Below are 115343 nucleotides of genomic sequence, written 5' to 3'. Positions count from 1 at the left end.
AAGACATGAGCATTTTCAAACGCGCTGCGGGGCTAGTAGGCTTTGCGGCATTCCTTTTTACATTACAAAGTGCATCAGTTGCTCAGGATACAGTTCAGCATGAGATGAAACTGGACGAGACAATCAAGGCAGCGTGTCATAGCTATATGATAGATGCGCTACCTGATGCATTGAGTTGGTTAAAGGATCAGGTTTTTGAAAACAGCCCGTTCTGTAAGCGTATAGAAGCAGCTTATGATCAGGAGGATATCAGTGATACACTGCAGGAGCAGTACAAACGAAAATCAGCGTTGGAACCATCACTGGATAGATCCAAGAAGAACGATCGTACCCTGACCATTACGATTGAATGTCAAAGTGAATATATGTGTCTGGAAAGCCGTATTCGATTTAAAGATACAGCACATGCGGTGAGCCAAGCGGCCTATGATAAGGTCGCGGCTTATTGCGAGGGGCGGTATGGTTGCATTCAGGCATTTTTTGATGAGTGGCCTCGTGATATTCCAAAACAGCAGGCCCAAGTATCGAAAAAAGGCCTTTCATTTGAAAGTGTTTTAAAATCTAGCTTAACCCCAAAGGGTGCTCCAAAGGCAATCGGTACTCAGGCAGCGATACCAGATGCAAGTCCACAAGTGTCAACTTTGGCTGTCTCTTTACCAAGTGGTAATAAACCCACAACTGCAAACCTGAAACTAAATCATGCTATCAAAGACCAATGCTTCTGTTCCTTGGGGGCAGGTGAGTGCTTTGATAATCCTTATGGTCCCATTAAGAAACGACTGGCACAAATTGAAGAGCAGCGACGTGGTGTGTGTATGATGTGGCAAGCCCAGTATGCGGATGTGGTTCAGTCATCTACAGTCGATAATGACAAGATGGATGAGGACCTGGTATATATGCAGAAATATGTTTCCGATGCTGATGAACGCGGTTATGACCTTATTCGCCTGGCAAAAGAGGATTTTCAGCGAATCAAGTACAGAGTTCGTAACAACCTTCCCTTTAAAAATACTTTTGAGGAGAAAAGAGCGGACAAGCTCGCAAGTGGACCAACAGCAAATGTGGGGGAGGCTCCTGACGGTTTTGGGACGGAATCTTCCAATATGAAAACGGCTATAGTCGCGGATGCTCAAAACAAAAAAACTTCGGCCTTTCTGTTCCATCCGGAACGGATGACATTTAGTGCTGCCAAGGCGTTTTGCCAGAGTAAGGGGATGCACTTGCCCAGCGTTGCTGAAGCCAAACCCCATTTGAAGGAAATGATCCCGCTTGGGGATCCATTTTGGGGGATCTGGACAACAGACCAAACGGCACCTGACAAAATTGTGGGTAGATACCGAACTCTTCGTAATAATGGTTTCACCGAAGGAGAAAACCCAACCTTTGCCAGCCGTGTTTTCTGTTTTTCGTAACGTCGGACGTCAATCTCAAAACCGAGCTATGTTACATAACATTGGATACTTGCTTGAGAATTAGTTGTTTTCTATCGTTTGAAGCAATGTTCATTTTTCGGCTATAGAACCTTGTTATTTTTATATGGTATCTGGGAAAGTGGTTTATAATATTGATAAAGAAAGTGTCGTAAGACATGTAATGTCTAAACTTTTAAAAATCGGCTTGCCTTGAAATTGAATTGTCGGTTATTTTTGTGTGTAAACAATAATTAAAATCAACGCCTTAGTGGGATAAACTGCTAAGGCGTTTTTTGTTGTGCGGAACGTATGGGGGGGCGAGATGGCACTAGCGTTTAAAGGACAAAGCACAGACGGTTTAGACATATTCGCGTTCTGACATCGGGGTTGTATCTATTTGGGCCAGAAGCATATCAAGAAAGGCCTGTTCGGCCCGGTTCAGGCGCGCTTTCGGATTCCAAACGGCATAGACATCGACCGCAGGGGGGGCGTCATAGGGTGGCAGACGCCACAGGTGACCGTCGTCTATGTCGCGTTTGACGACGTGAATTGGTAATGGTCCTATACCAAGGCCGGCGATAATCAATCTTCTGACTTCTTCTAGATTGGCAGAGGTACCAACAACCCGGTCTTCCAAATCTGCATCTGCACGCATTAAGGTGACTTGCCTGAGAGCTTCGCTCATATGATCTGTGACAAAACTGACGGTGGAGTGTCCCGCCAGATCAGTTTTGCGAAGGTTCTCTAACCCAAAGAGAGGGTGAGAAGGGCCACAGAACAAGCCAAAATATTCTCTGAAAAGGCGTTTGTATTCAAGTGCGGGGTTTTTGTCTTTTACGAGGCAAATGGCTATGGAAGCCTGGCGGGACATGACTTTGTCAATTGCATAGCGACTGGCTGATATATCAATGGACAAGGTGCCAAGAGGATGGGTTTTGTGGAATTCAGTCAGGGTGTTGTCAAACAAGGGACAGATTACATGACTGGCCATGGCGATTTGGACATGACCCCTGACCTCATCTACCGTTTCACGCATCAGGGTACTGAGACGGAGTATTGCCCCATGTATCTCAATTGCTTCTTTTTCCAATAACTCACCAGCTTTTGTCAGGCGGAAGTTTCCTGGTGATCTGTCTATTAGGCGTTTGCCAAGCCTGTCTTCCAGCCTTTTGAGTGCGCTTGAAACTGTTGGTTGTTTCAAACGCATTGTGTCTGCGGCTTCGGTTATACTGCGCGATTTAGCGAGAACAACAAAAGTTCTTAGCAGGTTCCAATCCATATCACGGGCAAGTTTTTCAGCGCTATCCGTTGATGACATGTTTGCCATAAATTTCATCAATACTCACAATTCTAACTATCTATTTGCTCAATGCTACGCGATTTGAGAGGCTTTGGGGAGAAAAAACAAGGCAAGTCTGTTCGATTCAATTTAATTCCATTTCAGGCGACACAAAGAAATGCCGATACAAAAGTAATAAAGCTAAGGGCGAAGAAAGACGTTTTATTCAAGAGGCCGCCAGAGCCTTTGTCCCAAAAGGGCACGTCTAAATGAAACAGGGTAGATCTATGACACAAGAGAAACGAGAGGCGCGGCGTCCGTGGTTGCTGCTTTCTCCGGCTTTAACAACCATATTTTTTCTTTTGGTAGTGCCGGTAATCTTTGTTGTCGTTTATTCATTTTGGTTACGAACAGCAAGTGGGGCGGATCAGCCGGGATTTTATTTGACCAACTGGGCTGAAGTTCTCACTGATCCTTTTTATCGGGACATCCTGTTTAATACGTTGAAGATCGCAACGATCACGACGGTGCTTTGTGCGATATTGGGATATCCTGCAGCGTACTTCATTGCGCGTTCCCGCAGGAACAAGGCAATGTTATTGATGTGCCTGATGTTGCCGTTTTGGATCAGTTACATAATTCGAACCATGTCCTGGATCAATATTTTGGGTGTTTCCGGGGCATTGAATTCCCTGCTGCTTACAACGGGGCTTATTTCGGAGCCTCTCCAGCTTCTTTATAATGAAGTGACTGTTATTCTGGGGCTAATCCATTTCTTACTGCCCTTTATGATCCTTAACATTTACGTCAGCGTCGAAGGCATTGACGAAACGCTGGAAGATGCAGCCTGTTCGTTGGGTTCCACCAGATGGCAAAGCTTTCTGGAGGTTACGTTGCCTCTATCACTTCCCGGTTTGGCTGCGGGTGGGTTGCTCTGTTTTGTCCTTGGTGCGGGCACTTATATCACGCCCTTGATCTTGGGCGGTCCCACCGACGCTATGTTTGCCAATTTGGTGTTTGAAGCGATTATCACACAGCTGGATTGGCCGTTAGGGTCAGCACTTTCACTTGTTCTTGTCGCGGTATTGGGGACTTTGATCTTTATCTACAACCGTTTCTTTGGGATGTCACAGCTCATGAAGGGGTTAAGCTAATGGGATGGTCGGTTATTCGAGCTTGGACAGCTGTTGTTTATCTGTTCATGTTTCTGCCCGTTGCTGTCGTTGTTTTGCTGAGCTTTAACAGCAATCAGTTTGGCAGTTTTCCGGTGACGGGTTTTTCTTTTCGCTGGTTTATTGAGCTTTGGGAAAACGAAGCAATTCTAAGAGCGTTCAAAACGTCAATGATACTGGGGGCTTTGACGGCTTTAATTTCAACTTTTTTAGGGGTTCTCGCCAGTCTGGCGCTCGTGCGTTATAAAGTGCCCGGGCGGGATTTTATCTCAACACTTTTGATTGCACCGGTTTTGGTGCCAGAGGTTGTTCTTGCCGTTGCTCTTTTGCTTTTCCTTAATTTTCTGTCTTTGCACAAAAGCTTTTTCTTGCTGCTGTTGGGGCATGTGATCTTTACCCTGCCTTTTGTTGTTCTTGTTGTTCAGGCGCGTCTTGTCAGTATTCGCAAAGATTATGAAGAAGCCGCGATGAGCCTTGGGGCCAATCCGATCCAAGCTTTCCTGACCATAACGCTTCCCTTGCTTGCACCAGCTATTTTTGCGGGGATGCTCTTCGCTTTCACGATCAGTTTTGATGACATTACCGGAACCCTTTTCTGGAAACCGGGAGGGATCGAGACTGTGCCGACGCAAATTTTCTCAATGCTGCGGAATTCGATTTCTCCGGAAATCAACGCACTGGGGTCCGTCATGATTATCCTGACGGTGGGATTACCCCTGATCGGGCTTGGTATTGCCCGGCGTATTGCCGCGAAACAAACCTGATCCCTCAACAAGTTTAGTTCTTGAACGTCATAAAAATAATAACCCTTAAAACAGAGAGAAGAAATCATGGACAATTCAAAAAGATATGACCGTTTGCTTGATCGTTATAAAAATGGTGATTTGGATCGACGCTCTTTTCTGGGGCTGATCGGGGCCGCCGGGTTGGCATATGGTGTCAGTACTCCTTTTGCCAAAAATGCTCTATCCGCGGTTAAGGAAGTCCGTTTTGATGGTTGGGGTGGTGTGGTATCCGAAGCCCTCCGTAAACATGCGTTTGACCCCTTTACCAAAGAAACGGGTGTCAAGGTTGTGGACGGCACCTTTGGGAGCGGTGATGAATATATTTCCCGAGTAAAAGCCAGCCAGACAGGCGAATATAATATTGCCCATCTATCAGGGGTCTTTGATTACGCCCGCTATCATGAGCTGGGCCTGACAAGTACCTTGAATGAAAAAAATATTCCGAACCTTAAAAATGTCATTCCGAAGCTGGTTGATGTTTTCCGAGAGGTAACGGATGGCACACTTTCTTGTGTTCCTTTTGATTATGGAACAACAGGTATTGCCTATAATCGCAAACACATTTCCGATGACGAGATGAAGGAAAAGGGTGCAAAGATTCTGCTTGATGAACGCCTGAAAGGTAAAATTGGTGGATGGAGTGATTGGCGCACCCGGATTTGGTATGCGTCTCTTCAGACCGGACAGGACCCGAACAACGCGACCGACATGGATGCGATCTGGGAGGCAATCCGGACACATCGTGATCTGCTTCTGAAATACTGGGGATCAGGGGCTGAACTGATGTCTCTTCTTGCGGAAGAAGAAATCTATGTCACTGAAGCATGGTCAGGACGGGTCTTCGCCCTACAAGAACAGGGGCATGATATCGGTTACATGGATCCACCGAATGGTTTCGGGTGGCAGGAATGCCTTTTTGTGCTCAAAGGCTCACCTATGGAAGAGAGCGAACAGCTTTTGAACTTCATGTTGTCTAAAGAGGCGTCTGTCGCTGTTGCTGAGGGACAAAACTATCCACCTGCCCTAGACCCGGCAAAAGTCGATCTTGGCAAGAAAATTCCGACCTTACCAGCCTTTGATCCAACGGGAACCCTTTCGGGGCTGACCTTTGCCAAATCTGACTATTGGAATGGTAACCAACAGGCATGGTCCAAACAGTTTGGGCGTATTCAAAAGGGTTATTAAACACCTGATTTTGCCTTCCAACTCTTCTCTCTGCCGTAGCTTCTACGGCAGAGAGGCTCTTTAAATACGTTCAGTTTCTGGAGATCTGCTGTGAGTTCCGTCAGCTTGAGAAACGTTGCCAAACGCTTTGCCGGTTTTACGGCTGTCCACCCTCTGGTGTTGGATATTCCCGAGGGTAGCTTTGTTACTTTACTTGGCCCATCGGGTTGCGGGAAAACCACGACACTACGAATGATTGCTGGTCTGCTTGATCCATCCGAAGGTGAAATAAGTATCGGGGATCAGTTGGTTAATAATATTCCGATCCACAAAAGAAATCTTGGGATCGTTTTCCAGAACTATGCCTTGTTTCCGCACAAGACGATTTATGAAAACGTCGCCTTTGGGCTGAAATATCGTAAAGTTCCTGCGGCAGAAGTTGAACATCGGGTGAAGGATGCGCTCGATCTGGTTCAGCTTCCTGATCTGGGTGATCGCTATCCTAGTCAACTGTCAGGGGGGCAACAGCAACGTATTGCTCTGGCACGATCTATTGTGATCAACCCGGATGTATTGTTGCTTGATGAGCCGCTTTCTGCGCTAGATGCCAATCTTCGCGAAGATATGCGGATTGAGCTTAAACGTATTCAGGAAAAAATTGGAATTACCACGGTTTTTGTCACGCATGATCAATCGGAAGCTTTGGCAATGTCAGACAAACTGGTTGTGATGTCCGGGGGGCGTATCGAACAGGTGGGGGCGCCGAAGGATGTGTACGATAATCCCCGTAGTACTTTTGTGGCTGATTTCCTCGGAAGTTCGAACATTCTCCCGGTTGAATGTGAAAAAGCAGATAAAGAAAGAGTTTTGGTCAACGCGGGACAGTTAGGTGTGGTGAGCGTCCCTCGTGAGAAAGCAGCGGACATAGCCGCCCATAAACCAGCCAAACTTGTTATTCGTGCAGAAAAACTTTGTCTTGTACCTGTCGATGCATCGCCTGATCAACGCATGAGTGTAGAGGCCGTTGTTGAAACTGTTGATTATCAAGGGCAGGCCGTGCGGTATTTTGTACGTGTGGGTGATTTACAGTTACAGGCCCTTAACATGATAGAAGATCGTCCGTTTAATGAAGGTGAGACTGTCTCAATACGTTTCAGACCTCAGGACTGTGTTGTTTTGAGGGAAGACAGTTGATGAAAAAAGCAAGACAAAGCCATCTCTTTTATCAATCACATGGTCGCCGGCCGGTTCTGGACCAAGCCAGGGGGATTTACATGTGGGATGTTGATGGCAACCGTTTTCTAGATGGATCATCAGGGGCGATGGTTTGCAACATTGGTCATTCGAATGAAACGGTGTTGGAAGCAATGCGCAGACAAATGGATAAATCAACATTTGGCTATCGTCTGCATTTCGAAACGGAACCTGCTGAACTTCTGGCAAGCAAAGTCGCGGCTTTGTCGCCAGAGGGTTTGGATAAGGTTTTCTTTGTCTCCGGTGGTTCCGAAGCAGTGGAGAGTGCGATTAAGCTTGCACGGCAATACGCACTTTCCATTGGTCAAGGCAAACGCTGGAAGGTGATCTCGCGCTTTCCTAGTTATCATGGATGCACTTTGGGTGCACTGGCGTTGACAGGCTATACATCGTTGACCCAACCCTTTGATCCGATGATGCAGGAAATGCCAAAGATTCCGGCTCCAACGGCCTATCTTGACGGGCGTGATCCGGATGATCCTGCCACAGGACGTTATTATGCAGATATGCTGGAGACCTGTATTCAAGAAGAAGGGCCCGAGAGTGTTTTGGCTTTCATTGTTGAGCCGATCGGGGGGGCTTCTAGCGGGGCATTGGTGCCGCCTGCGGGCTATATGGAACGCATTCGTGAGATCTGCACAGAATATAATATCCTTTTGATCCATGATGAAGTTATGACCGGCGGTGGTCGAACCGGACGGTTCTTTGCCGGGGAACACTGGGGTGTCTCCCCTGACATACTTGTTTTTTCCAAAGGGTTTTCAGCGGGATATGCGCCGCTTGGCGCGATGGTTGCGCACAATGATATTGTTGATGCTGTATTGGCCGATGGAGGCTTTTTACATGGATTTACCTATGCAGGTAACCCGCTAGCCTGTTCCGCGGGACTTGCTGTGATTGAGCAAATTGAGGCTCAAGGCCTGTTAGCAAATGCTGAAAAGGTCGGGGACATTCTGAAGCATCATTTGAGCGGGTTGATGGAGCGCTATTCCTTTATTGGTGATGTTCGGGGGATGGGGCTGCTTCTTGCTTTTGAATTGGTGAGTGATCGGGAAACAATGCAACCGCTTCCTCGTGAAATATCTGCTTTTAATAGGCTGGTTGAAATTGCCTACAGCAATGGTTTGATTATTTATTCACGGCGAACCCGTGGTGGTTTGGAAGGGGATCACTTCCTGGTGTGCCCCCCTATGATAACCTCTGAATCTCAAGTGGAGGAGATTATGGCATTGTTGGTCAAATCTCTCGACACTTTTGAACGCGAAGTTGCCCCCTATATGAAAAAGCAGGGCGGTTTATGAGCAAGATTATCATCAGCTGTGCCATAACAGGTTCCATCCACACGCCGTCTATGTCGCCTTATCTTCCCATCACTGGCGAAAATATTGCTGCCCAGTCAATTACGGCAGCAGAAGCCGGGGCCGCGATTATTCATCTGCACGCCAGAGACCCGGAAACGGGGAAACCATCATCCTCCTATGAGAATTTCATGGGATTTTTGCCGGATATCAATCGGCAATCCGATGCCGTGTTGAACTTATCTACCGGGGGCAGTGCCCTGATGTCTTTGGAGAATCGCTTGGCTGCCCCTTTGCAGATTGAGCCTGAGATGTGTTCATTGAATATGGGGAGTATGAACTTTGCGCTATATCCTGCTGCTGAACGCATAAAAGACTGGAAGTACGATTGGGAAAGATCGTTTCTGGTGAACTCTGATGATCTGGTGTTTAAAAATACCCCACGGGATATTGCTTTTATTCTTTCTGAAATGGGGGAAAAGCGTGGCACTCGGTTTGAGTTTGAGTGCTATGATCTGGGGCATCTTTATATGCTTGAACATTTCGTCAGCCGTGGACTGGTGCGCGGACCACTTTTTATCCAGTTTGTTTTTGGAGTCTTGGGGGGAATGGGGGCAGACCCTGAGAACCTCACTCATATGAAACGAATAGCTGATAAACTTTTTGGTGATAATTATGCCTTCTCGGTATTGGCCGCAGGACGGTATCAGATGCGAATGGCTGCGATGTCGGCAGCTATGGGGGGGCATGTCCGGGTCGGTTTAGAAGATAATCTGACGATTGCAAGGGGGGAATTGGCTGCATCAAACGCGCAACAGGTCGTAAAGGTCAGAGAGATTGTCGAAAATCTGGGCCGTGAGGTCGCGACCGCAGATGACGCGCGTCGTCTCCTTCAGTTGAAGGGGAAGAAGGATGTCAACATTCTGGCATGAATATTATCAGTACCTGTCCACGACGAATTATGTGGTCAAACAAAACATATACCCAAAAAAAATACATGCAAAATGCTAGAGGTAAAATATGAAATATGTCTTTGATGAGCGTCAAAAAAGACATGACCCTAAACACTTTTTTGCGAATGGTACGCCGCTTCCTAATCCTGAACAGCCAGAGCGGGTGAAGCTTTTACTGAAAGGTGCAAAGGCTGCGGGGTGCGACCTCGTGCAAACTGTTGATCATGGTCTGGCACCTATTGCAGCGGTTCATTCCGCAGAATATATCACTTTTTTACAAAATATTCATGAGCGGTGGCAGCGAATAGAGGGGGCTTCGGATGAAGTCATTCCAAATATTCATCCTGCGACCAGAAATGCCAACTATCCGAAGTCTGCAGTTGGACAGGCCGGATATCATCAGGCTGATACAGCTTGCCCCATTTCTTCAGGGACATGGGAAGCTGCTTACTGGTCTGCGCAAACAGCTTTGACAGGGGCGGAGTTGATTGTGGGGGGTGAAAAAGCGGCCTATGCCCTTTGTCGCCCCCCCGGACACCATGCTTTTGCGGACATGGCCGGGGGGTTTTGCTTCTTTAATAATTCAGCTATCGCAGCCGAACAGCTTCTGAAATCAGGGCACAAGCCTGCAATTTTGGACGTAGATGTTCATCATGGGAATGGGACCCAAGGTATTTTCTACGAACGCAAAGATGTTCTGACCCTGTCTATACATGCGGACCCTGATCGTTTTTATCCATTCTTTTGGGGCAGTGCTCAGGAACGGGGCGAGGGGGAAGGACAAGGTTATAATCTCAATTTGCCGTTGCCACGAGGGACGGGGGATGATGCCTATCTTGTTGCCTTGGAGAAAGCTCTTGAGCGGGTAAATACATTTGGGGCTGATGTGCTGGTTGTGGCGCTGGGGCTTGATCCCTACGAAAAAGATCCTCTAAAGGGTTTTTCCATAACAACACCAGGGTTTACCCGAATAGCCAAGGCGATCAACACTCTTGGTATTCCTGTCTTGCTGGTACAGGAAGGTGGGTATCTGTGTGAAGAATTATCAGATAACCTAACATCGTTTTTACTCGGGTTTGACACGACAGGATTATAAACAGGATGAGACATACGTCGGATGTGCTGGTTATCGGTGGGGGAATAGCAGGTATAGGAGCTGCGGCCCAAATAAGTTCGGAAGCAAGTGTTACGGTCTTGGAAACGATGAGTGCTTTTGGATATCACTCTACCGGACGCAGTGCTGCGATCTTCATACGAAATTATGGCAATGCCACATTAAGGGCGTTAAATGCGGTCTCTGAAACAGTATTGTTAGAGCCCGGAGATATTTCAGATCACAGTCTTCTTTCGCCGCGTGGTGTTATGCTTGTCGCGACGGAATCTGAAACCCAGGCGCTGGACCATTATCTAGAAGGATCAGTTGGGATTGAAAGCCTGAGTACGGATCAGGCTGTTGAGCTTGTCCCTATCCTGCGAAAGGAAATGATTGCGGCTGTTGCTTACGAGCCGCGGGCGCAGGACATTGATGTCGACAGGTTGCTGCAGGGTTATGCCCGGATTGTCAAACATAACGGGGGGCAGATCGTAACGAATGCGCCTGCACAGAAAATTTCTCGAAGCAATGGTGTTTGGCAGGTGGAAACACCCGTTGGCATCTATGAAGCAAAAATTCTGATCAATGCTGCTGGTGGGTGGGCTGATGAAGTTGCTGCCATGGCGCAGGTGAATAAAGTTGGTCTGGTGCCGAAACGACGCTCAGCGGCACTTCTACCCGCGCCAGATGGACATGATATCATGAAGTGGCCCCTTTTTGCGAGTGCGTCTGAGCAATGGTACGCAAAGCCAGAGGGGGGGAAGCTGATGGTTTCCCCTGCCGATGAAGATCCTGTGGAACCACATGATGTTTTCGTTGATGATATGGTCCTTGCAGAGGGACTTTACAGATATGAACAGGCTGTGAATGCTCCGGTCACACGGGTTGATAAAAGCTGGGCCGGTCTGCGCAGTTTTGTAAAGGATCAAACACCTGTGGTCGGCTTTGCTCCTGATGCCGAAGACTTTATCTGGGTCGCGGGTCAGGGGGGATACGGCATTCAAACTGCGCCTGCTCTTTCTGGGTATGTCGCGGATATCTGCCTGGGGAGAGGTTCCCAGCTACCCGAGGAAACAATAAAAGCACTCGATCCCGGACGATTCCGGTAATCATATTTCTTTCACACATAAAGGTAATAAAAAAATGACTTCTATTACACGCATCGATCCCGGCAACAGAATGAGCCAGGCCGTTATTCATAATAACACGGTTTGGTTGGCGGGGCAGGTTGGGGTGCCCGGCGAAAGTGTTGCTGACCAGACCACGACAATTTTGAAAAATATAGAAAGCCTTCTCGAAAGAGCGGGATCGGACAAGACCAAAATATTACAGGCAACAATCTGGCTTGCGTCTATGGATGATTTTCAGGAAATGAATGAAGTATGGGATGCCTGGGTGGATAGAGGAAATCCACCAACACGTGCGTGCGGTGAATCAAAGCTTGCTACACCAGATTATACGGTTGAAATTATTGTGGTTGCAGCCGTTTAAGAGAATTTTCAATCTGAAAATGTGATAATTGTATTGTAATAAAGTAAAAGAAAAACCTTCGGCAGTGAATCTAGCTGAGAAGATCAAGGGATGGAGCATAGCTTCATCTCTTGCTGTAATGGGTTCGTTCATTGTTTAACCTTGAACGTCAATATAATTGTTGCCAAGATTCAACGGTAGGAATTGTAAAGCTCAATACAAACTCAAGCAGAATGCTACAGTTATCGGCTTCTTTTTATGGTGGCGAGTATCGTTGTACGAAGTCAACATAAGAGAAATAATTTAGTTAAACTGGTAATGAAGAGCTTTTGAAATGAAAATCAAATCAAATGTTTGGAGGCTTCATGAATTTTAAAAAATCTGCTTATTATTCTATCGAGTTATTGGCGCTTGTGTGCCCCTGAAACTAATAAAAATCCCGGTAAATCAATGAGTTTCTGGGGTTTTTCTTTAATAAGGCTACACTTGGCCTTTACTTCTTATGAATAAAACACTTTTTTTAGCGCTTGAGTGAATTGAACCTCTTTTGGTAGGCTTTGAGTTGGTATTTTTGTCTTTATCGGTTCTGGAATAATTTAGGTCTATGATATATTGTAGAAATAGATTTTTCTTGATATTCAGTTTTTGAATGTCTTGGTGAAGTTTTTAGGTTAATGCCATACGAATGAGCGTTACGTCAAATTTCAAAGGAAATCGACCGAGTTTTTTCTGTTTCTCAAAAAAGCATCAAAGCATGCCGGTATCTTTGTGGGGATGGTAAATTGGTATGTGAAAAGATGTGTTTCTTTGGGAGGGGATTAAGTTAAAACAAGCTCTTTAAAAAAAATATTTGTACTATCTAACGCCAGAGGGTTTAGAAGAAAAGGCTACGTTGACAGCTAATTTTTTAATAATTCCTTTGAGGTTTTTTAAGTTGGCGTGAGCAGTATAGACCGTATTCTAACTCTATTCGGTTAATGAATGGAAAAAATTCTTGTATGGTGATGCGGAACTGATAGTTGCTATGTTGTTGATTTTCAGTGATTTTTTTTCAGAATTAAGTGTTGTTGGTATATGAAATTATTGTTGTATAAGAATGTATTGTGAGGATATTAAAATTGTGGCTGATTTCGAAGGTGTTCTGGAGTTTGCCGCTAATAATAAAATGTATGTAATTATAATATGCCAATATAATTCGTACTTTTTTATTGATAAGAGGTTGATTATGTACTTTTTTGTCTGGTTTTTGACTGTAGAAGATTTATCGTATCGGTTTTTTTACATTAAATAATTTTTGTTACTTGGGGAGAAATTTTTATGCGTTATGCATTAATAGGCGCTGCAGGATATATTGCTCCTAGGCATATGCGAGCTATCAAAGAGACTGATGGGCAGTTGGTTTCGGCCTTTGATCCTAACGATAGCGTAGGGATTATTGATAGCCATTTTCCTGATGCTAGGTTTTTCACAGAGTTTGAGCGTTTTGATCGTCATATTGATAAGTTGAACCGTCGGGGAGATGCAATCAATTTTGTCAGTGTTTGTTCTCCTAATTATCTTCATGATGCGCATTGTCGATTTGGTTTGCGCAGTGGTGCTGATGTTATTTGTGAGAAACCTATGGTATTAAATCCGTGGAATGTTGATGGTCTCTGTGAGATGGAGGAGGTTACAGGGCGTCGTATATATTCAATTCTTCAGTTACGTTTACATCCTGCTATTATCTCATTAAAGAAGAAAATTGAGCAAGATGCTGATAAAATTCACGATGTTGATCTTAGCTACATAACTTCTCGAGGGAGGTGGTATCAAGTATCATGGAAGGGGGATGTACATAAGTCAGGAGGTGTTGCGACTAATATCGGTGTGCATTTTTATGATATGTTGGGATTCCTTTTTGGAAAGTGCTTGAGAAATGTTGTGCATTTAAGAAATGAACATCATGCGGGGGGGTATCTGGAGTTTAAAAGAGCACGCGTGAGGTGGTTTTTATCTGTTGATAGTCGAGATTTACCTGAATCTGTTCAGGGGAAATTGTCAACGTATCGCTCAATAACGGTTGATGGGCGAGAAATAGAGTTTTCAGGGGGATTCACAGATCTGCATACAGAAAGCTATAGGTCTATACTTTCTGGGGAGGGTTTTGGCTTGGATCAGGTGAGGCCATCAATTGAGATTGTCTCTCAAATACGTGATATTAGTCTTGCACCAAAATCTGAAGATGCTCATTTTCTTTCGAGAAGGTATCTTTAAGGATGAGGAGGTCACCTAAAATCCCTGGGGTTAGTATACATGAAAGCTCTTATGTAGATATGCCTGTTCAAATTGGCGAAGGAACAACAATTTGGCATTTCTCGCATATACTGGAGGGGGTGACGATTGGGAAAAATTGTTCGTTTGGCCAGAACGTTGTCGTTGGTCCCGATGTCAGTATTGGTAATGACTGTAAAATTCAAAACAATGTTAGCCTTTATAAGGGAGTTTTGATGGAGGACGGGGTTTTTTGTGGTCCTTCTTGTGTTTTTACAAATGTTATTAATCCTCGCTCTGAAGTAGCTAGGAAGAGCGAGTTTCGTTCTACCGTAATTAAGCGTGGCGCAACGATTGGTGCTAACTCGACGGTTGTTTGTGGCAATGTTTTGGGAGAATACTGCTTTATAGCTGCGGGAGCTGTCATTGTTTCTGATGTTCCTGATTTTGCTCTTATGGCAGGCGTTCCAGCGCGACGCATAGGCTGGATGAGTAAGGCTGGTGGAAAGTTGGGGGAGGACCTTGTGTGCCCTATTGATGGCTCAAGATATATAGAAATTGATAGCCAAACTCTTCAAAGTGTAAAGTGTATATAAATGTCAGAAAAAATTCCATTTATTGATCTAGAGTCCCAACAAGTGGCTATAAAGCCAGCAATTGAAGTTGCAATTTCTAAAGTGTTGACCCATGGCAAGTATATCTTGGGTCCCGAGGTATATGAATTGGAGAAACGTCTTGCAGACTTTTGTGGAGCGAAGAACGTTGTAACATGTGCAAATGGTACCGATGCATTGTCATTAGTACTTATGGCGGAAGGTATTGGTTCTGGTGATGCTGTTTTTGTTCCTGCATTTACCTTTGTCGCAACAGCTGAGGCTGTTGCACAGTTGGGTGCAATTCCTTTTCTGGTTGATATTAGGCCGGATACATACAATATCGACTCTGATAGTTTGGAGAAAGCAGTTTTTGAAGCGAAGAAAAGTGGTTTGAAACCGCAAGCTATTATTGCTGTCGATTTGTTTGGATTGCCTGCCGATTATGATGTCCTTAAAATGTTAGCTGACAGAGAGGAGCTTATTTTAATAAGTGATGCGGCTCAAAGTTTTGGTGCAACTTATAAAGGTCGGTCCGTTGGTACTTTAGCAAGCTATACAACAACTAGCTTTTTTCCGGCAAAACCCTTGGGAGGATATGGTGATGGTGGAGCCGTATTTACTGATGATGACGATAAGGCAGAATTGCTTCGCTCACTTCGTTTCCATGGTAGGGCAGAGGATAAGTACGACAATATTCGAGTTGGTTTGAATAGCAGGTTGGATACTTTGCAGGCTGCAGTGTTACTAGAGAAGTTAAATATTTTTTCCAATGAATTATTAGCTCGTCAGAAGGTTGCAGAACGCTATTCTAACGCTTTAGGAAAAAAAATCATAATCCCCAAAGTCCCAGAAGGACTTAGCTCATCATGGGCACAATACACCGTATGCATAGAAAACCGGGGGGAAGTTTTCGAGGCTGGCAGACAAGCTGGGATACCGACTGCTATATATTATCCTCTTCCGCTTAATAAGCAAACTGGATACGAAACTTGCCCCATCGTTTCAAATGGTGTTTATATGTCGGAATTTCTTTCTGAAAGAGTTTTAAGCTTACCGATGCATCCATATCTTGGGGAGACAGCGCAAGATATGGTAATCTCGATGGTGTTATCTGCAGCGACTTAATGATGTGGAATTCCATACTTAATATTTTTTGTAACTAACTATTTTTAACTGGACACAAACTATTTTTAACTGGACACAAAAATGGATATTCGCGGTAAAAAACTGATTATTGTCGGTGGTGCTGGTCTCATCGGTTCCCACACAGTAGACCTACTTACACAGGAAGATGTCGGTGAGATTGTTATTTATGATAACTTTGCTCGTGGGTCTAATGAAAATATACAAGATGCATTAAAGGATCCCCGTGTTAAAGTCTATGACGCTGGTGGCGACATCTGCCAGACAGATGTACTGGATGCAGCAATTAAAGGCGCTGATGGCGTCTTTCACTTCGCAGCTCTATGGCTTCTTCAGTGCCACGAGTTTCCCCGCTCTGCGTTTAACGTTAACATTAATGGCACCTTCAACGTTCTTGATGCCTGCGTGAAGAATGACGTCAAACGGCTTGTCTACTCCTCTTCAGCTTCAGTTTACGGTGATGCTGTTCGTGAACCAATGGATGAAGACCACCCGTTCAACAACAAGAACTTTTATGGTGCTACAAAGATCGCTGGCGAAGCCATGGCTACAGCCTACCATCACCGCTATGGCCTTCCCATGGTCGGTTTGCGCTACATGAACGTTTATGGCCCTCGTCAAGATTACCACGGTGCCTATATTGCAGTAATCATGAAGATGCTTGATGCCATCGACAAGGGTGACGGTCCGACCATTATGGGGGATGGCAGCGAAGCGTTTGACTTTGTTGCCGTCAAGGATTGCGGCAGAGCAAACGTATGTGCAATGAAAGCAGACAGTGTTGACCGTTTTTATAATGTCGGCACTGGCAAACGTACCTCTTTGAAAGAGCTTGCGGAACTCTTACTTGAGCTGACGGGATGCGACAAGCCTATCAAATATGTTGAGCGAAGTCAGGCAACACTCGTTCGTAACCGTATTGGGTGTCCCAAACGTGCTGCAGAAGAAATCAATTTCACTGCACAACGGGATCTGCGGGAAGGTCTCTTAGAGCTTATTGAGTGGCGCGCGAACCACAAAGCTGACGTTCTCGCTCGTCAAAAAGCCGTCGGTCTAGCATAAGAGGTAGAATACGAATGTCGGAGCCAAAACGAACCATCCATATTTCACTACCTTCTACTGGGGAGGCTGAATGGAATGCTGTACGTGCCCCAATTGAAAGTGGCTGGTTAACCCAGGGGCCTAAGGTTGCTGAATTCGAAAAATCTTTCGCTGAGCGCCATCAGGTTACACATGCTCTTGCCACAACCTCTTGCACGACAGCTCTGCATTTGGCATTGGCTGCAGCTGGCATTGGTCCCGGAGACGAGGTCATTGTTCCAGCCTTTACTTGGGTGGCTACAGCCAACGTCGTTCTCTATTGCGGAGCCATCCCGGTTCTCGTCGATGTATTGCGTGACACTTGCAATATTGACCCCGCGGATGTTGCCCGAAAACTAAGTGAAAAGACCAAAGCAATAATTCCTGTTCATCTTTTCGGCCTCTGTGCCGAAATGGACGAACTGAAAGCAATTCTGCCCGAACATGTTACGATCATCGAAGATGCAGCATGCGCTGCAGGCGCTTCATATCGTGGCGTTCCTGCAGGAGGGCTCGGAGATATGGCTGCCTTTTCATTCCACCCTAGGAAGTCTATTACCACTGGTGAAGGTGGGATGCTGACCAGCAACAATACAACGCTGAGCGAAACAGCAAATATGCTGCGCAACCACGGCGCTTCCTTGTCCGAAGAACAGCGTCATCAAGGTCCCCGCCCCTATCTATTGCCGGATTTCAATCTACTAGGCTTTAACTACCGCATGACAGACCTTCAGGGGGCTGTTGGCATCGTTCAGTTGAAAAAATTGGATCACTTCATTGAAGAGCGTGCTAAATGGGCCGGTTGGTATCGAGAACAGTTGAATGAGATTGACTGGCTGACTTGTCCGAAGGAGCCTGAAAGCGGCCGGCACGCCTGGCAAGCATTTGTTACTTACGTTGATCCTGAAAAAGCCCCTATGCCACGTAACGAAATAATGGACATACTGCAACAAAAGGGTATAGCCACACGGCCAGGAACTCATGCCGTACATATGCTAAGTTACTATGCTGAGCGTTTTGGCTATAAACCTGAGGACTTTCCAGGGGCAAGGGACTGTGATGTCCAAACCATGGCTATCCCTCTCCATAACCGAATGTCACACGAAGACTACACCTACGTCGTAGAAACCATCAAGAATGTCTAATAAATTATCAAAACCAACTTGCCCTCCCTGGTTTTCAGAGCTCTGTGGAATTAAAAATCTGGTTGAAGAACAGGAGTTTCTGATCAACGGCCAAGAGTTTCTTGTGAAGAACGGAATTCCTCGTAGTAAAGCGCTTTTTTCCGCGACTCAAAAGCAGACTGAAGAAGCCTTCGGCTTTAAATGGAAGAAACGCGATACTTTCGAGTCTGAAGCAAGTCTTAAACGTATGCGTGCTTGGCTGAACGAACGCTATGGAACCGCAACGACCATTCCTTGGTTGAATGGCAGTTCTGGATCGAGACCGATTGTTCTGGATGCAGGCTGTGGAGCTGCGATGTCCGGCCTGGAGTACTTCAGCCCAGTGCTGGATAAAATTAACTATCTGGGGGTCGATGTCTCAGAGGCTGCTGATGTTGCCGCAGCACGTTTCGCTGAGAGGGGAGTATCAGCGAGCTTCATGCAAGCAGACATCTCCAATCTTCCTTTCGCTCCAGCAAGTCTCGATATCGTTTTCTCTGAAGGTGTTCTCCACCACACGGATTCAACAGAAAACGCAATCAAGTCTATCGCGCCACTGATAAAATCCGGTGGACACTTCATGTTCTATGTATACAAGACAAAGGGGCCCGTACGAGAGTTCACCGACGATTACATTCGGACACAGCTGCAAGATATGAGCATGCAAGAAGCGTGGGATGCAATGATGCCTCTCACCGAGCTTGGCAACCTGCTGGGTGAACTGAACATAGAGATTGACATCCCTAGGGAAATCGATCTGTTGGACCTCCCTTCTGGCCGCATTAATCTGCAACGCCTTTTCTATTGGCATGTATTCAAGGCATTCCACCATCCTGATTTGTCCCTTGAAGAGATGAATCATATCAATTATGACTGGTACGCGCCTGCAAATGCCTATCGCCAAACACCGGAAGAGGTGCGTACTTGGTGCCAAGAAGCTGGACTTAAGGTCGAACATGAAGTCGTTGAAGATGCTGGAATTACCATCATTGCCGAAAAACAAGCTAACGAAAATTGGATAGATAATTAATGTGCGGACTCGCGGGCGTACTCAATTCCAACTCTGAACCTGCATCGGTAATTCGGCTACAAGCAATGACCAATGCAATCGCTCACCGTGGGCCGGATGGTGAAGGGCATTTCATCGATGGCCCTCTGGGGTTGGGACACCGCCGTCTCGCGATCATTGACCTTTCCCCCGCGGGCCATCAGCCAATGGAGACATCCGACGGCCGTTATGTTATTGCTTACAATGGGGAAGTTTATAATTTTCAAGAACTTCGACAAGAACTGGAAGCTCAAGGACGACAGTTCCACTCACGCACGGATAGTGAAGTTGTTCTTAATGCCTATGCTGAATGGGGGGCTAAAGCTCTTAATAAACTGAACGGGATGTTCGCATTTGCGATATGGGATCGTAAAGAGCGACAGCTGTTTCTTGCACGTGACCGCTACGGCATCAAGCCGCTTTACTATACCTTAACAAATGGCTTATTTGCGTTCGCTTCTGAGATTAAAGCACTTTTTGCTCATCCTGACATAAAGCCACGCATGGATAAAAAGGGTTTATTAGAATATCTCACATTCCAGAATTTTTTCACCGACCGTACATTATTTAGCGATATACAGCTTCTGCCGGCGGGAACCTACATGGCAGTGGATGAAAGCCATGCTTTTAAAACTACGCGCTATTGGGACTATAGCTTCACCGAACCGGAATCCCCTGCCAATGAGCAAGAATATATCGAAGAACTCAGTCGCCTCTTTAGCCAGGCCGTCAGTCGCCAGCTGGTCAGTGATGTAGAAGTCGGTGCCTATCTGTCCGGCGGCATGGACTCCGGCTCTGTAACGGCTCTAGCTGCGCAAGAGTTACCCTATATTCGAACCTTCACCACCGGTTTCGATCTTAATTCAGTCTCTGGCATCGAACTTGGCTTCGACGAGCGCGCCAAAGCTGAACACATGTCTTATCTACTGAAGACCGAGCACTACGAAATGGTGCTCAAGGCCGGGGACATGGAACGAATCATGCCCCAGCTAGCCTACCATATGGAAGAACCGCGCGTGGGACAAAGTTACCCAAACTACTATGCTGCTAAACTGGCAAGTAAATTCGGTAAAGTTGTGCTTTCAGGCACTGGCGGAGATGAACTCTTCGCTGGGTATCCTTGGCGTTATTACCGTGCTGTGGTTAACGATGATTTCGATCACTATATTGATAAGTATTACTCATTTTGGCAGCGCCTGATCCCCAATCAGGATATCAAAAGAGTCTTCAAACCAATTGCAAATGATGTTGAGGACGTTTGGACCCGCGATATCTTTAAATCGGTTTTTGTTGAGCACGCTGATCAGTTGACACGACCAGAAGATTACATCAACCATTCACTCTACTTTGAGGCCAAAACCTTTATGCATGGCCTTCTGGTTGTAGAGGATAAATTAAGTATGGCCCATGGTCTGGAAACGCGCGTGCCTTTCTTAGACAATGATTTGGTCGATTTTGCCATGAAGGTGCCTGTGTCACTAAAACTTGGCAATTTGGGGGAAGTTGTGCGTCTTAATGAAAACGACGCGGGACGCAAGACGCAGCAATATTTCCAAAAAACCAAGGATGGTAAGCTGCTTCTTCGCAAGGCTATGAAGCGATACATTCCTAGTGAAGTGACCGAACGCGAGAAGCAAGGTTTCTCAGCGCCAGACGCGAGTTGGTTTCGAGGGGAAAGTATTGACTATGTTCGTAATCGCATAATTCGAAATGATGCGTACATATATAATTACTTGGACCGAGAGGCTGTGCAAAATTTGGTGGAAGACCATCTACAGGGTAAGGCAAACAGGCGTTTACTTATCTGGTCACTTCTGAGTATTGAAGAAATGCTGAATACTTTCCCAATGAAGTAGGTGGAACTATGACACCAGAAGAACTAAAAAAAATATCATCTTTACTCTACCAGAGGTGTGAAGAAGAGTTGGGTGATATGTTTGACCGATCATTACCTTTTGCAGACTCTATTCTCCGAAATCGATGGGGGCGCGCGAAGCGTTTAGGCTTTGGAGAAGGCGCCAGCATCTACGACAGTGCAATGGTTTTCGGGGATGTCAAAGTTGGAGAAAAGACTTGGATTGGGCCGGGAACAATCCTTGATGGTACAGGAGGAGGGCTGAATATTGGGTCATATTGCTCAATTGCTGCTGGAGTACATCTTTATACCCATGATACCGTTTTGTGGGCAGTCTCTCTTGGTAAAGCCCCTCGTCGAAAGGCTGAAATCTCCATTGGGGATGGATGTCACCTAGGCGCCCAATCTATTGTCCTGCCCGGTGTAACAATTGGCTCTCAATGCGTTGTCGCAGCAAATTCTGTGGTGAACAAGGCTATACCTCCTCGTACGGTGGTCGGTGGATCCCCTGCCCGCGTCATAGGAATAATCGAAGGAGAGAATGAGGATATCCATATAAAAATTAAAACGGGTGTTTCTCTCCCTGAGTGGGAAGGAGATGAAGGATGAAAATTGGTCTGCTCTCTGATGCACATGGTCATTGCCCAGCCTTTGAACGTGGCTTGAGTCTTTTGAAAGCTGCAGGAGCAGAACAGATTTATTTCCTTGGTGACAGCATTGGTTATATTGCTGATAAACAGGTGGTTCAACTTATTCGCAACAGTGATATCCAGGCTGTCAGAGGAAATCACGAAGCCATGCTTAACGAACCACCAGAGGACAGTGAAGGCATCTACCAGATCAAACGCTGCCGAGATCAGTTGAGTGATGAAGAGGTTGATTTCCTGACTTCTCTACCGGAAAAACTTGAGATTCAGATTGGTGATCTCAATTTGCTAATGTGCCATGGTGCTCCCGATAATCTCTTGTTTGGCTATCTTTATCCTGATACAGACTTGGAGAAGTATAACGATTTGCCCTATGACGTATGCATCTCTGGGCACACACATCGCCCCATGCATCGAACAAACAGTGCAGGGAGGGTTTTTTTGAATCCTGGCTCATGTGGAATGCCACGTGATACTGGAAAATTTGGGTCGGTCGCTATTTTTGACGCCGACACTATGGGGGTTCAAATCATCCGATATGATATTTCTGACATTACGTCCGTTTGGCTTCAAAAGTGTGCTCCTGTTCACGAAGTTGTGGCTGGACTTTTTAAACGAAAGGTGAGTAGCGCGATACTCGGCAAGGTCTACGAATGAACGACAAGATTAATGTACTAATCACCGCGATTGGCGGGGGTGGCCATGGTGAACAAATTCTGAAAGCACTAAAGTGGGCTGATGGGGATCGTTACCGTATATTTGGCGGGGACATGAATCGAAACTGCCCACAGTTTAACTATGTTGATAAAGCTATTACTCTTCCATCTGCAACATCTCCCGAGTTTATCGATTCTGTATTAAAAATATGTAAGGCTCACGATATTTGTGCGGTATTTCACGGATGTGAACCCGAACTTCTTGCGTACAGTCGAGCGCGCGATAGATTCGGGTCAGAAGGTATACTGCTACCTATCAATAAGGCTGAAGTAATCGAGATGTGCTTAGATAAGGTTCGTTCTTCAGAGTTTTTGCAGTCGGTTGGTTTCGCCCCCCCTCGCTATATTCTTGCTGAAAATGCAGAAGACGCAAAATCACTCGAACTTTTTCCTCTTATAGTCAAGCCCCATGTCGGATCAGGAGGCTCCAAAGACTGCTATATTGTTCAAAACAATGCTGAATTAGACGCAGTATTCGTTCTATTACACGCGAGTGCAGAAAACCCAATCATGGTACAGGAGTATGTCGGAACACCTCAAACTGAGTATACAGTCGGTGTTCTTCACGACCTTGATGGAAACTTTATCAACTCAATTGCCGTTCGGCGGGAGTTAAAGAGCGCTCTTAATCTTCGCATATCCACTCCTAACAACACTGGCAAAGAAGAATTAGGGCAGCATCTGGTTATTAGTTCCGGTATTAGTATGGGGGAAGTTTGCGATGATCGTGAAGTCCTTCAAACCTGCGAGAAAATTGCTGCCGCTTTAGATGTACGCGGAGCAATCAATATTCAAGGGCGTATGACGCCAAACGGCTTCAAAACCTTTGAAATCAACCCGCGCTTCTCTGGCACAACATCAATTCGCGCAATGATGGACTATAACGAGCCAGACATCCTACTGCGTAAACACGTTTTTGGTGAAAAAATATCTCCTCGTTTTTCCTACAACAAAGGATTTGTTTTACGATCTTTAATTGAGAGTAAAGCTTCTGAACAAACAGTCCGCCTATGGAGCGAATATTAAATGACAAAATTAGAAACGTGCCCAGTATGTGACGCACCGAAGTTGGTGGCTTTGGCGGGGTTTTCTTTCTCTATTTCTAGTGATAGTGAAGCTTCTTCTGTCGCAATCCAAAACCTGCAGTGCCGCTCTTGTGGATCAGTTGTTAATCAAGGCGGTACAAGAGAAGATACATCACGTTTCTACACCGAAACTTATGCACTACTAAACGATTCTGTGAATGCACAATTCAACTATACATCCAGTAGCAAGGCCGTAGGCCGTGACCTCAATGATGAAATGTTGGATTTTATTGATGAAAAAGTTGGAATTCCGACAACAGGTTGTTTACTTGAAGTGGGCGCAGGTAAGGGGCTCTTTATGCGAAGCTTTCAAAATAAATACCCGGGCTGGGAGCTTGCCGCAGTCGAGCCTAGCGCAAACGCACGTAGTGTCTTTCGTCGAATTTTACCGAATGTTAACATACACGAAGGCACACTAGAAAACAGTCCATATCTGAATGACAAGTTTAATCTTGTTGTCAGTGTTGGAGTTGTTGAACACGTCCCCCAACCAACAGAATTCGTCAAGCAACTACTTGATCTTATTTCGGATGGTGATCATCTTTTCCTCTCGGTTCCAAATTTTGAAAACAATCCATCCGACCTGATTGTTTATGATCACTTGACTCGTTTTTCCCCGTCTACCTTCCGCTACATGATTGAGAGAGCGGGTGGTAAGATTGTCAATTCCTTTATCGATAACTCAAGAGTCCCAATGTGGGCAGTGATCAAAAAACGGACCGATACGTCCTCACCACGTAAACCCGACATCAAGACGGAAGAGGAAATTGCAAAGGCTTCGGTGGTTTGGTTAGAGTATGCCCTCAGTTGCTATAAATCCTTGGGCTTAGAAGTTCGTCGTAATCCAAGAAAAATAGGTATTTATGGCACAGGCGTACTAGGCTTGGCCGCCATCTCTTCAGGCTTATTACCCGCAGATTCAGTGACCTGTTTCGTTGATGACAATATCCATATCCAAGGAAGCCAAAGGCTAGGTAAACCTATTGTTTCTCTTGCACAAATGAAAGAGCTTGGAGTTACAGATGTCATTTTTTCTGCCAATCCTTGTTATTTAAAAACAATGGAAGCTAAAATTGCACAAACTGATGAAAAAATTCAATCTTGGAGCATACGCCCCTAAGGGTGCGGAACTAACCGAATGAAGAGAAACCTGCTTGTCGTCTTTGACCTGCTAACGGCTACACTAATGCTTCTCTTCACCGCTATAGGCATTTTTCTACTTAGCATTTTTCGCCACAAGGCCTCACCTCAAACCCCCAAAGATCCAAGGCTTTTATATATTGGTTATACAGGGTTAGCAGAAGCGCGTGCCAAGGGACTTCTGCTAACCCCTAATGCCGCGGATATGACCTACAATCCTGCGCAAATTCTCCCAAAGGTAACAGTCGTCATCCCACTCGGGAAAGAAAATGTTGTAGAGCAGCTCTCCCAAACCGTTCATTTCGTCGAATTGGTTCCCCCAAACTTTCCTGCGTGGCTTTCGTTGACACGTAAAGCAATACGACTGATTTTTGCATTTATAAAATGTCATTCTTTAGCACTAGAACACGATGTCATCATGCTTGGTGGACCTCATAATCAAGCAGTAGTTGGCCTGTTATTGAAACTCACCACTCGCCACCGAATTGTCAGTTTTATTGAAGCCTTTTGGGAGGACATTCTACAGCATCAAGAAGGTTATAGTACTCTTCTCCAGAAAACCTTAAAAATTTGGTATCGTATTGTCTATCGTGTTTTCGACGCATACGTTGGAGCTCCCTCCTTCCGTAAAGATTTCTACCTGTCTCTAGGCATGAAAGAAGACAAAATCTGGCCCTACTTACATCAACTAGATATTTCTGCCCTCAATACGGCCAAACAATATATCGATCTACCTGCGGAACTTAGACACTTTTCTAAACCTTGGATTTTATTTGTTGGTCGCTTTGAAGAAGAAAAACACCCAGTAGACTGCATACAACTAGCACAACGACTAGATGATCAAGGGTTAGATTTCACACTAATTATGGCTGGTGGAGGAACACTAAAGCCGCACCTTGTGGGCTTGGTGGCCGAACAAGGGCTGCAGGATAAAATCAAGATATTTGATGCATTACCTAACTCTGTAGTTTTTAGGATCGCTTGTAATGCAGACTATTGTTTTGCTCCCTATAGTGGTACAGCGTTAGCAGAAGCACTATATGCTGGTTGCTGCATAGTTGCATACGATAATCTCCCCCATAGAGCTATTGCAGGAGACGGTCCAATAATCTTTATTCCGGATAGAGATCTGGAAGCTGCAGCGACTGTTTTCAAAGACCTATTGGAAGAAGAAACAAGTGCAGCCAATTTCCAACAAAAATCCGCTGACTACGCTAAGGAAAAATGGAATATAGAAGCTATTGGCTTAGCATATCGAAATCCCTTGATTGGTAAAACAGGTACCCTCCTATGAATTTGCGGCAGCGAATAGTCCGAATTATTGAATTATATCAATCGTGGAATACACGAATTTCACCTGACACAGCTTTTTTTGACAGCAAGGCGGGGATTTTCCATTTTTCAGGATCTTGGCGGGATATTGGAAAACAATTAGCACAAACTTCCAGCGAAGCTCGTCATAGGAATTTGTTCAGTCAAATCATTGAAAACCTTAGAAGCACACAAGATAACACTCTTAGAAAAAGAGCAAATGTCCTACAAAAAAGCATAAAAAAAAGTTTCCCCCAGTATTCTGATTTACTTTGTGGCTGGTCTAAATATTTAGGCCTTGACGAGCAAGAAGGGGTAATGTTGGCTGTCTGGCCCTTATTGGCTAACCCAGAAATTAACAACCTTATCTCATGCGGAGCGTACGCTCTGCTAGATGGAAAAGGAAGGTGCACTTCCCTAGGCGGTAATTTGGACTTAGGGCCAACCGTGATCTCAGCACCAGCGCTATTTTCCCCAAATGGCGGCCCTCAGATCCTGGCTCACTTCGCACTGGGGCTTCCTTGGCCTACAATAGGTGTCAATCAATATGGTCTGGCTGTAATGGGAGCTTCTGTTAATACCCTTGCAGTGCCTCCCCTATTCCAGCAAGATGAAATTCTCCCTGTGTACCTTCTCCCGTTCTGGATACTTGTGCATGGATATAACACTCGTCAGACAATGTTCTTATTAGAACAGAATCGCTTGTTTGAACCATTGAATGGAGGAGCAAACCTTCTTATCACTGACAAAGATGGTGAACTTGCCCAAGCGGAAATATCAAGCGGATCACGACAAGTTTCATTTATAAAATCAGATGCAGGTATTGCGGTTAATCACTTTCTCGCTCAAGAAATGCAACCTTTAAACGACACGAACTCAAGTAATACGCGATTGCTCCTCAAATTGTCACATGAGCGTTATGATTTTGCTCGCAATCTAGCGCCTAAGACCCCTGAAGACTTAGAAGTATTGTTACGCTCCACCCAAGGCACAGGGGCTTGGTGCAGATATGGGAAAACACCAGATATTGGTTGGACATCAGCCTCATACTTAATCGATTTTAGGAAGGGAGTCTTTAAATCATGGAATGGTTCAGTCCCCTCTCGCCCCAAATGTCGGGAAATTCATTTAGAGGATATATTTGATCGTGCATAATTCTCGGCTCTCTCGTATACTCTTTTTAGACATAAATGCAGCCTTTATTAACCCAACGAGGACATTGCTCCCTCTTGTTCTCGATTCTCATTGTACCTCCACCTTTTTCGGTCCAGGCTATGTGTCCGAAAACGTCTTGGACCGCGGTCTAGATGATTACATAGAAAATCATGGCCCTTTCGATATGGTATTGACAACGTCTCATATCCTCTTATCAACAATTTGGGAGAAAATACCCGAAGGCTACCGCCGCTCCTATCAATGCTACTTCCCCCACCGCCTCCTATTTCAGTTGAACAACATTCGGGAGGCCTTCTATCGAGTACCTTTCCCCAAAGCAGCTGTTCTTTTAGAATCTGATTATTACAATTTTACAAACTTTCATATCGACCGCCTCGATTGTTGTGACTATATGTTCGGCTTTTCAGATCAGTTCTGGAAAGCCGTATCCAATACAAATGCAGATCAAGAGGTCTGGGGCGGCAAGGCTAACAATCAATGGTTTGATTTTTTAAAACGGCGCGGCAGTGATATCGTTCCCTTCCACCATATGGTTCATAGCGGTGAATTCTCCTTTAGGCCACTCCAGGCACGCGCCACAGAATGGAATGTACCGGGAGCCAGTTACGCCGCCCGACGGTCCGCCATGTTACACTTAAAAAATGCAAAATTGAAACCCATGCGAGGTACCTATTTGCGCTATTTTGACCTGTTACGGCGCATCGGGATTTTTCCCAACGAATCACAGTGGCGCATCAAACTGCTCAACAACCTATTTCAGCTTGGAATGGAAAACAGTCGCTATGTCTTTACATGTGGATCTGGATTAATGATGCCTATTCGCAAGTTTTTCGAGATTCCCGCATCAGGTGCGTTAATGGTCTGTACCCCCTGCAACGGCTTTGAAGCGTTAGGCTTTCATAATGGTATAAACGCGATTATCTCACAACCTGAAGAATTATCCGATTTGACAAACGATCTCCGAAAAAATCCTGATCGCGCCCAAAGAATTGCACAGGAGGGGCAATCAGTGGTGTTGCGGCACCACACTGTTGAAGCAAGAGGGCGACAGTTTGCGAGAGTTGTCTCCGCTATTGCTAATAAAACTTTTTACGGGGCATTTTTTGAAAATGGTGAAATCGTCCTAAAACAGGAGAAGAACGAAAGCGTACAACGATGAGCCAAGCAACATCGCTCCTTGTTGTTGGGAAGAAGCTTATTCGCGGCTTGCTAGACCACTTCCCCATTCGTACACCAATCTTATTAAGCGTAATGGTGCTTGCAGGCGTGACTGAAGGTTTAACAATGGCCTTGGTTTTGCCACTCCTTAACCTGTTAGGTCTTGGGGGAACAGGCACAGAAACTTCTCTATTGGAGAAAGCATTATCCAAAAGCTTTGACTATCTGGGACTCTCTCCTGATCTTCCAACAATCCTGACACTCTTTGTTACAATCGTCATTGCTCAGGCGGCAATATACATTTGTCAGGGGTGGATTTCTGCAAATGTACAAAACGCTTTGGTGAAAGAGTGGCGACTTAAATTATTGAGGGCTTGCTTGCACGCTCGTTGGGGGTTTATTGCCTCCAACAGATCTGGAGATTTTGTTAATGCCATCGTCATGGAAGTTTTCCGCGCTGGTGGGGCATTTTATTTAATTTTTCAATTCATCGCAGGCCTCATCGTAACTTGTGTGTACATTGGTCTTAGCTTGATGGCCTCGCCGCTGACCACTCTCTCACTCATAGCTGGAGGTTTGGTCGCCGTATTTTCTACCCGCTGGATCGTTGTGCGTGCTCGGGTGATTGGACAGGAATCTGTTGCCCAAAATGAGAAAATCACAACTTTTGTCGGTGAAATATTCTCTGGCATGAAGACGATAAAGGCCTACGCGTCGGAACGGGATGTTTACAATCGTGTTGAACAGGATTCTGAAGAGCTGCGACGCCTCTCAACGATAAACTCCTTCGATCCCTATCTGATTCGAGCGACTTTTGAAGGCTTCGGAATAATATTATTCGCAGGCCTCTTTGTCGCTGGAGCAGGAACACTGAATATCCCTCTTGAACTTATTCTCTTGGTGATTGCTGCTTTCATCAGACTGTATCCACGGATCATGCAAATGCAGCAGCACCTGCAGACAATGAACTCAATTTTCCCGGCTGTCGGCAAGGTCTTGGAGTTAACGCAAAGTGCGGAGGCTGCTTCCCAATATATTCGACCCGAACAGCACAAGGTTACAAATAACATTGCAGCTGACATATCTTTCGAGGCACTTCATATTAACTATGGTGACCATAAAGTCATCCAAGGTTTAGATTTGCGAATTCCAAGCCGGCAAATGACTGCGATCATTGGCCCTTCGGGCTCAGGTAAGACCACATTAATAGATTGTATTTTGGGTTTGACGGATCCCCATTCCGGAAAAGTTCTTATTGGGGAACACCCTCTCGAAAATTTGGATCTCCCTTCCTGGCGCCAACAGGTCGGATATGTTGGACAAGAAACCTTCCTCTTCAACGCTACTATTCGTGATAATTTGCGTTTCGGAAATCCAGAAGCAAGTGACGAAGAAATCCAAAAAGCCGCACGGGCTGCCAATGCCGAAGACTTCATCCTGAAGCTCCCTGGGGGTTACGACGCTGCAGTAGGCGATAGAGGTGTTCGCTTGTCTGGGGGGCAACGCCAAAGGCTTGGCTTGGCCCGAGCCCTTGTCGGGGACAAAATGCTTCTCATCCTGGATGAGGCGACTTCAGCACTAGATTCGGAATCAGAGAAGCGTGTGCTGGAAGCTATATCGAGACTTCACGGACATATTACAGTGATCTCGATCGCTCACAGGATCTCAACAGTACGGAACGCAGACAAAATATGTGTGGTAGAGGAAGGACGTTTAATCGAAAGCGGTACATGGGATGAATTAAAAGAGCACAAAGGTCGATTTTATGAGTTTTTACGTCACCAGCACCACGACACAGAGCAACAAGACGCTGATGTAGTATCTGCTCGAATAGAGGGCGCAAACCATCTCCAGGAACGTAAAGATGTTGAGAACTCTGAAGAATTAAAACAGAAATAGTAGAACAAATGTGATCTTTGATCATATTCAATAAAAATGCCGCTTCCGTGAATCCGTTAAACTACGCTGACAATGAGGTTAAAGACTTGGGAAATGAGGTAAAGAAACTGTGCTTCGTTATTGGTTCTTTGGAGCGCGGCGGAACGGAAACACACCTGAAACGCGTTCTACCTCTTCTAGATCGTCGACGTTTTAAACCAAGTATCTTTTGTTTTGTCAGAAAGGGCGAACTAGCCTCTGCATTAGAAGAAAAGGGAGTCAAGGTTTTTGAGCCAGTCCTCTTCAGTTCACTCACGAAACATTCAGCACTTTTTAAGCCTTTGCTCTTAGTTGCTTCTATCTTCTCTTTTATTTCTTACCTCTTACGAAACAAACCCGATGTTGTGCATTTTTTTCTACCGGCAAGCTATTTACTCTTGGGACCAATAAGCCTGCTACACAAAAAGAGCAAAAAACTGATGAGTCGGCGAAGCCTAAATGTTTATCAACAAAAATATCCGGCCTTTATTCGAGGGATCGAACTTTGGCTCCATCAAAGAATGCACGGCGTAATTGGCAACTCCCAACAAGTGGTCAATGAGCTCAAAGCAGACGAAGGTGTACCAACGAATAAACTTCACCTGATCTATAATGGTATTACGGTTAGAGAAAGTTCACTATCTCAAAGGGAACAAATCAGGGTTTCATTAAATATCCCCCCTGATCGATTGGTCATGACGATTGTCGCCAATCTTATCCCATACAAAGGGCATCTTGATCTTCTCAACGCTTGCGGACAGCTACCAACCCGTGATTGGATTCTATTGATCGTCGGTCATGATTCGTCGTCAATTCAAGGTGAGCTGGAACATTTGGTAGAACAAAACAACCTACAGGATTGCGTCCATTTCCTCGGGGTACGCAATGACGTAACAGACATCTGGGCTTCATCTGATATAGGGCTGCTTGTTTCACACGAAGAGGGATTTTCAAATGCCGTGCTCGAAGGCATGGCTGCCAATCTTCCCATGATAGTAACTTCTGTCGGAGGAAATGCCGAAGCTGTGCTAGATGGTGAAACGGGGCTTGTTGTTCCTCCTCATTCTCCTGAAGATTTGGCAAATGCGATGAAGAAGCTTTTAAAAGATAATGTTCTTCGGCATAGTATGGGGAAGAGGGCTGGACAAAGAGTTCGTCAGTGCTTTTCTATGGAGAGCTGTATAGAAGGCTACGAGGCTCTTTATAATCAGCTGTTTTTAGAAAACTAATCGGTTTTACAGACTGAGTCTCTCTTGATTATTAAGGCGTCATATAGGTCGAGCGATTTGTTGGGAAGAGATAAGTAAAGTTTCGCAGGGCAAACTGTTCTTAGATTCTTATCAGTAAAATCTTATGATTGTTCATTGGTTGTTATCTATAGAATAAAGTTCATATTATGACTTTAACTGAAGTGGATAAGGTTTGATTATATATAAGCAAACGAGAGTTTATATGTTGTTCTCTTGTTTGTATAATGCCTTGAAGATAATGCAGTACATACAATATAAGTACTTCACTCCTTTCAGTGGAATGTCATTGTGACGCAAAAAGTGATTAGCAAAAAAATAAAGATATTGCCTGACGTGTAGAAAGGCAGTTGGAAATACTGCTCATGGTTTTTTTACTAGATGCTGTAGGCAAAGTTGGTTTTAATAAAGAGGTTAGGTATGCTTAAACGTGCAGCAAGAATTGCTAAATTTGGAACTGAGCTTGCAATCCGAAGACCTAAAGGTTGGAAGTCAGTGTTGTATAACACAGCTCTGGCAAAGGCTAAGATCGCAGGACCTCTTATGTTGCCTGCCCATATATCTATTGAACCGACTAATGCTTGTAATGCTCGGTGTCCTGTATGCGAAACAGGAAATCGTTCCATGGAACGAAAATATGGTATGCTTGATGAAAAGGCATTTCAAAATTTTATTGATCTTAATGCCGATACAACCGCAGTTTTAATGTACTACTTCATGGGGGAGCCTTTTTTAAACTCTAAATCTTACGACATGATAAGATATGCCCGTGAAAAAGATATCTATGTCGAAACTTGTACTAATGGAGATATTCTTGATGCAGAAGGCTTGATTTACTCTGATATAAATCAAATTAGTTTTCAGATAGGCGGTTTGAGTCCAGAAAGCCATGGTGTTTATAGAATTCGAAGTAATTTCGATAAAATTACTAAGAATATTGAAGCTTTGGTTGAGCTGCGAAATAAAACACCAAATTCAAATGTTCAAATTGAAATTGGCTTTATTGTTATGAAGCATAATGAGCACGAGGTTAAGGATTTTATTTCTTGGGCTAATGGAATAGGTGCGGATAAGGCAAATATAGTAGATCCCTGTGTTAGAGATGTAGAAGAGGGATATAAATATCTACCAGAGAATAAGCAATATTGGTTCTATGATGAAGAGGCATTTGAAAAAGGTTATTTAAAACCGAAAAAACTATCCGATAATGAATGTACCTGGGTATGGAATTCGGCAATGATTAATTGGGATGGATCTGTTGTGCCGTGTTGCCGTGATCCTCACGGACGTCATCAATTTGGGAATGCTTTTGAGCAACCTTTTCACGAAATTTGGAATGGCCAAGGGTTGACTGAGTTCAGAAATCAAATTGTCACATCAATTAAAGACGTTGATATATGTAAACTGTGTTCCGGTTTTGGTATCCCTCAGTTAGAGCGTTCTAGGCCACTTAACTTTGAAGTTCAGCGTATGTCTTTTGATACAACTCCTGTTGAGTTGCCTGATGAGATAGAAGAAGATTTGCGTAGAGGGCAGCTTCAGTAAGAAAATAATAATGTAGATTGCTTAGTAATATGTTTCATTTTCCTACAGGGATGCTCTTATTTCATCTGGTGTTAATAAGCGCTGTTTTTTCTTTTTTTCGAGGTTTTATGTTTAGATCAAACTCCGATAGGGGGTGTGATGCATATTTCTTTCTAATGTGTGCTGAGACTTTTCGTGATCAGAAAAAGTTACCTATAAGGCTCTCTCCTAAACTGTATCTTGCAGAACCACAGGATCAATCGTATCCGCCAGGATTCGCAATATTTTTAAGTTTGTTCCCTAATGAATTTCTAAAGAAATGGCATTGGCTTTTTAGTAATTCTTTGGATTTAGTAATACATTTGGTTCTATTTAGTTTCCTTTTTAGTACATTTGGCCCTATTTATGCTTGGATTGGTGGGGTGATCTATGCAACTAGTCCCTTTCTTGCCGCTGAATATGCTAACATGACGTCTAGGCCATTAGGGATGATATGGTTAGCATCATTCTTTTTGTTTACAATAGCTTTTGTCGATAAGCATTCTGCATGGCCATTGATTGGTGCAATTTTGTCTGGTTGTCTCCTATTTTATACACATAAACTTGCTATTCAATTGACTTGGTTTTGTGTGATTTTTTTAGGAATTTTTGTTGATTGTTATTGGTTTGTGCCTATCATTTTATCCTATTTATTTGCTTTTTCTCTCAACCCAAAACTATTTACTAAAATTCTTATCGCTCACTTAGATATTATTAGTTTTTGGAATAGGAATCGTACTAGATTAGGGGCGCATTTAGTTAGAAATTCAAAGGTTTATGGTGGGATGGATGAAGGAAGCTCATACTATTCTTTGTCCGGCTTTAAGGGGTTTTTTCTTCATTTACGGCGTATATTTCAATTTAATCCCTATATTCTTGTGGTGGCGTTTTCTATTGTGAACTGGGGAATGTTAAGTGATTTTAGTCAGACATTTCTATGGTTAATGTGTGCTATTTACCTATGGGCATTTCTAACATTATTCATACCATTCTTAAGGTGCTTAGGGGAGGGAACAAAATATATTAAATATTCAATACCATTGTGTATTTTTGTTGTTGTTGAAGGGATTTATTTAAATGACGATTTGTTTTTTGTAATAACGTTTTTAGCAATCAGCGCTGTACAATTATTCCTATATTTCTTCATGTGGCGCTCGTTTTTAAAAGACACTTCCTCAACAGGTGTTTTGAGCGAAGATCTACAAAGTGTTATTCAAGTATTAAGTCAACATTCTAAGCCAAGGTTGTTATGTTTACCGCCCCATTTATGTGACATCATGGCATATCATGGTAGGATACCTGTTTGGTGGGGGACACATGGATATGGTTTTAGGTGGGTTGAAGATTATTTTCCCGTGTTAAAAAAGCCTGTAGAAGACTTGATGAAAGACAAAGGCCTTACGCACCTCTTGGTTGATACAAAATATGTTTCAATAGATGAGTTGGACCTACCTGATGGGGTCGCTGTGGAATTTGGTAGCTATGTTATCTTTAAGCCTAAAGATATGTTTATTGGGGCAAAGGATAGCTTTGAGGTTGGGAGCTGTTCACAAATTTAATTTGTAATCCTGATTTGAGAAAATTGTGATTTCATTGTGCTATGTTCTAATGCGTCATTAATTAGCCCAGTTACATAGACAGCTGGTAAGAGTATCTTTGTAGAGCTTGTTACTAGCCCCTTATTCCAAGAAACATTGTTCGCTAGATAGAATACTTTTTTGTGACTTTTGATTTGTTCGTTCAGTTGTAGACGCTGATGCTTTGATGTAAAGATCAAATCCTGAAGTAATAATTTCCTTTGGATTGATAGTGCTTATGCCGAATAAAACGTTTGTAGTCACTGGTACCGCTGGATTTATAGGGTACCACCTTGCTGAACTGTTGCTCGGGCAAGGGTATAAGGTTGTCGGTATTGATATTGTTAGCGACTATTATGATGTTTCATTGAAAGAAGCTCGTCTTAAAAAACTTCTTCAGCATGAAAGTTTTATCGAAAAAAGAATAGATCTGGCTGACTGGTCTGCTATTGAAGCCGTCTTCAAAGAACATCGTCCAAATTACTGTGTAAACCTGGCTGCTCAGGCAGGGGTTCGCTACAGTTTGGAAAACCCGAGAGCCTATCTTAAGTCAAACGTTGATGGCTTTCTCAATATTCTTGAGGCCTGTCGTCATTACCCTGTCGAGCATTTGGTCTATGCCTCAACCAGTTCGGCTTATGGCGCCAACACCTCTATGCCTTTTAAGGTGAGCGAAAGCGCAGAGCATCCCATGACGCTTTATGCTGCGACCAAAAAATCTAACGAGATGATGGCGCATTCCTATTCGCATCTTTTCAATATTCCAAGTACGGGGATGCGTTTTTTCACGGTCTATGGTCCCTGGGGGCGCCCTGATATGGCACTCTTCATGTTTACCCGTGATATCTTAGCTGGAAAGCCAATCAATGTTTTCAATAATGGGAACATGCAACGTGACTTTACCTATGTGAAGGATATTGTCGAGGGCATCAGCAGGTTGACTGAAGTTCCGCCCTCTATCGATAAGAATTGGGACAGCGATAATCCAAATCCTAATACCAGTGGGATTGCTCCCTACAGAGTTGTGAATATCGGTAATACACGCTGCGAAAAATTGATGCGTTATATTGAGATTTTGGAAGAGAAATTGGGCGTAAAGGCCGAATACAACATGTTACCAATGCAAGATGGCGACGTTCCAGCAACCTGGGCGGATGTAACTGAGTTAACGGAAATCACAGGCTACACTCCTTCTGTGACGATTGAAGAGGGTATTGGACACTTTGTTGACTGGTATAAATCCTACTATAAAATCAACTCATAAAAGTCATATCAGCTTTCATTTAATGAATAATCATGCTCACGGTATGCCCTTTGTGAAGCATGTCAGGGGGCATAGTCATGTGTGGTGTCGCAGGGTTTCTTGAAAACAACCTAGAACGTAGTGAAGACAATTTGGCTCAGATAGCAACTGCTATGGGGGCTGCGATGCTTCATCGTGGGCCGGATAGTGGTGATGTTTGGGTCGAAGGTGAATCCGGTCTGGCCTTTTCTCACCGGAGACTGGCTATTGTTGACCTCAGTCCTGCAGGGGCACAGCCGATGGTTTCTGCCTGTGGAAGGTATGTGATTATTTATAACGGGGAAGTTTATAATCACAACGAGATTAGGCCGGAATTAGAAGCAACAGGTATTAAGTTTCGCGGACATTCTGATACAGAAGTCATCCTTGAAGGTTGCGCACGTTGGGGGGTGAAGAACACTATTCAACGATTAATAGGTATGTTTGTCTTTGCCTTGTGGGATCGTGATGAAAAGCGATTGACCATCACGCGTGACAGGCTTGGTATTAAACCGTTGTTTTGGGCGAAAACACCAAAGAGTTTTCTCTTCGGGTCGGAATTGAAAACCTTGCGGGTTCATCCTGATTGCCCCAGTGAGATCAATAGAAATGCTGTTGCTGGTTTTTTACGGCATAACTATATTGGTGGTGCTTCTTCCATCTACCAAGGGGTTAACAAGCTTGAACCCGGTTGGATGATCTCTGTCCGTGCTAATGAAAAACCAAAATTAGAACAATATTGGTCACTTGATGATGTTGTGGAGGATGCCAGCAAGAAATCTTTTCAGGGCTCTGACGAAGAAGCTATCGAGGCTTTGCATCAACTTCTCCTGGATGCAACAGGGCGTCGCATGATGGCTGATGTTCCGCTTGGTGCTTTTCTTTCCGGTGGTATTGATTCCTCAACCGTTGTTGCTTTGATGCAGGCGCAAAGTGGACGCCCTGTTCGGACTTTTTCAATTGGATTCCATGAAGAAGGATATAATGAGGCAAAGCATGCCGCAGAAGTGGCGAAGCATTTACGCACTGATCATACCGAATTGTATGTTTCTCCCCAAGAAGCACGGGATGTCATTCCAAAACTTCCTTTTTATTTTGATGAGCCTTTTTCCGACTCATCACAAATACCGACTTATCTTGTCTCGAAGATGACAAGAGAGCACGTCACTGTCGCACTCTCGGGAGATGGTGGGGATGAGCTTTTCTCTGGCTATACCAGGTATTTTACAGCTGAAAAATATGGAAGAGCTATCTTTGGGCAACCACAAATACTACGTCGCCTAGAAGCCGGACTTATCCAAGGGATATCTCCACGAAGTTGGGATTTTTTGGCAAAGTTGATCCCGTCAAGCCGACGTCCAACTTTATTCGGAGACAAGCTGCACAAGCTTGCTAAAATATTAGATGGTGGTAAAGACGCTTTTTATCGTGGTCTCGTAAGCCATTGGTCCGATCCCGACAGCGTCGTTATTGGCGGGGCCGAGCCAAAAGGCATTATGTGGAACGATGAAGTAAAACAGAGAATACCCAATTTCATTGACCGGATGCAGTATCTGGATACTTTGACCTATCTGCCGGATGATATCTTGACCAAAGTGGATCGAGCTTCTATGTCAGTTTCCCTGGAGGCGCGAGTGCCTTTGCTTGATCATCGTGTTGTGGATTTTGCTTGGAAGTTGCCTCAACATATGAAAATCAGGAATGGTCAAGGTAAATGGATACTTCGTCAAGTTCTCTACAAATATGTTCCTCGGGAGCTTATCGAGCGACCTAAAATGGGTTTTGGAGTGCCAATTGATTCATGGCTTCGCGGTCCACTGCGTGAATGGACCGAAGATCTTTTGTCTGTAAAATCCTTAAATGAAGGCGGTATTTTCAGGCACGAGCCAATACGTGAGAAGTGGCAAGAACACCTGTCCGGACGCCGAAATTGGCAATATCTGATTTGGGATATTTTGATGTTTCAGGCATGGCAACAAGAAAATACAGTGTCTCCGACTGTAAAGTTGAACCAATACGGATAGCTATTTTTCTTTTCCGATTAAATTACCCAACACAATATCCAGCCAACCTTTGGGGATCACGTGTTCGAAGCTTGGCAGGCAAATAGATACTTTCAAGCGTGGATAGTATTTTGCCTGTTCGCCGCCAGCCATGGAAATGCATAAGAACTGGGAGAGATGATTTTTTATCTAACCCGGGGAAAGTTATTCATCGCCAATTCAAGGAAGTAGGGTCACAGAAACACTGAGACAGATTGTCCGGACCAAGTCATTTGCTAGGAGATCAATTTATTCCCCAAGCTTTTTATGCACATGGTCCAAAGCCTGGTCCCAGGCGGTGAATCCCTGTTGTTTTTTCAGGAGGTTTAATCCTTCAAGGGTGAAGGTTCCTTCTGTGGCAATTTCACGGGTGATGTCAGCGAGTTTTTGATCGTCTTTTTGCAGCGCGTAGGCGGTTGCCCCCCTGATATTATGCAAAATGACCTTTCGGGCTTTGTCTTGGCTAAGTCCCTTTTTCTCCAGCCAGTCTGTCATGGTGCCAAAAAATTCATAAAGCCAACCGTTCATGCAGGATGTGGTCAAAGCCAGATCAAAATCATGTTCGGAATCAAAGCTGATTGGCGTGCCAGTATAGTTGGCTAATTTCTCCACCTCTGCGTTTGAGGGGAAAATGGGGACAACACCTTCGCCTGCTTCAATACTACATACTGGGATCATGCGAATAAGTGTTGGTGGCAAATTATCCGCTATTGTGAAGTGTTCGTCGATTGTTTTACCGGCCACTGCTGAGATCACGATTTGATCATTTCGAAATGACAACTGGCCCAGCAAGTCAGATAACTGTTCAGGCCTGACAGAGATTAAGATGATATCGGATTTGTCTATGACGTCCTGGTTATTCTGTGCAATCAAGCATCGATGTTCTTCTGAAAGCCTCTTTGCTGTTTGGGCATTCCTTGGTGATAGATAGATTGTTCCTTCGTACCCGCCATTTCTGAGTGACGTAATGAAATAGGAGGCGAAGTACCCAACGCCTAATATGCCGAGTATCGGGTTTGCAGTGTTTTTGATCATTTGTTTGTATCGCCTTATATGGAAGCAACTGAAGGACACAATTAATGTAAGCATTTTCCCTTGATTTGCCTAATTCTGATTTTGGATAGGGACTTGTGGGAAACACAACTTGCCTAGTTGAGTTAGGTTCTGTTAGCTTTGTTGAAATAATCTTCCGCTATGCCGTGAACACAGAAAATCTCTAGCAGAATGATTTGCTGAACACGCAAGTGAGAGCCAAAGCGCCTTATTGAGGCTAATAAAAACGATAAAACACTAGGAGCATAGGAATGAGCGCTCTGGATAAAGTGTTATCCCATGTGGATAACCATCTGGATGAGTCTATCGACAGATTGTTTGAACTTGTCAGAATTGAGAGTATTTCAACTGATCCTGCCTACAAAGCAGAATGTCAGAAAGCGGCAGAATGGCTAGAACGCGAGCTTAAAGGGCTTCAGTTTGATGCGTCTGTTCGACCAACGCCCGGTCACCCAATGGTTGTTGCTCATACGCCGGACCATGATGCCGGGCCACATGTTCTCTTTTATGGTCACTATGATGTTCAGCCTGTAGATCCGTTGGAACTTTGGGACAATCCACCTTTTGAACCGACCGTAAAAGAGCTGCCAGACGGCAGTAAGGAACTGACAGGACGTGGAACGTCGGATGACAAGGGGCAGTTGTTAACTTTCGTGGAAGCTTGTCGTGCCTGGCGTGCTGTAACGGGTAAATTACCATTGAACGCATCAATGATTCTTGAAGGCGAAGAAGAAACAGGCAGCCCAAGCCTGGATGATTTTCTTGCGACCCATAAAGAAGAGCTTAAGGCCGACCTGGCGCTGGTTTGTGATACTGGCATGTGGGACAAGGATACCCCGGCGATTACAGTTCGCCTTCGTGGCATGATGAAAGAAAACCTGGTGATCAAGGCTGCTGATCGCGATCTCCATTCCGGTGGTTATGGTTCAGCAGCGCGTAATCCCTTGCATGTTCTGTCCAAAATTATCGCTGATTTACGTGATGACAAGGGGCGCGTTCAAATCCCGGGCTTTTATGATGGTGTTGGCGAACTGCCTGCAGATATTAAAAAACAATGGGATGAATTGGGATTTGATAGCGAGGAGTTTCTTGGAGAAGTTGGACTTTCCGTGCCCGCCGGGGAAGAGGGCTATTCTGTCCTTGAACAGCTGACATCTCGCCCAACCTGTGAAGTGAATGGTATTTGGGGAGGGTATAACGGAGAAGGATCTAAAACCGTTATTCCAGCCGAAGCCAATGCCAAGTTTACCTTCCGTTTGGTAGATCAGCAGGAGCCCGCGAAAATTCGTGAAGCCTTCCGTGCCTTTATTGAAGAACGTCTTCCGGCAGATTGTTCGGTTGAATATGAATCTGTCGGGGGGGAGTTCGGTCCCTTGGTTGTGGATACGGATATGCCGGAAACACAGAAGGTGATCAAAGCGCTTTCCGACGAATGGAACAAAGAAGCCGCCCTGATCGGGTCGGGTGGTTCTATACCAATTACAACAGAGTTCCGTCGTGTATTGGGGATGGAAACGCTGCTGGTTGGTTTTGCATTGGAAGATGACCGCATTCATAGCCCCAATGAAAAATACGATCTCAAAAGCTTCCACAAGGGAATTCGTTCCTGGGTTCGAATTATAGCTGCACTGGGAAGTGAATAAAAAGCAAGGGCGACTGAAAAGTCGCCCTTTTTGCTTCTTAGTGAATCAAATAGATACTGCCAATGATCAATCCGGCAATAATCAAGGTTTCGATGACGACAAGGATCAAGGCTTGATGCCCTATCTGGAGAACATCACGCAAAGATGTCTTTAGTCCGACGGCCGCGATCGCCGTAATGAGACACCAGCGGGATAGTTCAGAGAATTGCGTAATCCAAAAATCTGATAACAGTCCTGTGGAACGTAAGCCCGTGAAAGCAATAAAGCCGATTAAAAAAAGCGGGGGCAGGTAGGCCTTAACTTTGTTTTGACTGGTCTGTTTGAAGATGACCATGACAAAAAGTGTGATTGGAACAAGAAGCGCTACTCGAAATAGCTTAGCCACTGTGGCTGCATCACCCGCTTCTGGTGAAATGGAATAACCAGCCCCTACCACCTGTGCCACATCATGGATTGTACCGCCAATAAAGAAACCCGATTCTTCTGGTGTCATTTCCATCCATAAAGCGAGTGGGGGATATAGAATCATCGCCAATGTCGAGAGTGTTGTCACGGCGACAACAGCAAAAAGCGTCGAACGTTCTTTGGTCGGAGAGGCCGGCAGCGCAGCCGAAATGGCCAGAGCCGCCGAAGCGCCGCAGATAGCAGTGGCACCCCCGGTTAACAGTCCAAAACGTTTATCAAACCCAAAGAAACGGGCAATAAGTACACCAGAAACAATTGTAATAATGACAGCGATTACCAAGATGATGGTCGATGTGATCCCAAGTTGTGTAATTTGGTCCAGCCCTATCCGTACACCCAAAAGAGCAACACCAATGCGCAGGACGGACTTGCTGGTGAATTCAATGCCTGGTTTGGCGGATGATCCTTCGATAAGGGAGTTGAGGCTCATGCCAAAAAGCAAGGCATAAAGCAGTGTTGGTCCACCATGATGATCGGATATAAAGGTTGCTGCAAAAGCCAGAATGACGGCCAGCATAATACCGGGCAGAAGTGATTTAAGTTGGGCGTACTTTTCGGCCCCCAAAACGAGAACAGGCATTGTTTTGCTCAATATATCTTTGGTGATTGCATCGCGTGGAAAGTACGACAGATATTGACGAATATCCTAGAGGAATATCACCTTTAAATCTCAAGAAAACTATCTTTTAAGCAAAACCAATGATGGGGCATGCTTTTTGTTAAAGCGGCGCCATAATTATGAATATTGCCGGAGGATAAAGAAGCGTCAGGCGCGTTCTGTTTTCGTGTTTTCAATTAGCGCGTCTTGTTGGGCTTGGTGGCGCATCCGGTTTTGTACCATTCTGTCGTATAGTTTTGTAACCAATTGACTGCCCGTTTTTTTAAAGGCACCGGGAATGAACGCATGGCACAGACAAACAAAAAAGCCAATGCACATATTAAATGAAAAATATAGAGCCTGCCCCATGTGCTCAAAATATGTTTCGTTCACAGATTGTGGATGGTTGATAAAAAGATTGTCGATAATTTTTTTCATTTTATTCACCAAGACATAGCAGTTAGTTTTGTTGCTTTTTCTCAGTATAGATCAACATTCAAGATGATTTTTTCTCATTTTTCGTGGTAATATATCTAATAATTGAGAAAATATCCCAAAAATAAGGTGTGGTATGAAGTTGGATGATGTTGACCTTCGGATTTTAAAGGAACTACAGCGGGATGCCAGTCGCCCCGCATCTGAGATTGCCGAGCTGGTCAATCTGTCGACCAACGCGTGCTGGCGGCGCATAAAGCTATTGCAGGAATCAGGCGTTATCAAAAAACAGGTCGCTTTGGTTGATCCGGCAATGGTGGGGAAAGAGTTGACGGTTTTTGTTGAGTTGAGAACGGCGCATCACGGGGATGGCTGGCTTGAGAGCTTTTCTGAAGGTATCAGCAAGATTGATGAGGTGGTTGAGTTTCATCGGCTCAACGGAAATGTTGATTACCTGTTGAAAATTCTGGTGTCCAGCATCGAAGACTATGATCGCGTTTATAAAAAGATTATTCGCACAGCGCCCTTGCATGATGTGACATCTTATTTCTCGATGGAAAAGATCAAGGAAACAACAGAGGTGCCGCTGGATAAACGCTAGGGCAGAGGGGAGCTGTTGCGCTCTTTTGCCAGTGTATTAGATCAGTCGGGTCCCGTTTTCTGCTTCCCAAGGCTTCATGGTCATGGCAGCATATTCTTCGACCACAATTTTTCTTCTGTACCGACCTTTCCCCATAGCGCAGAGCTCTATTATGACCGGATCTGAAACCTTTATCCATCAACCTTTTTGGTGGTCTGATTCTCGCTTTCAACCGGGCAGTTTTGTCCAGCCTGACCTTCCGCCCAAAAAATCTGATGTTGTAATCATTGGTGCTGGCTACACGGGACTTTCCGCAGCACTTACCTTGGCGCGTGCAGGGCGATCTGTTGTTGTTCTGGATGCCGAACGTCCGGGATGGGGCTGTTCGGCTCGTAACGGAGGATTATTGGGGCCAAGTTTTCATAAGCTTGGTCTGAAGGGGCTGGAGCGTGCCTATGGAAAAGAAAAAGCACGTGCCATTATGCGCGAAAGTCTGGATAGCATGCGATCGCTTGTTTCTTTTGTTGAAAAGGAAAAAATTGACTGCGAGTTGGTAATGCGCGGGCGGTTTCGCGGGGCCGTTCACCCCAAGCATTATGACAGTCTTGCCCGTCAGGTCGAGATCATGCAAAGAGAGCTTGGTCTCAACGTCCACATGGTGCCTAAATCTGAACAGCACTATGAAATCGGTTCTGACCTTTATCATGGCGGGGCTGTTTATGAAGATGATGGTACGCTTCAGCCTGCATTGCTGTTGCAAGGACTGTTACAAAAAGCCACTGAAGCTGGTGCAAAGATATATGGCGAGCAAGCGGTTCAGGATATTTCTGGTTCAGAAGGAAAACTAGAGGTTCGTACAAAGAGCCACTCTTTGATGGCACGTAATGTTATCGTCGCAACCAATGGCTACACGCCTAAAAACCTGAAATGGTTTCGTCGACGTCTTATACCGATCCGCTCTGCGGTAACAGCAACGGAAGAGCTGCCACCGGAAAAAATTCGCGAACTTTCCCCCAAACTAAGAGGTCATGGCGATACCCATCGTCTGGTTTTTTATTACCGCCCATCTGCGGATGGAAAGCGCATGATTTTTGGCGGTAGAGCAAAGGACCTCAAGGATAATCCGCAAGAATACGTTCCTTATCTCAGAAATGCGATGAGGCGGATTTATCCACAGTTACAATCTGTAAGGGTTGAATATGGCTGGTCCGGTGTTGTTGCCTATACCTTTGATCATGCCCCGCATGTGGGGGAAGTTGACGGCGTGCACTATGCAATGGGGTATTGTGGTTCGGGTGTTGGTCGCGCCGTTTATTTTGGACGGAAAACAGCCTTGAAGGTTTTAGGAGATCCGGAAGGGCGAACCGAGTTGGATGATCTGCCTTTTAAGAGCCGACAGCTTTATAACGGTTCCCCTTGGTTTATGCCTTTCATGATCCGCTGGCATGCTTTTGCGGACAGGATGGGGTGGTAGTTTATCTTTGGGCTGAAGCGAGCAGAGCGCCAAAGCTGACAAAAGTGACACCCAGAACGCGTCGAACAAGGCGAATGCGTTTCACACTATTCATAAAATTCTTTAACCGGCCACCCATCAAGGCAATTGTCAGGTGGTTCAAAAAGCAAAGGGCAGCGTAGGTTGCGGATAAGACTGTGGCCTGAAAGAGGGCTGAACCCTCTGCGCTCATAAAGGGAGGAAACAGCGCCAATATAACAACAATCGCCTTGGGATTGGTGAGGGATACAATCAGCGCAGTTGAAAAAAGTTTATGCTTTTGAGGCGGGAGTGTGTTTTGGTTTTCTTCTACCAAGCCGCTTTTATCCCTCCAGGTTTTAATGCCGAGCCAGATCAGATAGGCCGCGCCAATAAACTTTAGAATTGTAAAGGCCAGAGCTGACGTTTCCATAATGGTACCCAAACCTAGGGCAGCCCCAAACCCGAGGATAAACAAACCAAGCGCATTCCCTGTCGCGGACCAGATCGTTGCGCGCCCCCCAAACTTGAGCGTGTTGGAAAGGGCCAGGAATACTGCGGGGCCGGGGCTGATTGCAGGCGCAAGACTGACGGCAATGAAAAGAAGCCACACTTCTAATGTCATGGGAAAACTCGATTTTTAGGAACGTGATTGGTTAGATGGCTGATCCTGCGCTTCTTTTTCCTTTCGTGCAAGGTTGTGGTCATGCAAGGCTGTGGGGTTGAAAAGGAGATTTTTGCGTTTTCGTCACAATTCCTGATCCGTATTGATCCTTTTTGTCCTTTTGCTATTTGCGTAGTCTTTGAAAAATTTATGTTGAGATATACTGCTTAAGGATTAAATGATGGCTGGTCGTAATTCACTTTTCATCCCCGGACCAACAAATATGCCGGAACGTATTCGGCTGGCAATGGATGTAAATACCGAAGATCACCGCGCTATTTCTGCACCGGATTTTATGGTGCCTCTGTTTGAAGACCTGAAGAAAATCTTTCGGACAGACAAGGGGGAAGTGATTGTTTTTCCATCATCTGGAACAGGGGGATGGGAAGCGGCCATTACCAATACACTTTCACCGGGTGACAAGGTGCTTACAGCGCGCTTCGGACAGTTTTCAAGCCTGTGGATTGATTCGTGTCGCGCGCTCGGCATTGAGGTCGAAGATATAGATGTGCCGTGGGGCGAGGGCGCGCCAGTGGGACAAATTGCCGAGCGTCTGGCTGCTGATACACAGCATGAAATCAAAGGGGTTATTGTTTGCCACAATGAAACGGCGACCGGTGTCACATCCGATATCAAAGGTGTTCGGGCTGCTCTGGATGCCTGTAATCATCCGGCCCTACTTTATGTAGATGGTATCAGCTCCATTGGGGCCATTGAATTTGAGATGGATGCCTGGGGCGTTGATCTTGCTGTCGCTGGGTCGCAAAAGGGTTTTATGTTGCCAACGGGCCTTGGCATCATTGGGGTTAGCCAAAAGGCGCTGCAGGCTGGTGAAACAGCATCCTGTCCGCGCTTCTATTTTGATTTCAAGATGATGATTAATCAAACCCGTACCGGATTTGGTCCCTATACGCCAGCCATGGGACTGTTAAGAGGCTTGCGAGCTTCTGTAGATGTCTTGCTGGAAGAGGGTATGGAAAACGTGTGGCAAAGACATCATCGTCTGGCAGAAGGGGTGCGGCAGGCTGTTGCTGCATGGGGGTTGTCAACCTGTGCCAAAACACCTGAATGGCAATCTGATACTGTTACCGGTGTTATGGTTCCCGAGCATATTGATGGACAGGAAATCGTGAAACGGGCCTATCAGGATTACAACCTTTCTCTCGGTGGTGGACTTACCCAGGTTGCTGGAAAGTTATTCAGGATCGGGCACCTTGGTGATTTGAACGAATGTATGCTGTTTAGCGCACTTGGCGGCGCCGAAATGGTGATGCGTGATCTGGGGATGGACATTGAGCCGGGTAAAGGTGTTGGTGCTGCTATTGAATACTGGCATAAAAATAAATAGTCGTATGACACGGCGATTTACCAAAGGCTGTCTGTTTCAGGCAGCCTTTCTTGTTTCTGCTATTGAAACCTTGGGACAGGCCGCTTAGAAGGTGTATGTGTCGTTTTATGTGAAAAGCGACAGAATCCGGTTATTGTACCCATTACTCGTGCTAGATATTTGTAAAAGAGAACAAAATGTTTCCAGAACCCAAAGAAGGCAAAACCCGACGCGTTGGCTTTTTGCTCTTGCCCGGGTTTTCGATGAATTCTTTTACCTTCGCAATGGAGCCCTTGCGGGTTGCAAGCAAGGTCGCGCGCGAACCTCTCTACGATTGCCCTGTTTTTTCTCTGGATGGCAAGAATGTCGAGGCATCGAATGGATTGCGTCTGGAGGTACAGGGGGATCTGGCATCGGCGAGCGCGCCTGAAAATATTATTCTTTGTGGCGGTCATAATATATCCGGCTTTGACACCTCTGACTTTATGCCGTGGTTGAGATCCATTGGACGTCAGGGAAAGGTGATCGGGGCGCTTTATACGGCATCCTATTATCTGGCCAAAGCCGGGTTGGCGGATAAAACAAAATGTGCGGTTCATTGGGAATATTTATCGGCCTTCAAGGAAACATTTCCCGAAATTGACACCTCTAACGAACTGTTTGAAGTCAGTGCAAAGGGCTTTACCTGTGTTGGTGGCACAGCCGGTCTGGATATGATGTTGAACTTTATCTCTGACCTGCACGGCTTTGAGTTAGCGAGGATGGTGGCGGATCAGTTCGTACACGAACGGATCAGAGATCGGCGAGAGTTCCAGTACTTTGGTCTTTCAGCACGCTATTCCATTCAGGATCAGCGCCTGTTGCGGGTAATTCAGATTATGGAAGACCATTTGGAAGAGCCTTTGAGCCTTGAAGAACTCTCCAAGATCGCCGGGTCATCGCGTCGTCAACTGGAGCGCATGTTCAGTAAACAGTTCAATAAGTCTCCGGCCCGATACTATAGCGAACTGAGGCTCTATCGCTCACGGCAGTTGATCATGCAAACCAAGATGCGCATTATCGAAGTTGCTCTGGCCTGTGGTTATAACTCGTCTGCGCATTTCTCGCGTTGTTATCGTAACTTCTTTGGCTGCACACCGCTTTCAGAACGTAAACTTCCCAGTCAAACCCAGAAGTTATAAAACCCAGAAGTTATAACTGGTATTTTCGTAAACTACGTATATTTACGCTGATCCAATTTTTGCCTCTTTTCGCTTATAGTGTTCCTTAACGAGCAAGAAATGAGGTTGCGTTATGAAACGTCTAATCAAAAAAAGTTTTGCTGTAGCTATCGTGCCAGCGGTTCTGGGTGTGAGTGCAATTGGGCTTGTGTCCCTGTCGCCAGTCTATGCATCACAAACGTCGCAAGAGCAGGTCATTGAAGATGTGATCAGCGAAATTGAGCGGACGGTGATTAATCGTTATTTCGGTAAGGATGACCAGACGTCCCAAGATCACAAAAAGGATAAGGGCAAGGGGAAGAAAAAAGGTCTGCCACCCGGGTTGGCGAAAAAAGGATCTTTGCCGCCGGGGTTGCAAAAGCAACTGGATGAGAAAGGCTCACTGCCTCCGGGTCTGGCCAAGCGTGATCTTCCTGCCGACCTGCAAAGCAGATTGCCGCGCCGGGCAAACAGCCGGTTTGTTATCGTGGATGACGATGTTGTCTTGATTGACATATTGACCAACAAGGCGCTGGATGTTCTGGAAAACGTTTTAAAGAAATAATTATTAGATACCTCTAAATCATATCTTTTTTTTAGATTTCGGCGGGTTCCTGAAGTGCTTTGCGTTGCTTCAGGAAGCGTCCGAGTGTTCCGTGATTCGGGGCGAATACCATGGAAAATGCCTGGAGCAGGCAAGCGATAACGGCAATCATGCCCGCTGCATTGAGGGCATAGTCCGCACCGATCAGGAAGGGGCCAAAGGCCGCGATCAAATATCCCAGACACCCGGATAAAAGTGCAAAGGCAGAGGACAGGATAATCTGGGAACTCAGTTTATCGGTCCACATACGTGCCGTTGCTGCGGGGCAAATGAACATGGCAATGACCAGAATAGATCCAACGGCATCAAAAGCGGCAACGGCTGAGGTTGCGGTCATGACGATCAGTCCAATGCTGATGTAACGGGCATTGAAGCCCAGAGACGTTGCCATGGCAGGATCAAAGGTTGATATCTTCAGTTCCTTGAAAAAGAGGACAATCACAAACAGAACGAAAAGGGTAACGCCGCCAAGTCTGCTGATGCTTCCCGGCATTTGTGCCAGCCCATCTGCGGATAGTATATCAGACCAGTCGTTCAAGCCGAACCACAGTGTTGATTCCAGATTTCCGTAGAGGGCGTGTTCCACATCAAGATGAACGCCAGAGGCCCCGGTCTGTTCCAGTATGAGCACACCAAGGGCAAACATAGAGGTAAAAACCACACCCATGGCTGCGCCGGGTTCAACATTGCCAAGGCGTCGAATAACTTCGATTAACAGGGCCGATATAAGGGCTGCGCCCAAAGCACCGAGAAGCATGGGTAAGGTATCCAGCGTTCCGGACAGGAGATAACCAACAACAATACCAGGCAGAACAACGTGGCTCATGGCGTCACCGATCAGGCTCTGGCGTCTGAGGACGAGAAAATTACCCGGTAAACCACAGCAAAGACCAGCAAGGGATGCAACCAGTAAGGCAGGGAAGTCGATTTGTAGAAAATCTGCGAGAGGTAAATCCATTAGCCGATTTCCTTATTGGGGCTGTCAATTGACATTTCCAGTTCTTTGATCAGATCGCGTGGAAGGATGTCGGTAATCATGGCAAGAGACCAGCGGTTTTGCGCGAAGGCTTCTTCCGGATAGTCATTGAGATATTGATTCCAAAGTGCTTGATCTCTGGACATTATTTCCACTGTCCTCTGGCCTTTTTCAGTCAGGCTGTGATCGCTGTTCAGAACGCCTTCGCGTTTTAGCAGAAACGAAGCCAGTAAAGAGAGAGATACTTGATCTTTGCCGAGGGATAACAGTGCCCGGCGCCGTGTGATTTTCAGTCTAAAGGAAAACTGTCTCAAGGCGGTGGCAATGACGCCTCTTTTCGGGGCAAAGAGAAGAGAAAGTGTAAAGAGGGCCGTGGCTGTCAGTACAATTGTTGCCCCGGATGGCAAGTCGGGAGTAAGGGCAGATAGCGCTGCGCCAAGATAACAGCTCAGCCCGCCTGTAAAGGCAGAGATCGCGACCATAATACCCAAACGATCTGTCCAGAAGCGGGCCGCAACTGGTGGAATAATAACAAGGGCGATGATCAGAATAAGGCCGACGGTTTTAAGGCCGATAACCACCACGGCAAGCAACAGCGCCATCATTAACAGGTCGATTTTACTTACAGCCCACCCCCGTGAGGCGGCGTAATCAGGATCAAAGCAAACGAGGCCAAATTCTTTCATAAAGAGAACTGCGAGCAAGGTAATAACAAGAGCAGAAACAGCGATCATTTCTGCTTCGCTTTGCAGCATGCTGGCTGTGGAACCCAGCAGGTAGCTTTCCAGTCCGGCCTGACTACCACTTTTCAGGGTTTGGATATAGCTCATCAGGACAACGCCAAGTCCAAAAAAGGAGCTGAGCACTGTTCCAATCGCTGAATCTTCGGGAAGACGCGTGTTGTCCTTGATCCATTGTACCAGCAAGACCCCAAGAATGCCGCTCAATGTTGAGCCGACCATGAGGAAGGGAAGACTTTTGCCTGTTCCGGTCAGGGCCAGAGCAACGAGAAAGCCCAGTGTAATTCCGGGAAGGGTTGCGTGACTGATGGCATCACTGATCAAGGCCCGTTTGCGTAAAAGAGAAAAAACGCCGACAACGCCCCCTGCTGTGCCGAGTAAGCCGGCACCAAGCAGGACAACATTGGTGTTGTATCCGCTCTGGAAAGTTAGGATGTCAAAAAGTTCCTGAAGCACGGTTTTGCCTTATGGTGTTTTGTTTTTAAGTGAGATCCGTCGGGTCAGACTAGAAGACTGGGGGATCACTGACCTGCGAGTGACATTAACCCTGACAATTCCGAAGGGGCAAGACGGCCACCGTAGGCACGTTGCAGGTTTTCAGAGGTAAAGGCTTCGTGCATCGGGCCGCTTGCTACCGGCCTTACATTGAGAATAAGCGCATGATCGAAATAATCTGGCGCAGATTGAAGATCATGGTGAACACAGATTACTGTTTTTCCCTGATCTTTCAGTTTTTTCAAAACGTTGATAATGGCGCGTTCGGTAGCAGCATCGACACCGACAAAAGGTTCATCCATGAAGTAGAGTGATGCATCCTGTGCCAGTGCACGCGCAAGGAAAACACGCTGTTGTTGTCCACCGGACAGCTGTCCAATCTGTCGATCTGCAAAATCGGCCATGCCGACTTTCTCCAGATAGGCAAGGGCCTGTTCCTTGTGGCTTTTCCGAACGGGTTTTAACCAACCAATTTCGCCATACAGGCCCATGGTGACAACATCCAGCGCAGAGGCTGGGAAGTCCCAGTCAACACTGCCCCGTTGGGGAACATATCCGATGAGCTTGCGTTGTTTATCCACGGGCTTGCCATAAACCGTGATCTCTCCGGACAGTTTCGGGATCAAGCCGAGTGCCGCTTTGATAAAGGTTGACTTCCCGGCACCATTGGGGCCGACAACTGCAACGAGACCCTTTTCAGGCGCAATGAACGAGAGATCCCAGACCACTGGCTTGTGGTGATAGGAAACAGAAAGGCCCTCGACCGCCAAGGGAGCTTTCCTGGCAGCATCTGTGCTGAGAGATGTACTCGGTTGCAGTTTCAATAGTTTCGCCATCATCGGAAAGTTTCCCTTACAGCCTTAGTTAGCTGTGTGTTGCGTCAAGGTCAATTGTTTGCTCATGCCAGCCAGTGGGGCTTCGCCGCCAAGGGCACGGCTGATGACAGTTGCATTGTGGTCAAGCATGCCGATGTAGGTGCCTTCGTAAGTTCCCGCAGGCCCCATGGCATCGGAAAACAAGGTGCCGCCGATTGTTATATTATGTCCGCGTGCTTTGGCGCCTTCGATCAAGGCTTTTACATTGCGATCAGCGACCGAACTTTCTACAAAGACGGCTCTGATTTTCCTGGTAACAATCAAATCGACCAGATTTTCTATCTTTTTCAGGCCTGCTTCACTTGCTGTACTCAGGCCCTGAATACCGACAACTTCAAAGCCATATGCCTTGCCAAAATAATTGAAAGCATCGTGAGCCGAGATAACAACGCGCTCGTTAGAGGGAACCGTTGCGAGCACAGTTTCAACATATCCATTGAGCTGTTCCAGTTTGATGAGATATTCGGCAGCATTCTTGTCATAAAAGTCAGCATTTTCAGGGTCGTACGCTTTGATGACATCAAGCGCTTTACTGGTCACTGCCATCCACTTCCGTACATCCATCCATACATGTGGGTCGTTCTTGTTCTCGTAATCCTGACTGGTTAATAGCAGTGATTTGTTAATGGTTTCTGCCAAGGGGACAACGGGTTTATTTGTTGCCATACGCTCCAGAGCATCTTCCATCTGGGCTTCCAGATAGAGGCCGTTGTAGAGAACGATATCGGCTTTTGTCAGTGCGGCGACATCATATCTGTTCATCCGATAGGTATGGGGGTCAACGCCTTCACCCATCAGGCTAGTTACTTCCATCTTGTCCCCGACGATGTGACTGACAACATCTGCGATCTGGGCAATCGTTGTAATCACAACGGGTTTATCTGCTCTGGCTGACTGGCTGGAAGCGATGAGAATAAAGGCGACCAATATGGTCTTGGCTATGGAGGTAAAGGATTTAATTAACATCATTGGTTTCTTTTATCTGCTCTGCTTCTGAATCTTAAAGTGATCGATGGAATCGAGTCGTGAATAATTCCGGCAGCACTGATGCCGACAGGTGAATTTGTAGCCTAGGCTACATTTAGTGTCAATGGCATAAAATTTCAAGTGAGCCTTATTTATTTAGGAAGGCGATAACTTTGAGTTGATTATAGAGGGTACATAAGTGTGCTTGCTCTTTTACATTCGGGATTCTTTCAGGTAAGTAAGGCGAAGCAGAGTTCATATTAGATGAGTGGCGGAAGGCTATATTTAAGTCCATGACATCAGTAACTGACCCAAAAAACGACACAGAGGCTGAACTGGAGACTGACCCTAAGACTGGTCTGGAAGTTTCTGGGTTGAATGCATTGGAAGATGCTGAGCAGCAGGCTGCAAAGTTTGAACGTGTCCGCGAAGCTCACAAAACCGAAGTCGCCGAAGACTATGTCGAGTTGATTGATGATTTAATCAATGTGAACGGGGAAGCGCGAGTCGTGGAACTGGCAGAGCGCATGGGTGTCAGCCACGCCACTGTTAATAAAATTATACAGCGCCTTCAACGCGAAGGTTTGGTTATCTCAAAGCCCTATCGGTCTATATTCCTCACAGATGAAGGGCGCGCGTTGGCACTGGAGGCGCGCCGTCGGCATGAAATTGTGGTTCGCTTTTTGAAGGCCGCGGGTGTCAGTGATGAAACGGCAGAGATTGACGCCGAGGGTGTTGAACACCATGTGAGTGAAGAGACACTGAAATGTCTTTCTGCTTTAACACTTAAGATCGAGAAGTAAGCCGTTTGTTCTTTTAAATTTCCTGTTTGTCCTCTCGCTTATCTATAGGCAGATTTTCTTTTCTTTTTAGCTATTCTGAACAGAAAATCATATCAATGCGATTTTCGCTTTTGGTACGGGGGGTAAACGGGCTAAAGTGCGGCAGAAATTCGAATACTGAAAACGAAACTAACGAATTGGGGAAATCTCATGGCTCTTGAATTACCAGCTCTTCCATATGCTTACGACGCTCTGGGACCATATATGTCTGCAGAAACTCTTGAGTTCCACCACGATAAACACCACAACGCTTATGTTGTGAATGGTAACAAACTTCTTGAAGGTTCCGATCTGGAAGGCAAGTCTCTGGAAGATATCGTCAAAGGCTCTTTTGGCGATGCATCCAAAGCAGGCATTTTCAACAATGCTGCACAGCACTGGAACCACATTGAGTTCTGGAACATGATGAAGCCAAATGGTGGTGGCGCAATTCCTGGCGAACTTGAAAAGAAGATTATCGAAGACTTCGGTAGTGTTGATCAGTTCAAAGCTGACTTCGTGAACGCAGGTGTTACACAGTTCGGTTCCGGTTGGTGCTGGCTTGTACTGGACGACAGTGGCAAGCTTGCAGTGACAAAAACTGCAAATGGTGAAAACCCATTGGTTACTGGTGGCCACGCACTTCTCGGCTGTGACGTGTGGGAACACTCTTACTACATTGATTATCGCAATGCGCGTCCAGACTATGTAAAGGCCTTTGTTGATAGCCTGGTTAACTGGGAATATGTTGCAGAGCGCTTTTCAAAAGCCGGTTAATCGCAGCTGTGTCTCTGGTTAATGTTAATGAAAAACGGTCCGGTTATCGGGCCGTTTTTTGTATGTAATCTGGTATGCTATCGTCATGCTCTGGGATTGGGCTGATTGACGAATTTACTGGAATTTTGGCTTGAATTTCAGTGGGAAGATCAAGGTGGTTTTCTTTCCCGGTTCTTCCTGTTATTTTGCCAATACTTTTTACGTGTGTTGAAATAATTTAGTGATAATTCAGTGGCCAGACAGACGAAATATTCTGTTTGAGATAAGGAAAGTAAAACGGATGAGAGCATTAGGGCGTATTGCCGGAACAATGGTGGCTATTGTGGCTGGTTTTAGTTCTCTGGCAGGAAAAGTTCATGCTCAGGATTTGGTGGGTGAGCCTGCTCCTAATCAGCTTATTGCGTTTGATGGGCAAGACTATGCAGGTGCAGCGAAAGTTTTCGAACTCTCTGCTGATCAGCTCTATTCCTTTGTTCCTTCTCTTGGTGATCTTTCTGGCCGGGTTTCTTCTGTGAAACTTGGATCTCAAGTTGGTGCGATGTTCTTTGAAGGTCCATTGTTTCAGACCACTGATAAATCGTGTTCCCCTCTTTTGGGGAGCAAAGAAGAACCACACCTGCTTTGGCAGGGCGCGTCTGCTGATCTTGTTCCGCTGAAGCGGGTAAATGATGCACCTGTTTCAATGGCCGCGCCGCAAGATGACACCTATTCATCCATGATTCTTTATCGCCGGGATATGGGACCTCCTCCTGGGGTTCTTATGTTACAGCGTTTGAATACCTATAGCCGTGGTTGTGCAAACGTTCTTGAGCAACTGAACTACAGACGTGCTTTTATTCCTGCGTGGGACAAAGGGCGTACGGGATATTGCCAAAACCTGGTTGGTCCTACGACCTATGCCGGAGAACGTGGTACTTTCCGATTTAACGATAGTGACCAGCTGATTTTTATGCATCCGGATGGAATGGATGGGGCCTATCAGTCTGTGCGCCATCGCGTACGAGCCACATTGTATGACTTCCCCGACTGTCAGGGGAACCACGTGACATTCCCCTTCAAGGCAGAAAGCATCCGTAAATTTAACCTGGCAGATTATGGCTATAAAGGACGGGCGCGTTCGGTAAAAGTCGAATATGTATCAGGTCCGGCTGCCTCAATATCTGGTCTGGCGGTTGCAAGCTCTACGCCAAAGACTGTTGTGGCTAAAGCCTCTGCTGGACAAAATGTTGTATCACCATCTGTGTCTGCGCAATCACCTGTAGCAACAACAGAAGCCACTGCTGTCCAGAAGAGTGTAAGCGTCCAACCATCATCTGTTGCTGTGCAGAATCCTGCACCTGAAGCGGCGACCTCTGTTGCAGAACCGCAGACCTTTGTTGCTCCTGAGCCTCAAACATTTACTGCTCCTGCTCCTCAGACCTTTACGGCGCCCGAGCCGGGGACTACATTCCAGGCACCTGCATATAGTCCGGCAGATTCTGACCTTGTGGCAGCAGGGATTACCCCCGCAGGGGACGACGCCTTGATTCCTCAGCCAACACAGGCAACAGAGGGTGAACTTCAACGCCAGACGATTACATCGCAGCCCGAGAACTCGCTATTTACACCGTCTTATCAGCTGTTTGAAGCGCAGCCAGCGGAAAATGTCGAAAGCCAGCCTCTCGGTTCAACGACATCAGCTGAACAGGGAAGTTTACCCACTGAAACAGCACAACGTTTTGTCAGCCCTACGCCAGTTGGGGGAACAAGGTATGAATTTCCGGTATTTGATGCCTATCGTCTAAATTACTGTTTGACCCCTGGGACCAACTGTGGCGAACCCGCTGCGATAGAGTGGTGTAAGAAAAAAGGTCATGGGACAGCGGTTGCGTGGGTCAGGGATGACAACATCGGATCTCTTTTCCCGACGATCAACATGGGGTCAAAAGAAATTTGCTCTAGTTATCGCTGTGATGGTTTCAAAGAGCTGACTTGTGGAAACTAAGTATCCGTCTATACATTCACAAGGTTGAATACCCGAGACCTGCTTTTAGTTTGTAGCGGGATACTTGGGGATGGACTTGTTTGGGCAGTGTAAGATTTTGATCTTAATTTTGCGGGCGTGATTTGTATATTTCTGTCAGTAATGCAGCGTGTTTATTGATTGCGTCTGGCCCCTGATCCTGCCCGTCATATAGGCCAAGTTCACGTAATAAAATAAAAAATCCGCTACGTGGAATAGGTGGTGTGCCTCGACTAACAGCGAGGGGGACAAGTGAAAGAACACCATTTTTGTAATCTGTTCGGAATATGTCTTCCAGTGCAGTTGTTAGCTTGTGAATGATTTGTGGTCCGGGAATCTCAGCTTCTATAGCAAGCATGCGATAGCTGATTGTCTGGTGCTTTCTCGCGGTATCTTCGAGAACAGATCTGATTTTTCCTTCTAGATTATCTTTCACTAAATTGTTCCCTGAATATTTTGGGTATCTGGGGTATGAGTTCCGTGTTTGACAACGATTGTTTGGGGGGGCGCCTAATAATCTGCGGGCTTTGATGTCTCTGACTCGTTTCTGTTGCTTATATCCCGATTTTTGGAGCAGGGCTATAGCCACTACTTCTTGCTTGAATTTGTTGGGGTGACTCTGTACCACTTTCTGTAAATAAGAAACAATTTGGGCGCCAGAAATCTCATCAGAAGATTCATAAGGATAACAGGAAGTAATCATGACCCAATTTCAAACCATTGACGATCTTCAGTTAAGCGGAAAACGTACGCTTGTCAGGGTGGATTTCAATGTTCCAATCCGGGATGGAAAAATCACTGACAACAGTCGTATTGTGCGGGTCTTGCCAACAATACGGGATTTGAAGGCCCAAGGCGCGAAAATAATTTTGATGGCCCATTTTGGGCGTCCAAAAGGAAAGGCCGTTCCTGAAATGAGTTTGGCTCCCGTTGCGCAGGGCTTATCTGATGCACTGGGCGGAGAAGAAATAGCCTTTGCAAAGGATTGCATTGGTGCCGATGTTCTTGCGCAGGTTGATGCGATGAAAAACGGTGACATTCTTATGCTGGAGAACCTGCGTTTTCACGCAGGTGAAGAGGCGAATGATGCTACTTTTGCACAAGAGCTTGCCAAAATCGGGGATGTTTATATTAACGATGCTTTTTCGGCAGCTCATCGCGCTCATGCTTCTACCGAGGGATTGGCTAAACTACTTCCTGCTGCGGCGGGTCGCCTGATGCAAACCGAACTTGAACACCTGACGCAGGCATTGGGACAACCGAAACGGCCCGTAGCGGCGTTGGTCGGTGGAGCAAAGGTGTCAACAAAACTAGAGTTGCTCAGTAATCTGGTGAGCAAGGTTGATGTCTTGGTCATTGGCGGTGGTATGGCCAATACCTTTTTGAATGCGCAGGGGATCGAAATAGGGCGGTCCCTTTGCGAGCATGAGATGGCGGAAACTGCACGGGAAATTCTAAAAGAAGCAGAGGCTCAGAATTGCAAGGTAATGTTGCCGTCCGATGTGGTTGTTGCCGAAACCCTGGCCGCAAATGTTCCAACATCTACTGTTGAGGCTTCTGAGGTTCCAGAGAATCAAATGATTTTGGATGCGGGCGAAAAAACGGCTGGGGAAATCATTGTTGAATTGAAGAAATGTAAAACACTGGTTTGGAATGGTCCGCTTGGCTGTTTTGAAACAGAACCTTTCGATGCTGCAACAAATTCGGTAGCTCAAGCCGCGGCAGGTTTAACTGTGTCGGGTGAATTGCTTACTGTCGCGGGCGGAGGGGATACTGTTGCTGCCTTGATTCATGCAGGGGTTAATGACGATTTTTCATATATCTCTACCGCAGGGGGGGCCTTTCTAGAATGGCTAGAAGGCAAGGCGCTTCCGGGGGTTAAGGCATTGGAAAAAGCTGCACAATAAAGCGAACGTTGATTGTGTATAATTTTTTAGCTGGGGCCCTTATAAAGGCCCCAGTTTTGCCATTAAGACCAGTGCTACCGCGCCCGCGGTGACCCCAGCAAGCAGATTTTTGCGGGTTAGAAAAAAGACAGCGAGGGAAATAATTGTGGCCCCGGCCCGTTGTTCCAACCCCAATTCAGCCAATGGGCCAATGGGTAAAAGAATCATGCGGGCGATCAGACCCGCTAACAGGGCGTAGGCGACACAGGTAACCCAGCGAAATATGGCGCTGTCTTTGTCCATTTTACCAGATACAGCGACCCCAACCCCTCGCCAAAAATAAGTTACGGCCGCTGCTACACCCAATGCAGCCATTGGGGCCATAAAGTCAGAATTCAGGAAATTTTCTAGCCCGTTCATTGTGATTGAGCCTTCTTGAGTCTGTGTTCACTGATCAGAAATGCAACGGTTCCGGCAAATAGTCCAGTTATCAATAGGCTCCAATTTGGGGAAACTAGAAAGGTTAGTGGCCCTAAGATTGCGCCTAGAATCAAAGCGGTAGGGCGTCCGGGTTGAGTGAAATCAGCCAAGAAAACCAGCATGAAATATACGGGATTAAGAAAAACCAAACCCATCGTTACTTCTGCGGGAAGGACCCCGGGCAGATGATACCCTGCAAAGGTTGCCAACATGCATATGGACCACAAAGGGATAACAAAACCCGTGAAGTAGGGAAGGCGTTGTTCTTCGGGTAGTTTGGGACAAAGTTTCATCGCCGCGGCCCATCCAGTGACGGCAATAAAGTTGCTCATAAAATAATAAACAATTTTTGGTGTTGTTTTGTTGCGGATAAAAGGCATTAAAACAATCGTCATGGGCATCAATCGACAATTAATCAGTGCAACGGCCGCTGCAATGGCAAATAGAGATGCATTGATCGCATAGAGTTCCATTGTAGCGATCTGTCCAGGTATAGCCCAGTTCACAGCTGTTGAAATAAGGGCATGCCATACTTCCAAACCGGTTTCACTGACCAGTGCACCAAACCCCATATAGGTACTTCCTAAAATGAGGGCGGGTATAGCGAGGGCGTCTTTAGCGCCCTGAATATAGGCAGCTCGTTTAGAGCCAAGGTCGACAGGTGTATGTTGCATACCCGGCTTGAGACTCCGGACTGTAAGAAGAGAAGATGAGCCTAGCACAGGGAAAGGAAGAGACGCATCCGTTTTGTGCGGTGCGATATTAATTTCAATTTCTGCAAGTATTAAAGGTGCGTTCTAGGCGGGGAGAATTCTTGAGCCAGGTAATACGCACTTCACAGATGTTCCTTTGCCAGGTTCGCTGGTCATTTCAAGCTCGCCACCGTGGAGTTTTACCAGTCCCTGTGCCAATGGAAGGCCAAGGCCGGTGCCATCAAACTGTCGGCTTAGGGTGCTGTCAATTTGTGCAAAGGGCTCGAAAGCTTTTGGTATGTCCTCTTCGGACATACCTATGCCATTATCCATGACGACAAATTCAAAATCACCGTCGTCATTAACGCCACCAGCAAGTTCTACGATTCCGCCAGAAGGCGTAAATTTGACCGAGTTCGCGAGCAGGTTGATCAACACCTGTTTGAGCTTACGTTGATCAGCGTAAATAAGAGGCAGCTTGGATGGCAAGGATAGTTTCAGTTTCAGGCCCGCGTTTTCGGCACGTTCAATCATCAGTCGCTGAACAGATATTGCGAGCTTGAGAGGGTCTGTTGCATCCTCTAATAACTCTAGCTTTCCAGCTTCGATTTTGGCCACATCAAGAATGTCGTTTATGACGCTTAGCAAGTGACGGGCAGAGGTATGAATATCGTGTGAATATTCATGATACTGTTTATTTCCAAGTGGCCCCAAAAGCTGTGATGACATCATTTCAGAAAACCCGATGATGGCATTCAATGGCGTGCGAAGCTCATGGCTCATGTTTGCCAGAAACTCAGACTTTGCCCGGTTAGCGACTTCGGCAGTTTCTTTTGCTGTTCTCAGAGCGCCTTGTTGATGTTGTTGTTCTGTGACATCGCGGGCACTTCCGCGGTAACCAGCGTAGGAGCAACTATCGTTGGTGTAAAAAGCGAGACCACTGACGAGGAAAAGTCTCTCTTCACCTGACCTGCTCAATATTGACAGTTGTTCGTCCCTGAAAGGTTTGTGGGTTGCTTCCGCTTTCGTACTCGGAAAAACATGATCAGGTTCATCAACAATCAGGTCTTTGATGCTACGTCCCAAAAGCTCGCTTGGGTGATACCCCAAAGCTTTTTGTACCTGTGGGGATACATAGGTAAATTTCAGGTTTTTGTCGGTCTCCCAAGTCCAATCTGAAACCAGTCTGCTCATGTCATTCAGACGGCTTTGGACGGATGTTAAAACCTCTTTTAAATGCGCGTTTTCGTCATAGGGGCTAAGTACGACAGCAGTTGCACCTGGGTGGCTTTTGGTTCCATTGATGTAATGATAGGACGCCAGATAATGCTGTGCTTTTTGATTGACGATAATTGTATATTCATCAGGATTACTGCCCCCGGCTGACTTGATAGCCTCTATTTCTGCGGGGCTATATGGGGGGGCTATTGCATTTTCTACTAACCCGGCATCTTCCATTTCAGCCGCGATTGCTTCATAGGCAGCGTTGGCAAATATAACTTGGCCTTCATTGCTGATGACGCATGTTGGGGGGCCGTTGTGTACAATGTCATTTTTAAGCGCAGAAATAATTTCCAGCGAGCTACTTAAATTATGTGGAAGGCCAGAGCTTTTGCTTTTCGTATCGCGATCCTTTGGGAGCTTGACGATACGGCCTTTCGTTTCTTTTACCATCACGACGCTTTTGCCCCACTTGCTGTTTTTTCATCGGACGCTGCTGATTCGATTTCACTTATCGCGTCTTGATATTTGGGGTCCATACGCCAAGAATCTGTAATTAACTGGGCATCATCTCTGTTTACTTTGTCATAGATTAGCATCGCGCGGGAGAGATCCCTGGGATCTGTTGTGTGCCCCCGTGGGTTACCTTTGCGGCTAAGCAGAAAGATTGTAGCAAATGTTTGTTTGGGTATGCCCATAGCCAAGCATAAAATTGCTATTCCTTCGCCTTTTGTTTCATAAAGTGCTTTTCGTAAGCCGCCAGGTCTGAATCCGCTCATTTCACAAAACATGCTTTCAAATAATTCAACTTCTCCCTGACGTAGAGATTGAACAAGGCTGTCTATGGTTAGCAGATTATTTTGCTTTAATTTTTGGGCGAGCTTTGTTGCCGGGGCGTGCAGCCTTGGCTTTATTTTATCTTTATCAACGAGTTTATGAACGCTGGATTGTATTTTGTTATCGACATCCTGAATATCAACAGGGAAGTTTTTGAGGATATGGTCTCTTAAGGCCGCAGAGACCCACCAGTACATACGTTCGGCCAAGTGTGTGGGCAAGTCTTCTCTGTTGATCAGAGGTTCTTGGAAGTCATCAATACGCCGGGATTGATCCGCCAGATACTCGAGTGTTAATTCAGAGATCGCAGCATTTTTATTTTCGAGAAGTGTTTTTATAACATCTTTTTTGCCAGTGTTGACCAGTGCGTCGGAAACTTCGCTACTTAGTTCGTTCCTGAGTGCAATAGAGAGTTGATGTTGATGGGTTCGTGACTTGATTATATCGACAAGATCCTGATCTTTTAAGATATCGCAGTTCATCAAGATTGGGCGGGCGACTTCTATGTCGTCATTCGCGAGCATAAGGATTAATTCGTGGGGAACTGTTTTAGTAACCGCGAGTTCTTCACTTAACGCTTGTCGTACAAGTTTTTCTACATCGCTGATCAGTTTGCCCAGGATATCAGTCATCAAGGCTCGTTCCAATTCGGAAAGAGCAACTTCTTCTTCAGAGAAAAGCTGGCCTATCGTGCGCGCAAGCGCTTCCCGGCCTTTGACCGAACGGTCTAGAGCCATCGACAGCAACTTTTGCAAGTTATTATCCTGGTTTTCCGGCAAGGGAACCCCCGCTTCCTTATACCCCGGTGCGCTACTTGCGCGTTCACAGCCAGTATTGACTGCATTAGTCCTTATTATTATCAGAGAATCCACACCAATGTAGATTGCTCATAAACAAACAATTACGTCAAAATTTATGAAAATAGTCTTAATTTTTTGGTTAATCTATCCCGCAGTATGGGTGTATGTATCTAGTTGATACTAAATATAGTAGTTCGAAGACATAGTTAATGGCAAGTTCTGTGTCTTTAATAAAAAATTCATGAAAAGAATCGGTGTTAATATTTGGTAATAAAAGTTTGGTAATTATTTGTCTTTAACTTAATTGCTGTGCTGTCGGGATATTATTCACCTAAAAAGAGTGCTTTTGAGATTAATACAATATTTACCGGAAATGGTCATAGTTTGGGTATGAAAATTACAAACAAGACAGATTCTGGGCCTTTATCCGGTGTATCGCTGGATGGAGCGACAAAACAGCAATCGTCAAAATTGCAAACTCCAGAGATCGGGAAAGAAGTTGTACCTGCCCGATCTACCCAATCTGGGCTTCGAAAAGTTCTAAAGCCATTTACTGGTGATTTAAGAAGTTTCGGTGTTACCGAACGATTAAAAGAGTTGTTTGATGCAGCAAAAGTGGCCGCTGAATCAGGCAAAATTCTTCCACGGGGCTCTTTTTTGAATATTACAGTATAGTAACTTAAGTATTTATTTGTTGAGTGTGCCTTTTATTCCTGGCCTCTGATTTATCTCAACAATACTTAAACCGAGCTGAGCAGAAGGCTTGTTTCACTGTTCGTAATGCCGTCAATGCTTCTGACTTTCCTAAGAGAGATATCAAATTCTTGTAGGCTTGTTACCTGTATTTCTGCCACAAGATCCCATTTTCCGTTTGTCGTATGCAGTTTGACAAGTTCTGGCATGCCGCGCAGTTTTTGAATGACTTGGGTCGTAGATTTACCCATTACTTCAATTGACATGATTGCTTTGATCAGGTTGGGTTCGCTGTCTTCTCTTACGCGAACTGTAAAGCCCAATAAAGCGCCGGAATCCAATAGCCGATCTAACCTGTTTTGCACAGTACCTCTGGATACGTCCAAGATGTCGGCTAGCTTTGATAGTGGTGCCCGACCATCTTTTCTTAATATAGCTATTAGCTCTTGGTCTAAAGAATCAAGTTTATGCATGTAATTAGATTGAAATAAGCAAATTGATATTTTGAGTATAAAATATGTATAAAAAAATGCAATAATATACAAAATAATGACATATTAATTAATACTTCTCTTTTCTAAGTTCCTGATGGGATCAATGACATTGCTTGTGCAGTGTATTCAGCAATTTAGGAAACTGGTTTGTTATGCCCCTTTATACACATGTAAATTCACCCTCTTCGGTTTTTTGTAAAAGTTCACAAACTCCGTCAGCGGTCGTTCTTATTAGGCCTCATCATTTTATCGCAAACCCCGAAACAGCTGCAGACAACAGCTTTCAAACGATGATAAGCGGACAGGACGTTAACGATGAATCAATCGCTTTTCAGGAGGTATCAGGTGTTATTGATGTGCTCAAATCTCATGGGGTAGATGTTCATGTTTTTGAAGACGAAAGTCATCATAGGCCTGATTCTGTTTTCCCAAACAACTGGTTCTCGACCCACGCGGGTGGTCATGTTGCTATTTACCCGATGACTGCTGTTAACCGAAGACAAGAACGGCGTATAGACATTATCGATATGCTTAAACAGGTTTATCGTGTCCAAGAGGTTGTTGATTATTCTGCTCAGGAACACGATGGTCGATATCTGGAGGGTACTGGCGCAATGGTTCTGGATCATGTCGAGCGTGTCGCCTATGTCTGTCAGTCGCGTCGATCAGATCCGGTTCTTCTGGAACGTTTTTGTTCCCGGTTTAACTATGAACCTGTCATTTTTGATGCTTCTGATGCGAAGGGTAATGCCGTTTATCATACCAATGTATTGATGTGCATTGCGAGTGATCTTGTTCTTGTCGGCGCAAAAATGATTCGTGATGATAGCCAAAGAGCTGAACTGTTGACGAGGCTTAAAGCCACAGGACGAAGGTTGATTGAGCTTTCAGAAAAGCAAATTTCTTCCTTTGCAGGGAATATGTTAGAGGTTCAGGGGGGTGCCGGTCGGTTATTGTTAATGTCGTCTGCGGCTTATCATTCACTGACAAAGAAACAGATTGATTTGATTCAGCTGTCTCTTCCTATTGTTAAGGTGTCTATTCCGACCATCGAAAAAGCGGGTGGTTCTATTCGGTGTATGTTGGCTGGCATTCATCTTTCAAAGCGTTTGTGATGCCATTAATAGTAATATTGTTCGTGCAATATTATTCTTGCCCTTAGCTCTTGGCGCAGACATGCTGAGTTTATGAGTAACGATGATCATCTTCACATTCCTGCTGATGCTGCTTTTTCTCGTCGGATTCCCGATAACGATGACAGGGAACGACTGGTTTGTGACGCCTGTGATTATGTGATTTACGAAAATCCAAAAATTGTTACCGGAGTTGTTGCAACTTGGGGAGCAAAAGTTCTGTTGGTTAAAAGAGAAATAGAGCCCAGGCGAGGATATTGGGCATTACCGGCAGGCTATATGGAGCTTCATGAAACTGCGGAACAAGGTGCGACCAGGGAAGCTTGGGAAGAAGCGCGTGCAAAACTGAAAATTGATCAACTTCTGGCGATATACTCCATTCCTCAAATCAGTCAGGTACAGATAATTTACCGGGCAAGGCTGTCGATACCCCAAATATCTGCCGGGCCAGAAAGTCAGGAAGTTGGGCTTTTTGACCGGGAAGAAGTTCCGTGGAATGATCTGGCCTTTCCGACTGTAGAATGGGCCCTTAATCAACATTATTCCGTAGAGGGCATGGTTTCATTTCCACCATTTACTAATCCTGTGTGAATTTATGGTTTGTCGTTTTTGTGCCTAGAATATTTTGACATAGGCATTATCTATACTTTGTATAGAGTTGGTTTATATTTAAATTGTTCTGATCTTTATTCGAAAATTAAGTTTTATTGCTATTTTATTCAGTAAAAATAAAAAAATATAAATATTTATTAGCTAGTTGTTAAATAATACCAACTTACCTTTGAGCTTCAGGTCGCGCGATCCCGGGTCGCAAATGCTATGGAGTTCGAGTAAATGTTGTCTAAAGCCCTAACTATTCGTAACAGCCTCTATGCTGTTGCCTTAATCTTGACGGGACTTGTTATCTATCAAGCCGCTATTTCTGTTTTGGATGACTGGCAAGATTATCAAGATACTCAAACGACATTGGAATATAACAGGGTAGAGGGGCAACTTATCCATGCTGCTAAATATTGGGCGGAAGAACGTTCTTTAACCTCTGTTGCAATTGCATCCAGCAAGGAAATAGGCGAGGCCGATCAGAAAAATATTATTCATGCTCGTGAACAGGCAGATGCAAGCTATCTAGAAGCTGTTTCATGGCTGGAACTCAACGCAAATTTTGCTGATAAAGTGGCTGTTTTGGATAACGTAAAAGCAATCCATACGGCGTTACTTGAGATCCGTCCGGATATTGATATCTATGTTTCAGTTCCAAAGTTTCAGCGAGATCGAAAAGTTGGTTCTGCTGCTGAACCAGCAATCACAGACATGATTATGGCATCAAAAATATTGAGGGAAAGGGCCTCGTTTCAGCCTGAAAAATCGGGACCTAGTTTCACTGCGGTACAGCGCTTAAAAGAAAGCGCGTGGGTGATGAGCGAATATGCCAGTCGAGAGAAAGCTGGCTTGGCTTATGCCATTTCCAAGAAGGTTAAATTACGGGGCACCCGGTTGAAAAATTTCTATAGCGACCGTGGTCGACTGGAAAATGCGTGGCAGGATTTCCTTGTGTATTCATACAGGCCAGAAGCTGCCAAAAAAATTACCGATGTAATGGCAACTCTGGAAACTGGTTTTTTTGGTCAGGATGAATTCGAAGGTCTGCGTGCCAGCGTTTTCAAAAAAGGTATTCGTGGCGATGACTACCCAGTTGATGAGGCTGGGTGGTCTCAAAAGGCGGAAAGCGCAATTAATCCTATTTGGGATTTGGTAGATGTAACAACTGTGACCTCAGGCGAGCTTGCAAATGCTGCTGCTACCGAAAGCTGGAATCGTATGATTGCGGCGTTGGTTATTTTGGTTATTGGTGTTGTCGCAGGCCTGATTTCGTTCTGGATTGTTGCCATGCGGGTTATCTTTCCTGTGAAATCAATTACGTCTTCTATGCAGGAATTGGTTGATGGCAATCTGGACGTTGAGATTAGAGGGGCCAGTGGCCATGATGAAATTGCTGATATGGCCAAAGCCGTCTTGGTGTTTAGGGATAACGCTGCTGCCGTTAAAAAACTGGAAGAAGAACGCAAAGAAGTTGAGAGGCGAAGTGAAGAAGAAAAGCGTCAGGCTATGGTTGAGCTTGCCGATCGATTTGAGAGTGAAGTGAAGGGAATTGTTCAAACCGTATCATCTGCGGCAACCGAAATGAGAAGTACATCCGAGGGAATGCAACAAACTGCGGGCAATACATCGCAACAGGCTGTTGCCGTAACTTCTGCGTCAGAGCATGCAACAGGGAATGTACAGACTGTCGCGGCAGCGGCGGAAGAACTTTCAAGCTCAATCAATGAAATCAGTCGTCAGGTTAGTCAATCGACAAGTATCGCGGGTGATGCTGTCGCCCGGGCAGAAGATGCAAATAAGCAAGTTTCAGGTCTGTTAGAAGCGTCAACCAAGATCGGGGAAGTTATCAAGCTGATTTCGGATATTGCCGAGCAAACGAATCTGCTTGCTTTGAATGCAACAATTGAAGCGGCCCGGGCTGGTGATGCTGGGAAAGGTTTTGCTGTGGTTGCCAGTGAAGTAAAGAGTCTGGCAACGCAAACAGCCAAAGCAACCGATGAAATTGCGCAGCAGGTAACGGGTATTCAGGGGGCGACTGATACAGCGGCTGATTCTATAGGCAAAATTACAGGCACGATAGAACAGATAAACGAGATTACGGCCTCGGTGGCTGCTGCGGTAGAAGAGCAGGGAGCCGCAACTCTTGAGATTTCGCGCAACGTGCAAGAGGCTGCGACCGCAACAGGCGAAGTGTCTTCGACTATTTCAGACGTTACAAATGGGGTAGAGGAAACGGGCCGATCTGCACAGGATGTTTTGAGTGCGGCATCAGAGCTTTCGCGTCAATCTGAAATGCTTAATACACAAGTTGATGATTTTATCCATCAAATCCGACAGGCCTGAGCAAGCAATACAGATAAAATTCAATCAGGAGGGGGCGTTAAGTTGGCCCCCTTTTATTTCTGTACCGAGACTTGTCAGCAGGCATTGTTTAAAGGCTTTCAGGACAGGGGAAGGGTGGGTGCCAGCTCTGATGATCAGTTCAAAAGTTGATTCATAGCCGAGGCCTTGAGGGTTAAGTGCTTTCATATCACCACTTTCGACCCATTTTTTAGCAAGATGATCTGGAAGGTGTGCAATGAAATGTCCAGATAGGACGAGATAAACGAGCCCTTCCATTTGATATGAAAGTGCTCCTGATCCCGTTGTTTTGATGTTTGATGGGTGAGGTCTTCCCGCCGTGTAGCCGCGTTGAGCAACTTTGTATTTAGCCAGATCCTGGGGGGTAAACTTGTCTGTATTAATGTGAAAAAGAGGATGTTTTTTACTGCAATACAGGATTTGATTTTCCGTAAATAGCGGTTGGTAATGAAGGCCAGGTAAGTGTCTTGGAAAGGCGCCTATTGCAATGTCAAGGCGTTGATCAAGAACTTCTCTCTCTAACAAATTAGGAGAGAGAATACTGATGGCAGTTTCAATCTTTCCCTCCATATTAAACAAGTGGTGCAGACTTCTTGAAATCGAAGCATTGGGATGAGTAACGAGATTATCTGCGATACCCAACAATAGCTTTCCGCTAAGCTCCTGTCGCAGGCCATGAATTTCATTGTTAAAGCCATCAATCTGGCTAAAGAGTGTTTTGGCAGCGCTATAAACGCGTTCTCCTTCTTTTGTCAGGGAAAAACCGGTTCGTCCGCGTTGGCATAATCGCATTCCAAGCCGGGTTTCCAAATCTGACATTTGAATACTGATTGTCGAAATACCGATATTCAGTTCTGCCTGGGCTTGAGAGAAACCCCCACAGTCTGCCACCGTCAAAAATACGCGAAGTTGGCGAAGATCCAGATTGTCTAGTTTCATAATTTGATGTTTCTCAAAATAAACTTTGTTGTTTTGTCATTTTATTAAGTTAATCCCAAGGCCACACTACTGGCGAGTGTTATTTTGAGAGGCGATAATGAACGATTTTTCTGAGCTACCACCTGATGGAATGGATTTGCCGCGCTTTAGTGGCATTGCAACCTTTATGAGGCTGCCGCATGTAACAGATTTTACAGGCTATGATATTGGCATCATTGGTGTTCCCTGGGATGCTGGCGTTACCAATCGACCCGGAACGCGTCATGGTCCCCGTCAGCTCAGGGATATGTCTAGCCTCATTCGCAGGTATAATGGTGCGACCTGGATTGCGCCTTTTGATGATTGTCGGATTGCCGATTTCGGTGATGTAAAAGTCAATCCTGTTGATCTGGATATGACGATGCAACGTGTAACCGATTATATGGCAAGCGTTCGTGAAGCTGGTGTTATGCCAATGGTTGCTGGTGGGGATCATATGATCTCTCTTCCAGTACTTCGCGGGCTGGTTGCCGATACTGGACCTGTGGGGATGGTGCATTTTGATGCCCACATGGATGTAAATGATAGTTATTTCGGGGGAAGCAAGCTGACTCATGGCACACCTTTTCGGCGCGCGATTGAAGAGGGATTGCTGAACCCTAAAAGGATTGTACAGGTCGGTATACGCGGATCACGATACGATCGTTCTGATGAAGAATATGCACAAGAAGTGGGTATCCGAGTTATTACGATTGAAGAGTATTTTGATCTTGGCATCCAAGAAGTCATCAAAGAGATTCATCGTGTGGTGGGAGATCAAAGAACCTATGTAACGTTTGATATCGATGCATTAGACCCATGTTATGCACCCGGGACAGGCACACCGGAAATCGGTGGTTACACACCCTTTGATGCGCAGGTGATGATTAGATCCCTCGGGGATTTAAATCTGATTGGTGCGGATTTGGTCGAAGTTTCACCGCCATTTGATCAGTCAGGCGGTACTGCAATCGTTGGTGTTAACCTGATGTTTGAGCTGATTTGCGTCTTATCACAAGCTCGCTGTCGACAAAGGAAATGAGCCCAAAACGACTAAACTGCTTTCAGGTGGTCAGCTTTAGGGATTCTTGGTTGCAAAGGCCAAGCGGAATTGTTGCATCAATAATCTTGTGAGTTGCCAGCCCTGTAAAACCTGTTGGTTTGTTTGTTTCCCGCAAGATGTTTTTTCTTGATTGGCTGCTTCGGTATAAGAAGCATCAATATGCGATGTATCCGGGTTTCCCGGGTACCTCATTTTCATGGCGCCATTTAATGCTTCATAGCCAACACGTAACTGTTCTTCGTACTCGGGCAATAGATGTGCACAAACTGAATTTGTCCCGGCAGCAGTAGCGATAATGGCCAAGCGTTGTTCGTCAAAGGCACGATCGCTGACATTTAGTTCAAAGGTTTTTCCGGTTAGCTCTAGGTTAAGGTCTCGTGCTTTTTGGAGTGATCTATGAATGAAGTCTCGGGATTCCTGGTCACACTTGAAGCGCTCGTTTCTAGAGGTTTGTTGCGCTGTTCCCCGGACCATAGTTAGAACGGGTGATCCAGAAAAAATTTTGCTGAGGGAAAAATCGAGTAGATATTGATGCCAGTAATACTCTTTGGTTTCTGCCGGAGAGAGAAGCAGGCACCTTTCTTCCAAAGCGAGCCCTGTTGCTATTTTGCCATATTCAGTGATGACCTCGTTTGAATCGAGTTTCTTTTTTTGTTCCGCATAACTTGCTGATAAAGATAGCGCGGTAACACAAAAGGAAGCGCAGATTAGAACAAGAGTTTTTTTAATCACTGAAAAGCTTTCCATTCTATTTTCAAGGGAGGGGCTGTCGCTACTTAAGTGTTATCTAGCCCCATAAGAGAACGGGAAAAATCTTTGGCTGTAAAGGGGCGCAAGTCATCGGCTGTTTCCCCAACCCCGATTGCATGGACGGGCAATCCGAATTTTTCAGCCAAAGCGACAAGGATTCCCCCGCGCGCAGAACCATCCAGTTTGGTGACAACCAGGCCAGTGACATCAACAAGCTCTTTAAAGGTACCTACTTGTGATACAGCATTCTGACCAGTCGTTGCGTCCAGAACCAAGACCACGTCATGTGGTGCGTTTTCGTCCAGTTTCTTGATGACGCGAATAACTTTCTGGAGTTCTGACATCAGGTCAGATTTGTTATGCAGACGTCCCGCCGTATCAATGAGAACGACATCGGCATTTTCCGACCGCGCACGTTCGATGGCTTCGTAGGCAAGGCCTGCTGCATCTGACCCCGTTTCTTTGGCGACAACGGGGCATCCTGTTCGCTCCCCCCAAATCTGAAGTTGTTCAATGGCTGCGGCGCGGAAGGTGTCACCCGCCGCGAGCGTTACGTTGAGGCCTTGGGCTTTATATTGGGTGGCTAACTTGCCAATGGTTGTGGTCTTGCCACTGCCATTAACCCCAACCATTAAAATGATGTGGGGTGATTTGGATTTATCAACTTCGAGCGGTGTTGCTACAGGTTCTAGTATCGTTGCGATATCCGCGGCCAGTGCTTCTGAAACTTCATGTGGCTCAACATCCTTGTTAAACCGGGTTTTCGCCAGATTCTCTGTTAATCTGGTCGCTGTTGTGACGCCAAGGTCAGAAGTGATGAGAAGCTCTTCTAGCTCTTCGATGCTTTCGTCATCAAGCTTTTTCTTGGTAAATATGCCGCCAATACCTTCACCCAGTTTAGAGGAGGAACGGCTAAGCCCGGCTTTCAGACGGGAAAACCAGCCACCTTTTTTCTTATCTTCACTCATTTGGGGTATCACTCATGCTATGGTGTTTATAAAAGATTATTGGCTTGATAGTTTTTCTCTGGCGACGTTTGCTGCGTCAGTTCCCAAGGGATAGGCAAGCAGTTTTCCGTCGCGAATATCGGCAATGTACGCAGGAACGACCTGTCCGGAAAGATCTCCTTCAAGGGCCTCTACCTGAACAGGGGCATAGTGTTCTGTTCGCCCAAAACCGTTCTTTTCAATCAGAACCTGCGATGTTGTGCCAATCCTGCTTTGCATGAAAAGGTTTTCTGCGCTTTGCCCGGCATCACGCAGTCGTGCAGCTCGTTCTTTTCGAAGGTTTCCTGGTACCTGTGGCATCTTTGCCGCTGGCGTTCCCGGACGTTCTGAATAGGGGAAAACGTGAAGATAGGTTAGGCCAAGTTCTTCCACCAGACGATAGGTGTTTTCGAACATGTCATCGGTCTCTGTCGGGAAGCCCGCAATGATATCTGCGCCGAAAACAACATCCGGGCGTAGTTCACGAGCTTTCACCACCATGTCAACAACGTCTTGGCGCAGGTGCCGTCGTTTCATCCGCTTGAGGACCATATCATCACCGGCCTGCAGAGAAATATGCAGGTGGGGCATAATTCGCGGCTCTTCACCGAACAGTCGATAGGTGTCGTCGTCAATTTCTACAGGATCAAGCGATGAGAGCCTTAAACGTTTGAGCTCTGGTACCTGGGCCAGCAATCTGCGGGTCATTTGACCAAGCGTAGGTTTTCCTGGCAGATCCAGACCATAATCTGTGATATCCACGCCAGTTAACACCACTTCTTTGACCCCATTATTAACCAGGGTTCTTACCTGTTCGGTGATTGCGCCGATGGGAACCGAACGGTTGTTGCCGCGTCCAAAGGGGATAATGCAAAAGGTACACCGATGATTACACCCTTGTTGTATTTGGACAAAAGCACGAGTGTGTTCTTCAAATCCGTGTACCAGATGCGCCGCTGTTTCCTTGGCTTCCATAATGTCATTTACGGCAACCCTAGCTTCTGGGGTCAGGTCGAAACTCTCGCGTTTCAACTTTTCTTCGTTGCCCATGACGTGATCAACCTCTGCCATATCGGCATAGAGATCCGGGTTAATCTGGGCGGCACAGCCCGTAACGATGATTTTTGCGTCTGGGTTGGTTCGACGGGCTTTGCGGATACTTTGCCTTGCTTGTCGCTCCGCCTCGGTTGTAACGGCGCAGGTATTGAAAATAATTGTATCTGACAGCCCAGCCTCGCGCGCATGCTGACGCATTACCTCGGACTCATAGGTATTAAGCCGGCAACCAAAAGTAACAATCTTTGGATCTGTCAGGTTCTTTGTCATGCCCGCTTTATGAACGATCATACAAGCCTTGTCCAGCAGCGGCTTTGCAAGTCAGCTATGCTAAGTATAAGCTCATTTATATTAACCGCAATTTACTGTTGTGCAGCCGAAATACGTTGTTGAATATATTGCCAAATTTTTGGTGTTTCTTTTTCTCTGAAACAGCGGCTCCATGGGTAGCCGTGAAAGTCTGAAATGCCACAATCTTCGGGCTTTTGTACAAGCAGGGTGATGTTTTTCATGTTTTTCATGAAATCGAGGTCTTCAGGTGGAGCAATTGTATCGCCTTCAAATGCATAAACCAGTCCGGATTTTTCAGTCGCTTGCTCTATCGTTGATTTCCAGATTTTATAATAAGGGGCCAGACGATCTGATTCTTTGCTTTTGCCAGTATAGGCAAATCCGTATCCTGGGGCTGATACGATGAAACCATTAAAGGAATCCGGGATATCAGCTGCGGCGATAAGGGTTGTTGATGCACCCCCCGAATGGCCCAATAAAAAAGTCCTTTCAGCCGTGACCCCATGGCGTTTAAACCTTTCCAAAAGAAGCTCTATTTCAACACTCCTTTTGAAGTAGCGAGATTCTCCTGGGGTTTTCCCACTCACTTGCTGTGAACACAGATAAAAAATTACGGTGTTATCATGTTGACGTACGATGGCGCGTGCGTATGACGGGATTGATGCCGGGTAACATTTTTGTCCATGTCCGCCGTTATCAGTGCCGTGATTATAGATAAACAGAATGGCTTTGTCCGGATTTGGAATATTTCGTTCCATCTCCTTTGTAAAATCAGTATCCCGCAAAGGTGTAAAGTTATGGCCAACAGCAAAAGCCCCATATGGATTCTCTATTCTGTCAGTCTTTGTCGTCTGACATGCCGTTATCAAGGTTGCCAAAATAAGTAAGAGAGAAATTCGGAACATAGAAGTTGCTTTGTATATATTGGCGAAAGGCATAAAATCTATTTTATGACAGTTTGGTACAGCTTAGGAAACATTCTCTAGAAGTTCAGGCGCGATATGCCCATGGAAGGCTGTGGAAACCGGGCCGGTCATAAGTACGGTGCCGTCTTCTTGCCAATGGATATACAGGGGACCGCCATCAAGATCGACTTGTACTTTTCTGCCTGTTAGCCCACGCCTTGCTGCGGCTACCCCGGCGGCACAGGCGCCAGAGCCACAGGCAGAAGTGATGCCAACGCCCCGTTCAAAAACGCGTAAACGAATATGATCTTCACCCAGCAAAGACGCCACGCTGATATTGGCTTGTTCTGGAAAAAGGGGGTGATGTTCCAAACGAGGGCCGAGGGCCTCCAATTCAATCGCTTCGGCATCTTCGACAAAGAACACAGCGTGCGGGTTCCCCATGTTCACACAAACGGGGTTGCGTAATGGGGGAAGCTTTATTCCTGTATTCAGGGTGTCCCTTTCTTCTGCAAGGGGGATTTCTTTCCAATCCAGAAGTGCGGGGCCCATATTCGCGGTAATTAGGCCATTGCCTTCTTTGCTGACGTGCAGCAAGCCTGCCAATGTTTCTATGGTTACTTTGTCCGTGTCTGCTTCGTCCATAAGTAAGGAGGCAATGCAACGGGTGGCATTGCCACAGGCGCCAACCTCACTGCCATCAGCATTTTTAATACGCATAAAGGCTGTTGCATCAGGATTCTGGCTTTTCTCAATAATGATAAACTGATCACAACCAATACCAAAACGACGATCAGCAATTAACCTCGATTGATCCTTGGTCGGAGTAAAGGGCTCTTGGCGGGCGTCAATGACGACAAAGTCGTTTCCTAGACCATGCATTTTTACAAAGGATCTGCCGCTCATTGTTTACTCTCTTATGACGTCATTTTATTGGCAATCTGTGTTGCCATGAACATTGGACTGCTAAAGGAGTTATAAGATAGAGAGAAAGCTGTCTATTTAAAAGCCTCTAAGAACCTCTCGAAAAGGATATTTTTATCAGATGCTTGATTTTCTTGTGTAGGTGACGCCAACGAGAAGCATATCAACATTCACCCCATCCCGGGCGAGGGGAAGGATAAGGTCTTCCATTTCAACGATTTCTTTTTTTGGGCCAACGTAGGGTGTAAACGGATAGACTGGTTTTGCTGTTTCAACGGCTTGTTTGCAGTTATCCCATATCTTGCTTGGCGGCCTTTGATGGTCCAGAGCGCTCATCCATTGATTGGTGTGGTCATTCCTAAGGTATGCAGAGATATGCGTGCCTATCAGTCGATAGCGAAAATCAAGTGGAACTTTTTGAACATCAAGCAGGATTAGATGTGGAAGAAAATCTGCCATTTCGGCTGGATCTATATCATGTCTGGCAGGCAATCTGTTTTGGACAGCTTTGCTAAGCCAGTAGTCGTATAGCTTTCTGATTGGCTTTGTTTTTATATCGATCTCTAGCATGCCGTATCTTCATCAGAAACGGATGAGTCTTTGTTTTCGGGGGTGAGTAAAATCCGCATGCGGGTATCAGAAGCTATTGTTTTCTTGTTATTTATTTGCGGGATATAATTAGGCGAGCGTCAGAAAATGACAACTGACGAGTGATTGTATTTCTTGTCATCATAACACTTGGCGACTCCGGAGAGCTGGTGGACATTGCCTTTGATTGCTCTGAATCGCTGAAAAAGCTTGACCTTATCGTGTGTTTTTTATAGGTTCCGCTCAAATATCTGCAAAAGTTAAGTGCATCAGCTCCAAGGAGCTCCGCCAGTCCGCGAGTATCGCGCACTGGCGTAAATTGCGTTTGGCCTTTGTGATGAGCGTTTTCAGCCTTGTTGGTTGAATGATTGAGGGAAAGAGGAACAGTATGTTCGATAGCTTACAGGATCGTCTGGGATCAGTCTTTGACAAGCTGAAGCGCCGTGGTGCATTGAGCGAGGCTGATGTGACAGCTGCTCTGCGCGAAGTGCGTGTTGCTTTGCTTGAAGCTGATGTCGCGCTGCCTGTGGTCAAAGACTTTATTGAGAAGGTAAAGGTTGAAGCTGTTGGTCAGGACGTTCTGAAATCCGTCACACCTGGGCAGATGGTCGTCAAGATCGTCAATGATCAACTCAGCGAAATGTTGGGTGCTGATCACGTTGCTCTCAATCTACAGGTCACACCGCCTGCCGTTATTATGATGGTTGGTTTGCAGGGTTCCGGTAAAACAACATCTACTGCAAAAATTTCTAAACGCCTGAGCGAGAAAGAACGCAAGAAAGTCCTGATGGCTTCTCTTGACGTTCGTCGTCCGGCTGCGCAAGAACAGTTGGCTGTTCTCGGTGCACAAATTGGCGTTAGAACACTGAACATTGTTCCTGGTGAGCAACCTGTCGCCATTGCCAAACGTGCTGTGCAAACCGGTGCGCTTGAAGGCTTCGATGTTGTCATGCTTGACACCGCTGGACGTTTGGCTATCGACGAAGAGCTGATGGCCGAAGTTGCCAGTGTCCGGGATGCAGCCAAGCCGGCTGAAACGCTGTTGGTCGCAGATGCGATGACTGGTCAGGATGCGGTCAACGTTGCAGATACCTTTAACCAGAAAATCGGGTTAAGTGGTATCGTGATGACCCGTATGGATGGTGATGCCCGTGGTGGTGCGGCCCTGTCCATGCGCGCGGTGACTGGCTGTCCGATTAAGTTGATCGGTGTCGGTGAAAAACTTGACGAGTTAGAAGATTTCCATCCTTCCCGTGTTGCTTCCCGTATTCTCGGAATGGGCGACGTGGTTTCCTTGGTCGAAAAGGCCGCTGAATCCTTTGAAGAGGAAGAAGCCGCCAAACTTGCCGAGAAGATGAAGAAGGGCAAGTTTGATCTGAACGATTTGGCGTCTCAGCTTAAACAAATGCAAAAGATGGGTGGCATGTCGAGCCTGTTGAACATGCTTCCAGGTATGAATTCCGCCCAGATGAAGAAATTGAAAGATGCCAAGATCGACGACAAGATTATCAATCGTCAATTGGCCATCATTTCATCCATGACACCTCATGAACGTGAAAAACCGGAAGTTATCAAAGCAAAACGGAGAACCCGTATTGCGAACGGTTCCGGGACTTCTGTTCAGGATGTGAACAAGCTTCTAAAGCAACAGCAGGAAGCTGCCCGCATGATGAAGAAGGTCCAGAAAATGGGCAAGAAAGGCATGATGCGGGGTGGGTTGCAAAACCTGATGCCTCCTGGGATGGGGTTCCCTAAATAAGGGATGTCCACGAAAGAGTGCTTCTGAATAAATTGAGTATTATTAAGTTTAGTGTTTAACAAGAGGAACTGAAATGGCTGTAAAAATTCGCCTAGCCCGTGGCGGCGCCAAAAAACGTCCATACTACCGTATCGTAGTTGCTGACGCTCGCGCTCCACGTGATGGTCGCTTCATCGAAAAGATTGGCGCCTATAACCCAATGGTACCAAAAGATCACCCAGAGCGTCTGATCCTGAACGAAGATCGCGCTAAATACTGGTTGTCTACTGGTGCTCAGCCTACAGATCGCGTTGCGCGTTTCCTGGGTAACCTTGGTCTTGCTGAAAAGCGTGCTGTTCCAGAACAGACCAAGAAAAACCAGATGAAAGCGAAAGCAAAAGAGCGTCTGGAAGAAAAGCGTATGGCTGCGGAAGCGGCTGCTGAAGAAGCTGCTGCAGCTTCTGAAGAAAGCGCAGCTGAGTAATTCAGCGAACTTAGGATTTCTTAGCTCATGGCTTCAAACCACGAAGATAGAATTTGTGTAGGTGTGATCGCTGGCGCGCACGGGGTGCGTGGTGGTGTGAAGGTCAAAAGTTACACCGAAATTCCTGAAGACGTGGCGGCATTTGGACCGGTGACAGATGATGCGGGCAACCGCCTCAAAATTACCGTAACAGGCCAGGCCAAGGGTACTGTTCTTACGCGGATTGAGGGTGTGAAGGATCGTGATCGCGCCCAGGAAATGCGGGGAACAAAATTGTATGTTAACCGTGATCTTCTACCGAAACTGACAGAAGATGATGAATATTACTATTCCGATCTCGTAGGCCTCAAGGTCGAGAACACTCAGGGAGTGGCTCTTGGTACTGTAAAAGGTGTCTTCGATTTTGGCGCTGGGGATATTCTTGAATTTGTCAGTGACAGTGGGCAATCGGAAATGGTCAGCTTTACAGAAAGCTCCGTTCCGGTTGTGGACCTCGAAGGGCAACGTATCGTTGTTGATATGCCCGATGTTGTTCTGGGTCGGGAAGACTAAGGATAGAGATCTATGATCTTTGTTTCATGTCTTTCAAACCGGGTTGCTCGACAGGATGTTGGATAGCGTGACAGCCAACTGGAAAGCAACAGTACTTTCGCTCCATCCGGAAATGTTTCCGGGCTCTCTGGGATTATCCCTGGCGGGCAAGGCCCTTGAAAAAGGGATCTGGGCGTTGGAAAAGGTGGACATTCGCGATTTTGCGTATGATAAACACCGTACTGTTGATGCCATCCCCTTTGGGGGAGGTGCTGGTTTGGTAATGCGTCCGGATATAGTCGATACAGCTTTGGACTCTGTGGCTGGCAATGCCGGTCCGGTTATCTATCTCTCGCCGCGCGGACGGCTTTTGGACCAGAATCTGGTCAAAGAGCTTGCGGCAGGACCCGGCGTAACTCTTTTATGTGGACGTTACGAAGGGATTGATCAGCGGGTCTTGGACGCGCGTGACGTGATAGAGGTTTCGGTTGGTGATTACATCCTGTCCGGTGGTGAGCAGGCGGCATTAATCCTTATGGATGCTGTCATCAGGTTATTGCCGGGGGTTATGGGAAACAAGGAATCCGCAGACGAAGAATCGTTTGAAACTGGTTTGCTGGAATATCCGCTCTATACGCGACCTGCCGAATGGCAAGATCGCAAGGTGCCCGAGGTTCTTTCCTCTGGACACCATGGAAAGATAAAGCAGTGGCGCCAGGAACAGGCGGAAAAGATTACCAGGGAACGACGCCCGGATTTATGGGAAAAGTACCTGGATAAACGTAACGATACCAAACTGGGCCGTTAGGTCCGTTGAAAAGTTAAACGGGTCATTGGCCCCAATAGAATGGTAGAGGATAGAAACATGAATGTAATCGAGAAGCTGGAAGCTGATCAGGTTGCCAAACTTACAGATGGCAAGAACACTCCCGAGTTTGCTGCTGGTGATACCGTCCGCGTAAACGTTAAAGTTGTTGAGGGTACACGTGAGCGTATCCAGGCATTTGAAGGCGTATGTATCGCACGTAAAAATGCTGGTCTGAACTCTTCTTTCACTGTTCGTAAGATTTCTTACGGTGAAGGTGTTGAGCGTGTATTCCCACTATACAGCCCACGTGTTGATTCAGTTGAATTGATCCGTCGCGGTGATGTGCGTCGTGCTAAACTTTACTACCTACGTGGCCGTCGTGGTAAATCTGCACGTATCGCAGAAAAAACAACCGGTGCTGCGGGTAAAGCTGCTGCTGCGGATCGTGCTGAAAAAGCTGCTGAAAAAGCCGCTAAAAAGTAAGCCGTTCTACGGACTATCGACGAAGTGTTTCTTGTCGATCAGACGTTACAAAAATGGGTGCCAAGCGGCACCCATTTTTGTTTGTACTTGTTGTAACACAAGGAAATTTCCCCGCTGAAAGGGGATTTTCTTCAGGACCCCGTTGATGCCGTAGCTACAACGGGAACCGAGTTCAGATTCCAGTCATAGGTGTGGTTTTCGATGGAGCGGATTTTCATCAGCTCTTTTTGGCGCTCTTTTGAGGCATAGGTACGCAGGTGATCCAGTACGGATGCATCGCTGCCGCCAAAGTCTTCTTTGAACCAGACATAGATACTGGAAACAATTGCCTCGTTGTTTTCACCAAGGCTCACAGCGCGCGGATGGTCAATAAAACGTCGGGCCGCAGCCGTTAGCTGGGAATCGTAATCAGTGGCAGTAATTACTTCTTTCGGAAGGTCAGGGCATCCCAGAGAAGCACAGTTCAAGACATAGTGGATACGCGGATCTTTCCAGCCCGGGCGCAAAATACCGTGTTCAATGTCATTCAGGGAAACTTTTTCGCCTTCGATACGAAGGAACTTTTTCCCCCAAGGGCCGGATGCAAATAGCCCGGGTGAAATATTGATATCCCGGATGCTTTCAACAGGCATGTGTTCCAGAACCAAACTTACGGTTGCTGCATTATAGAGATTAACCCAATAGGCAAGTTGTTGATCCCTGTTGAGATTGCTGACCTTGATGCTTTGCAGATATTTAAGATGTTCTTTTAGCGCCAAGTGGTCTTCCAGATTTACACGGTGGTAAGCAATACGCGTGATGCCGTCAAAGCTTTCTTCGCGGTATTTTTGGATAAAGCTGTTCCATTCATTCTGATTGACCGCTTCTTTGCTTTCCGCACTGAAATCAGCCCAGCGAGGGATAAGGTTCGAGCTTGGCGCAAAAAGCGACTCGAAGGGGCTAAAGCCACTGGTAAACACCAATATTGTCAGGGCCAGAGGCACAGCCAGTTGCCTGGAAAATTTCTGTGTAAAGCTGGCCATATAAATAAACTCCCATTTTTTGCCGTAACTTAAGTCAAAGACACCCAAAAAACAGATTGTCATGAACTTATGTACTTATTATGGGCAGACTGAGACCATTTGGTGAGTGTTCGTCCAGTAACAATCCTGTGGCATAAATGGTCAATGATCGTGAAAATATTTGGTAATTATATGTTCTTACACCACTTTTAACTCACAGAGCGCTCACTTTTTCCGTGAGTAGAATAAGGCAAACAAATTGTGATTTAGGGACGGTTGAACAATTTTGTTCTGTATAAAGTATGTGATTTACAGTCCAAAAGAGAAATTTTCTTATAGAATCGTCATAAAAACAGATTCAATCGTTCTAAAGGACTTTTCGCCGCACTGCGGAAGCGCTATGCTCCGCCCGAAACTAGTAAGAAGACTGTCTGGCTGCTGTTAGAGGTTCAGCCTCGCAAACAGGGCCTGTTTTGGCGAAAATAGTCGCTGTAAAAATAGGCAGTAAAATATACGAGGACGATGTTAGGATGAGTAACCCGCGTACCCTTTTCGAAAAGATTTGGGATAGCCACTTGGTTGACCGTCAGGAAGACGGCACCTGTCTGCTTTATATTGATCGCCATCTGGTACACGAAGTCACTAGCCCACAGGCCTTTGAAGGTCTTCGCATGGCTGGTCGTAAAGTTCGCCGCCCGGAAAACACACTTGCTGTTCCTGATCATAACGTACCGACCTCTGGCCGGGCGCAGGGAATCGCCGATGAAGAAAGCCGTATTCAGGTTGAAACGCTTTCCAGCAACTGTGAAGAGTTTGGCGTACAGCTTTTTGGTATGGATGATGTTCGTCAGGGTGTTGTGCACATCATCGGACCAGAGCAGGGCTTTACCCTGCCGGGGATGACAATTGTCTGTGGTGACAGTCACACGGCGACACATGGTGCATTTGGCTCTCTTGCTTTTGGTATCGGGACATCCGAAGTTGAACATGTTCTGGCAACGCAAACATTGATCCAGAAGCCAGCCAAGACAATGCGGATTACAGTCGAGGGTGATTTGCTGCCGGGTGTTACTGCGAAAGATATGGTGCTGCACATCATTGGTGTGATCGGTACTGCGGGCGGTACGGGCTATGTGATCGAATATGCGGGTGAAGCCATGCGCAAGCTTTCTATGGAGGGCCGCATGACGATCTGTAATATGTCAATCGAGGCTGGCGCACGCGCGGGCCTGATTGCCCCTGATGAGACCACATTCGAATATATCAAAGGCCGCCCCATGGCCCCGAAAGCGGGCAACTGGGAACAGGCCGTTGAATACTGGAAGACTCTGCCTTCTGACGAAGGGGCAACTTATGACAAGGAAGTTGTGATCAAGGCTGCGGATATCGAACCACAGGTTACCTGGGGGACTTCACCGGAAGATGTTGTTGGTATTTCTGCTGTTGTTCCCGCGCCATCCGACGGGCGCGACGAGAACAAAAAATCCGCGATTGAGCGTTCTCTTGAATATATGGATCTCAAGGCAGGTCAGGCGATTAAAGATATTACCATTGATAAGGTCTTTATTGGGTCCTGTACCAATGGACGTATTGAAGATTTGCGCGAAGTCGCACGTATCGCCAAAGGGCGTAAAGTTGCCGACAATGTCTATGCGATGATCGTTCCCGGATCTGGTCTGGTCAAGATACAGGCCGAAGAAGAAGGTCTGGATACCATCTTTACCGAAGCTGGTTTTGACTGGCGTGAACCCGGTTGTTCCATGTGTCTGGCGATGAATGCCGACCGTCTGTCACCGGGCGAGCGTTGTGCATCAACATCAAACCGTAACTTCGAGGGTCGTCAGGGGCGCGGCGGTCGTACGCATCTGGTTAGCCCGGCAATGGCGGCGGTTGCTGCAATCGCCGGTCACTTCGATGATGTTCGTAAATACGACTAAGCAAAGGATTACAGAGAATGGATAAGTTTACATCACTCACCTCTGTGGCGGCTCCCTTGCCATTGGTGAACATCGACACAGACATGATCATCCCAAAACAGTTTCTGAAAACTGTAAAGCGCACAGGCTTGAAAGCGGGTCTTTTCTACGAACTGCGGACTGATGAAGACGGGAACCCCGTTGATTTTGTGCTGGATCAACCTGCTTATAAAGATGCGCAAATTCTGGTGACTGGCGATAACTTCGGTTGTGGTTCTTCCCGTGAACATGCGCCGTGGGCGTTGTTGGATCAGGGCATTCGCTGTGTGATTGCGCCAAGTTTTGCAGATATCTTTTACAACAACTGCTTTAAGAACGGTATCTTGCCAATTGCCTTGCCACAGGAAGATGTGGACAAGTTGATGGATGATGCCAAGCGCGGTTCGAATGCAGTTGTTTCTGTGGATCTGGTTGCCCAGGAAATTAAAGGCCCGGATGGCGGTACAATCTCTTTTGAGGTTGATGCCCATCGCAAACACTGTTTGTTGAACGGTTTGGATGATATTGGCCAGACCTTTGAAAAGTCCGCGCAGATAGATCAGTTCGAAAATCAGCGTAAAGCAACGCAGCCCTGGCTGTAATTATTTGATGGGGGCCAATTATGGCCCTCATTCTTTTGTGAAAAGGCATGGCGGTATTTTTAACATTACCTTCAGTGTCTGTGGTTATGGAAAGGCTGGCAATTGCCAGTCTTCTCTTTGTAAAAATTCGGAAGAAGAAACATGGCATCTAATAAAAATCTATTGATTCTCCCCGGGGATGGAATCGGTCCTGAAGTAATGCGCGAAGTGCGTCGCGTTGTGGATTGGATGGACAAGCGTCGCGCAGTGACCTTTGATATTGACGAAGATCTGGTCGGTGGTTCCGCGATTGACAAACACGGTGTTCCCCTGGCTGATGAAACAATGGATAAGGCCATGGAAGCCGATGCGGTTCTTCTAGGTGCTGTTGGCGGCCCTCAGTGGGATAATCTGGATTTTTCCATCAAGCCGGAACGCGGCCTGCTGCGTCTGCGTAAAGAGATGGAACTTTTTGCCAACCTGCGCCCGGCTCTTTGCTTTGACGCGCTTGTGGATGCTTCTTCCCTAAAACCAGAACTTATTGCTGGCCTCGACATCATGATCGTGCGCGAACTGACCGGCGGTGTCTATTTCGGTGAGCCGCGTGGCATCGAAGACATCGGCAATGGTGAACGTCGTGGTATCAACACGCAAGTTTACACGACTTCTGAAATCCGTCGCGTAACAGAGGTTGCTTTTGATCTCGCCCGCAAGCGTGACAGCCGCGTTTGTTCTGTCGAAAAAGCCAATGTTATGGAAGCTGGTCTTCTATGGCGTGAAGAAGTGACCAAGATGCACGGTGAAGGTTTCGATGATATCGAGCTGTCTCACATGTATGCAGATAACTGTTCCATGCAGTTGGTTCGCGCGCCAAAACAGTTTGACGTAATTCTCACTGATAACCTCTTCGGAGATATGCTGTCTGATACTGCGGCGATGCTGACCGGATCTCTTGGTATGCTACCATCCGCATCTCTTGGTGCGACAGACGAGACGGGTCGCCGTAAAGCCATGTACGAGCCCGTACATGGCTCAGCACCGGATATCGCGGGTGAGAACAAAGCGAACCCGTTGGCAACACTTCTCTCCTTTGCCATGACATTGCGTTACTCCTTTGATATGGGGGACGAAGCCGATCTGATTGAAAATGGTGTTAACAAGGTTCTGGCATCTGGTAAGCGTACTGGCGACATCATGGCCGATGGTTGTGAAATCGTCTCTACCGAAGGTATGGGCGATGCACTGTTGCGTGCATTGGACGAGCAGGCTGCTTAAGGTTCAGTTTTAAAAAAAACGTCTTTATTCTAAGGGCTGTGAGAATTCACTCACAGCCCTTTTTGTTGGGCGAAAATCAAATAGGGCGGCATTTTTAGATGTAGTCAGGCAAACCATATAATTGAACAGGTTTGTTTGTCTTTATGCTAGTTAGTTGTGAGGCATAAAAAGAAGCTAAAATTTTGTTAACAAAGCAATTTTTATATGATAATGACTCTCATTCTCATATAAAAATCTTAAAATAGAGTTTCAAAATGCCTACTAGAATACAGTCAACAGCAGGGTTTTCCCGGGCTGTTAAAATGCTTGTGCTGGTTTCAACCACATCACTTTCATCAACATCTCTTTTTGCGCAGGAAGTCCTTTCGGTGAACCCCGGCGGGGACAACAAATGGGGCGCCCATCTTGAAATAGAAGGTAAATACGGAACAGATCGTCATATTGGTGAAAGCACTGTTTTTGTTCCGATTTATCAGACGGGCAAAGGGTTATTATTTCTGGATGCGCGTGGAAAAATGGACAACAACAAATCCCGCGAAGTGAATCTTGGTTTGGGGTATCGCCATATAATCGACGATGAGTGGATACTCGGCGGGTATGGATTCTATGACCGTCGCAAGTCGCCAGAAGGAAATAGCTTTAACCAGATGACTTTTGGAGCAGAGCTTTTATCAGAGGATTTTGATCTTCGGGCAAACGGTTACCTGCCCTTTGGGGATACTATTAAAACCTCAGCCCAACATGACAGCGTCCAGTTAAGTGGTAGTTCAATTACCATGAAAGAAGGGCAAGAGCGGGCCATGAAGGGGTTTGATGCTGAAGTTGGGCATACCCTGCCTTGGTTGAATTTAACGCATGATGGTTCTGATGAGTTCAGGGTTTATCTTGGCGGTTATCATTTCTGGGAAGATGAAATTGATAGTGTAACCGGGCCACGACTACGGGCTGAATATCGTCTCAATGATGTCTTTATGGCGGGGACACGGATAAGCCTGAATGGGGAGGTGCAAAAAGACAGTCCACGTGGGAAACAGGGGTTTCTGGGGATAAAGTTCAGAATTCCTTTGCAAGCAGAAGTGGCTAAAAACCGTAAGAATCTCTCAAAAATTGAACGTCGTATGACCGAAACGGTGGTGCGGGATATTGATGTGGTTGCCCAAGCAGGAAGTTTTGGTGAAGAGATGCCCGCGATTGACATGGAAACAGGGGAAAAGTTGGTAAACCTAAATGTCATAGAGGGCAAATCTGGTGCTGAGCTTAAGGGTGCTATTGAAACCGCCTCTACTACTCAGGTTACTTTCGTCAACGGGCAGGGGCAGACATTGAATGTCGGTGACACGATTAATTTGCAGGATGGACAAACTGTTAGGGGGCAATTCAGGGTTAAGCACCCGACCACCGGGCGAGAGATGAGCTTTGGGAATACTCATATCCATGGCACGGATGAAACCAAGAACGTGTTTGAGATGAATGATAACTCGACCTTGTCAAACTTAACCGTTTCAGGCGGGTATCATGGAATTCATTCTGATGGAAAAAATAATGTACGTGTTGAGAAGGTTTCTATAGCGAATACGAGCCAGTCCGGTCTCAACTTTGAAAATGGTACTGGCCTTACAGTATCCAATCTCCGGATAAACAACCTTGATTTTGAAAATGCAGACGGATTTTCCAATGGAAATCCCAATGCCTCTGTCACGGCTGTGGGTGTCCGCCTCGTGAGTTCTTCAGACATAAAAATTGATAATTATCAAGCTGATTACTTGGGGATGGGTTTGTTTTCCAATGATGTTAATGATCTGACTGTTACCAACGCGGATATATCCAACACAAGTAAAGAGGGGATGGTTCACCACTATCTGCATGATGCTACGTTTGATCGTGTAAACATTGATCGCACAGGTTCTGATGGTGCAGCTTTTGTTGTGTCTGCTGGTGTAAATTATACTAATTCATCACTGACTAACCTTGGGGCGCATAGTAGCCTGGGCATGAGAAGCGGTATAAATATCAGTGGTTTTAGCAGTGATAGCTCTGTTGTCGTTGGGGCCACCGAAAACAAGAATTACCATTTTGACAATTTGACTATTCGGAATGCGACAAACAGTGGCATGATGATTCAGGAAATTAAGGATTCTTCATTTAATAATATTGATATAGCCAATGTTGATATCATTGGAATTCAGCTGATGCGTATGATGCGTGATGTTGAGAATTTGACCTTTGACAACGTCTCTATTGACAATGCATCCAATGCCGGTTTCTGGATGATGGGTGACTTCAGTGATATTACTGCGAATATAACCACAACCAATACGGCAACGCCTTGTGGACGGTCAAAGTGGATGCCTGTCAACCTTACTCAAAATGGGGGACAGCAATTGATCGTTAACGGTTCTGTCATTACCCCGGCTGATGTGGAAACATCTTGTTTGGATGCTTCAAACTTCTAGAGCTTGTCGTGTTATTTTCTCACTCTTGTCCTAGCTTATCCTGGGCAACAAATAGAATCCAAAAAATTCATTGTTGACCGAAGTGATAAAGCTGATTACGTTTACGCCCGAGTTAAATCCCGAGTGGAATAGAGTTTATGTATAATAACGTTGCACATATGGCCCCGCGCGCTGCACACACTACGAAGTCTCTTCGTCGTGCGATTGCTGCTGCGCGTCCAGTTGCAACAACTACATGGACAACGATTACCACCACTGCGTCTGTCAAAACCATGAAGGTTAAGATGGACGGCAGTAGGTAAGCCCTCTCGGGAATAAAGGCTGATAAAAGGGCCGTCCCATTGAGGGGCGGCCCTTTTTCTTTAGGGCTTCTGTCACCATTCAAAGGTGGTGATAACGAGAAGATTTTTGAAACGGTCCTTTGGGCCAGTAAATGAAAGAGCATAGGCTAAAGCCATGGGTCACAAGATTGCAGTAATGGGCGCAACAGGCGCTGTAGGTCGTGAAGTTTTAACAACTCTGTCTGAACGTGGGTTCGATATCAACGATATCACCGTTCTTGCTTCCAGCCGTTCTACCGGTACTAAAGTTTCTTACGGCGAAGAAGGCGAATTGACCGTTCAAAATCTTGCTGACTTTGATTTTAATGGTATCGATATTGTTCTGTCATCTCCCGGTGGGGCCGTGTCCGCTGAATATTCGCCAAAAGCTGCTGCGGCTGGTGCTGTTGTGATCGACAACACATCTCATTTCCGTATGGATCCGGATGTTCCCTTGATCGTGCCGGAAGTGAACCCGGAAGCATTGGCTGGGTATAAAAAGCGTAACATCATTGCCAACCCGAACTGTTCAACCATTCAGATGGTTCACGTTTTGAAGCCATTGCACGAGCTTGGTTTGATCAAGCGTGTGGTTGTGTCGACATATCAGGCGGTATCTGGTTCGGGTAAAGATGCCATGGACGAACTGTTCAATCAGACACGCGGGATCTTTGTGAATGATCCGGTGAAAAAAGAGTGCTTTACCAAGCAGATCGCTTTTAACGTTATTCCGCATATCGACGTTTTCATGGAGGACGGCTACACCAAAGAAGAGTGGAAGATGATGGTCGAGACTAAAAAGATTCTCGATCCAAAAATCAAGGTAACAGCCACTTGTGTGCGTGTACCTGTTTTCATCGGCCATTCCGAAGCTGTGTCCATCGAGTTCGAAAAGGAAGTCACTGTTGAACAGGCTCGTGAAGCACTGAAAGATACGCCGGGAATTTCCGTGATCGATTATCGTCAGGACGAAGGTTATGTCACACCACAAGAAGCGCAGGGCGAAGACCCGACTTTTGTGAGCCGTATTCGTGTTGATCCAACCGTTGAAAACGGTCTGAGTTTGTGGATTGTCGCTGACAATCTACGTAAGGGCGCGGCCCTTAACGCAGTTCAGATTGCTGAACTGCTTATTAAGGATCATCTCAGCTAAGCTGAGGTATTCCTTAATACCTCCTCTGTCGTACTTGCCGGGCTCGGAAATTTATTTCCGAGCCCTTTTTTTGTATTTCTTGGTGCTCGGAAATTTATTTCTGAGCCCTCTTTTTATGGTCGTTGGTGCTTGGAAATTTACTTCCGAACTTTTTTTGCACTCATGGTATCTATGAGTGTTTGAGGGGTATGCTCAGCCCTGCATTTCTGGCGCAATTTTGTTGAGAGAAGACCGTTCTATCAATTTATGGAGAGCAGACTTTTCTTCATAATGTGTTGAGGTCCGGCAGGGCCATCTTTTTTGAGGTCCCCAGTATCTATAAAACCACCGAATTCATATAGTCGTTTGGCATGGCTGTTTCGGCAATTTACCGTTAGGAAAACGGTGTTGGCCCGGGGATAGTTTTTTCTTAGAAAAGGCGCTAGAGACGACATGAATTCTTTTCCATGGCCTTTGCCCTGGTGGCGATGGTCTATGAAAACCTCGTGCAGTTCCAATTGATTTTGGCGAGCGTCGATTTGGAAGAAGCCAATGATATGTCCAGATATTTCCATAACATAACTGTCTCTGTCCATGTTTGTCAGCGACAGTGTGATTGGATCAATAAAGTCTGATTGATCCTTACTAACCTTCAATGAGGATACGGTGATTTGATCGCCTTGCTGATAGTTACGGATAAGCATTATCAACTCTGTATATGCAAATAAACCGAACTATTGCACTGATCAGTATCTCCTTCAAGATACTACACAATGGAGATCATTTTCTTTGTTCAGAGCCGGATAGTTAGATCCTCTCTGATTATCTATGAGCAGGTAGGATAATTCACATGTGTTACTTATAATTCTCTTGACATAATTAGACTTCAGTACAAAATTAGACTGTAGTCTAAAAATATAGTGTGAGTTATACCTTTGTCCAAAGCTTCTCGTCCTAAATCGCGTGATTTAATTATGGATGCTATGGAAAGCATCTTGAATCAGAGCAGTTTCGAGGCCGCTACGGTTGATGCGGTTATTGAAAGATCCGGTGTTGCCCGAGGAACCTTCTATTATAACTTCCCGAGTAAGAATGCGGTTATCCATGCCCTGGCCCGCCGTGCCGCGCAGCCAATGATACTGACCGCAAGAGACAGGTTGTCAAACAAAGCACCGCTATCAGAAATTTTGACTGACATTGCAGGGGGAATTGCAGACTGGAACCAGCAACATCCCAAACTGGGGCGCGCAGTCTTAAGCAGTATCTATGATGATCGTGGCGTACCTGTGTCGCCGGACCCGAATAATCCGGGATCTTTCCGCAGTTTTCTTGCTGAAGTCTTTCATGAGAGCCAGCAAAGGGGCGAAATTCGCCAAGATATTCCGGCGATGAATTTATCGTTGATGTTTATCGGTATGATTTATCAGGGGCTGTTTGGTTGGTTCATGCGACCAGAGGCCGTTGATTTGACGGTTTGGGCGCAACAATCAGCATCGCTTTTTCTTGAGGGAGTTAAACTATGAGTGGTTTTATCTTGTCGATGGAAGAAGCCTTTGACCGCGGAGCTGATATTGTCGGGGGGAAAAACTGGGGCCTTGCACGACTTGATCGCTATGGATTTAAGATCCCCAAAACTCTGGCGCTGACAAATGCATTGTATTTGGAAGTGATTGAAGCTGTTGTGCCGGAAAGCTTGCGGGCGGATTTGGAATTAAAGTCGGACGATCCAGTTTTGATCGGGCAGGTATATGAAATCATTGTCAAATCAGATCTGCCGGAAATGTTTATTACGGAACTGAATACAAGCCTTGCAAAGCATAACCTGCAGAATTCGGATCTTGCCGTTCGCTCATCTGCTGTTGGCGAAGACGGAAGCTCTGCATCCTTTGCGGGTCAGCATCAATCCGTCCTCTCCATTACCGGAGTTGATGCGCTTATCATTGCAATTAAACAGTGCTTTGCGTCTCTATGGACGCCTTCGGCCGTGGCTTACCGTCAGCACATGGGGTTTGATATATTTGGCGTGTCCATGGCCATTACTCTGTGTGAAATGGTGGGAGAGAGAACCGAGCCAAGAACCAAAGGTCAAACGAAAGCCGGTGTTGCCTTTACAGTCGATCCAGTTACGGGGCGACGTGATATCATGGTTGTCGAGGCTGTCACTGGATTGGCTGATGAACTGGTCAATGGTCAGGTACAGGGATGCCGTTATGAGATATTCCGTGAAGATTTGACGGCATCTCTTGTTAAGAATGGCCCCTTAAGTGATCGTCAACTAGAGTTACTGGCTAATCAGCTATCGCGCCTTCATTGGACTATGGGGGATGGAGATACCGCTTACGATACAGAATGGGTTTTTGATGGTGATGATTTGTATTTTGTCCAGGCGCGTCCCGTTACTGTTATTCCGCATCTAACATTTCCGAAACTTGCATCCGACCCTGTTATCTGGAGCAACGCTAACTTCAAGGAAGTCCTTGCCGAAATACCTTGTCCCATGAGCTGGAGCTTTATTGAAACAGCTATCCCGGAAATGTTGCACATCATCCCAAACTGCACGGGATATCAGGTCCCCAAAGGGCTGCATACCATCAAGCGGATCAAGGGACGGTGTTATGCCAATCTGTCAGAGCTGCAATGGCTTTGGTATGACGGTTATGGGCAAAGCCCGGATGATTCCAATAAAAATCTTGGCGGGCATCAACCTGCTATTGCTTTACCCGAAAAGGAAAGCTGGTTTGTGAAGCTAAAGCGTATTTGGCGTGGAATCCGGGTTATGTCACTCTTGAGCGGTGCAGAAAAGAAGTTGGAAGAAGCAAGTGCAGATATATTTGAACGAGTTCGCTCTTTCCGAAAAAATGACTTGAGAGATTGGAAAGACGAGGAGCTGACCGATAATCTGTGGCGTTGGGTGGAAGATACAAAAAACTTCATGCCTGATTTTGCAAAAGGTGCGAATTATTGTGGCATCAAGCTTTTCCTTTTTGATCAACAAGTCAGTAAGCTGAAAACCGAGGCGGACCGTATGCTTGCCTATGCGCTTTTGAGCGGGGGTGGGCAGATGGATAGTGCTGAACATGCTATTTCACTACGCACTATTGCAGAGATGGCAAGGAATGACCCCAAGGCTACCATTATTTTGGAAAGTAATGATTTGCCTGCCAAGGTTGGTGATAGTGCTTTTGAAACGGCATTGCGGCGGTATCTGGATCTTTATGGGCACCGCGGTGTTGGTGAACTGGACATGCGTTACCCGCGGTGGAGCGAAGCACCGAGATTTCTGTTTGAGCAAATTAAGTTCCTGATGCATCAGGAAAAAGAGCTTGCAGGTCGATCTGCGATTGATCATGAACTCCGGCAGATGTTGGATGCTTTACCGGGCCGACAACGCAAGGCATTAGTTGCTGCGGCAGAACAGGCGCGTGCTGGGATGGCGTTACGTGAACGGGTTAAATCAGCAATTGTTGCCTTCATGGAGCCTGTTCGTCGACTGGTTTTGGAGAAAGGGCGACGTATGGCTTTGGAGGGGCATATCCAAACAGCTGATGATCTGTGTTGGATTACGTTTCAGGAATTTTCGGCCTTTATTGACGGAGTGTGGAGCGGTAAGGGTCTTGATTATTTGATCGAAGCTCGACGTGCGCAATACGATCAATGGGTAAAAGAAACAGTTTCCGACGTTTATACCGAAGAACCCGGGCAGCAGCCAGTTCAACAAATTGTTGAGCGGTTGACCGGAAATGAATTATTGGGTTTTGGGGCTTTCCCCGGTCAGTATCAAGGTACTGCCAGAGTTCTGAGGTCGCCTGAGAAGGGGCAGGGGATGATGCAGGGAGATATCATGGTTGCTCCCTTTACAGACCCATCTTGGACGCCACTGTTTTTAAGAGCTGGCGCACTTGTTATGGAGATTGGTGGTGCTATGTCTCATGGTGTTATTGTTGCGCGTGAACTTGGCCTCCCAACCGTGGTTAACATTCCCGGCGCGCTGGAATGGGTTGAAGATGGAGAGTTGTTAGAGGTTGACGGAAGCTTGGGGCGCATAGCCAAAAAGGCTGCGTAAACCTGTCTGATACGGATAAGTGCGGTTTTTGACCTTGGCTTGATCAGCAGGGGCCAAAATGCTGTAAATACTCTGTTGTTGTGATGCCGAGATTTCGCAGGAAACTCCTGCGCATTTTTTGAAGATCGCCAAAGCCGCATAAATTTGCGACCTGTTTCATTGAAACGCCTTTGGCAAGAAGAATTCTGGCCTGATTAAGCCGGGTTAACTCGACAAATTGAACAGGGGATGCCCCCAAAGTTTGATTGAAACGCCGATCAAGTGTACGCGGCGTCATGTTTGCTTCTTTTGAGAGCTCGGATAGTGTCCAGTTACGGCAGAGGTCAGTGCTGATCTTATCCACAAGTTGCAACAGTTTTGGTTCAAGACGCTTTTGTGCTTCAAGAAGGTCAGAAAATTGTTTCTGTCCGCCGTTTCTGCGAAGATAGACAACCAGTTCCTGGGCGACATCCAGTGAGTTAGATATGCCATGATCTTCTTCAATAATTGCCATTGCCAGGTCAATGCCAGTGGATACACCTGCTGAGGTATAAATCTGATCTGATTTTGTGTAGATGGTGTTAAGTTTCCAGTTCACGTTGGGGAAACGTTCTTTTGCCATCTGTTCCCGTGACCAGTGTGTCGTGGCTTCCCGACCATCCAAAACACCAGAAGCTGCCAGGATTAGCGCACCGGAACAGATAGAAATCAGCCGGCGGTCTTTATTACCGGTATGAAACTCTCTGAGTAGCTTCAGCAAAGTTTCATTTTCAAGAAGTTGGTCAACGCCAATACCGCCCGGGATTAACAGGTCTGAATGAGGGGTTAGATCTGTGATTTTACCGTGAGGCAGGACTACCATTCCACATGAAGTGGTTATGGATTTGCCGTCGAGTGAGAGAAAGCGATGTGTGTAAAGGGGAAGTGCATGGGGTGGTACTTCCGTACTATTGCGGATCTTTTCTTTTTCTTGAATAGATGTCTTGACCATTGTCTCTGGTCCAGAGGCACTATGAAAAGCTTGCACAGGGCCGCTTATATCGAGAAGATTTACATTCTCAAAAACCAAGACACCTATTTCCCGGTTTGTTTTCCTTGGTTTCAAAGTTTCCTGCGACCTTAAGGTGTCCATAAGTTTCAAAGTGCGCTCCTTTTTCTTCTGGTCAGTATTGCCTGAATAGATGATTTTGACAATATTTGACGCTTAAATAGCATTTTTGACAGGATTGGTTTGCGATAATATTAGGCTCAAATGTATGGCAACGATGCCAATCTGGGCTTGGGTGTATCTACTTGGGGTGTATCTAATAGAATGAGCAAAAGTGTGAATATGGCGGATCAAACACAAAAATTGAATTTTTCATTAATTCTATTTGGAAACGCAATCCTTGGGACGCCAATGCCTATGTTAATTATTTTGGGGGGCTTGGCGGGGGCTATGTTATCCCCGGCCAATGAACTTGCAATCCTTCCGGTGTCGGTTCAGATGTTGGCCGGAATGCTGACGGCAGCACCAATGTCTGTGTTCATGGGGAAGTATGGTCGAAAACTAGGATTTTTGCTTGGGGCTAGCACTGCAGCTGTGGGGGGAGCTTTAGGTGTTTACAGTCTGTTTTATGAAAATTTTTACACATTGTGCCTTGCGCATGCCGCAATGGGCAGTGCGCTAATTTGCTTTGGTTATTTTAGGTTTGCCGCCGCTGAAGTTGTTTCAGAAGCTTGGCGTCCCAAGGCAATCTCGTTCACCTTGGGGTCTGGCTTGGTTGCCGCTTTGTTAGGGCCAGAGGTCTTTGTTTACAGCAAAGATTTTTTCTCACCGATCCCTTTTGCGGGTGCCTATGGCGCAATTACAGCAATATCACTGATCGGAAGTTTTCCCATATTGGCGTTGGGGTTGCGAGAAACAGGTATTCATAATCAAGTGGATAAGAGCAAGGAAGTCGCACCTGTCGGCGAGGTTTTACGACGCCCAGCTGTCTTTACGGCGATTCTTTGTGCGGCTATCTCTTTTGGCGTCATGGTTCTTTTGATGGCGCCGACCCCCCTTGCGATGGTTGGGTGTGGCTTTACAGATGTGCAGGCCGGTGACGTAATCCGTTGGCATGTTATTGCCATGTTTGCGCCGAGTTTCTTTACGGGAAGCCTCATTTCCCGATTTGGTTCTGGGAAAATCATCTCTTGTGGCCTGCTGATGCTTTGCGTATCGGCGGCCATCGCGATTGCCGGCATCGAGCTTTCAAATTTTTATGTTTCGCTGATTTTGTTGGGCTTGGGATGGAACTTCGGGTTCATCGGGGCAACAAATATGCTCAATGAGAATTTGAACCCGGATGAAAGATCTGTTGTTCAAGGGGCAAACGATACCCTTATTGCCCTTGTTTCTACCTTGGCGTCCTTTGGGTCCGGGATACTGATTTCCAGCTTTAGTTGGATGGCAGTAGCTGTAACCGCAATACCATTGGTGTTAATCGCTTTTGCAGGGTTGATTTTTTTACGTCAACGCGTTCGATCTGTCGCATAGATCGTTATTGGTTAATGGGGGGTATCTGCGGAACTCTTATTTTAATTCGGGTAATTATTAGGTGTGTGAAAGGGGGGGGAGAAGAAATAAAAAGTCTTGTTTGTCTGTTTATTTGGTGGAACTATACAAAAAATGCTGCGGTGCACCATAAGTTGTGTGTGAGTTAATATGACAGCAAAACAAGACAGAGGAGCTAAAGATGGTTGCGGCCCAAAGACCAAGAAGATCTGTTCTTTACATGCCTGGTTCAAAATCCAGGGCTTTGGAAAAAGCGCGAAATCTTATGGCCGATGGGCTGATCTTTGATCTGGAAGATGCAGTTGCTGACGATAAAAAGGTCGAAGCACGCCAAATGGTTGTTCAGGCTCTGTCACAGGGGGGGTATGGCAAGCGCGAAATCATTGTTCGTGTGAATGGATTGGATAGCGAATGGGGGCTTGAGGATATCAAGGCGATTTCTGGTACAACGGCTGATGCAATTTTGCTTCCCAAGGTCGAAAACGAAGGGCAAGTACACAAACTGATCGATTTGATGAAGAAGTCGGGTGCGCCGGAAAGCATGTCTGTGATGTGTATGATGGAAACACCCTTGGGTATGCTCAATGCCAAAGAGATTGCGGCTTCATCCGAACGAATTTCATGTTTTGTGATGGGGACGTCTGATCTGGTTAAGGATTTGCAAGCGCAACATACCCCTGAACGCTTGCCCGTTATTACTTCCCTGGGATTATGTTTATTGGCGGCCAGAGCTTACGGCATCGGTATTGTTGATGGCGTTTGCCTGGATCTTAATGATGACGATGCCTTTTTAGAGGCGTGTAACCAAGGATTGGCCTTGGGTTTTGATGGTAAAACGCTCATCCACCCTAAAACGATATCAGCCGCAAATAAGGCATTTGGTCCTTCGAAAGAGGCTGTGGAAAAAGCGCGATCTATTGTAACTGCTTTTGAAGAGGCAAAAAAGCAGGGGCAAGGAGTTGTGGTGCTGGATGGTCACTTGATTGAAAACCTCCATGCTGATGAGGCCCGTAGATTGATCGTCTATGCAGAGGCGATTAACGCTTTGGAACAGGGCACATCATAAGGAGATGGGGAGGAAATTATGGGCGGTAAAAGTCATATGAAAAGTAAAACCCATGCAGGAAATTTTTTTGAAGATTTTTATCCGGGTATGGTGCTTACACACGCAACGCCCCGAACAATAACTTCTGGCGATCAAGCTCTATACACGGCACTTTATGGATCAAGGTTTGCCTTTTCGTCTTCTGATGAATTCGCGCGATCCCTTGGTTTTGATCGCGCTCCTATAGATGATTTTCTCGCGTTTCACATTGTTTTTGGAAAGACGGTTGCTGATATTTCGCTAAATGCTGTGGCTAATCTTGGCTATGCAGAAGGTGTTTTCGGGGTGCCACTGTATCCGGGCGATACGGTTTCGACGGTCAGTGAAGTGATCGGTGTGAAGGAAAATTCCAATGGGAAAACCGGTGTTGTTTATGTGCGGTCCACAGGACGTAATCAGCGCGGAGACATGGTGCTGGAATATGTACGCTGGGTTATGGTCCGAAAGCGGGAGGTTGAGGCACCAGCTCCCGAAGTTACTGTCCCTGATTTGAGCGGGGATGTTGCTGCAGGTTCTTTGTCTATTCCCACAGAACTTAATTTGACAGAGTATGATTATGCCTTGTCCGGATCTGCTCATAGGTGGGGCGATTACAGTGTTGGGGAACGGATTGCGCATGTTGATGGGGTGACCATCGAAGAGGCCGAGCATCAAATGGCGACCCGACTCTATCAGAACACGGCAAAGGTTCACTTCAACCAGCATACAGAATCCCAAGGGCGCTTTGGGCGACGCTTGATCTATGGCGGGCATATTATCTCACTTGCTCGTGCACTCTCTTTTAATGGTATGGAGAATGCGTTCAAGGTAGCTGCGATTAACGGAGGGACACATGTTGCCCCAACTTTTGCAGGCGATACGATCTATGCTTGGAGTGAGGTTCTGGAGAAGATTGAACTTCCTGAACGGGAAGATGTCGGTGCTTTGAGAGTCCGGTTGGTCGCGGCAAAAAACAACGGTTGCGAGGATTTCCCCTTAAAGGACAGCGAAGGGCGATATCAAGAAAACGTCGTTCTCGATTTTGATTACACAGTTCTGTTGCCTAAATAAAATCCCTTCGATAGTGGGACGTTGGGTCTGTTGGTATGTATTGTATCGAAACAATAAAGATTTAATGTATTCAATGATTTTTAGTGGAATATTCTGTGTACGGAATAATGTTGAGTGCACATGAAAATCTTCATTCAATTTTTCGTAATCAAGATAATTTTTTATTTGAGTATTTCTTTTTGCGTAATGATTGTTGCGGCGCAACAAAGGTGCGTAATGAAGTCTTAAGCTGATGTTAATAAGTAAAAGTCACTATCGTTGGTGGTGAAAATTACTTGTTTGTTGTTAGGTCGTTCTTTAGCGAGTTTTGGTCGCCTTGCATTGACTAATGCTGCATTGCGGTTTAACGTCGTCAAATCTTTGGGTTCTGCTAAATATAAGGCGCGCGAAGTTGAAAAGTGGAACCAGTGCGCAATATCGGGAAAGAAAACATGTCCAGGGGTAACAGACCTCTTTCACCTCATTTGCAGGTGTATCGTCCTCAATTAACTTCCGTACTCTCTATTCTATTCCGCATTATGGGCGTTGCTACGTCTGTGGGATCTATCGTTCTGATCTGGTGGCTTGCTGCAGCAGCAAGCGGCGTGGAATATTTTGAACTGGTACAATCCTTCTTGGGATCCTGGTTTGGCCGATTGCTTCTCTTCGGTTGGACCTTTGCTCTCGTGTTCCACCTTTGTAACGGCATTCGGCATCTCTTCTGGGATGCGGGTAAGGGCCTGGAGCTCGAAACTGCCTATGCATCGGGTAAGGCTGTGATTGTCTTCACAGTTATTATCACCTTGGGGCTTTGGGGCCTCGCCTATGTTGTAGGGGGAGCTTGATATGTCGCTTCGTACACCTTTGGGTCGTGCTCGTGGATTAGGGTCGGCAAAAGAAGGCTCTTCACACTGGTGGTCACAACGCTTGACCAGTTTGGCACTTGTTCCGCTTGTATTATGGTTTGTTTTTTCGGTTGCACTGATGACCGGGGCTGATCATGTACAGTTTTTGGAATGGGTACAGTCGCCAATAGTCGCCGGGTTGCTAATTCTATTGATCTCTGTTGGTTTGCTTCATTCGCAACAGGGAATGCAGGTCGTAATAGAAGATTATGTACATGGAGAGGCTAGTAAAGTTCTTTCCCTGTTCCTGAGTCTGTCGATCCATGTTGTCCTGGGCCTGACAGGTATTCTTTCAATTTTGATGATTCTATTCAGGGGCTAGGAAATAAACGATGAACACTGCTCCATCAAACAAAGCATATGAGTTTATTGACCACACATATGATGTGGTTGTTGTCGGGGCCGGTGGCGCAGGCTTGCGTGCGACGCTGGGCTTGGCAGAAGCAGGTCTGAAAACAGCTTGTGTTACCAAGGTTTTCCCAACGCGTAGTCACACTGTTGCTGCCCAGGGGGGGATTTCTGCTTCTCTTGGGAATATGGGCGAAGATGACTGGCGCTGGCACATGTACGATACTGTTAAGGGATCTGATTGGCTGGGTGATCAGGATTCAATCGAATACATGGTACGCGAAGCCGTTCCGGCGATTGTTGAGCTGGAACACTATGGGATGCCGTTTAGCCGTACAGAGGATGGCAAGATTTACCAACGTCCTTTCGGAGGCATGACAACCCGCTTTGGCGAGGGTATTGCGCAACGTACTTGTGCCGCAGCCGACCGTACAGGCCATGCGATGCTACATACATTGTATCAGCAGAGTTTGCGCCGTCACGCAGAGTTCTTTATCGAATACTTTGCCATTGATCTGATCATGGAAAACGGTGAGTGCCGTGGTGTCGTGGCATGGAACCTTGACGACGGGACGATCCATCGCTTCCGTGCGCAGAAAGTTATCTTGGCGACTGGTGGTTATGGACGTGCGTATTTCTCATGCACCGGGGCGCACACCTGTACTGGTGATGGTAACGGTATGGCGTTACGTGCTGGTCTGGATTGTCAGGATATGGAATTTGTTCAGTTCCACCCCACGGGTATCTATGGCGCAGGTTGCCTGATTACAGAGGGTGTTCGTGGTGAAGGTGGTTATCTGACCAACTCTGAAGGCGAACGCTTCATGGAACGCTACGCGCCGAGTGCGAAAGACCTCGCTTCTCGTGATGTTGTAAGTCGTGCCATGACGATGGAAATTCGCGATGGTCGCGGTGTTGGATCTGGCAATGACCATATCCACCTGCACATTGAGCATCTGGATCCTGATCTGATTGCCGAACGCCTGCCGGGTATTGCTGAATCAGCAAGTATTTTTGCCGGTGTTGATGTGTCGAAAGAACCTATTCCTGTGATCCCGACATGTCATTACAACATGGGCGGCGTTCCTTGTAAGTACACAGGTGATGTTGTCACCAGTAAGAACGGTGATCCAAATACAGAGGTTCCCGGTTTGATGGCCATTGGTGAGGCCGCCTGTGTATCCGTACATGGCGCGAACCGTCTGGGGTCGAACTCACTGCTTGATCTGGTTGTCTTTGGCCGAGGTGCTGCCCTTCATTGTATTGATACATTGAAGCCAGGGGCTTCACAGGCACCACTTCCTGCTGATGCCGGGGATAACTCACTCGCACGCTTGGATAAGGCACGTTATGCCAAGGGATCCATGAAGACATCCGAAGTACGTCTGGAAATGCAAAAAGCAATGCAGAACCATGCGGCTGTGTTCAGAACTGGCGAGAGCCTGAAAGAAGGTATTGATCTTCTGGGATCAATCTGGACCAAGCGCGATGATATCAATGTTACGGATCGTTCCTTGATCTGGAACTCGGATCTGGTTGAGGCTTTGGAGCTTGATAATCTGATGTATCAATCACGTGTCACCATGGCCGGTGCCGCAAATCGTGAGGAAAGTCGCGGGGCGCAAGCCCGTGAAGATTTCCCGGATCGAGATGATGAAAATTGGATGAAGCACACACTGGCCAAGTGTGATGAAGACGGGAATGTTACTTTTGATTACCGCCCGGTTAATCTGGAGCCGTTAACTGATGAAGTGCAATCCTTCCCACCAAAAGCCCGCGTTTACTAAGTGGCTAAAGGGAAAGCGTCTAGGAGAAAATTACAATGGTAGAATTTGCACTTCCAGCTAATTCAAAAATTAACAAGAGCGGGAAAAAACACCCTGCTCCGGCTGGGGCAACAAAGACCAAAACTTTCCGCGTGTATCGCTGGGATCCTGATAGCGGGGAAACCCCACGGGAAGATGTCTACGAAGTGGACATGGACAACTGTGGCCCGATGGTCTTGGATGCCTTGATCAAGATTAAAAACGAGATCGATCCAAGCTTGACCTTCCGCCGTTCCTGTCGTGAAGGGGTTTGCGGGTCCTGTGCCATGAATATTGATGGTACGAATACATTGGCATGTACCAAATTCTGCAGCGATGTGGATGACGGCGATGAAGTTAAAATCTACCCATTGCCACATATGCCTGTGGTCAAGGATCTGGTTCCCGATCTCAATCAGGTTTATGCACAATACGCATCAATCGAACCGTGGTTGAAAACGACAACGGCTGCGCCTGAGAGAGAGCGTCTTCAGACGCCTGAAGACCGTAAAAAACTTGATGGTCTTTGGGAATGTATCCTTTGTTTTAGCTGTTCAACTTCCTGCCCAAGTTACTGGTGGAATGGCGATCGTTATCTTGGCCCGGCTGTTTTGCTCCAGGCCTATCGCTTTATTGCGGATTCACGGGATGAAGAAACAGGATCTCGTCTGGACAATTTGGAAGATCCATTCCGGCTCTTCCGGTGTCATACAATTATGAACTGCACAAAAACCTGTCCGAAGGGATTGAACCCGGCGAAGGCCATTGCAGAAATTAAGAAATTGATGGTTGAGCGAAAAGTTTAGTTGCTCTTAATCGTTTTGTGAACATGAAAAAGGCTGGCACTCGCCAGCCTTTTTTGCTGTAAAGTTCGCCGCATTTACTTCCTGTTAGTTTTCATTATTGATACTAGCGTAAATATGAAAATAAATGTTTTAGTTCTGGAATCGTCTCCGCAGATATTGGGTGATTGAGAAGTAAGAATTTTAGTGTGGGGTAGGGAGCCTGATCTTTAATGTTGGATTTGACGGCGGAAATTTTTCGTACAGCCGTTCTGATCACTCTTGTTGTTGTTGTTATTTGGCGTCGCCCAGATCAGGATCTTGCTTTTCGTGGTTGGAATTACATCACGACGGGCTTTATCCTTTTGGCTGTTGGCAGTCTATTCGATGTAACGGATAACTTTCCTCAGCTTAACAAGTTCCTGATTGTTGGTGACACAGCTTATCAAGCAATATTGGAAAAGATGATTGGCTACCTGGGTGGGACAATATTTCTATTTATTGGCATTCTTAGGGCGATTCCGGGTTTCCAAAAACTCAGTTACCAGATCAGGCGCGTGGAAAAGGCCGAAAGTGAAGTGGAGCGGCATAATCACTTCCTTCAAACCTTATTGGATGCCGTGCCTGCACAAATCTATTTCAAAGATCAAAACGGGAAATATTTGGGGTGCAATAAGCTCTTTCTTAAAAATATAGGGTTAGAGCTGGATGAAATTATTGGCAAAACGTCCCATGAATTATTCCCCAAGGAGTTAGCAGATACTTTTATCGCGGCAGATCAACAGGCTATTCATGCTGGTATGACCGATGAAGGAACAGCGGTTTTTACGCGCCCAGATGGTTCAGATATGCACATTTTGATGCATAAGGCGCGGTATAATAATACTGATGGAACTTTTGCTGGGCTCATTGGTGTAAGTGTCGATATATCCGAGCGTATTAAGGCTGAAGAAAACCTTAGGGTGAGTGAAGAGCGTTTGCGTAGGCTATCTGAGCTTTCAAATGAGGGAATTATTATTCATGCCGATGACGTAATGTCAGACTGCAACGATGCAGCGATGCGTATGTTTGGCTATGAATATGAAGAGATGATTCGTTTGCAGGTAGAGGATTTAATTGCCCCAGAATCTCTTGATGTTGTTCGTCACGCAATCAAGACGAAAAAAATTGGTGCATATGAAGCTGTCTGTATTCGTAAAGATCAATCACGATTTCAAGTTAGTATCATTGCAAAAAACAGCATCTTGGACGGTGAGAATAACAGAATTACATTTATTCGCGATATCTCTGCACAAAAAGAGGTAGAGGGCCGCCTACGTAAACTTTCAAAAGCGATCGAGCAAAACCCAGCTGTTATTCAAATTACTGACCCACAGGGGATCGTTGAGTATGTAAACCCTAAATTTACAGAAGTAACGGGCTATAGCCCCGGGGAAATTATAGGCAAAACCCCCAGTGTTCTGAAGTCGGGCCATACTACTGATGATCAGTATGCAGAACTTTGGAAGACAATTTCCAACGGCCATGTTTGGACCGGGGTGTTTAAAAACAAGCACAAAAATGGGGATTATTTTTGGGAACGGGCATCTATATCGAGTGTTGTGAATGATAAGGGTGAGATAACCAACTACGTTGCGACCAAAGAGGATATTACCAAGCAGCGTCAGGCCGAGGCACAGTTGATGCAAGCCAAGGAAAGTGCGGAGGTCGCAAACCGGGCAAAGTCAGAGTTTCTGGCAAATATGAGCCATGAATTGCGTACTCCTTTAAATGCTATTATTGGATTTTCAGAACTGATGGAACGCGAAGTTTTTGGGCCTTTGGGCTCAGAGCGATATCACGACTATTTATCTGATATTAGAAACAGTGGCGATCATTTGTTGAACCTGATCAATGATATTCTTGATCTGTCCAAAATAGAGGCAGGAGAGTTTTCGCTTAACGAAGAGGAAATTGATCTACGGAACCTGATTAATTCATCTGTTACGATCATTCGTCCTAGGTTGGATAGTGGCGAACTGGACCTTGAAATTGCATCTACTGCATCTCTTCCCAATATTTATGCTGATGAACGGGGAATGAAGCAGATTTTAATTAACTTGCTGTCCAATGCTGTTAAATTTACGCCTGCTGGCGGTAAGATCACAATTAATGGGGGCGTGGACGAAGACAATGTCTTTGTCCAGGTTACAGATACCGGAATTGGCATTCCGCAAGAGCGGCTCCAGGATGTGATGAGCCCCTTTATTCAGGTGGATGGTGCTATGACACGACAAGTTCAGGGCACGGGCCTTGGGCTTTCTATTTCTCAGAAACTGTGTTTGCTACACAATGGCAGTCTGCGTCTTTCAAGTGAAGAAGGCAAAGGCACAACGGCATCCATTATCCTGCCCGCAAGCAGAATTGTTCAATAATTCCTGTATTACTATGGTTGCTTGGCCTTGCTGCTTTTAGGGGCGTCCATGCCGTGGGCCAGTGCCCCACAAGGAAAGAAACGTACTGCGATCTTCAGGGGGCAGTGTCATTGCTATATCAAGCAGTTTGTCCACAGTTTGACGATGAACTTCGGATTGTTCGGCTACAAAAATATCAAAAGCTGCTTCAAACTCAGCACGTTCGGTCTTTCCCTTTAGATTGTTTTTTAGTTTCTTATGTGAAGCTCGCAAATCCTTAAATGATGATTTGATATCAGATTTGTGTTCACGCCATATCTCCTTAAAAAGATCACGTTGTTCCGATGATAGGCTACGCCATTGCTTTCTTTGTGCTTGGGATTTTTCGTGCATAGCGTTCAGACCATAAGTACGAGCGTGCCATATATGCGATCCGATCAGTCCCCCCATAAAAATATTCAAGGCCAAGGAAATAGAGAAAAGGATGGTAAGAACCTTTTTTGAAGGAACAGGCATTAGTCGATTTCTCCTTCTGGGAAGTTGTTTGAGAAGCTATCGCCAAGAGAAAATTCCAGATAGGCGCTTTCTATCTCGGTGACGTCTTGGTTGTAGAGAAAGGACGGTGATGACGTTCCAAGTAAAATGCCGAATAGGCCCGCAGTCGTCAGGGCTGATAAGGGGCGCCATATACTCTCAAAGGGCCATAGTTGACAGAGCAGATTTGTCTTTAAGTCCTGATGGTATTTTTTCTGCGGTGCCTGGGCTAAAATTTCGTGCATCAAGTGTGATGAGTTCGGTTCAGCTGGGGCTTTATCAAGAAAGTTATCTAGTTCAAGGGCTTGATCACGTAACATCCTGGCTTCAGGATACTGTTTGATCAGGTTAGAGGCCCATTCTCGCCGATCTTCGGGCCAACGGTGAGGGTGCGCACCGTAGCAATCAAAAAGAAAGGTGAGTTTAGTTTTGTCTTGGCTTGAGAGGGATGTGCTCGTCATTATGCTTCAGCTCCCAATAAATCTGTACGGCTGTCGGCCAAAATTTCTTTGAGGCCTCGTCGTCCCCGTGCAAGCAAGGATTCAAGCGCATCAACTGAGATATCCATAACGGTGGCAGCCTCTTTATTCGTCATATCCCTATGATGCACAAGTGTAATGGCTGTTCGTTGTCGTTCTGGTAAATGAGACATAGCTATTTCCACCTGTCGCGTTATGTCTTGTTGATGGAGTGTTTGATCCTGATTTTTTTGAGAGGCTGTTATGCCTTTACTTATTTCAAGCTGATCGCTTTCAGATAGTTTTTGTCGTTTTTTTCGACGGATTGTGTCAATGGCAAGATTATGAGTCACTCGGTAAAGCCATGTTGATATTTTGGCTTTGGGTTGCCATTGATGGCTTTGTTTCCATAACCTGACAAAAGCTTCCTGTGCGATGTCCTCTGCTTCTGATTTGTTTCCTGTCATTCGCATGGCCAAGCCAACAAGCGGATTAAGGTGTCGCTGCACAAGAAGACGGCATGCATTTGCGTCCCCCTGTGCAACGCGGGCCATTAACTTCGCATCCTCTATTGGGGTTTGAGGCATTGTCATAGATGACCCGTTTTACAATTTTGTCACGTTAGGATTGCTCAATTAACACATTACCCTTTGTGCCACTTGTTTCTTGGTACTTCATCTTTACTGATAATTCCGTCATTATTTCGATCAAGACGCTCTATCATTTTATTTATTCGACTGTTGAATTCTTCGGCAGTAATTGCACCGGAATTGTCTGTGTCCATTTTCCCAAATTTGCTTTTTGTTCTCTCTGCAATGTGCTTGGCTATGGCTTCTTGCATTTCTGGCAGGCTTATTGTGCCATCATTGTTAAGGTCAGTTTGGCTGAATCTAGCTGCCTGAGCATTTGCTATTTCCTGTTGCGTAATTTGCCCGTCGCCGTTTGTATCGGCTTCGCCAAAGTGGTGTTTCCATTTCCCACCACCCGCAGCAAAGGCCGCTCCGGCTGTCAAAAAGGCGATTGAACTTGCAACGATAAGTGTCTTTTTACTGATCATGATTTTTCTCCAGCAATGATCGTTTCATGTTCTTTCAACGCAGGGAGAAAACAAAACCGTCGTCAGTTTTAAATAAAAATTATTTCAGCTCTATTTTCCCATCTATTTTGTGATCCAGCTCTAATTCTGGTGCGTGCAACTGTACTGAGATCGCAAAGGAAGACGTGTCGGTTAGTTCGCCATTTTCTATGTGTTTGCGAACAGCAGCCTCTATTTCACGTTGTGAAGTAATGCCGACCTTTTTAAGAAACTTTCGAATGCTCATGTTCAAGATGTCTTCGTTCATTGCTTTGGCTCCTCTAATTCAATTGTTCTTGGGTTCATAAATAATTGGTACATAAATTTTAAGGTGTGGTTTCATTCGTTGTTCTGAGTGTTGAAATAATAATCATTTCAGGTTTTTATGATCCCGCATTGCGCTATTAAGCGCAAGACAGGAGGTTTTATGAACAAGGTAATGCTTGTCACAGGCGGAAGTAGGGGGATTGGGGCTGCTATATCAAAAATGGCGGCTGCCAACGGCTATTCTGTTGCTATCAATTATCACGCACATACTGATGCCGCGGATGATCTGGTTCGAGAAATAAAGGTTTTGGGCGGGGTTGCGCTGGCAATAAAAGCTGACATTTCTGACCCAACTCAAGTGAAAGTATTATTTGAGAGCGTTAAGTCAGAGCTGGGTGTGCCGTCAGTTTTAATTAATAACGCCGGGATTACGGGAAAGATCTGTCGATTTGATGAAGTTGATCCGGAAATCATGAGTAAGGTCATCGGTATTAACACGATGGGCGCACTTTATTGTTCGCAGAAAGCTATAAAGTTAATGTCAACAAGGTATGGGGGCAAAGGAGGCTCGATTATCTCTGTATCATCGATTGCAGCGCGACTTGGATCGCCAGGGGAATATGTCTGGTATGCTGCTTCGAAAGCTGCCGTTGATGCAATGACCATTGGTTTGGCAAAGGAAGTTGGTGGGGAAGGTATTAAAGTAAATGCTGTATCCCCGGGCATTATTGATACAGAGATTCATGCTTCTGGCGGAGAGCCTGGGCGTGTCGATCGAATTGCACCTGCTATTCCGATGAAGCGTGCGGGAACCGCCCAAGAAATTGCCAATGCTGTGCTTTGGCTTTGCTCTGATCAGGCGTCTTACTGTAATGGTACTATCTTTGATTGCTCTGGCGGGCGATAGCTTACGTCGTTTTGTTGATTTACATATAGGTTTAGGAATTTCTTTTCTATGGGTGAAGGACCACTCTTTCTTTATCGAGATATGCGTAATGCAGGCGAACTTCGCCCTGATCAGACACAGGAACTTGCGGCTGAAAAATTACAAAGCCTATATCATGCCTTGAAAAACTATCAGCCCTCTACCGGAATGGGGGGATGGAAAGAGCGACTGGGTCTAGGCCGTCGAAAAGTAACTCCACCGCAAGGATTATATCTGTTTGGGGGCGTTGGTACGGGAAAATCCACAATTATGGATATGTTTTTTTCTGTTGCCCCGACAGAGCCAAAACGACGTGTGCATTTTCATGCTTTTATGTTGGAAGTACAGGATCGGCTGCATAAATGGCGCGAGAAACATAAGGGCACTCGGGCTGATCCTTTGCCTGATGTTGCTGCGGAATTGGCTGAAGAGGCCTTGTTGCTTTGTTTTGATGAGTTCCATGTCGTGAACATCGCTGATGCCATGATCCTGGCCCGCTTGTTTGAAGCTTTGTTCGAACGGGGTGTTGTTGTGGTCGCGACATCGAACTGGCCGCCGGATCGTTTGTATGAAAATGGACTTCAACGCGAGAGCTTTTTGCCCTTCATTGACCTTTTGAAAGAACGGTTAGATGTGCTGCAACTTGATTCGGGAATTGATTATCGGCTGGAACGGATGAAAAATCTGCCAGTATATTATAGCCCCCTTGGAAACGAAGCGAGCCAAGCTCTGGAGGAAGCCTTTTCCCAGTTAACCGAAGGTGCACAAGCTGAGGAAGAGGTTCTTCATATCAAAGGGCGTAAAGTCAAAATGACAAAGACGGCGCGAAAGGTCGCTTTTGCGACCTTTGATGAACTTTGCTCAACGGCTCTTGGTCCTGGGGACTATTTAACAATTGCCAAGAGGTATCACACGCTGATTTTATCGGATATTCCTGTGATGGGCGCACAGAATAGGGATAAGGCACGTCGTTTTATGTCTTTGATAGATGCGCTATATGAGCATCGATGTAATTTGGTTGCAGCAGCGGCGGCCGAGCCTGAAGAACTTTATCCTAGTGGCGATGGCGCTTTTGAATTTGAACGTACTGTTAGCAGGCTTCAGGAAATGAGATCCCAAGAATATATTCTTCAGCCACATATAGATGCGTAGAATAATTTACAATGCTCGACGTGATGGATTTAATTGCATGAAAACCTTCCTTTAAAACAAAAAAAGTCTTAAAATGAACTCGTATGAGTGTGATCTCGTATAAAGTGTGAACTTGCTATCTATATGGTGCTGACTTGAGTCAATGACACGTTAAACGCAAGTGACATAATCCCAATAGTACTATCGAAATCAGTAGAACTATCAGAAGGGAGTCTGTGCAAATGCCTGATCTGAATATGGTGAAAGCCAATCTGAAAACCCGTATGGAAGAGCTGGGTGTCCGGGTGGATCAAATTGAACATGATCTGCGTGAGCCTCATAGCCAGGACTGGGGTGAAAATGCGACCGAAAGCGAAGGCGACCAGGTTCTTGAGGGGCTAGAGGAAGCGGGTTTGGAAGAGATAAACCAAATTCGAGCAGCTTTGACGCGTATAAAAAATAATACCTATGGTGTTTGCTCTGATTGCGGTGAAGCTATTCCAGAGGCACGACTGGTGGCTTTGCCCTATGCGACACTTTGTGTGAAATGTGCAGAATAACTCAGCGAGATTATTTGGGGCTGATCAAGGCAAGGTCTTACACCTTTTGAGACGAGATCACAGAAGTTTTAAAAAGAGGAGTCTGTGTGCAATGCAACAAAGTTCCTTGCTCAAAAAGGGGATACGCGCTAGGACTCCCTCTGTATTTTGCAGGTTCTTCAATCTGTAACGCATTTGATCGAGGGCCCGATCGGGCCGAAGAAATCCTGATAAGGACAGAAATCATGGCACGTAAAAAGATCGCGCTTGTTGGTGCTGGTAATATTGGCGGTACCCTTGCTTTGTTGGCTGGAATGAAAGATTTGGGCGATGTCGTTCTTTTCGACATTGCCGAAGGTATTCCTCAGGGTAAGGCGCTGGATCTTGCTCAACTTTCTCCGGTAGAAGGTTTTGATGCTGATCTTAAAGGGGCAAACGACTACGCAGATATTGCTGGCTCTGATGTTGTCATTGTAACGGCCGGTGTTGCGCGTAAGCCGGGCATGAGCCGTGATGATCTTCTGGGTATTAACATCAAGGTTATGCAGTCTGTAGGCGCAGGTATTAAACAGCATTGCCCTAATGCTTTTGTGATCTGTATTACCAACCCGCTGGATGCGATGGTTTGGGTTCTTCAGCAGGCATCAGGTCTTCCGGCGAATAAGGTTGTTGGAATGGCCGGGGTTTTGGACTCTGCCCGCTTCCGTCACTTCCTTGCTGATGAAATGAATGTATCCGTTGAAGATGTGACTGCATTCGTTCTGGGTGGTCACGGTGACACGATGGTACCAATGGTTCGTCATTCGACAGTTGCCGGTATTTCGCTGCCAGAACTCATTAAAATGGGCTGGATGAGTCAGGAAAAACTGGATTCTATTGTTGAGCGCACAAAAAATGGTGGTGCCGAGATCGTTGGTTTGCTGAAAACCGGGTCTGCTTTTTATGCGCCAGCCGCTTCTGCGATTCTGATGGCTGAAAGCTATCTGAAAGACAAGCGCCGTGTCTTGCCATGTGCCGCGTATCTTGAAGGCCAGTACGGTGTTGATGGAATGTATGTTGGTGTGCCTGCAATTCTGGGTGCAAACGGCGTTGAAAAGGTTGTTGAAATTGACCTGGATGCTACAGAATCTACGCTTCTCGCCAATTCTGTAGAGGCTGTGAAGGGCCTTGTCGAAGCGTGTAAGGAAATTCAATCAAAGGGTTAATTGATTACTGTGCGTTGCACAATTAGATCCTCTTGTGATTGAGAATATAAAGGGGCGTTGTTGACCAGAGGTCGCAACGCCCTTTGTTTTTCCGACAATCCGCGGCGTTTTATGCCAATTTTCCGACAAAAATTGTTGCGGTGCGGTTGCGCTCTGGGTCCGGGGTGTTAATCTATCGCTAAGTATCTGGCGTTATGCTCTTAACAAATTAGGTGCATATTACGGGTACGAGGGTTTTCGGACTCGTTAACCATATTTAAAAAATAAAACCAATTGAGGCTTTGTGGCGTCCCATGAACATTCATGAATATCAAGCTAAAGAGCTGCTGAGAAAATACGGTGTAGCTGTTCCCCGTGGATCAGTTGCTTTTACACCGGAAGAGGCAGAAAATGCAGCCCGCGAACTGGGCGGCCCAATCTGGGTTGTAAAATCCCAAATCCACGCAGGTGGACGTGGAGCAGGCCGTTTCACCGATGACCCTGATGGCGACGGTGGAGTTCGTCTCTGCAAGACGCTTGATGATGTGAAAGAAAACGCGCGCAAGATGCTGGGTCATACCCTCGTGACCAAGCAGACGGGCGCTGTCGGTAAAGAAGTGAAACGCCTTTACATCGAAGAAGGCTGTGACATTAAACGTGAACTCTATCTCGGTATGCTGATTGACCGCGCGACCAGCCGCGTGACAATTATGGCGTCGACCGAAGGTGGAATGGAAATTGAGGAAGTGGCAGAGGCCACCCCTGAAAAAATTCTCAAAGTTGCTATTGATCCTGTGGAAGGTTTTATGCCTTATCACGGACGTAAACTTGCCTTTGGTCTTGGCCTTGAGGGCAAGCAGGTTAGCTCTGCTGTGAAATTCATGGCAACGATGTACAAAGCTTTTATGGATCTTGATGCCAGTATCGTTGAGATCAATCCGCTGGTTGTAACTGGCGAGGGCGATATCATTGCACTCGACGCTAAAATGAACTTCGACGACAACGCACTTTTCCGTCACAAAGATGTTGCCGGTATGCGTGATGAAGACGAAGAAGACGCAAAAGAACTTGAAGCCGCTCGCCACGAACTGAACTACATTTCACTGGACGGTGAAATTGGGTGTATGGTCAACGGCGCTGGTCTGGCCATGGCGACGATGGATATCATCAAACTTTATGGCAGCGAGCCAGCCAACTTCTTGGACGTTGGTGGTGGCGCAACGAAAGAGCGCGTGACTGTTGCTTTCAAGATCATTCTTTCTGATCCTAACGTTAAGGGCATTCTGGTAAATATCTTTGGTGGCATCATGCGGTGTGATGTGATTGCCGAAGGTGTTGTGGCCGCTGCGCGTGAAGTATCCCTCAGTGTTCCATTGGTGGTACGCCTCGAAGGTACAAACGTTGAACTTGGTAAGAAAATTATGGCGGAATCCGGTCTCCCGATTATTTCTGGTGATGACCTGGCTGATGCTGCTGAAAAAGTGGTCAAAGCCGTGAAGGAGGCCGCGTAAAATGTCGGTACTTGTTAATAAGAATACTCGTGTTATCTGTCAGGGCTTTACTGGTGCGCAAGGTACCTTCCACTCTGAACAGGCAATTGCTTACGGCACCAACATGGTCGGTGGTGTAACGCCGGGCAAAGGTGGTACAAGCCATCTGGATCTTCCTGTTTTCAACACTGTTGCAGAAGCTGTTGATACAACAGAAGCAAACGCATCTGTGATTTATGTGCCGCCTCCCTTTGCTGGCGATGCCATTCTTGAAGCAGTTGATGCGGGCGTTGAGTTGATCGTTTGTATTACAGAGGGAATTCCGGTTCTTGATATGGTGCGTGTAAAGCGCGCCCTTGCCGGGTCAAAATCCCGTTTGATTGGTCCAAACTGCCCGGGCATTATCACGCCGGACGAATGTAAGATCGGTATTATGCCAGGGCATATTCACCAGCGTGGTAAAATCGGTATCGTATCCCGTTCCGGTACATTGACCTATGAAGCTGTGGCACAGACAACGGCTGCAAACCTGGGTCAGTCTACATGTATCGGTATTGGTGGTGACCCGGTCAACGGAACAAACTTTATCGATTGCCTGGAACTGTTCCTGGAAGATGATGAAACCCAAGGCATTATCATGATCGGTGAGATCGGTGGTAGTGCCGAGGAAGAAGCCGCAGAATTTTTTGCTGCGTCTAAAGTGAAAAAGCCTATTGCTGGCTTTATCGCGGGTGTTACAGCGCCTCCGGGACGTCGTATGGGCCATGCCGGTGCGATTATTGCCGGTGGTAAAGGTGGTGCGGATGACAAGATCGAAGCCATGAAATCAGCTGGTTTCCTTGTCGCGGATTCTCCTGCTAGCCTCGGCAGCACAATGCTGAAAGCTATGCAAGGATAACAACCTAATTTGGAGGGAGCCGGACTGGTACCCTCCAGTTCGGCTACAGGTTATAGATGGCGAACACTACTGTTGGGCATGAGGCCCGCTATTTTGGCCCGAAAGCAGGCGAACTGGCTGATCTCTATGCTCAGTTTATAAACCACCCTGATTCTGTTGATGCGGGGTGGCAATCCTTCTTCTCTAATCTGGAAGAAGATGCCAAAGATTTGCTTGCAGGGATTCACGGTGTTAGCACCGTCCCTGCAGCTCAGGCACAAGCCAGTGGCGTGCCGTTGAGCGATGAAGAAAACCGTCGTGCAATTCTTGATTCAATTCGTGCTTTGATGTTGATACGTGCCTACCGGGTCCGTGGTCATCTCGAAGCGAATCTCGACCCACTTGGGTTGAAGCCGATAAATCCCCACCCTGAACTTGATCCAAAGGCCTATGGCTTTAGTGATGATGATATGGATCATCCGATCTTTATCAACGGGGTTCTTGGGTTGGAAACGGCGACATTGCGTCAAATCGTAGAACGTGTTCGCAAGACCTACTGTGGTAAAGTTGGCGTCGAGTTCATGCATATTCAGGAACCAGAGCAAAAAGCCTGGATTCAGGAACGCATTGAGGGCATCAACAATCGAACAGATTTTACGGCAAAGGGGAAACAGGCCATTCTGGAGCGCCTTTCCGCCGCCGAGATTTTTGAACAGTTCCTTGGTAAGAAATACACTGGTACAAAACGTTTTGGCCTTGATGGGGCTGAAACAATGGTCCCTGCACTGGAACAAATCCTCAAAAGAGGGTCAGCTCTTGGCTTGGAAGAAGTTGTTTTGGGGGTCGCGCATCGCGGACGCCTAAACATTCTTGCCAATCTGATGGGAAAACCTTTCCGAGCGATTTTCAGCGAATTTAAAGGCGGCGCAGCCAACCCGGAAGATGTTGGTGGCTCTGGCGATGTTAAGTATCACTTGGGAACGTCATCTGATCGTGAGTTCGATGGAAACTCTGTTCACCTTTCCCTGACGGCCAACCCCTCGCATCTAGAGGCTGTTGACCCGGTTGTTGTCGGTAAGGTCCGCGCGAAACAAGATCAGAAAAATGATACGGATCGTAGCAAAATCATGGGTATTCTACTTCATGGTGATGCGGCGTTTGCCGGGCAGGGACTTGTTCCTGAGACGTTGGATCTATCCGAGCTTGATGGGTACACAACGGGTGGAACCATCCACTTTATTGTAAACAATCAGATCGGCTTTACGACTGACCCCGTACACTCGCGTTCCGGTCCTTACTGTACTGATGTGGCCAAGATCATTCAGGCGCCGATTATTCACGTAAATGGCGATGACCCGGAAGCTGTGGTGCATGTTGCACGTATTGCCATTGAATACCGCCAGACCTTTAAGTCTGATGTTGTGATTGACATGTTCTGTTATCGTCGCTTTGGTCATAACGAAGGTGATGAGCCGACGTTTACCCAGCCACAGATGTATAAAAAGATCGCGCAACAGCGTTCTGTGCGTGAACTCTATGCTGAACAGCTCTCTGCTGAAGGCACGGTGACCAAAAGCGAGATCGATGCCATCAGCAAAGCCTGGTGGGACAAGCTGGAAGAAGAATTCCAGATTGCGGAAGGGTATAAGCCAAACAAGGCTGATTGGCTGGAAGGTAAGTGGTCTCATATCGGGGCCGTACGCGGGTACGATGCCCGTCGTGGTGATACAGGTGTTGAACTGGACCTTCTTAAAGAAGTGGGAAACACCCTATGCAAGATCCCCGATGGATTTAACATTCACCGGAAGCTAACGCGTCAGCTCAAAGCCAAACAGGCTATGATTGACAGTGGTGAAGGACTGGATTGGGCGACGGCAGAGGCCCTTGCTTATGGTACTTTACTTGTCGAAGGGCACCCGGTTCGCCTGTCTGGGCAGGATTGTAATCGTGGAACCTTCTCGCAACGTCATGCGGCCTGGATTGATCAGCAAGATCAATCTGAATACAAACCTTTGAATAATATTCGCCCAAGCCAGGCTAATGCCGAGATTATTAACAGTCCACTCAGTGAGTTGGCAGTTCTTGGTTTCGAGTATGGATATTCACTTGCAGAACCAGATGCTTTGGTTCTGTGGGAAGCGCAGTTCGGGGATTTTGTGAACGGTGCGCAGATCATTATTGATCAGTTCATCGTCTCTGGTGAATCCAAGTGGCTGAGAATGTCAGGTTTGGTAATGCTCTTGCCACATGGATATGAAGGACAGGGACCGGAACATTCATCTGGTCGTGTAGAACGCTTCCTTCAGTCTTGTGCAGAAGATAATATCCAGGTCGTGAACTGTACAACGCCTGCGAACTATTTCCATGTTCTCAGACGTCAGATCCATCGTGGTTTCCGTAAACCTTTGATCATTATGACGCCGAAATCGCTTCTGCGTCATAAACGCTGCGTTTCCAATCTGGAAGACATGCTGCCGGATACATCGTTCCATCGCGTTTTACCGTGTAGCGAAAAGGTGAACCCGCCGAGTAAAATCAAGCAGGTCATTCTTTGTACAGGCAAGGTTTATTACGATCTTCTTGATGAGCGTGAAAAACGCGGCATTAACAATGTCCATCTAATCCGTCTTGAGCAACTCTATCCGTTCCCGGCAGAAGCATTGTCTCAGGCACTTAAGGGCTATGAGCATTGTGATCTGGTCTGGTGCCAGGAAGAGCATCGCAATATGGGTGCCTGGACGTTCGTCTCAACTTTCATTGAGGAAGTTGCAGAGGAAATGGGCTTTGAAAATTACCGTCCTCGTTATGCTGGTCGCAAGACTGCGGCATCGCCTGCGACAGGATCTGCCCGCAAGCATCAGGAGCAATTGGAAGCTTTGCTGGATGACGCTTTTACTTTGGGTAAAAAAGCCATGAGCCGTATCCAGACTCGCAAAGCCGAAGAGCTTGAAGCCAGGGATGCTGCGGCGACAAAAGTTGAAAAATTACGCCCGGTTGCGAAAGCCGGTGAATAAATAGAGAGGGTGGCCTGTCCCGGGTCACCCTTTTTCTTAACGGATGTTCTGGTACAGATGTCAGTACATTCAATTACACATAGATAATAAACATAATAGAGACAAAAAATGGCCACCGAAATAGTCGTTCCGGCACTAGGGGAATCTGTAACAGAGGCAACAGTTGCAAAATGGTTGAAACAGCCAGGCGAAGCCGTTGCTATGGATGAAGCTATTGTGGAGCTTGAGACAGACAAGGTCACATTGGAAGTAAACGCGTCAGTTGCTGGTGTGCTCGAAGGTATTGTTGCCAATGAAGGCGATGATGTCGAAGTGGGTGCTGTGCTTGGATCAATTGCCGAAGGGGCTTCTGCCGCCGCGTCAGCTGCGTCATCAGAAGAGGCTCCACCGAAAGAAGAACCTTCATCTGGCGCAGCAAAAACAGAAGAACCCGCCAGCGTTGAGGCAACGGGTGATCCTGTTGAAATTCCTGTACCTGTTTTGGGTGAATCTGTAACAGAAGCCACGGTCGCTCAGTGGATGAAGTCTGTTGGGGATGCTGTTGCACAAGATGAAGCAATTTGTGAACTTGAGACAGACAAAGTGACGCTAGAGGTAAATGCCCCGGTTGCTGGCGTGTTGACGTCAATTGCTGCTGAAGCGGATTCTGACGTTGGTGTCGGTGCTATTCTGGGTGTTATTACACCTGGATCCGGCGGGGCAACGGCAACTTCTAAACCTGCTGCATCAGGTGCGTCTTCTGCGTCGCAACAAACGCCTCAGGCCGCTGCTGCACCCGCAGGGGATAGTCTTGATCCGTCAAAGATTTCCGGTAGTGGTGCCGGTGGAAAAGTAACCACAGCTGATTTAGTTGCTTTTCTAGAGGGGAATACGTCACCAGCTGCGATGACATTGCCCCCAGCCGTTGCCAAGTTGATTGCTGAAAATAATCTCAACCCGCATCAGGTCAAGGGAACAGGTAAAGATGGGGCCTTAACAAAGGGCGATGTTCTTGAGCATTTGAAAAACCCACCTTCAGCACCTGCACCGATCTCTAAGGAAGCAAAAGCTCCGCCAGCTGCGGCAAGTACGCCGGTGGCAGCTGCTCCAGAGCGGGAAACACGCGAGAAAATGTCAAAGATGAGAAAGACGATTTCTCGTCGTTTGAAGGAGGCTCAGAATACCGCGGCCATGCTGACGACATTCAATGAAATTGATATGTCTGCGGTAATGGATGCACGCAAACAGTACAAAGATGCTTTCGAGAAAAAACATGGCGTTCGCCTTGGTTTCAATAGCTTCTTCGCCAAAGCGGTTGTTCAGGCCCTACAGGATGTTCCCTCTGTAAACGCGCGTATTGACGGCGATGATATTGTTTACAATAACTTTTTTGATATCGGTATGGCTGTTTCTACACCATCGGGTTTGATGGTGCCTGTTATTCGGGATTGCGATAAAAAGAGCTTTGCCGAGATTGAAGGCAGCCTTGGCGATCTTGCGAAAAAAGGCCGTGATGGTAAGCTTGGCATGGATGAGATGACGGGTGGAAGCTTCACCATTACCAATGGTGGTGTTTTTGGTTCATTGCTTTCAACGCCAATTCTGAATATGCCACAGGCTGCAATCCTAGGGCTTCATAAAATTGAAGAACGCCCGATTGCTGTAAACGGACAGGTTGTTGTGCGTCCAATGATGTATACGGCTCTCAGCTATGATCACCGTTTGATCGATGGTCGAGAAGCGGTGACGTTCCTTGTTCGGATCAAGGAATGCATGGAAGATCCTCAACGACTTCTCCTGAGCATGTAAGCTTATCCCAAAAAAAGAAAAGGGCATCTTCGGGTGGCCTTATACATTGAGAGGCAGAAAGATTTGCT

The 115343-nt window shown here is 46.2% G+C and carries 105 protein-coding genes and 1 pseudogene (1 of these 106 running past the window's edge); 75 read left to right on the top strand and 31 right to left on the bottom strand.

Translation table 11 applies throughout. The annotated features are described in order from the left end of the window. Both WH95_RS10250 and WH95_RS10245 read left to right on the top strand, forming a co-directional pair. Positions 1 to 2, top strand: partial view of a tetratricopeptide repeat protein gene (locus tag WH95_RS10250; RefSeq protein ID WP_157845936.1) — a 2-nt sliver only. Its footprint begins 967 nt before the window's first position; only 2 of the gene's 969 nt are visible here; its start codon lies beyond the left edge, outside the window; its stop codon straddles the left edge of the window (only 2 of its three bases are visible, at positions 1 to 2). 3 nt (positions 3 to 5) lie between these two features. Beyond that, positions 6 to 1412 carry a C-type lectin-like domain-containing protein gene (locus tag WH95_RS10245; RefSeq protein WP_046506518.1) on the top strand — a complete coding sequence of 469 codons (1407 nt, stop codon included), beginning with the start codon at positions 6 to 8 and terminating at the stop codon, positions 1410 to 1412. A gap of 358 nt (positions 1413 to 1770) precedes the next feature. Here WH95_RS10245 and WH95_RS10240 read toward each other — a convergent pair whose 3' ends face one another. Further along, positions 1771 to 2748: a LysR family transcriptional regulator gene (locus WH95_RS10240; RefSeq protein ID WP_245622964.1), complete on the bottom strand. Its 978-nt coding sequence runs from the start codon at positions 2746 to 2748 to the stop codon at positions 1771 to 1773. A gap of 230 nt (positions 2749 to 2978) precedes the next feature. Here WH95_RS10240 and WH95_RS10230 point away from each other — a divergent pair, with 230 nt between their 5' ends. The 29 genes from WH95_RS10230 (at position 2979) to asnB (WH95_RS10085) (ending at position 37858) form a co-directional block, all read left to right on the top strand. Further along, entirely contained in the window at positions 2979 to 3845 is an 867-nt protein-coding gene (locus WH95_RS10230; RefSeq protein ID WP_046506569.1) for an ABC transporter permease, read from the top strand. Then, complete coding sequence (locus tag WH95_RS10225) at positions 3845 to 4627, top strand: ABC transporter permease (RefSeq protein ID WP_046506512.1); 783 nt, start codon at positions 3845 to 3847, stop codon at positions 4625 to 4627. The genes WH95_RS10230 and WH95_RS10225 overlap by 1 nt, the downstream gene beginning before the upstream one ends. Positions 4628 to 4693: 66 nt before the next feature. Further along, positions 4694 to 5833, top strand: coding sequence for an ABC transporter substrate-binding protein (locus tag WH95_RS10220; RefSeq protein WP_046506509.1), 1140 nt, complete (start codon positions 4694 to 4696; stop codon positions 5831 to 5833). Between the two features lie 90 nt (positions 5834 to 5923). Then, complete coding sequence (locus tag WH95_RS10215) at positions 5924 to 7006, top strand: ABC transporter ATP-binding protein (RefSeq protein WP_046506505.1); 1083 nt, start codon at positions 5924 to 5926, stop codon at positions 7004 to 7006. Beyond that, on the top strand, positions 7006 to 8367 hold the full coding sequence (locus tag WH95_RS10210; protein ID WP_046506502.1) for an aminotransferase family protein: 1362 nt from the start codon (positions 7006 to 7008) through the stop codon (positions 8365 to 8367). Before WH95_RS10215 ends, WH95_RS10210 begins: the two co-directional genes overlap by 1 nt. Next, entirely contained in the window at positions 8364 to 9296 is a 933-nt protein-coding gene (locus WH95_RS10205; RefSeq protein WP_046506500.1) for a BKACE family enzyme, read from the top strand. The genes WH95_RS10210 and WH95_RS10205 overlap by 4 nt, the downstream gene beginning before the upstream one ends. 88 nt (positions 9297 to 9384) lie before the next feature. After that, positions 9385 to 10413, top strand: a complete 1029-nt coding sequence (locus tag WH95_RS10200; RefSeq protein ID WP_046506497.1) for a histone deacetylase family protein — start codon at positions 9385 to 9387, stop codon at positions 10411 to 10413. 5 nt (positions 10414 to 10418) lie between these two features. Beyond that, positions 10419 to 11519: an NAD(P)/FAD-dependent oxidoreductase gene (locus WH95_RS10195; protein WP_046506494.1), complete on the top strand. Its 1101-nt coding sequence runs from the start codon at positions 10419 to 10421 to the stop codon at positions 11517 to 11519. 34 nt (positions 11520 to 11553) lie between these two features. Next, entirely contained in the window at positions 11554 to 11901 is a 348-nt protein-coding gene (locus WH95_RS10190; RefSeq protein ID WP_046506491.1) for a RidA family protein, read from the top strand. Positions 11902 to 13197: 1296 nt separating this feature from the next. Continuing rightward, on the top strand, positions 13198 to 14133 hold the full coding sequence (locus tag WH95_RS10180) for a Gfo/Idh/MocA family oxidoreductase (RefSeq protein WP_046506485.1): 936 nt from the start codon (positions 13198 to 13200) through the stop codon (positions 14131 to 14133). A 59-nt stretch (positions 14134 to 14192) separates the two neighbouring features. Continuing rightward, positions 14193 to 14726, top strand: a complete 534-nt coding sequence (locus tag WH95_RS10175) for an acyltransferase (RefSeq protein WP_245622963.1) — start codon at positions 14193 to 14195, stop codon at positions 14724 to 14726. Further along, positions 14727 to 15851, top strand: a complete 1125-nt coding sequence (locus WH95_RS10170) for a DegT/DnrJ/EryC1/StrS family aminotransferase (protein ID WP_046506478.1) — start codon at positions 14727 to 14729, stop codon at positions 15849 to 15851. A gap of 81 nt (positions 15852 to 15932) precedes the next feature. Continuing rightward, on the top strand, positions 15933 to 16931 hold the full coding sequence (locus WH95_RS10165; RefSeq protein WP_046506475.1) for an NAD-dependent epimerase/dehydratase family protein: 999 nt from the start codon (positions 15933 to 15935) through the stop codon (positions 16929 to 16931). Positions 16932 to 16945: 14 nt separating this feature from the next. After that, positions 16946 to 18094, top strand: coding sequence for a DegT/DnrJ/EryC1/StrS family aminotransferase (locus WH95_RS10160; RefSeq protein WP_046506472.1), 1149 nt, complete (start codon positions 16946 to 16948; stop codon positions 18092 to 18094). Next, positions 18087 to 19142 (top strand): class I SAM-dependent methyltransferase, encoded by a 1056-nt coding sequence (locus WH95_RS10155; protein ID WP_046506469.1) that lies wholly within the window; start codon positions 18087 to 18089, stop codon positions 19140 to 19142. Before WH95_RS10160 ends, WH95_RS10155 begins: the two co-directional genes overlap by 8 nt. Beyond that, the gene (gene asnB, locus WH95_RS10150; protein WP_046506466.1) at positions 19142 to 21016 is read left to right on the top strand and encodes an asparagine synthase (glutamine-hydrolyzing); all 1875 of its coding nucleotides are present in this window, start codon (positions 19142 to 19144) and stop codon (positions 21014 to 21016) included. The genes WH95_RS10155 and asnB (WH95_RS10150) overlap by 1 nt, the downstream gene beginning before the upstream one ends. 8 nt (positions 21017 to 21024) lie before the next feature. After that, positions 21025 to 21624 (top strand): acyltransferase, encoded by a 600-nt coding sequence (locus tag WH95_RS10145; RefSeq protein ID WP_046506463.1) that lies wholly within the window; start codon positions 21025 to 21027, stop codon positions 21622 to 21624. Continuing rightward, entirely contained in the window at positions 21621 to 22319 is a 699-nt protein-coding gene (locus tag WH95_RS10140; RefSeq protein ID WP_046506460.1) for a metallophosphoesterase family protein, read from the top strand. Before WH95_RS10145 ends, WH95_RS10140 begins: the two co-directional genes overlap by 4 nt. Next, the gene (locus WH95_RS10135) at positions 22316 to 23404 is read left to right on the top strand and encodes an ATP-grasp domain-containing protein (protein WP_046506458.1); all 1089 of its coding nucleotides are present in this window, start codon (positions 22316 to 22318) and stop codon (positions 23402 to 23404) included. Before WH95_RS10140 ends, WH95_RS10135 begins: the two co-directional genes overlap by 4 nt. Continuing rightward, complete coding sequence (locus tag WH95_RS10130) at positions 23405 to 24583, top strand: class I SAM-dependent methyltransferase (protein ID WP_046506455.1); 1179 nt, start codon at positions 23405 to 23407, stop codon at positions 24581 to 24583. It abuts the gene before it with no gap. Positions 24584 to 24601: 18 nt separating this feature from the next. Then, positions 24602 to 25897, top strand: coding sequence for a glycosyltransferase (locus WH95_RS10125; RefSeq protein WP_046506453.1), 1296 nt, complete (start codon positions 24602 to 24604; stop codon positions 25895 to 25897). Next, positions 25894 to 27069 carry a carcinine hydrolase/isopenicillin-N N-acyltransferase family protein gene (locus tag WH95_RS10120; RefSeq protein ID WP_046506449.1) on the top strand — a complete coding sequence of 392 codons (1176 nt, stop codon included), beginning with the start codon at positions 25894 to 25896 and terminating at the stop codon, positions 27067 to 27069. Before WH95_RS10125 ends, WH95_RS10120 begins: the two co-directional genes overlap by 4 nt. A 121-nt stretch (positions 27070 to 27190) precedes the next feature. Further along, complete coding sequence (locus tag WH95_RS10115; protein ID WP_157845935.1) at positions 27191 to 28249, top strand: glycosyltransferase family protein; 1059 nt, start codon at positions 27191 to 27193, stop codon at positions 28247 to 28249. Then, positions 28246 to 30147 carry an ABC transporter ATP-binding protein gene (locus WH95_RS10110; RefSeq protein ID WP_046506444.1) on the top strand — a complete coding sequence of 634 codons (1902 nt, stop codon included), beginning with the start codon at positions 28246 to 28248 and terminating at the stop codon, positions 30145 to 30147. Before WH95_RS10115 ends, WH95_RS10110 begins: the two co-directional genes overlap by 4 nt. Positions 30148 to 30164: 17 nt before the next feature. Next, complete coding sequence (locus tag WH95_RS10105) at positions 30165 to 31394, top strand: glycosyltransferase (protein WP_052741927.1); 1230 nt, start codon at positions 30165 to 30167, stop codon at positions 31392 to 31394. Positions 31395 to 31832: 438 nt separating this feature from the next. Further along, a complete protein-coding gene (locus tag WH95_RS10100; RefSeq protein WP_082114093.1) occupies positions 31833 to 32957 on the top strand; it encodes a radical SAM/SPASM domain-containing protein in 1125 nt (374 codons plus the stop codon). Between the two features lie 107 nt (positions 32958 to 33064). Continuing rightward, complete coding sequence (locus tag WH95_RS10095) at positions 33065 to 34534, top strand: hypothetical protein (RefSeq protein ID WP_157845934.1); 1470 nt, start codon at positions 33065 to 33067, stop codon at positions 34532 to 34534. A 256-nt stretch (positions 34535 to 34790) separates the two neighbouring features. After that, on the top strand, positions 34791 to 35816 hold the full coding sequence (locus WH95_RS10090) for an NAD-dependent epimerase (RefSeq protein ID WP_046506438.1): 1026 nt from the start codon (positions 34791 to 34793) through the stop codon (positions 35814 to 35816). 77 nt (positions 35817 to 35893) lie between these two features. Beyond that, positions 35894 to 37858, top strand: a complete 1965-nt coding sequence (gene asnB, locus WH95_RS10085; protein ID WP_046506435.1) for an asparagine synthase (glutamine-hydrolyzing) — start codon at positions 35894 to 35896, stop codon at positions 37856 to 37858. 267 nt (positions 37859 to 38125) lie between these two features. Here asnB (WH95_RS10085) and WH95_RS10080 read toward each other — a convergent pair whose 3' ends face one another. Beyond that, complete coding sequence (locus WH95_RS10080) at positions 38126 to 38911, bottom strand: NAD(P)-binding domain-containing protein (RefSeq protein WP_046506432.1); 786 nt, start codon at positions 38909 to 38911, stop codon at positions 38126 to 38128. Between the two features lie 269 nt (positions 38912 to 39180). Between WH95_RS10080 and WH95_RS10075 the strand changes: the two genes are divergently transcribed. After that, complete coding sequence (locus tag WH95_RS10075; protein WP_046506430.1) at positions 39181 to 40572, top strand: dipeptidase; 1392 nt, start codon at positions 39181 to 39183, stop codon at positions 40570 to 40572. 37 nt (positions 40573 to 40609) lie between these two features. Here WH95_RS10075 and WH95_RS10070 read toward each other — a convergent pair whose 3' ends face one another. Then, positions 40610 to 41617: a YeiH family protein gene (locus tag WH95_RS10070; RefSeq protein ID WP_046506428.1), complete on the bottom strand. Its 1008-nt coding sequence runs from the start codon at positions 41615 to 41617 to the stop codon at positions 40610 to 40612. Between the two features lie 186 nt (positions 41618 to 41803). Continuing rightward, on the bottom strand, positions 41804 to 42073 hold the full coding sequence (locus tag WH95_RS10065; protein WP_046506425.1) for a DUF6356 family protein: 270 nt from the start codon (positions 42071 to 42073) through the stop codon (positions 41804 to 41806). A 133-nt stretch (positions 42074 to 42206) separates the two neighbouring features. Here WH95_RS10065 and WH95_RS10060 point away from each other — a divergent pair, with 133 nt between their 5' ends. Both WH95_RS10060 and WH95_RS10055 read left to right on the top strand, forming a co-directional pair. Next, the gene (locus WH95_RS10060) at positions 42207 to 42671 is read left to right on the top strand and encodes an Lrp/AsnC family transcriptional regulator (protein WP_046506422.1); all 465 of its coding nucleotides are present in this window, start codon (positions 42207 to 42209) and stop codon (positions 42669 to 42671) included. 151 nt (positions 42672 to 42822) lie between these two features. After that, positions 42823 to 44124: an NAD(P)/FAD-dependent oxidoreductase gene (locus WH95_RS10055; protein ID WP_046506419.1), complete on the top strand. Its 1302-nt coding sequence runs from the start codon at positions 42823 to 42825 to the stop codon at positions 44122 to 44124. 1 nt (position 44125) lies between these two features. Here the strand turns inward: WH95_RS10055 and WH95_RS10050 are convergent, their stop codons facing one another. Continuing rightward, entirely contained in the window at positions 44126 to 44746 is a 621-nt protein-coding gene (locus WH95_RS10050; protein WP_046506416.1) for a LysE family translocator, read from the bottom strand. Positions 44747 to 44963: 217 nt separating this feature from the next. Here WH95_RS10050 and WH95_RS10045 point away from each other — a divergent pair, with 217 nt between their 5' ends. From WH95_RS10045 to WH95_RS10035, 3 genes are all read left to right on the top strand, one after another. After that, a complete protein-coding gene (locus tag WH95_RS10045; RefSeq protein ID WP_245622962.1) occupies positions 44964 to 46133 on the top strand; it encodes an aminotransferase class V-fold PLP-dependent enzyme in 1170 nt (389 codons plus the stop codon). Positions 46134 to 46309: 176 nt separating this feature from the next. Next, positions 46310 to 47293 (top strand): GlxA family transcriptional regulator, encoded by a 984-nt coding sequence (locus WH95_RS10040; RefSeq protein WP_046506410.1) that lies wholly within the window; start codon positions 46310 to 46312, stop codon positions 47291 to 47293. 112 nt (positions 47294 to 47405) lie between these two features. Continuing rightward, positions 47406 to 47876: a hypothetical protein gene (locus tag WH95_RS10035; RefSeq protein ID WP_052741926.1), complete on the top strand. Its 471-nt coding sequence runs from the start codon at positions 47406 to 47408 to the stop codon at positions 47874 to 47876. A 31-nt stretch (positions 47877 to 47907) separates the two neighbouring features. Here the strand turns inward: WH95_RS10035 and WH95_RS10030 are convergent, their stop codons facing one another. The 4 genes from WH95_RS10030 to WH95_RS10015 form a co-directional block, all read right to left on the bottom strand. After that, positions 47908 to 48873 carry a metal ABC transporter permease gene (locus WH95_RS10030; RefSeq protein ID WP_046506407.1) on the bottom strand — a complete coding sequence of 322 codons (966 nt, stop codon included), beginning with the start codon at positions 48871 to 48873 and terminating at the stop codon, positions 47908 to 47910. Next, positions 48873 to 50087 (bottom strand): metal ABC transporter permease, encoded by a 1215-nt coding sequence (locus WH95_RS10025; protein ID WP_046506403.1) that lies wholly within the window; start codon positions 50085 to 50087, stop codon positions 48873 to 48875. Before WH95_RS10025 ends, WH95_RS10030 begins: the two co-directional genes overlap by 1 nt. 65 nt (positions 50088 to 50152) lie before the next feature. Then, positions 50153 to 50965 (bottom strand): metal ABC transporter ATP-binding protein, encoded by an 813-nt coding sequence (locus WH95_RS10020; protein ID WP_082114091.1) that lies wholly within the window; start codon positions 50963 to 50965, stop codon positions 50153 to 50155. Positions 50966 to 50986: 21 nt separating this feature from the next. After that, positions 50987 to 51970: a metal ABC transporter solute-binding protein, Zn/Mn family gene (locus WH95_RS10015; RefSeq protein WP_245622961.1), complete on the bottom strand. Its 984-nt coding sequence runs from the start codon at positions 51968 to 51970 to the stop codon at positions 50987 to 50989. Positions 51971 to 52260: 290 nt separating this feature from the next. Here WH95_RS10015 and mntR point away from each other — a divergent pair, with 290 nt between their 5' ends. From mntR to WH95_RS10000, 3 genes are all read left to right on the top strand, one after another. After that, positions 52261 to 52770 carry a manganese-binding transcriptional regulator MntR gene (mntR, locus tag WH95_RS10010; protein WP_082114090.1) on the top strand — a complete coding sequence of 170 codons (510 nt, stop codon included), beginning with the start codon at positions 52261 to 52263 and terminating at the stop codon, positions 52768 to 52770. Positions 52771 to 52959: 189 nt separating this feature from the next. Then, complete coding sequence (locus WH95_RS10005) at positions 52960 to 53565, top strand: superoxide dismutase (RefSeq protein ID WP_046506397.1); 606 nt, start codon at positions 52960 to 52962, stop codon at positions 53563 to 53565. Positions 53566 to 53845: 280 nt separating this feature from the next. Next, entirely contained in the window at positions 53846 to 55549 is a 1704-nt protein-coding gene (locus tag WH95_RS10000) for a hypothetical protein (RefSeq protein WP_046506395.1), read from the top strand. 103 nt (positions 55550 to 55652) lie between these two features. On the opposite strand, the gene WH95_RS09995 is transcribed toward WH95_RS10000, so the two are convergent. Next, positions 55653 to 56003 carry a hypothetical protein gene (locus tag WH95_RS09995; protein ID WP_046506392.1) on the bottom strand — a complete coding sequence of 117 codons (351 nt, stop codon included), beginning with the start codon at positions 56001 to 56003 and terminating at the stop codon, positions 55653 to 55655. Between the two features lie 265 nt (positions 56004 to 56268). On the opposite strand from WH95_RS09995, the gene WH95_RS09990 reads away from it, so the two are divergent. After that, on the top strand, positions 56269 to 57474 hold the full coding sequence (locus WH95_RS09990) for a phosphoglycerate kinase (protein WP_046506389.1): 1206 nt from the start codon (positions 56269 to 56271) through the stop codon (positions 57472 to 57474). 39 nt (positions 57475 to 57513) lie between these two features. On the opposite strand, the gene WH95_RS09985 is transcribed toward WH95_RS09990, so the two are convergent. The 4 genes from WH95_RS09985 to WH95_RS09970 all read right to left on the bottom strand — a co-directional run bounded on the left by WH95_RS09985 (position 57514) and on the right by WH95_RS09970 (position 61462). After that, positions 57514 to 57873 (bottom strand): AzlD domain-containing protein, encoded by a 360-nt coding sequence (locus WH95_RS09985; RefSeq protein ID WP_052741925.1) that lies wholly within the window; start codon positions 57871 to 57873, stop codon positions 57514 to 57516. Next, the gene (locus WH95_RS09980) at positions 57870 to 58607 is read right to left on the bottom strand and encodes an AzlC family ABC transporter permease (RefSeq protein WP_046506385.1); all 738 of its coding nucleotides are present in this window, start codon (positions 58605 to 58607) and stop codon (positions 57870 to 57872) included. Before WH95_RS09980 ends, WH95_RS09985 begins: the two co-directional genes overlap by 4 nt. A 123-nt stretch (positions 58608 to 58730) precedes the next feature. Next, entirely contained in the window at positions 58731 to 60299 is a 1569-nt protein-coding gene (locus WH95_RS20565; protein ID WP_052741924.1) for a PAS domain-containing sensor histidine kinase, read from the bottom strand. Next, positions 60299 to 61462, bottom strand: coding sequence for a DUF2336 domain-containing protein (locus WH95_RS09970; RefSeq protein WP_052741923.1), 1164 nt, complete (start codon positions 61460 to 61462; stop codon positions 60299 to 60301). The genes WH95_RS20565 and WH95_RS09970 overlap by 1 nt, the downstream gene beginning before the upstream one ends. Positions 61463 to 61873: 411 nt before the next feature. Between WH95_RS09970 and WH95_RS09965 the strand changes: the two genes are divergently transcribed. Continuing rightward, positions 61874 to 62158, top strand: coding sequence for a hypothetical protein (locus tag WH95_RS09965; RefSeq protein WP_046506382.1), 285 nt, complete (start codon positions 61874 to 61876; stop codon positions 62156 to 62158). 65 nt (positions 62159 to 62223) lie between these two features. Here WH95_RS09965 and WH95_RS09960 read toward each other — a convergent pair whose 3' ends face one another. Together WH95_RS09960 and WH95_RS21930 are read right to left on the bottom strand one after the other, a co-directional pair. Next, positions 62224 to 62541, bottom strand: a complete 318-nt coding sequence (locus tag WH95_RS09960) for an Lrp/AsnC family transcriptional regulator (protein WP_245622965.1) — start codon at positions 62539 to 62541, stop codon at positions 62224 to 62226. A 24-nt stretch (positions 62542 to 62565) separates the two neighbouring features. Further along, positions 62566 to 62649 (bottom strand): annotated as a pseudogene (locus WH95_RS21930) (Lrp/AsnC family transcriptional regulator); the annotation flags it as partial. A 173-nt stretch (positions 62650 to 62822) separates the two neighbouring features. On the opposite strand from WH95_RS21930, the gene ctlX reads away from it, so the two are divergent. The 3 genes from ctlX to WH95_RS21610 all read left to right on the top strand — a co-directional run bounded on the left by ctlX (position 62823) and on the right by WH95_RS21610 (position 66746). Next, on the top strand, positions 62823 to 63785 hold the full coding sequence (gene ctlX, locus WH95_RS09955; RefSeq protein WP_046506376.1) for a citrulline utilization hydrolase CtlX: 963 nt from the start codon (positions 62823 to 62825) through the stop codon (positions 63783 to 63785). A gap of 72 nt (positions 63786 to 63857) precedes the next feature. After that, entirely contained in the window at positions 63858 to 64394 is a 537-nt protein-coding gene (locus WH95_RS09950) for an NUDIX hydrolase (protein ID WP_046506372.1), read from the top strand. A gap of 243 nt (positions 64395 to 64637) precedes the next feature. After that, entirely contained in the window at positions 64638 to 66746 is a 2109-nt protein-coding gene (locus tag WH95_RS21610) for a methyl-accepting chemotaxis protein (RefSeq protein ID WP_052741922.1), read from the top strand. A gap of 24 nt (positions 66747 to 66770) precedes the next feature. Here WH95_RS21610 and WH95_RS09940 read toward each other — a convergent pair whose 3' ends face one another. Continuing rightward, the gene (locus WH95_RS09940; RefSeq protein ID WP_052741921.1) at positions 66771 to 67703 is read right to left on the bottom strand and encodes a LysR family transcriptional regulator; all 933 of its coding nucleotides are present in this window, start codon (positions 67701 to 67703) and stop codon (positions 66771 to 66773) included. A 97-nt stretch (positions 67704 to 67800) separates the two neighbouring features. Here WH95_RS09940 and speB point away from each other — a divergent pair, with 97 nt between their 5' ends. After that, positions 67801 to 68763 (top strand): agmatinase, encoded by a 963-nt coding sequence (gene speB / locus WH95_RS09935; RefSeq protein ID WP_046506366.1) that lies wholly within the window; start codon positions 67801 to 67803, stop codon positions 68761 to 68763. Positions 68764 to 68799: 36 nt separating this feature from the next. Here the strand turns inward: speB and WH95_RS09930 are convergent, their stop codons facing one another. From WH95_RS09930 to WH95_RS09905, 6 genes are all read right to left on the bottom strand, one after another. Further along, positions 68800 to 69516: a hypothetical protein gene (locus tag WH95_RS09930; protein ID WP_157845933.1), complete on the bottom strand. Its 717-nt coding sequence runs from the start codon at positions 69514 to 69516 to the stop codon at positions 68800 to 68802. 44 nt (positions 69517 to 69560) lie between these two features. Beyond that, positions 69561 to 70502, bottom strand: coding sequence for a signal recognition particle-docking protein FtsY (gene ftsY / locus WH95_RS09925; RefSeq protein WP_046506359.1), 942 nt, complete (start codon positions 70500 to 70502; stop codon positions 69561 to 69563). A 36-nt stretch (positions 70503 to 70538) separates the two neighbouring features. Next, complete coding sequence (gene mtaB / locus WH95_RS09920; RefSeq protein ID WP_245622960.1) at positions 70539 to 71867, bottom strand: tRNA (N(6)-L-threonylcarbamoyladenosine(37)-C(2))-methylthiotransferase MtaB; 1329 nt, start codon at positions 71865 to 71867, stop codon at positions 70539 to 70541. Positions 71868 to 71938: 71 nt separating this feature from the next. Continuing rightward, positions 71939 to 72772 (bottom strand): alpha/beta fold hydrolase, encoded by an 834-nt coding sequence (locus WH95_RS09915; protein WP_046506356.1) that lies wholly within the window; start codon positions 72770 to 72772, stop codon positions 71939 to 71941. Positions 72773 to 72835: 63 nt separating this feature from the next. Beyond that, complete coding sequence (gene dapF / locus WH95_RS09910; protein WP_046506353.1) at positions 72836 to 73678, bottom strand: diaminopimelate epimerase; 843 nt, start codon at positions 73676 to 73678, stop codon at positions 72836 to 72838. Positions 73679 to 73813: 135 nt separating this feature from the next. Further along, positions 73814 to 74266, bottom strand: a complete 453-nt coding sequence (locus WH95_RS09905; RefSeq protein ID WP_046506351.1) for a PAS domain-containing protein — start codon at positions 74264 to 74266, stop codon at positions 73814 to 73816. A 406-nt stretch (positions 74267 to 74672) separates the two neighbouring features. Here WH95_RS09905 and ffh point away from each other — a divergent pair, with 406 nt between their 5' ends. The 5 genes from ffh to rplS all read left to right on the top strand — a co-directional run bounded on the left by ffh (position 74673) and on the right by rplS (position 78328). After that, entirely contained in the window at positions 74673 to 76043 is a 1371-nt protein-coding gene (ffh, locus tag WH95_RS09900) for a signal recognition particle protein (RefSeq protein ID WP_046506348.1), read from the top strand. Positions 76044 to 76116: 73 nt separating this feature from the next. Continuing rightward, on the top strand, positions 76117 to 76506 hold the full coding sequence (gene rpsP / locus WH95_RS09895; RefSeq protein WP_046506346.1) for a 30S ribosomal protein S16: 390 nt from the start codon (positions 76117 to 76119) through the stop codon (positions 76504 to 76506). A gap of 27 nt (positions 76507 to 76533) precedes the next feature. Beyond that, a complete protein-coding gene (gene rimM, locus WH95_RS09890; protein ID WP_046506343.1) occupies positions 76534 to 77058 on the top strand; it encodes a ribosome maturation factor RimM in 525 nt (174 codons plus the stop codon). Between the two features lie 55 nt (positions 77059 to 77113). Further along, positions 77114 to 77845, top strand: a complete 732-nt coding sequence (gene trmD, locus WH95_RS09885) for a tRNA (guanosine(37)-N1)-methyltransferase TrmD (RefSeq protein WP_046506340.1) — start codon at positions 77114 to 77116, stop codon at positions 77843 to 77845. 57 nt (positions 77846 to 77902) lie between these two features. Next, entirely contained in the window at positions 77903 to 78328 is a 426-nt protein-coding gene (gene rplS, locus WH95_RS09880) for a 50S ribosomal protein L19 (RefSeq protein ID WP_046506337.1), read from the top strand. 131 nt (positions 78329 to 78459) lie between these two features. Here the strand turns inward: rplS and WH95_RS09875 are convergent, their stop codons facing one another. Beyond that, complete coding sequence (locus tag WH95_RS09875; protein WP_052741928.1) at positions 78460 to 79350, bottom strand: DUF547 domain-containing protein; 891 nt, start codon at positions 79348 to 79350, stop codon at positions 78460 to 78462. A 509-nt stretch (positions 79351 to 79859) separates the two neighbouring features. Here WH95_RS09875 and leuC point away from each other — a divergent pair. From leuC to WH95_RS09850, 6 genes are all read left to right on the top strand, one after another. Then, positions 79860 to 81266: a 3-isopropylmalate dehydratase large subunit gene (gene leuC / locus WH95_RS09870; protein ID WP_046506334.1), complete on the top strand. Its 1407-nt coding sequence runs from the start codon at positions 79860 to 79862 to the stop codon at positions 81264 to 81266. Positions 81267 to 81283: 17 nt separating this feature from the next. Beyond that, a complete protein-coding gene (gene leuD / locus WH95_RS09865; protein ID WP_046506331.1) occupies positions 81284 to 81886 on the top strand; it encodes a 3-isopropylmalate dehydratase small subunit in 603 nt (200 codons plus the stop codon). A gap of 141 nt (positions 81887 to 82027) precedes the next feature. Next, a complete protein-coding gene (gene leuB / locus WH95_RS09860; RefSeq protein WP_046506329.1) occupies positions 82028 to 83140 on the top strand; it encodes a 3-isopropylmalate dehydrogenase in 1113 nt (370 codons plus the stop codon). 254 nt (positions 83141 to 83394) lie between these two features. Further along, entirely contained in the window at positions 83395 to 85593 is a 2199-nt protein-coding gene (locus WH95_RS20555) for an inverse autotransporter beta domain-containing protein (protein ID WP_082114089.1), read from the top strand. A gap of 137 nt (positions 85594 to 85730) precedes the next feature. Continuing rightward, positions 85731 to 85895, top strand: coding sequence for a hypothetical protein (locus tag WH95_RS21275; RefSeq protein WP_157845932.1), 165 nt, complete (start codon positions 85731 to 85733; stop codon positions 85893 to 85895). 154 nt (positions 85896 to 86049) lie between these two features. Further along, positions 86050 to 87066, top strand: a complete 1017-nt coding sequence (locus tag WH95_RS09850; RefSeq protein WP_046506325.1) for an aspartate-semialdehyde dehydrogenase — start codon at positions 86050 to 86052, stop codon at positions 87064 to 87066. Between the two features lie 239 nt (positions 87067 to 87305). On the opposite strand, the gene WH95_RS09845 is transcribed toward WH95_RS09850, so the two are convergent. After that, positions 87306 to 87749, bottom strand: coding sequence for a GNAT family N-acetyltransferase (locus WH95_RS09845; RefSeq protein WP_046506320.1), 444 nt, complete (start codon positions 87747 to 87749; stop codon positions 87306 to 87308). A gap of 231 nt (positions 87750 to 87980) precedes the next feature. Between WH95_RS09845 and WH95_RS09840 the strand changes: the two genes are divergently transcribed. Then, on the top strand, positions 87981 to 88568 hold the full coding sequence (locus tag WH95_RS09840; RefSeq protein WP_082114088.1) for a TetR/AcrR family transcriptional regulator: 588 nt from the start codon (positions 87981 to 87983) through the stop codon (positions 88566 to 88568). Continuing rightward, on the top strand, positions 88565 to 91108 hold the full coding sequence (locus tag WH95_RS09835) for a PEP/pyruvate-binding domain-containing protein (RefSeq protein WP_046506315.1): 2544 nt from the start codon (positions 88565 to 88567) through the stop codon (positions 91106 to 91108). The genes WH95_RS09840 and WH95_RS09835 overlap by 4 nt, the downstream gene beginning before the upstream one ends. Positions 91109 to 91151: 43 nt before the next feature. Here WH95_RS09835 and WH95_RS09830 read toward each other — a convergent pair whose 3' ends face one another. Then, positions 91152 to 92219 (bottom strand): GlxA family transcriptional regulator, encoded by a 1068-nt coding sequence (locus WH95_RS09830; protein ID WP_052741919.1) that lies wholly within the window; start codon positions 92217 to 92219, stop codon positions 91152 to 91154. 267 nt (positions 92220 to 92486) lie between these two features. Here WH95_RS09830 and WH95_RS09825 point away from each other — a divergent pair, with 267 nt between their 5' ends. From WH95_RS09825 to WH95_RS20550, 8 genes are all read left to right on the top strand, one after another. Then, the gene (locus tag WH95_RS09825) at positions 92487 to 93608 is read left to right on the top strand and encodes an MFS transporter (protein WP_218044480.1); all 1122 of its coding nucleotides are present in this window, start codon (positions 92487 to 92489) and stop codon (positions 93606 to 93608) included. Between the two features lie 199 nt (positions 93609 to 93807). Next, positions 93808 to 94692: an HpcH/HpaI aldolase/citrate lyase family protein gene (locus WH95_RS09820; protein WP_046506312.1), complete on the top strand. Its 885-nt coding sequence runs from the start codon at positions 93808 to 93810 to the stop codon at positions 94690 to 94692. Between the two features lie 18 nt (positions 94693 to 94710). Further along, on the top strand, positions 94711 to 95781 hold the full coding sequence (locus tag WH95_RS09815) for a MaoC family dehydratase (RefSeq protein ID WP_245622959.1): 1071 nt from the start codon (positions 94711 to 94713) through the stop codon (positions 95779 to 95781). Positions 95782 to 96212: 431 nt separating this feature from the next. Then, positions 96213 to 96605 carry a succinate dehydrogenase, cytochrome b556 subunit gene (gene sdhC / locus WH95_RS09810; protein ID WP_046506310.1) on the top strand — a complete coding sequence of 131 codons (393 nt, stop codon included), beginning with the start codon at positions 96213 to 96215 and terminating at the stop codon, positions 96603 to 96605. A gap of 1 nt (position 96606) precedes the next feature. Continuing rightward, positions 96607 to 96987 carry a succinate dehydrogenase, hydrophobic membrane anchor protein gene (sdhD, locus tag WH95_RS09805; RefSeq protein WP_046506308.1) on the top strand — a complete coding sequence of 127 codons (381 nt, stop codon included), beginning with the start codon at positions 96607 to 96609 and terminating at the stop codon, positions 96985 to 96987. Positions 96988 to 96997: 10 nt separating this feature from the next. Next, positions 96998 to 98800: a succinate dehydrogenase flavoprotein subunit gene (sdhA, locus tag WH95_RS09800; protein ID WP_046506305.1), complete on the top strand. Its 1803-nt coding sequence runs from the start codon at positions 96998 to 97000 to the stop codon at positions 98798 to 98800. A gap of 35 nt (positions 98801 to 98835) precedes the next feature. Continuing rightward, positions 98836 to 99624: a succinate dehydrogenase iron-sulfur subunit gene (locus WH95_RS09795; protein WP_046506303.1), complete on the top strand. Its 789-nt coding sequence runs from the start codon at positions 98836 to 98838 to the stop codon at positions 99622 to 99624. 209 nt (positions 99625 to 99833) lie between these two features. Next, positions 99834 to 102014, top strand: coding sequence for a PAS domain-containing protein (locus WH95_RS20550; protein WP_052741918.1), 2181 nt, complete (start codon positions 99834 to 99836; stop codon positions 102012 to 102014). A gap of 36 nt (positions 102015 to 102050) precedes the next feature. Here WH95_RS20550 and WH95_RS09785 read toward each other — a convergent pair whose 3' ends face one another. From WH95_RS09785 to WH95_RS09765, 5 genes are all read right to left on the bottom strand, one after another. Continuing rightward, positions 102051 to 102509, bottom strand: coding sequence for a periplasmic heavy metal sensor (locus WH95_RS09785; RefSeq protein WP_046506300.1), 459 nt, complete (start codon positions 102507 to 102509; stop codon positions 102051 to 102053). Further along, entirely contained in the window at positions 102509 to 102988 is a 480-nt protein-coding gene (locus WH95_RS09780; RefSeq protein WP_046506297.1) for a hypothetical protein, read from the bottom strand. The genes WH95_RS09785 and WH95_RS09780 overlap by 1 nt, the downstream gene beginning before the upstream one ends. Further along, positions 102988 to 103578: an RNA polymerase sigma factor gene (locus WH95_RS09775; protein ID WP_046506294.1), complete on the bottom strand. Its 591-nt coding sequence runs from the start codon at positions 103576 to 103578 to the stop codon at positions 102988 to 102990. The genes WH95_RS09780 and WH95_RS09775 overlap by 1 nt, the downstream gene beginning before the upstream one ends. 50 nt (positions 103579 to 103628) lie before the next feature. Next, on the bottom strand, positions 103629 to 104042 hold the full coding sequence (locus WH95_RS09770) for an EF-hand domain-containing protein (protein ID WP_052741916.1): 414 nt from the start codon (positions 104040 to 104042) through the stop codon (positions 103629 to 103631). A gap of 79 nt (positions 104043 to 104121) precedes the next feature. After that, positions 104122 to 104328 (bottom strand): DUF6494 family protein, encoded by a 207-nt coding sequence (locus tag WH95_RS09765; RefSeq protein ID WP_046506290.1) that lies wholly within the window; start codon positions 104326 to 104328, stop codon positions 104122 to 104124. Between the two features lie 159 nt (positions 104329 to 104487). Between WH95_RS09765 and WH95_RS09760 the strand changes: the two genes are divergently transcribed. From WH95_RS09760 to odhB, 8 genes are all read left to right on the top strand, one after another. Beyond that, positions 104488 to 105234: an SDR family oxidoreductase gene (locus WH95_RS09760; RefSeq protein ID WP_046506287.1), complete on the top strand. Its 747-nt coding sequence runs from the start codon at positions 104488 to 104490 to the stop codon at positions 105232 to 105234. 48 nt (positions 105235 to 105282) lie between these two features. Then, positions 105283 to 106404 (top strand): cell division protein ZapE, encoded by a 1122-nt coding sequence (zapE, locus tag WH95_RS09755; protein ID WP_046506284.1) that lies wholly within the window; start codon positions 105283 to 105285, stop codon positions 106402 to 106404. Positions 106405 to 106625: 221 nt separating this feature from the next. Next, positions 106626 to 106943: a TraR/DksA family transcriptional regulator gene (locus WH95_RS09750; protein ID WP_046506281.1), complete on the top strand. Its 318-nt coding sequence runs from the start codon at positions 106626 to 106628 to the stop codon at positions 106941 to 106943. Between the two features lie 224 nt (positions 106944 to 107167). Next, positions 107168 to 108127, top strand: a complete 960-nt coding sequence (gene mdh, locus WH95_RS09745; RefSeq protein ID WP_046506280.1) for a malate dehydrogenase — start codon at positions 107168 to 107170, stop codon at positions 108125 to 108127. A gap of 293 nt (positions 108128 to 108420) precedes the next feature. After that, positions 108421 to 109617 (top strand): ADP-forming succinate--CoA ligase subunit beta, encoded by a 1197-nt coding sequence (gene sucC / locus WH95_RS09740; RefSeq protein ID WP_046506277.1) that lies wholly within the window; start codon positions 108421 to 108423, stop codon positions 109615 to 109617. Between the two features lies 1 nt (position 109618). Continuing rightward, positions 109619 to 110494: a succinate--CoA ligase subunit alpha gene (sucD, locus tag WH95_RS09735; protein ID WP_046506274.1), complete on the top strand. Its 876-nt coding sequence runs from the start codon at positions 109619 to 109621 to the stop codon at positions 110492 to 110494. Positions 110495 to 110550: 56 nt separating this feature from the next. Beyond that, on the top strand, positions 110551 to 113487 hold the full coding sequence (locus WH95_RS09730) for a 2-oxoglutarate dehydrogenase E1 component (protein ID WP_046506270.1): 2937 nt from the start codon (positions 110551 to 110553) through the stop codon (positions 113485 to 113487). 108 nt (positions 113488 to 113595) lie between these two features. Next, on the top strand, positions 113596 to 115275 hold the full coding sequence (gene odhB / locus WH95_RS09725) for a 2-oxoglutarate dehydrogenase complex dihydrolipoyllysine-residue succinyltransferase (RefSeq protein ID WP_046506267.1): 1680 nt from the start codon (positions 113596 to 113598) through the stop codon (positions 115273 to 115275). The last annotated feature ends 68 nt before the right edge of the window (positions 115276 to 115343 follow it).

It is taken from the genome of Kiloniella litopenaei, assembly GCF_000982415.1.
GTDB classification, from domain to species: Bacteria; Pseudomonadota; Alphaproteobacteria; order Kiloniellales; family Kiloniellaceae; genus Kiloniella; species Kiloniella litopenaei.
This window is presented reverse-complemented; position numbering and strand designations above follow the sequence as displayed.

What these genes read in the sequence shown, in the direction of transcription:
- WH95_RS10055 (WP_046506419.1), top strand. Translation starts at nt 42,823, where the DNA reads ATGACCGGATCTGAAACCTTTATCCATCAACCTTTTTGGTGGTCTGAT.
- WH95_RS20550 (WP_052741918.1), top strand. Translation starts at nt 99,834, where the DNA reads ATGTTGGATTTGACGGCGGAAATTTTTCGTACAGCCGTTCTGATCACT.
- WH95_RS10180 (WP_046506485.1), top strand. Translation starts at nt 13,198, where the DNA reads ATGCGTTATGCATTAATAGGCGCTGCAGGATATATTGCTCCTAGGCAT.
- WH95_RS10000 (WP_046506395.1), top strand. Translation starts at nt 53,846, where the DNA reads ATGAGAGCATTAGGGCGTATTGCCGGAACAATGGTGGCTATTGTGGCT.
- WH95_RS10220 (WP_046506509.1), top strand. Translation starts at nt 4,694, where the DNA reads ATGGACAATTCAAAAAGATATGACCGTTTGCTTGATCGTTATAAAAAT.
- odhB (WP_046506267.1), top strand. Translation starts at nt 113,596, where the DNA reads ATGGCCACCGAAATAGTCGTTCCGGCACTAGGGGAATCTGTAACAGAG.
- WH95_RS10035 (WP_052741926.1), top strand. Translation starts at nt 47,406, where the DNA reads ATGAAACGTCTAATCAAAAAAAGTTTTGCTGTAGCTATCGTGCCAGCG.
- WH95_RS09815 (WP_245622959.1), top strand. Translation starts at nt 94,711, where the DNA reads ATGGGCGGTAAAAGTCATATGAAAAGTAAAACCCATGCAGGAAATTTT.
- WH95_RS10100 (WP_082114093.1), top strand. Translation starts at nt 31,833, where the DNA reads ATGCTTAAACGTGCAGCAAGAATTGCTAAATTTGGAACTGAGCTTGCA.
- WH95_RS20555 (WP_082114089.1), top strand. Translation starts at nt 83,395, where the DNA reads ATGCCTACTAGAATACAGTCAACAGCAGGGTTTTCCCGGGCTGTTAAA.
- WH95_RS09775 (WP_046506294.1), bottom strand. Translation starts at nt 103,578, where the DNA reads ATGACAATGCCTCAAACCCCAATAGAGGATGCGAAGTTAATGGCCCGC.
- WH95_RS10200 (WP_046506497.1), top strand. Translation starts at nt 9,385, where the DNA reads ATGAAATATGTCTTTGATGAGCGTCAAAAAAGACATGACCCTAAACAC.
- WH95_RS10090 (WP_046506438.1), top strand. Translation starts at nt 34,791, where the DNA reads ATGCCGAATAAAACGTTTGTAGTCACTGGTACCGCTGGATTTATAGGG.
- WH95_RS09795 (WP_046506303.1), top strand. Translation starts at nt 98,836, where the DNA reads ATGGTAGAATTTGCACTTCCAGCTAATTCAAAAATTAACAAGAGCGGG.
- WH95_RS10120 (WP_046506449.1), top strand. Translation starts at nt 25,894, where the DNA reads ATGAATTTGCGGCAGCGAATAGTCCGAATTATTGAATTATATCAATCG.
- WH95_RS10075 (WP_046506430.1), top strand. Translation starts at nt 39,181, where the DNA reads ATGAGCGCTCTGGATAAAGTGTTATCCCATGTGGATAACCATCTGGAT.
- WH95_RS10070 (WP_046506428.1), bottom strand. Translation starts at nt 41,617, where the DNA reads ATGCCTGTTCTCGTTTTGGGGGCCGAAAAGTACGCCCAACTTAAATCA.
- leuB (WP_046506329.1), top strand. Translation starts at nt 82,028, where the DNA reads ATGGCATCTAATAAAAATCTATTGATTCTCCCCGGGGATGGAATCGGT.
- WH95_RS10045 (WP_245622962.1), top strand. Translation starts at nt 44,964, where the DNA reads ATGATGGCTGGTCGTAATTCACTTTTCATCCCCGGACCAACAAATATG.
- WH95_RS09780 (WP_046506297.1), bottom strand. Translation starts at nt 102,988, where the DNA reads ATGACGAGCACATCCCTCTCAAGCCAAGACAAAACTAAACTCACCTTT.
- asnB (WP_046506466.1), top strand. Translation starts at nt 19,142, where the DNA reads ATGTGCGGACTCGCGGGCGTACTCAATTCCAACTCTGAACCTGCATCG.
- WH95_RS10095 (WP_157845934.1), top strand. Translation starts at nt 33,065, where the DNA reads ATGTTTAGATCAAACTCCGATAGGGGGTGTGATGCATATTTCTTTCTA.
- asnB (WP_046506435.1), top strand. Translation starts at nt 35,894, where the DNA reads ATGTGTGGTGTCGCAGGGTTTCTTGAAAACAACCTAGAACGTAGTGAA.
- WH95_RS09905 (WP_046506351.1), bottom strand. Translation starts at nt 74,266, where the DNA reads ATGCTAGAGATCGATATAAAAACAAAGCCAATCAGAAAGCTATACGAC.
- WH95_RS10170 (WP_046506478.1), top strand. Translation starts at nt 14,727, where the DNA reads ATGTCAGAAAAAATTCCATTTATTGATCTAGAGTCCCAACAAGTGGCT.
- sucC (WP_046506277.1), top strand. Translation starts at nt 108,421, where the DNA reads ATGAACATTCATGAATATCAAGCTAAAGAGCTGCTGAGAAAATACGGT.
- WH95_RS09845 (WP_046506320.1), bottom strand. Translation starts at nt 87,749, where the DNA reads ATGCTTATCCGTAACTATCAGCAAGGCGATCAAATCACCGTATCCTCA.
- WH95_RS09770 (WP_052741916.1), bottom strand. Translation starts at nt 104,042, where the DNA reads ATGATCAGTAAAAAGACACTTATCGTTGCAAGTTCAATCGCCTTTTTG.
- zapE (WP_046506284.1), top strand. Translation starts at nt 105,283, where the DNA reads ATGGGTGAAGGACCACTCTTTCTTTATCGAGATATGCGTAATGCAGGC.
- ctlX (WP_046506376.1), top strand. Translation starts at nt 62,823, where the DNA reads ATGCCCCTTTATACACATGTAAATTCACCCTCTTCGGTTTTTTGTAAA.
- WH95_RS09950 (WP_046506372.1), top strand. Translation starts at nt 63,858, where the DNA reads ATGAGTAACGATGATCATCTTCACATTCCTGCTGATGCTGCTTTTTCT.
- leuC (WP_046506334.1), top strand. Translation starts at nt 79,860, where the DNA reads ATGAGTAACCCGCGTACCCTTTTCGAAAAGATTTGGGATAGCCACTTG.
- WH95_RS21275 (WP_157845932.1), top strand. Translation starts at nt 85,731, where the DNA reads ATGTATAATAACGTTGCACATATGGCCCCGCGCGCTGCACACACTACG.
- leuD (WP_046506331.1), top strand. Translation starts at nt 81,284, where the DNA reads ATGGATAAGTTTACATCACTCACCTCTGTGGCGGCTCCCTTGCCATTG.
- WH95_RS10175 (WP_245622963.1), top strand. Translation starts at nt 14,193, where the DNA reads ATGCCTGTTCAAATTGGCGAAGGAACAACAATTTGGCATTTCTCGCAT.
- WH95_RS09730 (WP_046506270.1), top strand. Translation starts at nt 110,551, where the DNA reads ATGGCGAACACTACTGTTGGGCATGAGGCCCGCTATTTTGGCCCGAAA.
- WH95_RS09765 (WP_046506290.1), bottom strand. Translation starts at nt 104,328, where the DNA reads ATGAACGAAGACATCTTGAACATGAGCATTCGAAAGTTTCTTAAAAAG.
- WH95_RS10040 (WP_046506410.1), top strand. Translation starts at nt 46,310, where the DNA reads ATGTTTCCAGAACCCAAAGAAGGCAAAACCCGACGCGTTGGCTTTTTG.
- WH95_RS10065 (WP_046506425.1), bottom strand. Translation starts at nt 42,073, where the DNA reads ATGAAAAAAATTATCGACAATCTTTTTATCAACCATCCACAATCTGTG.
- sdhC (WP_046506310.1), top strand. Translation starts at nt 96,213, where the DNA reads ATGTCCAGGGGTAACAGACCTCTTTCACCTCATTTGCAGGTGTATCGT.
- sucD (WP_046506274.1), top strand. Translation starts at nt 109,619, where the DNA reads ATGTCGGTACTTGTTAATAAGAATACTCGTGTTATCTGTCAGGGCTTT.
- WH95_RS09875 (WP_052741928.1), bottom strand. Translation starts at nt 79,350, where the DNA reads ATGGCCAGCTTTACACAGAAATTTTCCAGGCAACTGGCTGTGCCTCTG.
- sdhD (WP_046506308.1), top strand. Translation starts at nt 96,607, where the DNA reads ATGTCGCTTCGTACACCTTTGGGTCGTGCTCGTGGATTAGGGTCGGCA.
- WH95_RS20565 (WP_052741924.1), bottom strand. Translation starts at nt 60,299, where the DNA reads ATGGTAAAAGAAACGAAAGGCCGTATCGTCAAGCTCCCAAAGGATCGC.
- WH95_RS10190 (WP_046506491.1), top strand. Translation starts at nt 11,554, where the DNA reads ATGACTTCTATTACACGCATCGATCCCGGCAACAGAATGAGCCAGGCC.
- WH95_RS10140 (WP_046506460.1), top strand. Translation starts at nt 21,621, where the DNA reads ATGAAAATTGGTCTGCTCTCTGATGCACATGGTCATTGCCCAGCCTTT.
- sdhA (WP_046506305.1), top strand. Translation starts at nt 96,998, where the DNA reads ATGAACACTGCTCCATCAAACAAAGCATATGAGTTTATTGACCACACA.
- mntR (WP_082114090.1), top strand. Translation starts at nt 52,261, where the DNA reads ATGACATCAGTAACTGACCCAAAAAACGACACAGAGGCTGAACTGGAG.
- WH95_RS09985 (WP_052741925.1), bottom strand. Translation starts at nt 57,873, where the DNA reads ATGAACGGGCTAGAAAATTTCCTGAATTCTGACTTTATGGCCCCAATG.
- WH95_RS10245 (WP_046506518.1), top strand. Translation starts at nt 6, where the DNA reads ATGAGCATTTTCAAACGCGCTGCGGGGCTAGTAGGCTTTGCGGCATTC.
- WH95_RS10155 (WP_046506469.1), top strand. Translation starts at nt 18,087, where the DNA reads ATGTCTAATAAATTATCAAAACCAACTTGCCCTCCCTGGTTTTCAGAG.
- ffh (WP_046506348.1), top strand. Translation starts at nt 74,673, where the DNA reads ATGTTCGATAGCTTACAGGATCGTCTGGGATCAGTCTTTGACAAGCTG.
- WH95_RS10165 (WP_046506475.1), top strand. Translation starts at nt 15,933, where the DNA reads ATGGATATTCGCGGTAAAAAACTGATTATTGTCGGTGGTGCTGGTCTC.
- WH95_RS09990 (WP_046506389.1), top strand. Translation starts at nt 56,269, where the DNA reads ATGACCCAATTTCAAACCATTGACGATCTTCAGTTAAGCGGAAAACGT.
- WH95_RS21610 (WP_052741922.1), top strand. Translation starts at nt 64,638, where the DNA reads ATGTTGTCTAAAGCCCTAACTATTCGTAACAGCCTCTATGCTGTTGCC.
- WH95_RS10020 (WP_082114091.1), bottom strand. Translation starts at nt 50,965, where the DNA reads ATGATGGCGAAACTATTGAAACTGCAACCGAGTACATCTCTCAGCACA.
- WH95_RS10125 (WP_046506453.1), top strand. Translation starts at nt 24,602, where the DNA reads ATGAAGAGAAACCTGCTTGTCGTCTTTGACCTGCTAACGGCTACACTA.
- WH95_RS10130 (WP_046506455.1), top strand. Translation starts at nt 23,405, where the DNA reads ATGACAAAATTAGAAACGTGCCCAGTATGTGACGCACCGAAGTTGGTG.
- rimM (WP_046506343.1), top strand. Translation starts at nt 76,534, where the DNA reads ATGGCTTCAAACCACGAAGATAGAATTTGTGTAGGTGTGATCGCTGGC.
- WH95_RS10080 (WP_046506432.1), bottom strand. Translation starts at nt 38,911, where the DNA reads ATGATCAAAAACACTGCAAACCCGATACTCGGCATATTAGGCGTTGGG.
- WH95_RS09915 (WP_046506356.1), bottom strand. Translation starts at nt 72,772, where the DNA reads ATGTTCCGAATTTCTCTCTTACTTATTTTGGCAACCTTGATAACGGCA.
- WH95_RS09820 (WP_046506312.1), top strand. Translation starts at nt 93,808, where the DNA reads ATGGTTGCGGCCCAAAGACCAAGAAGATCTGTTCTTTACATGCCTGGT.
- WH95_RS10145 (WP_046506463.1), top strand. Translation starts at nt 21,025, where the DNA reads ATGACACCAGAAGAACTAAAAAAAATATCATCTTTACTCTACCAGAGG.
- rpsP (WP_046506346.1), top strand. Translation starts at nt 76,117, where the DNA reads ATGGCTGTAAAAATTCGCCTAGCCCGTGGCGGCGCCAAAAAACGTCCA.
- WH95_RS10050 (WP_046506416.1), bottom strand. Translation starts at nt 44,746, where the DNA reads ATGACATTAGAAGTGTGGCTTCTTTTCATTGCCGTCAGTCTTGCGCCT.
- WH95_RS09940 (WP_052741921.1), bottom strand. Translation starts at nt 67,703, where the DNA reads ATGAAACTAGACAATCTGGATCTTCGCCAACTTCGCGTATTTTTGACG.
- WH95_RS10135 (WP_046506458.1), top strand. Translation starts at nt 22,316, where the DNA reads ATGAACGACAAGATTAATGTACTAATCACCGCGATTGGCGGGGGTGGC.
- WH95_RS10160 (WP_046506472.1), top strand. Translation starts at nt 16,946, where the DNA reads ATGTCGGAGCCAAAACGAACCATCCATATTTCACTACCTTCTACTGGG.
- dapF (WP_046506353.1), bottom strand. Translation starts at nt 73,678, where the DNA reads ATGAGCGGCAGATCCTTTGTAAAAATGCATGGTCTAGGAAACGACTTT.
- ftsY (WP_046506359.1), bottom strand. Translation starts at nt 70,502, where the DNA reads ATGAGTGAAGATAAGAAAAAAGGTGGCTGGTTTTCCCGTCTGAAAGCC.
- WH95_RS09850 (WP_046506325.1), top strand. Translation starts at nt 86,050, where the DNA reads ATGGGTCACAAGATTGCAGTAATGGGCGCAACAGGCGCTGTAGGTCGT.
- rplS (WP_046506337.1), top strand. Translation starts at nt 77,903, where the DNA reads ATGAATGTAATCGAGAAGCTGGAAGCTGATCAGGTTGCCAAACTTACA.
- WH95_RS10205 (WP_046506500.1), top strand. Translation starts at nt 8,364, where the DNA reads ATGAGCAAGATTATCATCAGCTGTGCCATAACAGGTTCCATCCACACG.
- WH95_RS10110 (WP_046506444.1), top strand. Translation starts at nt 28,246, where the DNA reads ATGAGCCAAGCAACATCGCTCCTTGTTGTTGGGAAGAAGCTTATTCGC.
- WH95_RS10225 (WP_046506512.1), top strand. Translation starts at nt 3,845, where the DNA reads ATGGGATGGTCGGTTATTCGAGCTTGGACAGCTGTTGTTTATCTGTTC.
- WH95_RS09750 (WP_046506281.1), top strand. Translation starts at nt 106,626, where the DNA reads ATGCCTGATCTGAATATGGTGAAAGCCAATCTGAAAACCCGTATGGAA.
- WH95_RS09980 (WP_046506385.1), bottom strand. Translation starts at nt 58,607, where the DNA reads ATGCAACATACACCTGTCGACCTTGGCTCTAAACGAGCTGCCTATATT.
- mdh (WP_046506280.1), top strand. Translation starts at nt 107,168, where the DNA reads ATGGCACGTAAAAAGATCGCGCTTGTTGGTGCTGGTAATATTGGCGGT.
- WH95_RS09830 (WP_052741919.1), bottom strand. Translation starts at nt 92,219, where the DNA reads ATGGACACCTTAAGGTCGCAGGAAACTTTGAAACCAAGGAAAACAAAC.
- WH95_RS10240 (WP_245622964.1), bottom strand. Translation starts at nt 2,748, where the DNA reads ATGAAATTTATGGCAAACATGTCATCAACGGATAGCGCTGAAAAACTT.
- WH95_RS10060 (WP_046506422.1), top strand. Translation starts at nt 42,207, where the DNA reads ATGAAGTTGGATGATGTTGACCTTCGGATTTTAAAGGAACTACAGCGG.
- WH95_RS10030 (WP_046506407.1), bottom strand. Translation starts at nt 48,873, where the DNA reads ATGGATTTACCTCTCGCAGATTTTCTACAAATCGACTTCCCTGCCTTA.
- WH95_RS09965 (WP_046506382.1), top strand. Translation starts at nt 61,874, where the DNA reads ATGAAAATTACAAACAAGACAGATTCTGGGCCTTTATCCGGTGTATCG.
- WH95_RS09760 (WP_046506287.1), top strand. Translation starts at nt 104,488, where the DNA reads ATGAACAAGGTAATGCTTGTCACAGGCGGAAGTAGGGGGATTGGGGCT.
- mtaB (WP_245622960.1), bottom strand. Translation starts at nt 71,867, where the DNA reads ATGATCGTTCATAAAGCGGGCATGACAAAGAACCTGACAGATCCAAAG.
- WH95_RS10210 (WP_046506502.1), top strand. Translation starts at nt 7,006, where the DNA reads ATGAAAAAAGCAAGACAAAGCCATCTCTTTTATCAATCACATGGTCGC.
- WH95_RS09825 (WP_218044480.1), top strand. Translation starts at nt 92,487, where the DNA reads ATGCCTATGTTAATTATTTTGGGGGGCTTGGCGGGGGCTATGTTATCC.
- WH95_RS10005 (WP_046506397.1), top strand. Translation starts at nt 52,960, where the DNA reads ATGGCTCTTGAATTACCAGCTCTTCCATATGCTTACGACGCTCTGGGA.
- WH95_RS09785 (WP_046506300.1), bottom strand. Translation starts at nt 102,509, where the DNA reads ATGCCTGTTCCTTCAAAAAAGGTTCTTACCATCCTTTTCTCTATTTCC.
- WH95_RS10230 (WP_046506569.1), top strand. Translation starts at nt 2,979, where the DNA reads ATGACACAAGAGAAACGAGAGGCGCGGCGTCCGTGGTTGCTGCTTTCT.
- WH95_RS10015 (WP_245622961.1), bottom strand. Translation starts at nt 51,970, where the DNA reads ATGATGTTAATTAAATCCTTTACCTCCATAGCCAAGACCATATTGGTC.
- WH95_RS09835 (WP_046506315.1), top strand. Translation starts at nt 88,565, where the DNA reads ATGAGTGGTTTTATCTTGTCGATGGAAGAAGCCTTTGACCGCGGAGCT.
- trmD (WP_046506340.1), top strand. Translation starts at nt 77,114, where the DNA reads ATGTTGGATAGCGTGACAGCCAACTGGAAAGCAACAGTACTTTCGCTC.
- speB (WP_046506366.1), top strand. Translation starts at nt 67,801, where the DNA reads ATGAACGATTTTTCTGAGCTACCACCTGATGGAATGGATTTGCCGCGC.
- WH95_RS10195 (WP_046506494.1), top strand. Translation starts at nt 10,419, where the DNA reads ATGAGACATACGTCGGATGTGCTGGTTATCGGTGGGGGAATAGCAGGT.